Origin of the sequence: Streptomyces ferrugineus, assembly GCF_015160855.1 — a bacterium.
Lineage (GTDB): Bacteria > Actinomycetota > Actinomycetes > Streptomycetales > Streptomycetaceae > Streptomyces > Streptomyces ferrugineus.
The window spans coordinates 9,389,723-9,505,065 of sequence record NZ_CP063373.1; the positions used below are offsets into that span (position 1 = coordinate 9,389,723).

At 70.4% G+C, this 115,343-nt stretch carries 100 protein-coding genes, 3 rRNA genes and 1 pseudogene (1 of these 104 cut by a window edge); 40 read left to right on the forward strand and 64 right to left on the reverse strand.

Translation table 11 applies throughout. The annotated features are described in order from the left end of the window. Positions 1–66 precede the first annotated feature (66 nt). Positions 67–531, reverse strand: a complete 465-nt coding sequence (locus IM697_RS41725; RefSeq protein ID WP_194042328.1) for a peptidoglycan-binding domain-containing protein — start codon at positions 529–531, stop codon at positions 67–69. 280 nt (positions 532–811) lie between these two features. On the opposite strand from IM697_RS41725, the gene IM697_RS41730 reads away from it, so the two are divergent. The 3 genes from IM697_RS41730 to IM697_RS41740 are packed head-to-tail and all read left to right on the forward strand — an operon-like array spanning position 812 to position 3,286. Further along, positions 812–1,597, forward strand: coding sequence for a peptidoglycan-binding protein (locus IM697_RS41730; RefSeq protein WP_194042330.1), 786 nt, complete (start codon positions 812–814; stop codon positions 1,595–1,597). After that, positions 1,594–2,454, forward strand: a complete 861-nt coding sequence (locus tag IM697_RS41735; protein ID WP_194042332.1) for a helix-turn-helix domain-containing protein — start codon at positions 1,594–1,596, stop codon at positions 2,452–2,454. The genes IM697_RS41730 and IM697_RS41735 overlap by 4 nt, the downstream gene beginning before the upstream one ends. 37 nt (positions 2,455–2,491) lie before the next feature. Further along, on the forward strand, positions 2,492–3,286 hold the full coding sequence (locus tag IM697_RS41740; protein ID WP_194042334.1) for a DUF4253 domain-containing protein: 795 nt from the start codon (positions 2,492–2,494) through the stop codon (positions 3,284–3,286). Positions 3,287–3,366: 80 nt separating this feature from the next. Here IM697_RS41740 and IM697_RS41745 read toward each other — a convergent pair whose 3' ends face one another. Next, positions 3,367–4,575 (reverse strand): aminotransferase-like domain-containing protein, encoded by a 1,209-nt coding sequence (locus IM697_RS41745; RefSeq protein ID WP_194042336.1) that lies wholly within the window; start codon positions 4,573–4,575, stop codon positions 3,367–3,369. A 327-nt stretch (positions 4,576–4,902) separates the two neighbouring features. On the opposite strand from IM697_RS41745, the gene IM697_RS41750 reads away from it, so the two are divergent. Then, positions 4,903–5,163, forward strand: coding sequence for a hypothetical protein (locus tag IM697_RS41750; protein WP_194042338.1), 261 nt, complete (start codon positions 4,903–4,905; stop codon positions 5,161–5,163). A gap of 27 nt (positions 5,164–5,190) precedes the next feature. Here the strand turns inward: IM697_RS41750 and hemB are convergent, their stop codons facing one another. Then, entirely contained in the window at positions 5,191–6,186 is a 996-nt protein-coding gene (gene hemB / locus IM697_RS41755) for a porphobilinogen synthase (protein WP_194042341.1), read from the reverse strand. Between the two features lie 161 nt (positions 6,187–6,347). Between hemB and IM697_RS45635 the strand changes: the two genes are divergently transcribed. Next, positions 6,348–7,736 carry an FAD-binding oxidoreductase gene (locus IM697_RS45635; protein ID WP_265582693.1) on the forward strand — a complete coding sequence of 463 codons (1,389 nt, stop codon included), beginning with the start codon at positions 6,348–6,350 and terminating at the stop codon, positions 7,734–7,736. 60 nt (positions 7,737–7,796) lie between these two features. Here IM697_RS45635 and IM697_RS41765 read toward each other — a convergent pair whose 3' ends face one another. From IM697_RS41765 to IM697_RS41785, 5 genes are all read right to left on the reverse strand, one after another. Beyond that, positions 7,797–9,503, reverse strand: coding sequence for a bifunctional uroporphyrinogen-III C-methyltransferase/uroporphyrinogen-III synthase (locus IM697_RS41765; RefSeq protein WP_194042343.1), 1,707 nt, complete (start codon positions 9,501–9,503; stop codon positions 7,797–7,799). After that, on the reverse strand, positions 9,500–10,459 hold the full coding sequence (gene hemC, locus IM697_RS41770) for a hydroxymethylbilane synthase (protein ID WP_194042345.1): 960 nt from the start codon (positions 10,457–10,459) through the stop codon (positions 9,500–9,502). Before hemC ends, IM697_RS41765 begins: the two co-directional genes overlap by 4 nt. Next, positions 10,456–12,177, reverse strand: coding sequence for a glutamyl-tRNA reductase (locus tag IM697_RS41775; RefSeq protein ID WP_194042371.1), 1,722 nt, complete (start codon positions 12,175–12,177; stop codon positions 10,456–10,458). The genes hemC and IM697_RS41775 overlap by 4 nt, the downstream gene beginning before the upstream one ends. Beyond that, a complete protein-coding gene (locus tag IM697_RS41780) occupies positions 12,174–12,941 on the reverse strand; it encodes a redox-sensing transcriptional repressor Rex (protein ID WP_194042373.1) in 768 nt (255 codons plus the stop codon). Before IM697_RS41780 ends, IM697_RS41775 begins: the two co-directional genes overlap by 4 nt. 284 nt (positions 12,942–13,225) lie before the next feature. After that, complete coding sequence (locus IM697_RS41785) at positions 13,226–13,513, reverse strand: glutaredoxin family protein (protein ID WP_194042375.1); 288 nt, start codon at positions 13,511–13,513, stop codon at positions 13,226–13,228. A gap of 131 nt (positions 13,514–13,644) precedes the next feature. Between IM697_RS41785 and IM697_RS41790 the strand changes: the two genes are divergently transcribed. The 3 genes from IM697_RS41790 (at position 13,645) to IM697_RS41800 (ending at position 17,186) form a co-directional block, all read left to right on the forward strand. Beyond that, on the forward strand, positions 13,645–14,565 hold the full coding sequence (locus tag IM697_RS41790) for an HAD family hydrolase (RefSeq protein WP_194042377.1): 921 nt from the start codon (positions 13,645–13,647) through the stop codon (positions 14,563–14,565). Positions 14,566–14,913: 348 nt separating this feature from the next. After that, positions 14,914–15,687, forward strand: coding sequence for an ECF subfamily RNA polymerase sigma factor, BldN family (locus IM697_RS41795; protein ID WP_194042379.1), 774 nt, complete (start codon positions 14,914–14,916; stop codon positions 15,685–15,687). Positions 15,688–15,938: 251 nt separating this feature from the next. Then, the gene (locus IM697_RS41800; protein ID WP_194042381.1) at positions 15,939–17,186 is read left to right on the forward strand and encodes a DUF5667 domain-containing protein; all 1,248 of its coding nucleotides are present in this window, start codon (positions 15,939–15,941) and stop codon (positions 17,184–17,186) included. A gap of 100 nt (positions 17,187–17,286) precedes the next feature. Here IM697_RS41800 and IM697_RS41805 read toward each other — a convergent pair whose 3' ends face one another. From IM697_RS41805 to IM697_RS41860, 12 genes are all read right to left on the reverse strand, one after another. Then, entirely contained in the window at positions 17,287–18,339 is a 1,053-nt protein-coding gene (locus IM697_RS41805; protein WP_194042383.1) for a lysophospholipid acyltransferase family protein, read from the reverse strand. A 14-nt stretch (positions 18,340–18,353) separates the two neighbouring features. Continuing rightward, positions 18,354–19,415, reverse strand: coding sequence for an NAD-dependent epimerase/dehydratase family protein (locus IM697_RS41810; RefSeq protein ID WP_194042385.1), 1,062 nt, complete (start codon positions 19,413–19,415; stop codon positions 18,354–18,356). Between the two features lie 203 nt (positions 19,416–19,618). Further along, positions 19,619–19,717, reverse strand: a complete 99-nt coding sequence (locus IM697_RS41815) for a 30S ribosomal protein bS22 (protein WP_003948845.1) — start codon at positions 19,715–19,717, stop codon at positions 19,619–19,621. Between the two features lie 157 nt (positions 19,718–19,874). After that, a complete protein-coding gene (locus IM697_RS41820; RefSeq protein WP_004984898.1) occupies positions 19,875–20,087 on the reverse strand; it encodes a helix-turn-helix domain-containing protein in 213 nt (70 codons plus the stop codon). A gap of 130 nt (positions 20,088–20,217) precedes the next feature. Continuing rightward, positions 20,218–21,033, reverse strand: coding sequence for a phosphatase (locus IM697_RS41825; RefSeq protein ID WP_194042387.1), 816 nt, complete (start codon positions 21,031–21,033; stop codon positions 20,218–20,220). A 517-nt stretch (positions 21,034–21,550) separates the two neighbouring features. Further along, positions 21,551–22,723, reverse strand: a complete 1,173-nt coding sequence (locus IM697_RS41830; protein WP_194042389.1) for an acetoin utilization protein AcuC — start codon at positions 22,721–22,723, stop codon at positions 21,551–21,553. Continuing rightward, entirely contained in the window at positions 22,674–23,891 is a 1,218-nt protein-coding gene (locus IM697_RS41835; RefSeq protein ID WP_194042391.1) for an MFS transporter, read from the reverse strand. The genes IM697_RS41830 and IM697_RS41835 overlap by 50 nt, the downstream gene beginning before the upstream one ends. A 66-nt stretch (positions 23,892–23,957) precedes the next feature. Beyond that, entirely contained in the window at positions 23,958–24,713 is a 756-nt protein-coding gene (locus IM697_RS41840) for a VC0807 family protein (RefSeq protein WP_228044381.1), read from the reverse strand. A 92-nt stretch (positions 24,714–24,805) separates the two neighbouring features. Beyond that, on the reverse strand, positions 24,806–25,450 hold the full coding sequence (locus tag IM697_RS41845; protein ID WP_194042395.1) for an HAD family hydrolase: 645 nt from the start codon (positions 25,448–25,450) through the stop codon (positions 24,806–24,808). A gap of 60 nt (positions 25,451–25,510) precedes the next feature. After that, positions 25,511–25,627 (reverse strand): 5S ribosomal RNA (gene rrf / locus IM697_RS41850). A gap of 72 nt (positions 25,628–25,699) precedes the next feature. Further along, a 23S ribosomal RNA gene (locus IM697_RS41855) occupies positions 25,700–28,820 on the reverse strand. Between the two features lie 300 nt (positions 28,821–29,120). After that, positions 29,121–30,647: ribosomal RNA gene (locus tag IM697_RS41860) — 16S ribosomal RNA — on the reverse strand. Together the 16S, 23S and 5S rRNA genes form the textbook arrangement of a ribosomal RNA operon. 738 nt (positions 30,648–31,385) lie before the next feature. On the opposite strand from IM697_RS41860, the gene trpS reads away from it, so the two are divergent. Beyond that, the gene (trpS, locus tag IM697_RS41865) at positions 31,386–32,432 is read left to right on the forward strand and encodes a tryptophan--tRNA ligase (protein ID WP_194042397.1); all 1,047 of its coding nucleotides are present in this window, start codon (positions 31,386–31,388) and stop codon (positions 32,430–32,432) included. Between the two features lie 58 nt (positions 32,433–32,490). On the opposite strand, the gene proC is transcribed toward trpS, so the two are convergent. From proC to IM697_RS41900, 7 genes are all read right to left on the reverse strand, one after another. Next, positions 32,491–33,306: a pyrroline-5-carboxylate reductase gene (gene proC / locus IM697_RS41870; protein WP_194042399.1), complete on the reverse strand. Its 816-nt coding sequence runs from the start codon at positions 33,304–33,306 to the stop codon at positions 32,491–32,493. A 118-nt stretch (positions 33,307–33,424) separates the two neighbouring features. Further along, complete coding sequence (locus tag IM697_RS41875; protein WP_194042401.1) at positions 33,425–34,216, reverse strand: ABC transporter permease; 792 nt, start codon at positions 34,214–34,216, stop codon at positions 33,425–33,427. Continuing rightward, complete coding sequence (locus IM697_RS41880) at positions 34,213–35,013, reverse strand: ABC transporter ATP-binding protein (protein WP_194042403.1); 801 nt, start codon at positions 35,011–35,013, stop codon at positions 34,213–34,215. Before IM697_RS41880 ends, IM697_RS41875 begins: the two co-directional genes overlap by 4 nt. A 254-nt stretch (positions 35,014–35,267) precedes the next feature. Further along, entirely contained in the window at positions 35,268–36,038 is a 771-nt protein-coding gene (locus IM697_RS41885) for a class I SAM-dependent methyltransferase (protein ID WP_194042405.1), read from the reverse strand. 71 nt (positions 36,039–36,109) lie between these two features. After that, on the reverse strand, positions 36,110–36,613 hold the full coding sequence (locus IM697_RS41890; RefSeq protein WP_194042407.1) for an EamA/RhaT family transporter: 504 nt from the start codon (positions 36,611–36,613) through the stop codon (positions 36,110–36,112). A 91-nt stretch (positions 36,614–36,704) separates the two neighbouring features. Further along, on the reverse strand, positions 36,705–37,049 hold the full coding sequence (locus IM697_RS41895) for an SH3 domain-containing protein (protein ID WP_194042409.1): 345 nt from the start codon (positions 37,047–37,049) through the stop codon (positions 36,705–36,707). A gap of 19 nt (positions 37,050–37,068) precedes the next feature. Further along, positions 37,069–37,395, reverse strand: coding sequence for an SH3 domain-containing protein (locus IM697_RS41900; protein ID WP_194042411.1), 327 nt, complete (start codon positions 37,393–37,395; stop codon positions 37,069–37,071). Positions 37,396–37,576: 181 nt separating this feature from the next. On the opposite strand from IM697_RS41900, the gene IM697_RS41905 reads away from it, so the two are divergent. Then, entirely contained in the window at positions 37,577–39,682 is a 2,106-nt protein-coding gene (locus IM697_RS41905) for a serine/threonine-protein kinase (RefSeq protein ID WP_194042413.1), read from the forward strand. Between the two features lie 18 nt (positions 39,683–39,700). Here the strand turns inward: IM697_RS41905 and ilvD are convergent, their stop codons facing one another. From ilvD to IM697_RS41925, 4 genes are all read right to left on the reverse strand, one after another. Further along, positions 39,701–41,554: a dihydroxy-acid dehydratase gene (gene ilvD, locus IM697_RS41910; RefSeq protein ID WP_194042415.1), complete on the reverse strand. Its 1,854-nt coding sequence runs from the start codon at positions 41,552–41,554 to the stop codon at positions 39,701–39,703. A gap of 147 nt (positions 41,555–41,701) precedes the next feature. Continuing rightward, entirely contained in the window at positions 41,702–42,310 is a 609-nt protein-coding gene (locus IM697_RS41915; RefSeq protein WP_194042417.1) for a TetR/AcrR family transcriptional regulator, read from the reverse strand. Further along, entirely contained in the window at positions 42,307–43,131 is an 825-nt protein-coding gene (locus tag IM697_RS41920; protein ID WP_194042419.1) for a sugar phosphate isomerase/epimerase family protein, read from the reverse strand. Before IM697_RS41920 ends, IM697_RS41915 begins: the two co-directional genes overlap by 4 nt. A gap of 230 nt (positions 43,132–43,361) precedes the next feature. Continuing rightward, a complete protein-coding gene (locus IM697_RS41925) occupies positions 43,362–44,294 on the reverse strand; it encodes a Ppx/GppA family phosphatase (RefSeq protein WP_194042421.1) in 933 nt (310 codons plus the stop codon). 74 nt (positions 44,295–44,368) lie between these two features. On the opposite strand from IM697_RS41925, the gene IM697_RS41930 reads away from it, so the two are divergent. Further along, a complete protein-coding gene (locus IM697_RS41930; protein WP_194042430.1) occupies positions 44,369–45,229 on the forward strand; it encodes a DUF3109 family protein in 861 nt (286 codons plus the stop codon). A gap of 421 nt (positions 45,230–45,650) precedes the next feature. Here the strand turns inward: IM697_RS41930 and IM697_RS41935 are convergent, their stop codons facing one another. Next, the gene (locus IM697_RS41935; protein WP_194042432.1) at positions 45,651–47,414 is read right to left on the reverse strand and encodes a BACON domain-containing protein; all 1,764 of its coding nucleotides are present in this window, start codon (positions 47,412–47,414) and stop codon (positions 45,651–45,653) included. A 161-nt stretch (positions 47,415–47,575) separates the two neighbouring features. Between IM697_RS41935 and radA the strand changes: the two genes are divergently transcribed. Together radA and disA are read left to right on the forward strand one after the other, a co-directional pair. After that, on the forward strand, positions 47,576–48,973 hold the full coding sequence (radA, locus tag IM697_RS41940) for a DNA repair protein RadA (protein ID WP_194042434.1): 1,398 nt from the start codon (positions 47,576–47,578) through the stop codon (positions 48,971–48,973). A 93-nt stretch (positions 48,974–49,066) separates the two neighbouring features. Then, complete coding sequence (gene disA, locus IM697_RS41945; protein ID WP_194042436.1) at positions 49,067–50,191, forward strand: DNA integrity scanning diadenylate cyclase DisA; 1,125 nt, start codon at positions 49,067–49,069, stop codon at positions 50,189–50,191. 60 nt (positions 50,192–50,251) lie between these two features. Here disA and IM697_RS41950 read toward each other — a convergent pair whose 3' ends face one another. Continuing rightward, complete coding sequence (locus IM697_RS41950; protein ID WP_194042438.1) at positions 50,252–51,064, reverse strand: hypothetical protein; 813 nt, start codon at positions 51,062–51,064, stop codon at positions 50,252–50,254. 273 nt (positions 51,065–51,337) lie between these two features. Beyond that, a pseudogene (locus IM697_RS45290) lies at positions 51,338–51,938 on the reverse strand (response regulator). A 502-nt stretch (positions 51,939–52,440) separates the two neighbouring features. Here IM697_RS45290 and IM697_RS41960 point away from each other — a divergent pair. The 5 genes from IM697_RS41960 to cseC all read left to right on the forward strand — a co-directional run bounded on the left by IM697_RS41960 (position 52,441) and on the right by cseC (position 57,223). Continuing rightward, positions 52,441–53,379, forward strand: a complete 939-nt coding sequence (locus IM697_RS41960) for an HhH-GPD family protein (protein ID WP_194042440.1) — start codon at positions 52,441–52,443, stop codon at positions 53,377–53,379. A 321-nt stretch (positions 53,380–53,700) separates the two neighbouring features. Beyond that, entirely contained in the window at positions 53,701–54,240 is a 540-nt protein-coding gene (locus IM697_RS41965) for a SigE family RNA polymerase sigma factor (protein ID WP_003999062.1), read from the forward strand. Continuing rightward, on the forward strand, positions 54,228–55,016 hold the full coding sequence (locus IM697_RS41970) for a hypothetical protein (RefSeq protein ID WP_407699585.1): 789 nt from the start codon (positions 54,228–54,230) through the stop codon (positions 55,014–55,016). Before IM697_RS41965 ends, IM697_RS41970 begins: the two co-directional genes overlap by 13 nt. Positions 55,017–55,064: 48 nt before the next feature. After that, positions 55,065–55,769: a two-component system response regulator CseB gene (cseB, locus tag IM697_RS41975; RefSeq protein ID WP_194042448.1), complete on the forward strand. Its 705-nt coding sequence runs from the start codon at positions 55,065–55,067 to the stop codon at positions 55,767–55,769. Beyond that, positions 55,658–57,223: a two-component system sensor histidine kinase CseC gene (gene cseC, locus IM697_RS41980; RefSeq protein WP_407699669.1), complete on the forward strand. Its 1,566-nt coding sequence runs from the start codon at positions 55,658–55,660 to the stop codon at positions 57,221–57,223. Before cseB ends, cseC begins: the two co-directional genes overlap by 112 nt. 18 nt (positions 57,224–57,241) lie before the next feature. On the opposite strand, the gene IM697_RS41985 is transcribed toward cseC, so the two are convergent. The 3 genes from IM697_RS41985 to IM697_RS41995 form a co-directional block, all read right to left on the reverse strand. Next, a complete protein-coding gene (locus tag IM697_RS41985; protein WP_194042452.1) occupies positions 57,242–57,676 on the reverse strand; it encodes a VOC family protein in 435 nt (144 codons plus the stop codon). Positions 57,677–57,735: 59 nt separating this feature from the next. Then, positions 57,736–58,173 carry a helix-turn-helix transcriptional regulator gene (locus IM697_RS41990; protein WP_194050107.1) on the reverse strand — a complete coding sequence of 146 codons (438 nt, stop codon included), beginning with the start codon at positions 58,171–58,173 and terminating at the stop codon, positions 57,736–57,738. Positions 58,174–58,269: 96 nt separating this feature from the next. Further along, positions 58,270–59,868, reverse strand: a complete 1,599-nt coding sequence (locus tag IM697_RS41995) for an MDR family MFS transporter (protein ID WP_194042454.1) — start codon at positions 59,866–59,868, stop codon at positions 58,270–58,272. 116 nt (positions 59,869–59,984) lie between these two features. Between IM697_RS41995 and IM697_RS42000 the strand changes: the two genes are divergently transcribed. Next, positions 59,985–60,584 (forward strand): TetR/AcrR family transcriptional regulator, encoded by a 600-nt coding sequence (locus tag IM697_RS42000; RefSeq protein ID WP_194042456.1) that lies wholly within the window; start codon positions 59,985–59,987, stop codon positions 60,582–60,584. A 1-nt stretch (position 60,585) separates the two neighbouring features. Here the strand turns inward: IM697_RS42000 and IM697_RS42005 are convergent, their stop codons facing one another. Continuing rightward, positions 60,586–61,203, reverse strand: a complete 618-nt coding sequence (locus IM697_RS42005) for a M23 family metallopeptidase (protein ID WP_194042459.1) — start codon at positions 61,201–61,203, stop codon at positions 60,586–60,588. A gap of 375 nt (positions 61,204–61,578) precedes the next feature. Here IM697_RS42005 and IM697_RS42010 point away from each other — a divergent pair, with 375 nt between their 5' ends. The 4 genes from IM697_RS42010 (at position 61,579) to IM697_RS42025 (ending at position 69,208) form a co-directional block, all read left to right on the forward strand. Further along, a complete protein-coding gene (locus IM697_RS42010; protein WP_228044382.1) occupies positions 61,579–64,674 on the forward strand; it encodes an NACHT domain-containing protein in 3,096 nt (1,031 codons plus the stop codon). A gap of 135 nt (positions 64,675–64,809) precedes the next feature. Further along, positions 64,810–65,448, forward strand: a complete 639-nt coding sequence (locus IM697_RS42015) for an HAD family acid phosphatase (protein WP_194042461.1) — start codon at positions 64,810–64,812, stop codon at positions 65,446–65,448. 86 nt (positions 65,449–65,534) lie between these two features. Beyond that, on the forward strand, positions 65,535–65,885 hold the full coding sequence (locus tag IM697_RS42020; protein ID WP_194042463.1) for a trypco2 family protein: 351 nt from the start codon (positions 65,535–65,537) through the stop codon (positions 65,883–65,885). Continuing rightward, on the forward strand, positions 65,885–69,208 hold the full coding sequence (locus tag IM697_RS42025) for a serine protease (RefSeq protein ID WP_228045147.1): 3,324 nt from the start codon (positions 65,885–65,887) through the stop codon (positions 69,206–69,208). The genes IM697_RS42020 and IM697_RS42025 overlap by 1 nt, the downstream gene beginning before the upstream one ends. Before the next feature lie 85 nt (positions 69,209–69,293). Here IM697_RS42025 and IM697_RS42030 read toward each other — a convergent pair whose 3' ends face one another. Next, positions 69,294–71,822, reverse strand: a complete 2,529-nt coding sequence (locus tag IM697_RS42030; protein WP_194042467.1) for an ATP-dependent Clp protease ATP-binding subunit — start codon at positions 71,820–71,822, stop codon at positions 69,294–69,296. 432 nt (positions 71,823–72,254) lie between these two features. On the opposite strand from IM697_RS42030, the gene IM697_RS42035 reads away from it, so the two are divergent. Further along, positions 72,255–72,989, forward strand: coding sequence for an SCO3374 family protein (locus tag IM697_RS42035; protein WP_194042469.1), 735 nt, complete (start codon positions 72,255–72,257; stop codon positions 72,987–72,989). Positions 72,990–73,022: 33 nt separating this feature from the next. On the opposite strand, the gene IM697_RS42040 is transcribed toward IM697_RS42035, so the two are convergent. From IM697_RS42040 to IM697_RS42085, 10 genes are all read right to left on the reverse strand, one after another. Then, positions 73,023–73,358: a histone-like nucleoid-structuring protein Lsr2 gene (locus IM697_RS42040; protein WP_194042471.1), complete on the reverse strand. Its 336-nt coding sequence runs from the start codon at positions 73,356–73,358 to the stop codon at positions 73,023–73,025. A 255-nt stretch (positions 73,359–73,613) separates the two neighbouring features. Then, positions 73,614–74,177, reverse strand: a complete 564-nt coding sequence (locus IM697_RS42045; RefSeq protein WP_194042473.1) for an amino-acid N-acetyltransferase — start codon at positions 74,175–74,177, stop codon at positions 73,614–73,616. A 9-nt stretch (positions 74,178–74,186) separates the two neighbouring features. Further along, positions 74,187–74,735, reverse strand: a complete 549-nt coding sequence (locus IM697_RS42050; RefSeq protein ID WP_265582760.1) for a BlaI/MecI/CopY family transcriptional regulator — start codon at positions 74,733–74,735, stop codon at positions 74,187–74,189. Positions 74,736–74,890: 155 nt separating this feature from the next. After that, complete coding sequence (locus IM697_RS42055; protein ID WP_194042478.1) at positions 74,891–75,070, reverse strand: hypothetical protein; 180 nt, start codon at positions 75,068–75,070, stop codon at positions 74,891–74,893. A gap of 98 nt (positions 75,071–75,168) precedes the next feature. Further along, positions 75,169–75,792, reverse strand: coding sequence for a hypothetical protein (locus IM697_RS42060; RefSeq protein WP_228044384.1), 624 nt, complete (start codon positions 75,790–75,792; stop codon positions 75,169–75,171). Positions 75,793–76,230: 438 nt separating this feature from the next. After that, positions 76,231–77,028: a type III pantothenate kinase gene (locus tag IM697_RS42065; RefSeq protein WP_194042480.1), complete on the reverse strand. Its 798-nt coding sequence runs from the start codon at positions 77,026–77,028 to the stop codon at positions 76,231–76,233. Between the two features lie 8 nt (positions 77,029–77,036). Beyond that, positions 77,037–78,008, reverse strand: coding sequence for a carboxylating nicotinate-nucleotide diphosphorylase (gene nadC / locus IM697_RS42070; RefSeq protein WP_194050109.1), 972 nt, complete (start codon positions 78,006–78,008; stop codon positions 77,037–77,039). Positions 78,009–78,013: 5 nt separating this feature from the next. Next, positions 78,014–79,723 (reverse strand): L-aspartate oxidase, encoded by a 1,710-nt coding sequence (locus IM697_RS42075; RefSeq protein ID WP_194042482.1) that lies wholly within the window; start codon positions 79,721–79,723, stop codon positions 78,014–78,016. Then, on the reverse strand, positions 79,720–80,712 hold the full coding sequence (gene panC / locus IM697_RS42080; RefSeq protein WP_194042484.1) for a pantoate--beta-alanine ligase: 993 nt from the start codon (positions 80,710–80,712) through the stop codon (positions 79,720–79,722). Before panC ends, IM697_RS42075 begins: the two co-directional genes overlap by 4 nt. Then, on the reverse strand, positions 80,709–81,638 hold the full coding sequence (locus IM697_RS42085) for a Rossmann-like and DUF2520 domain-containing protein (protein ID WP_194042490.1): 930 nt from the start codon (positions 81,636–81,638) through the stop codon (positions 80,709–80,711). Before IM697_RS42085 ends, panC begins: the two co-directional genes overlap by 4 nt. A gap of 183 nt (positions 81,639–81,821) precedes the next feature. Here IM697_RS42085 and IM697_RS42090 point away from each other — a divergent pair, with 183 nt between their 5' ends. Continuing rightward, on the forward strand, positions 81,822–83,018 hold the full coding sequence (locus IM697_RS42090) for a threonine aldolase family protein (protein ID WP_194042492.1): 1,197 nt from the start codon (positions 81,822–81,824) through the stop codon (positions 83,016–83,018). Here IM697_RS42090 and IM697_RS42095 read toward each other — a convergent pair. Continuing rightward, a complete protein-coding gene (locus IM697_RS42095) occupies positions 83,008–83,223 on the reverse strand; it encodes a hypothetical protein (RefSeq protein WP_194042495.1) in 216 nt (71 codons plus the stop codon). The two genes, IM697_RS42090 and IM697_RS42095, sit on opposite strands and share 11 nt — an antisense overlap. A gap of 167 nt (positions 83,224–83,390) precedes the next feature. On the opposite strand from IM697_RS42095, the gene IM697_RS42100 reads away from it, so the two are divergent. Then, on the forward strand, positions 83,391–84,497 hold the full coding sequence (locus IM697_RS42100; protein ID WP_194042496.1) for a DUF5937 family protein: 1,107 nt from the start codon (positions 83,391–83,393) through the stop codon (positions 84,495–84,497). A gap of 74 nt (positions 84,498–84,571) precedes the next feature. Here the strand turns inward: IM697_RS42100 and IM697_RS42105 are convergent, their stop codons facing one another. The 3 genes from IM697_RS42105 to IM697_RS42115 form a co-directional block, all read right to left on the reverse strand. After that, positions 84,572–85,204 (reverse strand): AAA family ATPase, encoded by a 633-nt coding sequence (locus tag IM697_RS42105; protein WP_194042498.1) that lies wholly within the window; start codon positions 85,202–85,204, stop codon positions 84,572–84,574. A 49-nt stretch (positions 85,205–85,253) separates the two neighbouring features. Continuing rightward, complete coding sequence (locus IM697_RS42110) at positions 85,254–85,925, reverse strand: response regulator transcription factor (protein WP_194042500.1); 672 nt, start codon at positions 85,923–85,925, stop codon at positions 85,254–85,256. A gap of 74 nt (positions 85,926–85,999) precedes the next feature. Next, entirely contained in the window at positions 86,000–87,214 is a 1,215-nt protein-coding gene (locus tag IM697_RS42115) for a sensor histidine kinase (RefSeq protein WP_194042502.1), read from the reverse strand. Between the two features lie 118 nt (positions 87,215–87,332). Between IM697_RS42115 and IM697_RS42120 the strand changes: the two genes are divergently transcribed. Continuing rightward, positions 87,333–88,325, forward strand: a complete 993-nt coding sequence (locus IM697_RS42120; protein WP_194042504.1) for an SAM-dependent methyltransferase — start codon at positions 87,333–87,335, stop codon at positions 88,323–88,325. Between the two features lie 14 nt (positions 88,326–88,339). Here IM697_RS42120 and IM697_RS42125 read toward each other — a convergent pair whose 3' ends face one another. Then, positions 88,340–89,491, reverse strand: a complete 1,152-nt coding sequence (locus tag IM697_RS42125) for an NADH-quinone oxidoreductase subunit D (RefSeq protein ID WP_194042505.1) — start codon at positions 89,489–89,491, stop codon at positions 88,340–88,342. 31 nt (positions 89,492–89,522) lie between these two features. Here IM697_RS42125 and IM697_RS42130 point away from each other — a divergent pair, with 31 nt between their 5' ends. Together IM697_RS42130 and IM697_RS42135 are read left to right on the forward strand one after the other, a co-directional pair. Then, complete coding sequence (locus tag IM697_RS42130; RefSeq protein WP_194042516.1) at positions 89,523–90,041, forward strand: PH domain-containing protein; 519 nt, start codon at positions 89,523–89,525, stop codon at positions 90,039–90,041. Further along, entirely contained in the window at positions 90,038–91,372 is a 1,335-nt protein-coding gene (locus IM697_RS42135) for a PH domain-containing protein (protein ID WP_194042525.1), read from the forward strand. Before IM697_RS42130 ends, IM697_RS42135 begins: the two co-directional genes overlap by 4 nt. A 922-nt stretch (positions 91,373–92,294) precedes the next feature. On the opposite strand, the gene IM697_RS42140 is transcribed toward IM697_RS42135, so the two are convergent. Both IM697_RS42140 and IM697_RS42145 read right to left on the reverse strand, forming a co-directional pair. Continuing rightward, positions 92,295–93,692, reverse strand: a complete 1,398-nt coding sequence (locus tag IM697_RS42140) for an ICP22 family protein (RefSeq protein WP_194050110.1) — start codon at positions 93,690–93,692, stop codon at positions 92,295–92,297. A gap of 190 nt (positions 93,693–93,882) precedes the next feature. Then, complete coding sequence (locus IM697_RS42145; protein ID WP_194042528.1) at positions 93,883–95,019, reverse strand: alpha/beta hydrolase; 1,137 nt, start codon at positions 95,017–95,019, stop codon at positions 93,883–93,885. Between the two features lie 259 nt (positions 95,020–95,278). Here IM697_RS42145 and IM697_RS42150 point away from each other — a divergent pair, with 259 nt between their 5' ends. The 6 genes from IM697_RS42150 (at position 95,279) to IM697_RS42175 (ending at position 100,454) form a co-directional block, all read left to right on the forward strand. Beyond that, on the forward strand, positions 95,279–97,111 hold the full coding sequence (locus IM697_RS42150) for a phosphatidylglycerol lysyltransferase domain-containing protein (RefSeq protein WP_194042530.1): 1,833 nt from the start codon (positions 95,279–95,281) through the stop codon (positions 97,109–97,111). A 131-nt stretch (positions 97,112–97,242) separates the two neighbouring features. Then, entirely contained in the window at positions 97,243–98,157 is a 915-nt protein-coding gene (folP, locus tag IM697_RS42155; protein WP_194042532.1) for a dihydropteroate synthase, read from the forward strand. Next, positions 98,154–98,657: a nuclear transport factor 2 family protein gene (locus IM697_RS42160; protein ID WP_194042534.1), complete on the forward strand. Its 504-nt coding sequence runs from the start codon at positions 98,154–98,156 to the stop codon at positions 98,655–98,657. Before folP ends, IM697_RS42160 begins: the two co-directional genes overlap by 4 nt. 283 nt (positions 98,658–98,940) lie before the next feature. Beyond that, positions 98,941–99,300: a dihydroneopterin aldolase gene (gene folB, locus IM697_RS42165; protein ID WP_194042536.1), complete on the forward strand. Its 360-nt coding sequence runs from the start codon at positions 98,941–98,943 to the stop codon at positions 99,298–99,300. Beyond that, positions 99,297–99,908, forward strand: coding sequence for a 2-amino-4-hydroxy-6-hydroxymethyldihydropteridine diphosphokinase (gene folK / locus IM697_RS42170; protein WP_194042538.1), 612 nt, complete (start codon positions 99,297–99,299; stop codon positions 99,906–99,908). Before folB ends, folK begins: the two co-directional genes overlap by 4 nt. Positions 99,909–99,965: 57 nt before the next feature. Further along, positions 99,966–100,454: a DUF3180 domain-containing protein gene (locus IM697_RS42175; RefSeq protein ID WP_194042540.1), complete on the forward strand. Its 489-nt coding sequence runs from the start codon at positions 99,966–99,968 to the stop codon at positions 100,452–100,454. Between the two features lie 24 nt (positions 100,455–100,478). Here IM697_RS42175 and folE read toward each other — a convergent pair whose 3' ends face one another. The 6 genes from folE to dacB all read right to left on the reverse strand — a co-directional run bounded on the left by folE (position 100,479) and on the right by dacB (position 108,296). Further along, positions 100,479–101,084: a GTP cyclohydrolase I FolE gene (gene folE / locus IM697_RS42180; protein ID WP_194042542.1), complete on the reverse strand. Its 606-nt coding sequence runs from the start codon at positions 101,082–101,084 to the stop codon at positions 100,479–100,481. 148 nt (positions 101,085–101,232) lie between these two features. After that, positions 101,233–103,272 (reverse strand): ATP-dependent zinc metalloprotease FtsH, encoded by a 2,040-nt coding sequence (ftsH, locus tag IM697_RS42185; RefSeq protein ID WP_194042544.1) that lies wholly within the window; start codon positions 103,270–103,272, stop codon positions 101,233–101,235. A 185-nt stretch (positions 103,273–103,457) separates the two neighbouring features. Beyond that, positions 103,458–104,018 (reverse strand): hypoxanthine phosphoribosyltransferase, encoded by a 561-nt coding sequence (gene hpt, locus IM697_RS42190; RefSeq protein ID WP_194050111.1) that lies wholly within the window; start codon positions 104,016–104,018, stop codon positions 103,458–103,460. Positions 104,019–104,090: 72 nt separating this feature from the next. Further along, positions 104,091–105,206 (reverse strand): tRNA lysidine(34) synthetase TilS, encoded by a 1,116-nt coding sequence (tilS, locus tag IM697_RS42195; RefSeq protein WP_194042554.1) that lies wholly within the window; start codon positions 105,204–105,206, stop codon positions 104,091–104,093. Positions 105,207–105,417: 211 nt separating this feature from the next. Further along, positions 105,418–106,542 carry a zinc-dependent metalloprotease gene (locus tag IM697_RS42200; protein WP_194042556.1) on the reverse strand — a complete coding sequence of 375 codons (1,125 nt, stop codon included), beginning with the start codon at positions 106,540–106,542 and terminating at the stop codon, positions 105,418–105,420. Between the two features lie 89 nt (positions 106,543–106,631). Further along, on the reverse strand, positions 106,632–108,296 hold the full coding sequence (dacB, locus tag IM697_RS42205; protein WP_228044385.1) for a D-alanyl-D-alanine carboxypeptidase/D-alanyl-D-alanine endopeptidase: 1,665 nt from the start codon (positions 108,294–108,296) through the stop codon (positions 106,632–106,634). Between the two features lie 79 nt (positions 108,297–108,375). Here dacB and IM697_RS42210 point away from each other — a divergent pair, with 79 nt between their 5' ends. Together IM697_RS42210 and IM697_RS42215 are read left to right on the forward strand one after the other, a co-directional pair. Then, complete coding sequence (locus tag IM697_RS42210) at positions 108,376–108,867, forward strand: inorganic diphosphatase (protein WP_031487466.1); 492 nt, start codon at positions 108,376–108,378, stop codon at positions 108,865–108,867. 126 nt (positions 108,868–108,993) lie between these two features. After that, entirely contained in the window at positions 108,994–110,625 is a 1,632-nt protein-coding gene (locus tag IM697_RS42215) for a threonine/serine exporter family protein (protein ID WP_194042558.1), read from the forward strand. Positions 110,626–110,659: 34 nt separating this feature from the next. On the opposite strand, the gene IM697_RS42220 is transcribed toward IM697_RS42215, so the two are convergent. Then, positions 110,660–111,541 carry a DedA family protein gene (locus tag IM697_RS42220; protein ID WP_194042559.1) on the reverse strand — a complete coding sequence of 294 codons (882 nt, stop codon included), beginning with the start codon at positions 111,539–111,541 and terminating at the stop codon, positions 110,660–110,662. A gap of 137 nt (positions 111,542–111,678) precedes the next feature. On the opposite strand from IM697_RS42220, the gene IM697_RS42225 reads away from it, so the two are divergent. Beyond that, positions 111,679–112,044, forward strand: coding sequence for a YbjQ family protein (locus tag IM697_RS42225; protein WP_194042561.1), 366 nt, complete (start codon positions 111,679–111,681; stop codon positions 112,042–112,044). A gap of 28 nt (positions 112,045–112,072) precedes the next feature. Here the strand turns inward: IM697_RS42225 and IM697_RS42230 are convergent, their stop codons facing one another. Next, positions 112,073–112,834, reverse strand: coding sequence for a MerR family transcriptional regulator (locus IM697_RS42230; protein WP_194042563.1), 762 nt, complete (start codon positions 112,832–112,834; stop codon positions 112,073–112,075). A gap of 126 nt (positions 112,835–112,960) precedes the next feature. On the opposite strand from IM697_RS42230, the gene IM697_RS42235 reads away from it, so the two are divergent. Together IM697_RS42235 and gad are read left to right on the forward strand one after the other, a co-directional pair. Then, entirely contained in the window at positions 112,961–114,244 is a 1,284-nt protein-coding gene (locus tag IM697_RS42235; protein ID WP_194042565.1) for an ion channel protein, read from the forward strand. 30 nt (positions 114,245–114,274) lie between these two features. Beyond that, positions 114,275–115,343: the 5' portion of a glutamate decarboxylase gene (gene gad / locus IM697_RS42240; protein WP_194042567.1), read on the forward strand. Its footprint extends 338 nt past the window's final position; 1,069 of the gene's 1,407 nt are visible here — the first part of the coding sequence; it begins with the start codon at positions 114,275–114,277; the stop codon falls past the right edge of the window.

Below are 115,343 nucleotides of genomic sequence, written 5' to 3' on the forward strand. Positions count from 1 at the left end.
GGCCGCGGCCCGTCCTCTCCCCCGAGGGAGGACGGGCCGCGGTGTGTGCGCGATCGTCAGATCGGCTCAGCAGCCGGTGGCGTTGAACTTCGAGAACGCGGACCTGGTCTCCGGTCCGGCGATCCCGTCCACGTCGAGGTGGTAGCCGAAGATGTCGCCGAAGAGGTTCAGGTAGCGCTGCAGCGCCCTGATCGTGTTGGGCCCGACGACTCCGTCGACGGTGCCGGCGTTGTGTCCCCTTGCATTGAGGAAACGCTGCGCCGCCTTCCAGCTGTTGGTGCCCAGCTGGCCGTCGATCGTGCCGGGGCTGTAACCCCGGTCGCGCAGCCAGCACTGCCAGTTCTTGGCCCGCTGGGTGCTCAGGCCGAGGTTGTTCACGGCGAGGACGGAGACGTCCTGGGCGCTCACCGCGGGCTTGGCGGCGGGCTGGGACGCCGCGAAGCCGGTGCCCGCGGCCGCCACCGTTCCGGCGGCGAGCCCGATGACGGCGGTGAGGCTGACGACGGTCCTCGTCAACGCGTTCGAACGCATTCTTCCCCCTTGGGGTCGTGGGACGGCACTCGACGTGCCGCCGGCTGACGAATCGAGAGTGCGCGGCGGGTGGCGCGGCTTGCCACAGTTGCCGCAGAAGTGACGTCATCGCGGGATGTCCCGGCCTCTGACCTGCATGGACACCGCCCGTCGGGACGTCACGGCGAGACGTCCGGGATGGGCGTTGGCTGATTCCTTACCGGTGCGGGAACCTGATTCCGGTGTGGGCCGTGGATGCTGATGCAGAATGCGACAGGGCACGAACCCGCATGGGGGGAACATGTCGCGTTGGGCAGCGCTGCCCGCGGAACTGGATCCGCGCGTACGGCAACTGGTCGTGCGCCTGCGCCGGCTGAAGGACCACAGCGGTCTGAGCCTGCGGCAGTTGGCGGCGCGGACCGGATACAGCCAGAAGTCGTGGGAACGGTATCTGGGCGGCAGATCCCTGCCCGCCCGGGAGGCCGTCGAGGCGCTGGCCCGGGTGGCGGGCGAGGATCCGACGCGCCTGCTGGCGCTGCACGAGGTCGCCGAGGAGGCGTGGGGGAACAGCCGCGCCGACGCGGAGGCGCCGACAGGGCCGGAGATCCTCGCCACCGACTCCGCCGAGGCCATCGGGACGCGTTCGCCCGGCCGTTCGCTGCGCATCGCGCTCGTGGCGGGAGCGGTCGCGCTGGTGCTGGCGGTCTCCACGGCCGTCCTCCTCGTCGTACGACTGGGCGGCGAGGCGGAGGAGCGGCCCACGACGTCCCGCCCCGCTGCCGCCGCGTCGGCAACCGCCCCGGCCGCGGGGGCGACACCCACGTACACCTGCCGCATCGAGCGGATCGACGGCCGCTGGTACGCGGGCCTCAGCCACACCCGGGACGCCATCGTGGCGTACGGCCACGCGGGGCCGATGGTGGCCGAGGCGCAGTGCCTGCTGCGCCGGGCGGGCATCTCGCCGGGCACCGTCGACGGGATCTTCGGCCCGAAGACGGAACGCGCGGTCAAGCAGGCGCAGCGGCGGGCGGAGCTGGTCGTGGACGGCATCATCGGGCCGCACACCTGGAAGGTGTTACGGCGATGACGACGACGCCGTCCCCGGAGCGGGCCCGGCTGGCCGCCTCGTTACGGGAGTTGAAGGGGCGGACCGGTCTGAGTCTGGCCGGGCTCGCGGCGAAGACCGCGTTCAGCAAGTCGTCCTGGGACCGCTACCTCAACGGCAGGACGCTCCCGCCGCGCGAGGCGGTGCAGGAACTGTGCCGGCTCGCCGGGGAGCGGGAGGGGCGCTGTCTGGCCCTGTGGGAGATCGCGGAGTCGGAGGGGAGCGGGCGGGCGACGGCGCAGGAGGCGCGCGGTCCCACGTCGCCCTCTCCTCCCGACGAGGCGACGCCCGGCGGGAGCGCCGACGACGACGGCGCCATGCACCGCAGGGCGACGGTCGTGGCGGTGCTCGCGTCGGTGTGCGCCGTGGCGGTCGGGGGCATCGCCGCGGTGGTCCTCCTGCTGCCGAACCGGGGCGGCGAACCGCGCGCTTCGCTGTCGCCGCCCCCGGCCGTGACCGGGCCGCGCTGCCAGGGTGAGGTGTGCGAGGGCAAGAGCGCCATGCGGATGCGGTGCGCGGGCGGGCCGGAGACCCTCGGCCAGCACCGGACCGCCTCCGGCGCCTGGCTGGAACTGCGTTACAGCCGGGAGTGCGGGACGAGTTGGGCCCGGATGTGGGCGACGCGCATCGGCGACCGGCTCGACATGACGGCGTCCGGTGGCGAGGGCGGCGACGCCGGTGCCGATCGGGTGCGCAGCGCGGAGGTCGAGAACGGCATCGACGCGGCCAACTACGTCTACACCTCCATGACCGTGGCCCGCCCCGGAGCCGTCGTCCGGGCCTGCTTCCACCCGGCCGCGGGCGGCGAGGAGTGTTTCGACAGGCGTGTGACGAGGTGAGGGCGCGTTGTCAGTGGCTGCCCCTACAGTCACCGGCATGGCGACACTTCCGAACCCCCTGCCGAGGCTCGCTTCCCTCGGTCTGCCCCTTCCGCTCGGAGGCCTGGTCCAGGCCACGGTCGACGGGCCGTGGCACGAGCCGCTGCTGTGGCTGGCGGACGACCGGGCGGATCCCGGCGACTGGGCCGCGCTCGGGCGGACGGCACCGGCCGTGGGCCTGCTTCCGATCGTGCTCGACGTCGGCGCCGGCCATGACGGCCCGGAGCTGTGGGCGTTGATGCCCGGCGAGATGTCGTACCCCGGGGATCACGACGCCGAGGAGGTGCTGGAGGAGTTCTGGGACGAGTGCGCGGACGACGACGCGCACTGGCCGGGCCTGGCCGCCACCGAGACCCCCGAGAACGCCGAGGGCGCCGACTCCGCCCCGGACCCGGAATCCGTCGCCTCCGACATCGTGGACGCCCTCCTCGACGGCGGCGGCCCCCTCAAGGACCCGCGTCTCGCCCTGGTCCCGGCCCGCCGCAGCGCCGACATCCCCACGGCGATCGGCTGGACGGGCCCGGCGAACCACGAGAGCGACACCGGCCGGCTGTCCGCGGTGCTCCGCTCCTGGGAGGACCGCTTCGGCATACGGGTCGTGGCGCTCGGCTTCGACACCCTGCTGGTGTCGGTCGCCGCCCCGCCCACCACCCTGGCCGAGGCGGAGGCCCTGGCCGCCGAGCACCTGGCGTTCTGCCCGGACAACATCTGGCAGAGCAGCGACACCACGCTCCGCGCCTACGCCGAGAACCGGCTCCTCAACCAGCCGGCCTGGCACTTCTGGTGGGACTGACGGCACACCCTCGCGCTCGACGACGGTCCCGTGCCAGTCGACGACCTCGAAGCCGGGCCGCTCGTGCGGCCCTCGGAGACTCAGCCCCGCAACCCCTCCCCCAGCCTCCGCAGCCCCTCCCCGATCTCCTGCGGCGACTGCGTCACGAAGCAGAGCCGCAGCGTCGCCCGGTCCGGCTCGCCCGCGTAGAAGGGCGCTCCGGGCACGTAGGCGACATCGTGCCGCACCACCTCGGGCAGCAGCTCCGTCGTGTCGTACGACCGCGGAAGCCGGGCCCACAGGAACATGCCGCCCTCGGGCCGGTTCCAGGTCGACCCCTCCGGCAGCGCCGTCGCCAGCCCCGCCAGCATGGCGTCACGGCGCTCGCGGTAGACGTCCCTGACCCGGGCCACATGGGTGTCGAGGGTGCCGAGACAGCGGGCGGCGGCGAGCTGGTTGAGGGTCGGGGTGTGCAGGTCGGCCGCCTGCTTGGCGACGGCGCAGGCCCGCCGCAGCGCGGCCGGGGCGCGCAGCCAGCCCAGCCGCAGGCCGGGAGCCATCACCTTGGAGAAGGAGCCGAGCAGCGCCGTACGGTCCTCGGCGCCGGGGCACGCGGCGATCCAGGGCACGCGCTCCCCCTCGTAGCGCAGTTCGCCGTACGGATCGTCCTCGACGATCCACACCCCGCACCGTGCGGCGGCCTCGGCGACGGCCGCCCTGCGCTCGGCGGGCAGGGTCCGGCCGGTCGGGTTCTGGAAGGTGGGCACGGTGTAGAAGAGCTTCGGCCGCTCCCGCACCACCAGTTCCTCCAGCGCCCGCGGATCCACCCCGTCCGCATCGCCCGGCACGGCCACGATCCGGGCTCCCGCGAGGCCGAAGGCCTGAAGTGCCGCCAGATAGCAGGGGTCTTCGACGAGGACGGTGTCCCCGGGTTCCAGCAGCGCGGTGGCCAGCAGGGACAGCCCCTGCTGGGAGCCGGTGGTGACGAGGAGGTCGTCGGCGTCGGTCCCGAGCCCTCGCGCCGACATGCGGGCGGCGAGCCCGGTACGCAGACTCGGCTCGCCCTCCGTCGTGGAGTACTGCAGGGCCGACGCCGGGGTCTCGGCGAGCACGTCCCGGAAGGCGGCGGCGATGGCGTCCCGGTCGAACAGCTCGGGCGCCGGCAGCCCGCCCGCGAAGTTGATCACCTCGGGCCGGGCGGTGACGGCGAGGATGTCCCGCACGGGCGAACCACCGACAGCCCCGGTCCGCGCCGCCAGCGACGGCACGGCGGCTGGGGCGGGTCTGGGCGCGGGCTCGATGACGGTCATGACGCGGCTCCTTGGGCTACGGCGACGGGCGGGACGGCTCTTGCCGGGCAGCCTAGAGAACTAAATGTCGCCTACAAGCAGATTTCCGCGATCCGGACCGCGCACCCCGCGCTCCGCCCCGCACACCGCCCCACACCCGCGCCCGCCACGCCGCACCCGAGTCTCCCGGCGTCCCACTCCACCCCACCGGGACATACCATCCGCGCAGGTCAGAGACGGTCCCACCGCACGAGCGTCCCGAATTCCCGGCCGAAGGTGGCAACCGGGAGGGATGATCACGCAGGCTGGGGTCCGACCCCAACCCCCACCCAAGGAGAGGGCCACCCCATGTCCGCGTCCGCGCCCGTGTCCGCATCCCCGGCCCGTCGCCCCCGCGCCCGGCTGCTCGCCGCCACGCTGGTGACGATCGCCGCGCTCACGCTCACCGCGTGCGAGGACGGCCACGGCCTGCGCGACGAGGGCCCGTCGACCCCGACCAGCCCGACCCCGACCAGCCCGACCCCGACCAGCCCGACCCCGACCAGCCCGACCCCGACCAGCCCGACCGCGACGACGCCCGGGACGCCGTCACCGTCGGACACCCCGTGACGACGCCCTCCACCGGGCCGCCCCTCGCTACCGGCCCAGCCGCTGCGCGACCTCCGTCGCCCAGTAGGTGAGGATGTTGCGCGCACCGGCCCGCTTGATGCCGGTCAGCGTCTCGAGGATCGCCCGGTCCCGGTCGATCCAGCCCTTCTCGGCGGCGGCCTCGACCATCGAGTACTCACCGGAGATCTGATAGGCGGCGACCGGCACGTCCACGGCGTCCGCGACCCGCGCCAGGATGTCGAGGTAGGGCCCGGCGGGCTTGACCATCACCATGTCGGCGCCCTCTTCGAGGTCGAGGGCCAGCTCCCGCATCGACTCCCGCGCATTGGCGGGGTCCTGCTGATACGTCTTCCGATCGCCCTTCAGCGACGAGGCGACGGCCTCCCGGAAGGGCCCGTAGAAGGCGGAGGCGTACTTGGCGGTGTAGGCGAGGATCGCGACGTCCTCCCGCCCGATCTGGTCGAGCGCATCGCGAACGACGCCGATCTGCCCGTCCATCATCCCGCTGGGCCCCACGACATGGGCCCCCGCGTCGGCCTGCACCTGCGCCATCTCGGCGTACCGCTCGAGGGTGGCGTCGTTGTCGACCCGCCCGTCGGCGTCGAGCACCCCACAGTGCCCGTGATCGACGGTCTCGTCGAGGCACAGGTCGGACATGACGAGCAGTTCGTCCCCCACCTCGGCCCGCACGTCCCGGATGGCGACCTGCAGAATCCCGTCCGGATCGGTACCGGGCGTCCCGAGGGCGTCCTTCTTCGCCTCCTCCGGCACCCCGAACAGCATGATCCCGGAGACACCGGCCGCCACCGCCTCCGCCGCGGCCTTCTTCAGGCTGTCCCGGGTGTGCTGCACGACCCCCGGCATGGCGGCGATCGGCACCGGCTCGCTGACTCCCTCGCGCACGAAGGCCGGGAGGATGAGGTCGGCGGGGTGCAGCCGGGTCTCGGCGACCATGCGCCGCATGACGGGGCTGGTCCGCAGACGCCGCGGCCGAGTACCGGGGAAGGATCCGTACGTCGTCATGCCACCTACGCTACGCCCGCCCCGGCGACGCCTTTGCCGACGGCAAGTCGGAACGCGGGCCCGGAATCCGGCGGCCCGGCATGCGGTGAGGACACGCCCGGCCCATCCTGAAAGAAGGCCCGGGAACCTCTGGACCCCTCCGTACGCACACCACGGAGGCGATGATGACCACCGCCCACCACAACACCCCCTTCCTCTTCGCCCTTTCGGACATCCACGGCCCGGTCCTGCGCCCCGGCGACGACGGTTACGCCGACGAGGTCATTGGCTTCAACCTGGCCGCACTGCACACGCCGGACGTGGTCGTGGGCGCGACGGGCGCCGACGACGTCGTGGCGGCCCTGCGCTGGGCGACGGCCACCGGCACGCCGGTCGCGGTCCAGGCGACGGGCCACGGCGCGAACTTCCCGATCGACCACGGCCTGCTGATCAGCACGGCCCGCATGACCGACGTACGGATCGACCCGGCGCAGCGCCTCGCCACCATCGCGGCCGGCGCGAAGTGGCGGCATGTCCTGGACGCGGCCGCACTCCACGGCCTGGCCGCGCTCGCCGGGACGTCCACGGACGCGGGCGCGGTCGGCTACACGCTGGGCGGCGGGCTCCCCGTGCTGGGCAGGGCCTACGGCTACGCGGCCGACATGGTCCGCTCCTTCCAGGTCGCCACGCCCGACGGCACGCTGCGCGAGTGCGACGCCGACCACGAGCCGGAGCTGTTCTGGGCGCTGCGCGGCGGCAAGGGCAACGTCGGCGTCGTCACCTCCATGACGTGCGAACTGCTCCCCCTGCCCACGATCCTGGGCGGCGGGGTCTACTGCCCCGGCGAGCACGCCGAGACCGTGCTGCGCACGTGGGCCGACTGGACACGGACGGTCCCGGACGAGATGTGCAGCGCCTTCACCCTCCTACGGCTGCCACCCATCCCGGAGATCCCCGAACCCCTGCGCGGCGGCTTCTGGGCCCGCGTCGCCATCGCCTGGCCAGGAGACCCCGCCGAGGGAGAGCGCCTCCTCGCCCCTGTCCGCGAGGCGGCACCGGTGGCGGTCGACACGGTCGAGGAGATGCCGTACGCGGCCCTGGACCGCATCCACATGGAGCCACAGGACCCGTTGCCGGCCCGCGAGGCGTGCGCCCTGCTGCGCGACCTGACCCCCGACGCCATCCGCACCTTCCTGGCCGAGGCGGGCCCCGAGGTGCCCGACCACCCTCTCCTCATGGTGGAGATCCGCCACATGGGAGGCGCCCTGTCCCGCCCCGCCCGCCAGGACGACGCGATCTGCGCCCGGGACGCGGACTACATCCTGGAAACGGTGGGCGTTCTGGCCGCCCCACCAGCGGCCCAGGCGATCGAACAGGCCACGGCATCCCTGTACACCGCGATGTCCCCCTACGGCACGGGCCACACGATGGTCAACCTGCACGGCACCCCGGGCGACGACACCGACCGAGCCCGACCCTGGACCCCGGAGGTCTACCACCGCCTGCGCCAGGACAAGTCAACCTACGACCCGGCAAACCTGCTCCGCTTCGGCCACACGGTGTCCCCGTAGAAACACCCCGTCCGGCGTGCGGGTCTGGGGACACGCAGCCCCCAGACCCCCGACAACGACCTACGTGGTGGACCGCCGCCGCCGAGCCCCCGGCCGACGCTCACTCGGCCGAGTAACCGCGTCCCCGGCCTCCAGCGCGGCGGCCCTCCGCCGCATCCCGAAGTCGGCCAACGCCTCGGCCAACTTGTGCACCGACGGCTCCGGAGCCATCACATCCACCCGGAGCCCGTGCTCCTCGGCAGTCTTCGCGGTGGCGGGCCCGATACACGCGATCACCGTCACGTTGTGCGGCTTCCCGGCGATCCCCACCAGATTCCGCACGGTCGACGACGACGTGAAGAGAACGGCATCGAAGCCACCCCCCTTGATCGCCTCCCGAGTCTCCGCCGGCGGCGGCGAGGCCCGCACGGTCCGATACGCCGTGACGTCGTCGACCTCCCAGCCGAGCTCGATCAGCCCGGCGACCAGCGTCTCCGTGGCGATGTCGGCCCGAGGCAGGAACACCCGGTCGATCGGATCAAAGACCGGATCGTACGGCGGCCAGTCCTCCAGCAGCCCCGCGGCCGACTGCTCCCCACTCGGCACGAGATCCGGCTTCACACCGAAGGCGATCAGCGCCTTGGCCGTCTGCTCCCCCACCGCCGCGACCTTGATCCCGGCGAACGCCCGGGCATCGAGCCCGTACTCCTCGAACTTCTCCCGCACGGCCTTGACCGCGTTCACCGAGGTGAAGGCGATCCACTCGTACCGCCCGGTCACCAGCCCCTTGACCGCCCGCTCCATCTGCTGGGGCGTCCGCGGCGGCTCGACGGCGATCGTCGGCACCTCGTGCGGCACGGCCCCGTACGACCGCAACTGGTCGGAGAGAGACGCCGCCTGCTCCTTCGTCCGCGGCACCAGCACCCGCCACCCGAAGAGCGGCTTGGACTCGAACCACGACAGCTGATCACGCTGAGCAGTGGCGGAACGCTCACCGACCACGGCTATCACCGGTCGCCCGCCCTCGGGCGACGGCAGCACCTTGGCCTGCTTCAGCGTCTGCGCGATGGTCCCGAGCGTCGCGCTCCAGGTCCGCTGACGCGTGGTCGTACCGGCGACGGTGACCGTCAACGGCGTATCGGGCTTGCGCCCCGCCGACACCAGCTCACCGGCGGCCGCACCCACGGCGTCGAGCGTCGTCGAGACGACGACGGTCCCGTCGGACGCGCCCACCTCGGTCCAGCACCGGTCCGAGGCCGTCCGCGCGTCCACGAATCGCACGTCCGTGCCCTGCGCGTCCCGCAGCGGCACCCCGGCATACGCGGGCACGCCCACGGCCGCCGCCACGCCCGGCACGACCTCGAACGGCACGCCCGCCGCGGCGCACGCCAGCATCTCCTCGGTGGCGTACGCGTCGAGCCCGGGATCCCCGGACACCGCACGCACGACCCGCCTGCCGCTGCGCGCGGCCTCCATGACAAGATGTGCGGCATCCCGCACCGCGGGTGACCCAGCGGTTGTCGACGCGCCGTCAACAACCGCTAGTTGAGGCGTGCCTGTGCCCGGCGCGGCGTCCCCATCGGGACCCGTGTCCGTGTGCACTTCGGCGACACCGGTTCTGGTGTGCTTGCGTACCACGTCGAGCACTTCGTGCTCGGCGACGAGTACATCGGCGTTCGCCAGCGCCTCGACGGCACGCAGAGTCAGCAGCCCCGGATCCCCGGGTCCGGCACCGAGGAAGGTGACGTGCCCGTGTTCAAGGCCGGCGGGAAGGGTGGTGGGGCTCAATGTGCTCGCTCCCCCATCAGACCGGCCGCGCCCTGGGCAAGCATCTCGGTGGCGAGTTCGCGACCGAGCGCCAGCGCTTGGTCGTGCGTCTCGGGCACGGGACCGGTGGTGGACAGCTGCACCATGCGCGAGCCGTCGGTCGTACCGACGACGCCGCGCAGGCGCATTTCCTTGACAATCTGCCCGTCGGCCAACAGGTCGGCCAGCGCGCCCACAGGGGCGGAGCAGCCGGCCTCCAGGGCGGCGAGCAGTGATCGCTCGGCGGTCACGGCGACCCGCGTGAACGGGTCGTCGAGCTCGCCGAGCGCGGCGATCAGGTCCGCGTTGTCCGCGGTGCACTCGATCGCCAGGGCCCCCTGGCCGGGGGCGGGCAAAACAGTGTCGACCGACAGGAAGTCGGTCACTTCATCGATACGGCCGATGCGCTGCAACCCAGCCGCAGCGAGCACCACCGCATCCAGCTCACCATCGCGCACGAACCGGATCCGCGTATCCACGTTCCCGCGAATCGCAACCGTCTCGATATCCAGCCCATGGCTGCGCGCGTACGCGTTCAGCTGCGCCATCCGGCGCGGCGAGCCCGTACCGATGCGCGCCCCGCGCGGCAGGTCGGTGAACTTCAGGGCGTCCCGGGCGACGATCACGTCGCGCGGGTCCTCACGCACCGGAACGGCCGCCAGGGCCAGCTCCTCGGGCTGCGCGGTCGGCAGGTCCTTCAGCGAGTGCACCGCGAAGTCGACCTCGCCCCTGAGCAGCGCGTCGCGCAGGGCGGTGACGAACACGCCGGTGCCGCCGATCTGGGCGAGGGCCTCGCGCGAGACATCGCCGTACGTGGTGATCTCGACGAGTTCGACGGGCCGTCCGGTCACCCGGCGCACGGCGTCGGCGACCTGCCCGGACTGGGCCATGGCGAGCTTGCTGCGCCTGGTGCCGAGGCGTAGTGGCTGCTGAGTCATCGTGGGCCTCGGTTCTTCTCGGTGCTGTCCTCGGCGCGGGAGACGGAGGCCACCGTCTCCTGGTCGAGGTCGAACAGGGTCCGCAGGGCATCCGCGTACCCCGCGCCGCCGGGTTCGGACGCGAGCTGCTTGACCCGCACGGTCGGCGCGTGCAGCAGCTTGTCGACCACGCGGCGCACGGTCTGGGTGATCTCGCTGCGGTGCTTGTCGTCGAGGCCCGGCAGCCGGCCCTCCAGGCGGGCGATCTCGCTCGCCACGACATCGGCGGCCATCGTGCGCAGCGCGACGACGGTGGGCGTGATGTGCGCGGCCCGCAGCGCCGCCCCGAAGGCCGCGACCTCGTCGGAGACGATACGGCGGACCTGGTCGACGTCGGCCGCCATCGGAGCGTCGGCGGAGGCCTCGGCCAGCGACTCGATGTCGACCAGCCGCACCCCGGCCAGCCGGTGCACGGCGGCGTCGATGTCGCGGGGCATGGCGAGGTCGAGGAGCGACAGGGCCGGCGCGGGGCGGGGCACCTCGGCGACCGGCTCGGGCCTGCGGCGCTCGGGGATGCGGCCGACGGTGGCCACGGTCGCGGCGAGCGCGGTGATCAGCTCGGCGTCCGCCTCGGGGCTGCGCCGGCCGGCCTCGCGCCGGTCGACGGCACTGCCCGCCGCCCACGCCGCGTGCTGCTCCAGCGTGGCCGCGTCCATCCCGGCGACGGCGGCCTCGCCCAGCACAGAGAAACCTCCCTGCACGGCGGTGAGGTCCAGCGGACAGTTCTCGTCGGTGCCGACGCTGGTGGGCGGCAGCGGGGTCTGCCGTACGTCGGCGGGCGCCTTGTCGGCCGTACGACCGTCGCCGGCGGCCGCCTCGAAGGCGACCGGCTGACCGGTACGGCCCTCCACCGCGGCGGCGACCTCCTCGGCCGTGAGGACGAGACCGGTCGCACCGGTGCAGGAGACGGCGACGTCGGCACGTGTCAGCTCGACCGGCACCGACTCCATCGGTACCGCGCGGGCCAGCACGTCCGTGCCGTCGGTCTCGGTGAGGATCTGGGCGAGGCGCTCGGCCCGGTCATGGGTGCGGTTGGCGATGACCACCTCGGCGACCCCGGCGCGCGCCAGCGTGGCCGCGGCCAGCGAGGACATCGAGCCGGCGCCGATGACCAGGGCCTTCTTGCCCCGGGCCCACGTCGTGACGTCCGCTCCCTCGGCGAGCTGCTCCAGGCCGAAGGTGACCAGGGACTGTCCGGCGCGGTCGATGCCGGTCTCGGAGTGGGCGCGCTTGCCGACGCGCAGGGCCTGCTGGAACAGGTCGTTCAGCAGCCGCCCGGCGCTGTGCAGCTCCTGCGCCTTGGCGAGGGAGTCCTTGATCTGCCCGAGGATCTGGCCCTCGCCGACGACCATGGAGTCGAGCCCGCAGGCCACCGAGAACAGGTGGTGGACGGCCCGGTCCTCGTAGTGCACGTAGAGGTACGGCGTGAGCTCGTCGAGCCCCACCCCGCTGTGCTGGGCGAGCAGCGTGGACAGCTCGGCGACACCGGCGTGGAACTTGTCCACGTCGGCGTACAGCTCGATGCGGTTGCAGGTGGCCAGCACGGCGGCCTCGGTGGCCGGCTCGGCGGCGACCGTGTCCTGCCCCAGCTTGATCTGGGCGTCCGCGCTCAGCGCCGCGCGCTCCAGGACGCTGACCGGGGCGCTGCGGTGGCTCAGCCCCACGACGAGGAGACTCATGCCGGCATCACGGCGGGTACGTCCCCGTCGGGCCCCTGGTCGGCGGATGCGTCGGACTCACGGGTGACGGCGGCCGGTCCGGTGCCGTCGGGGTGGGCCTCCTCGCCGGCCTTGCGCTGCTCGTGGAAGGCGAGGATCTGCAGCTCGATGGAGAGGTCGACCTTGCGCACGTCGACGCCGTCCGGGACGGACAGCACGGTCGGCGCGAAGTTCAGGATGGAGGTGACCCCGGCGGCCACGAGCCGGTCGCAGACCTGCTGGGCGGCGCCGGCGGGGGTGGCGATGACGCCGATGGACACGCCGTTGTCCTCGATGATCTTTTCCAGGTCATCGGTGTGCTGGACGGGAATGCCGGCGACGGGCTTGCCCGCCATGGCCGGATCCGCGTCGATCAGCGCGGCCACCCGGAATCCACGGGAGGCGAACCCGCCGTAGTTGGCGAGGGCGGCGCCGAGGTTACCGATACCGACGATCACAACCGGCCAGTCCTGGGTCAGGCCGAGTTCGCGGGAGATCTGGTAGACGAGATACTCGACGTCGTAGCCGACGCCCCTGGTCCCGTACGACCCGAGGTACGAGAAGTCCTTGCGCAGCTTCGCGGAGTTGACCCCCGCCGCGGCCGCGAGCTCCTCGGAGGAGACCGTGGGTACCGAGCGCTCCGACAGCGCCGTCAGGGCTCGGAGGTACAGCGGAAGCCGGGCGACGGTGGCCTCGGGAATCCCTCGGCTGCGGGTCGCCGGTCGGTGAGTTCGGCCAGTTGCCACGGTGCTCCTGCGGGTAGAGCGGGGCTGTAGGCGGTCACACGTCCCTACATGACCGCCCCGTCGAAAGCAGGCTATGTCTTTGTGAACGCGTGCACAAAGATGGTGTCCGATTTGCCCGCCCAACGTGACCGGGCTCACGCACGCCCGGCGCACTGGTATGGAACCGGCGCATACGCACCACCGTTCCTCAACTCCTGGGGGCAAAACCGCACACTCTCCTCAACGATCCTCGCCCCCCAGACCAAGTCGCCGTCGATCCTAAGCCGTTTCCTGAGCACTTTGGACTACCCGGTCAGTGCTTTGCGGAGGCGATCCTCGTTCACGCGCCAGAAGGTGTGCTGGGCGCCGTCGACGAGGACGACGGGGATCTGCTCCCAGTACTGGTCGTGGAGTTGGGGGTCCTGGTTGATGTCCTTCACCTCCCATGGCACCCCCAGTTCGGCGCACACCCGCTCGACCACGATCTGTGCGTCATCACACAGATGACAGTCCGGTTTGCCGATGAGGGTGACGAGCCGGTCCTGGGGGGACTTGGCTGCGGCGCGACGAAAGAGGGGGCTCATGTCAGCCATTCTCGCGCGCCGGCGCCACGCGGGGCGGCCGCCGACCGACCACGCTCTTTAACTGCCCGGTCGCGGAGAGTTCACAACCTTCAAACCTCTCGACTCCGGTAGCACCGAACAAACTGGCTATGCTCACGGTCATGGCCGCTCTTGGATGGCTCACTCCCCGTAGGCGCTCCGCCACGGCGCGGAGCGTGTTGGCTGGCGAGGCCTCGGCGGAGGCAGCGCGCAAGTCGTCGCAGGAGGCGACGGAGGTCTCTCAGGCCGAGCCGGAGTTCCCGGTGCTCGGCGACGAGCGGGCCGCCGCCTTCTTCGACCTCGACAACACCGTGATGCAAGGTGCCGCCCTCTTCCACTTCGGTCGGGGCCTGTACAAGCGGAAGTTCTTCGAGACGCGCGACCTCGCGAAGTTCGCCTGGCAGCAGGCGTGGTTCCGGCTGGCGGGGGTCGAGGACCCGGAGCACATGCAGGACGCGCGCGACTCCGCGCTGTCGATCGTCAAGGGCCACCGGGTCGCCGAGCTGATGTCGATCGGCGAGGAGATCTACGACGAGTACATGGCCGAGCGGATCTGGCCGGGAACCCGGGCGCTGGCGCAGGCGCATCTGGACGCGGGGCAGCGGGTGTGGCTGGTGACGGCCGCGCCGGTGGAGATCGCCCAGGTGATCGCGCGCCGCCTCGGCCTCACCGGCGCCCTGGGCACGGTGGCGGAGTCGGTGGACGGCGTCTACACGGGCAAGCTGGTCGGCGAGCCACTGCACGGCCCGGCGAAGGCGGAGGCGGTGCGCGCCCTGGCCGCGGCGGAGGAGCTGGACCTGACCCGCTGCGCCGCCTACAGCGACTCGCACAACGACATCCCGATGCTCTCCCTGGTCGGCCACCCCTACGCCATCAACCCCGACAGCAAGCTGCGCAAGCACGCCCGCCGACTGGACTGGCGCCTGCGTGACTATCGCACCGGCCGCAAGGCGGCGAAGGTCGGCATTCCGGCGGCCGCGGGCGTGGGCGCGGTGGCCGGGGGCACGGCCGCGGCGATCGCGCTGCACCGGCGCCGGCGGTAGTTCGGTTCGTTTCGACGCCTGCCGCCCGGCACGCCCGGGCGGACAGGCCAATCCGCATGCCCTACCCGCACAAAGCCCTGTTCAGTCCCCTTGGCTGCACACGGCCACAACACGCCCTGGAGTCAGCCGGAACGCGGGCGAAATCGATCAACAAGTGGTCACTCTGCGGCACTTGATATGGCGTCAATCGGTTACAGAAGAGACGCAATCGATGATTTGAGCAACTGGGCGTAGCAGTGCCTGCACGAAGCGTTATTCTCCTCAGACGCAAACCGGTACCTCTCCGTCGCTACGACGGGTGAACGGTTCCGCACTGCACGTGATGGAAGCTCTGCCTCTGGGAGTCCCGTGTACCCACACGTCGGGGTTGACGCCTCGGGCCTGGCTACGCTGCGCGCAACGGTCCAAGACCTGTTGCGCGGCTTCGTCCCCACCGCGTACGCCGTCCCCGCCCTCGCCGTAACCACCGCGCCCGTAGGCCCGTGCTACGCGCTCGCCGACAGCAGCGCCACCGTCAGCAGACGGGGACGCTCCGCCGGTGCGGCGACCGCTCGGCGGCCGGCCGCGGACAGCGACAGCGCTCGGATGATGGATCTCGTCGAACGTGCCCAGGCCGGCGAGGCCGATGCCTTCGGGCGGCTCTACGACCAGTACAGCGACACCGTCTATCGGTACATCTACTACCGGGTGGGGGGTAAGGCCACCGCCGAGGACCTCACGAGCGAGACCTTTCTGCGGGCCCTGCGCCGTATCGGCACCTTCACCTGGCAGGGGCGGGACTTCGGGGCGTGGCTGGTCACCATCGCCCGCAATCTCGTCGCCGACCACTTCAAGTCCAGCCGCTTCCGGCTGGAGGTGACCACCGGCGAGATGCTCGACGCCAACGAGGTCGAGCGCTCCCCGGAGGACTCCGTCCTGGAGTCCCTCTCCAACGCAGCCCTCCTCGATGCCGTACGGCGGCTCAACCCGCAGCAGCAGGAGTGCGTGACCCTCCGTTTCCTCCAGGGCCTCTCCGTCGCCGAGACCGCCCGCGTCATGGGCAAGAACGAGGGCGCCATCAAGACCCTCCAGTACCGGGCCGTGCGCACCCTCGCGCGGCTCCTCCCGGACGACGCGCGCTGAGCGCGTCACAGGCCCCGATCCGGCACTCTCCGCAACCTCCAACTCACCTTCGGTGAAAGTCTGTTGACATCGCGGTCCGTTCATCCTCCGTCCGTAACCCAAGTGCCGCGCCGCTCGTTGTGCGGGATGCAGGCTCCCTGTGGTCACTCCCTGACCGACTTCGGTCACTCGATCGTGTGCATGTGGTCAGGGCGTGCAACCCTCAGGACCCCCTGGGGAGTCGACCGTCATCACGAGAGGAGGTGCCGCCAGTGATCGCGAACGTATCGGCACACCGGCGGGCGAACGCCTTCGCCCAGGCCCTGGACGAGTTGACCGACCGGGGCTCGGCGGCCGAGCAGGCCGAGCAGCCCGATGGATCGGCACCGGCATCGGCTGCTGCGGAACAGACCGAGCGAGGGCGCCTGTTGGCCCTCACCGAGAGTCTCGACGAGTTGCCCAAGCCCGAGCTCGACCCCGAGGTCAAGGTGGTCCAGCGGGCCCAGCTCGTGGCCGCGATGGAGGCCATGCTGCAGGAGGGCACCGCCGGCGGCGAGGCGGGTCCCGCGCTGCCCGAGCAGCGTTCGGATCGGGCACGAGGGGCTCACCGGGCGTCCCCCCTGGGAAAGTTGCGGCCCCGCTCACGGCTGGCCAAGGGGCTCACCGCGGGCGGGCTCAGCGTCGGTGTCGCCGCCGGCGCCTTCGGCGGAGTCTCCGCCGCGAGTTCCGACGCGCTGCCCGGCGACTCCCTCTACGGCCTCAAGCGCGGCATCGAGGACTTCAAGCTCAACATCCTGGCCGACGGCGACAGCGAGCGCGGGCGCACCTATCTCGACCACGCCTCCACACGGCTGAACGAGGCCCGGCGGCTGATGGAGCGCGGCCGGGGCGGACATCTCGACCACGAGTCCATGGCGGAGATCCGCCGCGCCCTGTCCGGCATGCGGCACGACGCCTCCGAGGGGCACCGCCTGCTGCGCGAGGCCTACGAGCGCGACCCTGACTCCCTGGGCCCCATCCAGGCCCTGTCCGCCTTCTCCCGCTCGCACCGCCCCGCATGGGGCAACCTCCGCGAGCGGCTTCCCCTCCAGCTCGGGGACGTCAGTAACGACGTGTCGTCGGTGTTCGACGCCATAGACGAAGAGGTCGCCCCGCTGCAGTCCCTGCTGCCGAAGCAGCCACCCGAGTCCGGCGACGGCAAACGCCACGGCGGCTCCGGCTCGGACTCCACCGGCACGTCCGGCTCCGACCGGTCGGCCCACCCCAGCGCCGGCGACAGCGGCTCCTCCGACGGCAACCGGTCCAGCCGCCCGAGCAACTCGGCCGAGAGCTCGGGCAGCGAGAGCGACGGCCTGCTCGGCGGAAACACCGGCGGCCTCCTCGACCCACCGAAGGACACCGGCAGCTCGGGTTCCTCCTCATCCACCCCATCCCCGACCACCGAGCCCGCCGTAACCCTCCCACCCCTGCTCCCGGGCCTGCTGCCCGGCCTGGGCATCGAGGGCGAGGACGCGAACTAGCCAGTCGCGGCTACGACGATGGGGCGCCCCTCTCGCAAGGGGGCGCCCCATCGTCGTACAAACGTTTCTCCACTCAGAAGAAACCCGAGAAGAAACCCGATCAGAAGAAAACCGACCGCCGTTGCACCAGCAACTTGTACAACGTGTGCTGGATCTGCTCCCTGACCTGGTCCGTCAGGTTGAACATCAGCATCGGGTCCTCGGCGGCCTCCGGCGGATAGCCGTCCGTGGGGATCGGCTCGCCGAACTGGATCGTCCACTTGGTGGGGAGGGGGACCGCGCCGAGCGGGCCGAGCCACGGGAAGGTCGGGGTCAGCGGGAAGTACGGGAAACCCAGGACACGGGCCAGGGTCTTGGCGTTGCCGATCATCGGGTAGATCTCCTCCGCGCCGACGATCGAGCACGGAATGATCGGCGTGCCCTTGCGCAGGGCCGTGGAGACGAAGCCGCCGCGGCCGAAGCGCTGAAGCTTGTAGCGCTCGCTGAAGGGCTTGCCGATGCCCTTGAAGCCCTCCGGCATCACCCCGACCAACTCGCCCTGCCCAAGGAGGCGCTCGGCGTCCTCGGCGCAGGCCAGGGTGTGGCCCAGCTTGCGGGCGAGCTCGTTGACCACCGGCAGCACGAAGACCAGGTCGGCGGCGAGGAGGCGCAGATGCCGGCCCGCCGGGTGGTGGTCGTGCACGGCGACCTGCATCATCAGGCCGTCCAGCGGCAGCGTGCCCGAGTGGTTGGCGACGATCAGCGCACCGCCCTCGGAGGGGATGTTCTCCACGCCCTTCACCTCGACCCGGAAGTACTTCTCGTACACCGGGCGCAGCAGGGACATCAGAACCTGGTCGGTGAGCTCCTCGTCGTACCCGAAGTCGTCGACGTCGTAGTCCCCGGTCAGGCGGCGGCGCAGGAAGGCCAGGCCGCTCGCGATGCGCCGCTCCAGGCCGCCGTCGTCCTGGGGCTGCTGGGGCGGCTGTTCCTCACGTGTCACAGGAACATCATCCTGCGCGAATGACCGTCCGGGGAGAGGCTGGACCTCGCGTACCAGCGCGGATTCACCGCTCTTGCGCCGGCTCCCCGCGCTCCGCCGCCGCGGCGGCCGCTGCGCGGCGCCCCCGCGGGAACGGTCGTCGTCGAACGGAATGACCTTGGCGTCCGCCATCGTTGATGCGCTCCTCAGTTGGCGCTCTGCGTCGGGGGGTGGCCGCCGCCCAGCACGGGCAGCGCGGCGATCCGGTCGACGGCCCCCGCGAGGACCTCCGGCGGCAGCAGACCCGGACCGTGGCTGCGGGCGAACTCCGCGAAGGTCTCCGCCGTCGTGAACTTCGGCTTGAATCCGAGCGTCTCTCGCATCTGGTCCGTCGCCACGACTCGCCCGTGCGTGAGCAGCCTGATCTGCTCCGGCGAGAAGTCCGACATACCCAGCGTACGCACCAGGGAGCCGGCCCAGGTCACCGCGGGCAGCAGCAGCGGTACGGTGGGTCGGCCCAGCCGCCGGGAGCACTGCGAGAGCAGCAGGACGCCGTCGCCGGCGATGTTGAAGGTGCCGCTGTTGAGCGTGCCCCGCTCCGGCTCGTGCGAGCCGATGCGCAGCACCTCGATCACGTCGTCCTCGTGCACGAACTGCAGCCGCGGGTCGTACCCGAAGACGGTCGGCAGCACGGGCAGCGAGAAGTACGAGGCGAGGGGGGTGTCGGCACTCGGCCCGAGGATGTTGGCGAACCGCAGCACGCACACGGCGACGTCCGGCCGCCGCCGGGCGAACCCGCGCACATACCCCTCGACCTCCACCGTGTCCTTGGCGAAGCCGCCGCTGGGCAGGGACTTGGGCGGGGTGGTCTCGGTGAAGACGGCCGGATCGCGAGGCGCGGAACCGTAGACATTCGTACTGGACTTCACCACGAGCCGCTTGACGGTGGGCGACTTCTGACACGCGCCCAGCAGCTGCATGGTCCCGATGACGTTGGTCTCCTTGACCATGGTCCGGCTGCCGCTGCCCAGCGCGGTTCCGGTCACGTCCATGTGTACGACGGTGTCGGCGCCGCTCTCGGCCAGTACCCGCGCGATGGTGGGCTGCCGGATGTCGGCCTGGATGAAGTCGGCACCGCCCAGATGGTGCTCGGGCGGGACCGCGTCCACGGCGAGCACCCGGTCCACCTGTGGGTCACGCTGGATCCGTCGTACGAAACGGCCGCCCAGTTGACGGGCCACTCCGGTCACGAGCACGACCTTGCCCAAGATCAGCGCCTTCCTTCCAGCACTCGTACCCCAGCCGAGTTCCCCGTTGCGGCCAACTTAGCGGGTTGACGTTGCGCTGTGATGACCACCCAATGCATGAAGTGACGAGAATTCCCCCTCGCGCACTCCGACCGATACGCGTGTGGCCCCCCACCGGCTGTGGTGGGGGGCCACACTCACGCTGCTTTCGCGGCGTCGCTCGCTTACTTCTTGTTGCGACGCTGAACGCGCGTGCGCTTGAGCAGCTTGCGGTGCTTCTTCTTGGCCATCCGCTTGCGCCGCTTCTTGATAACAGAGCCCACGACTACCCTCGCTCACTTCTCATCACTCGGTGTTTGGGCGCCATGGGCCCACACGACCTACGAGGGGCTAGCCTACCCGCCCGAGCGCTGAGGTCGTAATCGAGGGGACGAGGGTGAATCCTGAACAGCCCTGTGGATCCCCCCTCGCCCGTCGTTGTCAGGCGGTTTCCACCCCCACGTAGCTCTCGCGGAGATATTCGTGAACCGCTTGCTCGGGGACGCGGAAGGACCGCCCCACCCGGATCGCGGGCAGATGACCGCTGTGCACCAGCCGGTACACGGTCATCTTCGACACTCGCATCACCGAGGCGACTTCCGCCACGGTAAGGAACTGAACCTCGTTCAGAGGCCTCTCGCCAGCTGCAGCCATGACACACCTGAACCTTCCGCACTCGACGGCCACCGGCTTCCCCTTCCGGTGACTCTTCGTCGCTGCGTGCTCACTCCCCAATGTAGGGGCCTGTGGTGCGAGTGGGGAAGAGGTGCACCCATCGGCAGTCCTACTGGGACAGACACGCTCGATTGAGTACGTAGCGGGTAAGCGGCAGGTAGTAATCAGACCGCACAGCGTCATCAAGTGGAACGGCGACGGACACGGACCCCTCGGCCTGCCCCACAAAGAGCGCGGGGTCATTCGTATCGGCCGGACCAATGGCCTCAAACCCCAGCTGACCTGCCCCGCAGACCCAGCCGTGATCCCCGATCACCAGCTCGGGCAACGGGCCCCCGACCTCCGCCGCGGCCGCCAGCGCGGTACGAACCGGGAGGGGTGAGTGGGAGTGTGCGCCGGTCTCACGCCCGGTGCTCGGAGCGCCGGCTTCCCGCACCAACGCGACTCCTCGTACGTAGTCAAGGTTGTACGTGCGTAGGCCGAACCGGGTCGTTATGTCGACACAGCGACCATGCGCAGGGGCGAGAACGGCACATCCCGCCGCCGACAACGCGTCCGCCAGGGCGGCGTAGAAGGCGAGCAGTCGATGAGGGTGTCCGGTGCCGATCAGGACCGGGGCCCTGCGCTGGGCGACTGCCGCGAGACGATCCGCGAAGGCATCCAGAGCGGTCAGAGTCAGGTCAGGATCGATCACATCGTGACCGGAAACATGCTGCGGATCGGCCGAAACCCCACACTTCTCCGCCATCAACGCAATAAGTTCGGGCAGCTCCCACACCCCTTCAGGATCCAGCCCGAGCAGCACCCGCGGATCGCGAGCAGCGAACAACCGATAACTCCGCAGACTCCGCTCCCGAGAGGTCCCCACGGCCCCGGCCAGCCGCGCGGCAAGAAGATGGGCACGCAGCCCTCCGACACTCAACACGCCAGCGATGCTGACGGAAGGAGCGCATACGCGAGACGGGAACCGGAAAACACCGCACGGTTGGCCTAACGGGGCGGAGGCCTGCTCGGCGGGTGCGGGCCGCGGGCTTGTCGGAGGTCTACTCGGCGGGTGCGGCGTCGCGGGCTTGTCGGAGGCCTGCTCGGCGCGTGCGGCATCGCAGCCTTGTCGGAAGCCTGCTCGGCGCGTGCGGCGTCGCAGCCATGACGGAAGCCTGCTCGGCGCGTGCGGCATCGCAGCCATGACGGAGTCGGAGGGGGTGCAGGGACCGCAGCCCTGCCACGGCCTGGCCGGCCGGGCCGGAACCCCAGCCCTATGCCCCACCCATCCCGTCCGCCCGGCGGGCCCCGCCTGACCAACCCGGGGGTCCAGGGGGCGGAGCCCCCTGGCGGGGTCGAAGGGGCGGAGCCCCTGGGGATGGGAATGGGTAAGGGCGGCGGGGGCGAAACCCTAGGCGCTCAGCCACCACACCCCAGCTCACCCCCAGAGCCAACCTCCCCTACGCCAACAACCCCCGCAGCGGAAACACCGCCCGCCGAGCCGCCAGCACCGCCTGATCCAGCCGATCCCCGGGGTCGTACCCCGACTCCCAGTCCGCCCAGACCACCGGCCACCGCCCATCAGTCATCCGCGCCGGCGCCAACTGCCGCGTCCGCGCGAAAACCTCCTGCCGCCAGCCCTCCGGAATCACCGCCTCCGGCTCGACCGGCCGCCCCGCCGCAATACCCACCAGATGCGTCCACGACCGCGGCACCACCTCCACCACGGCATAACCGCCGCCCCCCAGCGCAACCCACTTCCCGTCGGCGTACTCGTGCGCCAGGTCATGGCACGCCACCTGCACCGCCCGCTGCGCGTCCAGCGACACCGCCAGGTGCGCCAACGGATCCTCGAAGTGCGTGTCGGCCCCGTGCTGCGTCACCAACACCTGCGGCCGAAAGTCCGCGATCAGCTCCGGCACCACGGCATGGAACGCCCGCACCCACCCGGCATCCCCGGTCCCCGCAGGCAGCGCCACGTTCACCGCCGACCCCTCGGCACTCGCCGCACCGGTCTCCTCCGGCCACCCGGTCTGCGGAAACAGGGTCCGAGGATGCTCGTGCAGCGAGATCGTCAGCACCCTCGGGTCCTCCCAGAACGCCGCCTGGACCCCGTCCCCGTGATGCACGTCCACATCGATGTACGCCACCCGCTCGGCCCCCAGCTCCAACAGCCGGGCGATGGCGAGCGAGGCGTCGTTGTAGATGCAGAAGCCCGAGGCACCACCCGGCATCGCATGGTGCAGCCCACCCGCGAAGTTCACCGCATGCGACGCCTCCCCGCGCCACACGGCCTCCGCGGCCCCGACCGACTGCCCGGCGATCAACGCCGACACGTCGTGCATCCCGGCGAACGCGGGATCATCCATGGTCCCGAGCCCATACGACTGGTCCGCGGCCCCCGGCTCGGCCGAAGCCGCCTTCACCGCATCGATGTAGTCGTCCCGGTGCACGAGCCGCAGCGTCGACTCCCCGGCCGGCTTGGCCGCGACGACCTCCACGTCCCGATCGAGCCCGAAGGCATCGACGAGCTTCCTGGTCAGGGCTAGCCGGACCGGATCCATCGGATGCTCCGGCCCGAAGTCATAGCCCGTTACTGCCTCGTCCCACATCAGCTGTGCGCGGCCGCTCATGCCCGTCACCGTATCGGTCCGGTTGAGCCGCGAACGAACGGGCGTACCCAAGCGTCACCAGCACCAACACCATCGGCACCAGCATGGCCCCGCGATAGCTCCACGCATCGCCCAGCGCCCCCACCAACGGCGAACCGATCAAGAACCCCACATAGTTGAAGACATTGAGTCGCGCCACGGCCGTGTCCGAAGCCCCCGGGAACAACCGCCCGGCCGCCGCGAAGGTCTGCGGCACCAGCACGCACAACCCCACCCCGACCAATGTGAACCCGGCCATCCCGACCCAGGCCCCGGGCGCCGCCGCCACCACCGCGAACCCAGCCGCCGCCACCAGCGCCCCGCCCCGCACCACCACGACGGCGCCGAACCGCCGCACCCCGAAGTCCCCGATGGCCCGCCCCAGCAGCGTGGTCACCATGTAGACGTTGTACGGCACGGTGGCCATCTGCTCGGAGCTCCCCAGCACGTCCTGCAGATACTTCGCACTCCAGTTGGAGACGGTCGAGTCCCCGATGTACGCGAAGGTCATCACCAGACACAGCGGCAACAGCCACTTGAAGACGACGGGCCCACTCTCCCCCGACCCCTCCGCCACCTTCTCGCGCCCGACATCCCCGTCGACGTACCACCGGCTCCCCACCAGCGCGGCCGGCAACAACACCACCACGACCGGCAGATACGACACGACCAGCGCCAGCTCCCAGTGCGCCCCCACCCACGCCAACGAGGCCCCCACGATCCCGCCCAGGCTGTACGCGGCATGAAAACTGAGCATGATGCTGCGCCCGTACGACCGCTGCAGGCTCACCCCGAGCATGTTCATCGAGGCGTCCAACGCCCCCACGGCCAGCCCGAAGGCGGCCAGCGCCACGCCCAGCTCGACCATCCGCTCCCCCGCCCCGACCCCGAGCAGCGCCAGGAGCACGACGGGCTGGGACCAGCGCAACACCCGGCTCGGCGCTATCCGCTTCACCAGCCGCTCGGTCATGACGCTGCCGACACCGGCGAGAACCGGCACGGCGGCGAGGAAGGCCGGCAGCAGCGCATCGGAAACGCCGTACCGGTCCTGGATGGCCGGAATCCGGGTCACCAGCAGGGCAAACGCAACACCCTGAGCAAGGAAGCTCAACGCCAACGAGGCCCTGCCGCGCCGCAGCACATCAGTCATGGCGGCGAGCGTAAGGCCCCGGCGTACTGGTGGGTAGATCCAGCCAAAGATGAATTTTCTTCAGTTTCACTTGGCGGGAGCGAGGTCGGCGGAAGCAAGGCCGTCCTGGAAGGACTCGGCCCTCTCCCCCTCGGCCTCCGACTTCGCCTCCGCGACAACCATCGCGGCCATCGGACCGGCCCCCAGCGCCCCGCTGACCAGGAAGCCCACCCCCATGGCGACCACCATGATCACATTGCCGACCCACACCATGGTGTCCACCGGCAGCGTGTACGCCCCCACGACCCGCACCACGCACTCGGTGAGCAGGACGACACCCCACACCAGCGAGAACATCCGCTCGGCCCGCCGAAACCGCGCCGAACCACCCTGAAGCCGCGCCCACGCGGCCTCCCGCCTCGCGTCCCCCTTCACCACCCACGGCTTCATACCAGCGGTCATCATCGGCTTGCCGAGCCCGACGGAGACCAGAATCCCGATCGCGATCGTGCTGCTGATCGCGCTGTCCTTGGCGATCACCAGTCGCGGGTCCCCGGCCACGAAGCTCAGCAACAACGACACCACGTTCACAACGAGGATGAGAGCAGCCATCCCATTGACCTCGCGCGCCTTCACCACACCCCACCCCGTCCGCACGGCCGGCACGACGCTGCTCAGGGCGAGCGCCATCAGGGTGCTCATCCCGAAGCCGTTCTTGAGGAGGTAGTACGCCCCGATGGGCACCGCGACATCGATGACCAACGGCGCAAAGTTACGCAACTTACTCCGCTTACTCCGCCGACTGGTCGTATCCCCCGTGGTGTTCCCCGTGTTCGTCGTCATGCACCCAGCTTCGCGGCCGACGCGGGACCGCCGGTAGAAACGATCGTCCGGCCCTCACCATGACAAATGTCAGCGCCGCACGCTCCCTCACGTCACGCGAGCAGATCCGCCAACTCACCCATGTCGGAGAAGAGTTGAGACGCCCCGGCAAGCCGCTCGGCAGGCGTCATGGCGGTGAACCCATACACATCCATCCCGGCCGCAACAGCCGCCCGCACCCCCAGCGGACTGTCCTCGACGACAACACACCGCTCCGGCACGACCCCCATCCGCCGCGCGGCATACAGAAACAGATCCGGCGCGGGCTTCCCTCGCCCCACATCCTGCGAACTGAAGATCCGCGAATCGTCGAACCACCTGTCCAGCCCCGTCGCCCGATGCCCCACCCGAATCCGCTCATGGCTCCCGGACGAGGCCACGCAGTACGGCACCCCGTCCGCGGCCAGCGTCTCGAGCACGTCCCCAGCGCCGGCCACGGCTTTCAACTCCCGCTCGAACGCGGCGAACACACGCGCATGGAAGACATCGTCAAAGTCCTCGGGAAGCCGCCGCCCCGTCCGCTCCAGCACCAGGTCGTGAACCCGATGCATCGCCGAGCCCATGTAGTCCCGAAGGGAGTCCTCGTACGACGTCGGGTGCCCCAGCTCGGTGAGGCACGCGGCGAGATGCCGATTGGAAATGGGCTCGCTGTCGACAAGCACACCGTCATTGTCGAAGATGACCAGGTCATAGCGCATGCACTCGAGCATAAACGCGAAAAGGCCCACGCCATACGGCGTGGGCCTTTCCTAAAACTTGTTCGGCGGCGTCCTACTCTCCCACAGGGTCCCCCCTGCAGTACCATCGGCGCTGTAAGGCTTAGCTTCCGGGTTCGGAATGTAACCGGGCGTTTCCCTCACGCTATAACCACCGAAACACTATGAAACTGTCGACCGGACGATGACACGGTCGTTGTCTCAGAACCAACACAGTGGACGCGAGCCTCTATGGACAAGCCCTCGGCCTATTAGTACCGGTCACCTCCACACCTCACGGTGCTTCCAGATCCGGCCTATCAACCCAGTCGTCTACTGGGAGCCTTACCCTCTTATAGAGGTGGGAGTCCTCATCTCGAAGCAGGCTTCCCGCTTAGATGCTTTCAGCGGTTATCCCTCCCGAACGTAGCCAACCAGCCATGCCCTTGGCAGAACAACTGGCACACCAGAGGTTCGTCCGTCCCGGTCCTCTCGTACTAGGGACAGCCCTTCTCAAGACTCCTACGCGCACAGCGGATAGGGACCGAACTGTCTCACGACGTTCTAAACCCAGCTCGCGTACCGCTTTAATGGGCGAACAGCCCAACCCTTGGGACCGACTCCAGCCCCAGGATGCGACGAGCCGACATCGAGGTGCCAAACCATCCCGTCGATATGGACTCTTGGGGAAGATCAGCCTGTTATCCCCGGGGTACCTTTTATCCGTTGAGCGACGGCGCTTCCACAAGCCACCGCCGGATCACTAGTCCCGACTTTCGTCCCTGCTCGACCCGTCGGTCTCACAGTCAAGCTCCCTTGTGCACTTACACTCAACACCTGATTGCCAACCAGGCTGAGGGAACCTTTGGGCGCCTCCGTTACCCTTTAGGAGGCAACCGCCCCAGTTAAACTACCCATCAGACACTGTCCCTGATCCGGATCACGGACCCAGGTTAGACATCCAGCACGACCAGACTGGTATTTCAACGACGACTCCACACGAACTGGCGTCCGCATTTCAAAGTCTCCCAGCTATCCTACACAAGCCGAACCGAACACCAATATCAAACTGTAGTAAAGGTCCCGGGGTCTTTCCGTCCTGCTGCGCGAAACGAGCATCTTTACTCGTAGTGCAATTTCACCGGGCCTATGGTTGAGACAGTCGAGAAGTCGTTACGCCATTCGTGCAGGTCGGAACTTACCCGACAAGGAATTTCGCTACCTTAGGATGGTTATAGTTACCACCGCCGTTTACTGGCGCTTAAGTTCTCAGCTTCGCCTGGACGAATCCAAGCTAACCGGTCCCCTTAACGTTCCAGCACCGGGCAGGCGTCAGTCCGTATACATCGCCTTACGGCTTCGCACGGACCTGTGTTTTTAGTAAACAGTCGCTTCTCGCTGGTCTCTGCGGCCACCCCCAGCTCACACTGCAAGAGTGATCACCAGGCGTGGCCCCCCTTCTCCCGAAGTTACGGGGGCATTTTGCCGAGTTCCTTAACCATAGTTCACCCGAACGCCTCGGTATTCTCTACCTGACCACCTGAGTCGGTTTAGGGTACGGGCCGCCATGAAACTCGCTAGAGGCTTTTCTCGACAGCATAGGATCATCCACTTCACCACAATCGGCTCGGCATCAGGTCTCAGACTTAATGGCGTGCGGATTTACCTGCACACCGTCCTACACCCTTACCCCGGGACAACCACCGCCCGGGATGGACTACCTTCCTGCGTCACCCCATCACTCACCTACTACCAGCTCGGGTCACCGGCTCCACCACTCCGGCCTCGTCCGAAGACTCAGCCGGCGGCTTCACGGGCTTAGCATCACTGGATTCGATGTTTGACGCTTCACAGCGGGTACCGGAATATCAACCGGTTATCCATCGACTACGCCTGTCGGCCTCGCCTTAGGTCCCGACTTACCCTGGGCAGATCAGCTTGACCCAGGAACCCTTAGTCAATCGGCGCACACGTTTCTCACGTGTGAATCGCTACTCATGCCTGCATTCTCACTCGTCAACCGTCCACAACTCGCTTACGCGGCTGCTTCACCCGGCAGACGACGCTCCCCTACCCATCAACACGGACGTTGGTCCTCATGTGTCAATGACACGACTTCGGCGGTACGCTTGAGCCCCGCTACATTGTCGGCGCGGAATCACTTGACCAGTGAGCTATTACGCACTCTTTCAAGGGTGGCTGCTTCTAAGCCAACCTCCTGGTTGTCTCTGCGACTCCACATCCTTTCCCACTTAGCGTACGCTTAGGGGCCTTAGTCGATGCTCTGGGCTGTTTCCCTCTCGACCATGGAGCTTATCCCCCACAGTCTCACTGCCGCGCTCTCACTTACCGGCATTCGGAGTTTGGCTAAGGTCAGTAACCCGGTAGGGCCCATCGCCTATCCAGTGCTCTACCTCCGGCAAGAAACACACGACGCTGCACCTAAATGCATTTCGGGGAGAACCAGCTATCACGGAGTTTGATTGGCCTTTCACCCCTAACCACAGGTCATCCCCCAGGTTTTCAACCCTGGTGGGTTCGGTCCTCCACGAAGTCTTACCTCCGCTTCAACCTGCCCATGGCTAGATCACTCCGCTTCGGGTCTTGAGCGCGCTACTGAAACGCCCTGTTCGGACTCGCTTTCGCTACGGCTTCCCCACACGGGTTAACCTCGCAACACACCGCAAACTCGCAGGCTCATTCTTCAAAAGGCACGCAGTCACGAGAATGTGCAAGCACATTCCGACGCTCCCACGGCTTGTAGGCACACGGTTTCAGGTACTATTTCACTCCCCTCCCGGGGTACTTTTCACCATTCCCTCACGGTACTATCCGCTATCGGTCACCAGGGAATATTTAGGCTTAGCGGGTGGTCCCGCCAGATTCACACGGGATTTCTCGGGCCCCGTGTTACTTGGGTGTCTCTCAAACGAGCCGCTGACGTTTCGGCTACGGGGGTCTTACCCTCTACGCCGGACCTTTCGCATGTCCTTCGCCTACATCAACGGTTTCTGACTCGCCCTACGGCCGGCAGACCGTAGAAGAGAGATCCCACAACCCCCACGACGCAACCCCTGCCGGGTCTCACACGTCGTAGGTTTGGCCTCATCCAGTTTCGCTCGCCACTACTCCCGGAATCACGGTTGTTTTCTCTTCCTGCGGGTACTGAGATGTTTCACTTCCCCGCGTTCCCTCCACACTGCCTATGAGTTCAGCAGCGGGTGACAGCCCATGACGACTGCCGGGTTTCCCCATTCGGACACCCCCGGATCAAAGCCTGGTTGACGACTCCCCGGGGCCTATCGCGGCCTCCCACGTCCTTCATCGGTTCCTGGTGCCAAGGCATCCACCGTGCGCCCTTAAAAACTTGGCCACAGATGCTCGCGTCCACTGTGCAGTTCTCAAACAACAACCAGTACGCCGTCACACACCACCACGTGGTGCTGCACCGGCGCCAGCAACCGAGGAAACCTCGTTCCCTCAGACACCCAACAGCGTGCCCGACACCCTCGCCTCTCCATCTCGCGTTCCACGCCGAAGCAGTACTAGCGACCAGAGCAGGTCAAGTGTGCCGAGTAGTCAACGTTCCACCCATGAGCTGACCACCGCAGGACATTCGCCTGCGTAGTGGCTCTGGACCACCAAGCAAGCTTGGCGGCCAGGTGCTCCTTAGAAAGGAGGTGATCCAGCCGCACCTTCCGGTACGGCTACCTTGTTACGACTTCGTCCCAATCGCCAGTCCCACCTTCGACAGCTCCCTCCCACGAGGGGTTGGGCCACCGGCTTCGGGTGTTACCGACTTTCGTGACGTGACGGGCGGTGTGTACAAGGCCCGGGAACGTATTCACCGCAGCAATGCTGATCTGCGATTACTAGCGACTCCGACTTCATGGGGTCGAGTTGCAGACCCCAATCCGAACTGAGACCGGCTTTTTGAGATTCGCTCCACCTCGCGGTATCGCAGCTCATTGTACCGGCCATTGTAGCACGTGTGCAGCCCAAGACATAAGGGGCATGATGACTTGACGTCGTCCCCACCTTCCTCCGAGTTGACCCCGGCGGTCTCCCGTGAGTCCCCAGCACCACAAGGGCCTGCTGGCAACACGGGACAAGGGTTGCGCTCGTTGCGGGACTTAACCCAACATCTCACGACACGAGCTGACGACAGCCATGCACCACCTGTACACCGACCACAAGGGGGCGACCGTCTCCGGCCGTTTCCGGTGTATGTCAAGCCTTGGTAAGGTTCTTCGCGTTGCGTCGAATTAAGCCACATGCTCCGCCGCTTGTGCGGGCCCCCGTCAATTCCTTTGAGTTTTAGCCTTGCGGCCGTACTCCCCAGGCGGGGCACTTAATGCGTTAGCTGCGGCACGGACAACGTGGAATGTTGCCCACACCTAGTGCCCACCGTTTACGGCGTGGACTACCAGGGTATCTAATCCTGTTCGCTCCCCACGCTTTCGCTCCTCAGCGTCAGTATCGGCCCAGAGATCCGCCTTCGCCACCGGTGTTCCTCCTGATATCTGCGCATTTCACCGCTACACCAGGAATTCCGATCTCCCCTACCGAACTCTAGCCTGCCCGTATCGACTGCAGACCCGGGGTTAAGCCCCGGGCTTTCACAACCGACGCGACAAGCCGCCTACGAGCTCTTTACGCCCAATAATTCCGGACAACGCTTGCGCCCTACGTATTACCGCGGCTGCTGGCACGTAGTTAGCCGGCGCTTCTTCTGCAGGTACCGTCACTTGCGCTTCTTCCCTGCTGAAAGAGGTTTACAACCCGAAGGCCGTCATCCCTCACGCGGCGTCGCTGCATCAGGCTTTCGCCCATTGTGCAATATTCCCCACTGCTGCCTCCCGTAGGAGTCTGGGCCGTGTCTCAGTCCCAGTGTGGCCGGTCGCCCTCTCAGGCCGGCTACCCGTCGTCGCCTTGGTGAGCCGTTACCTCACCAACAAGCTGATAGGCCGCGGGCTCATCCTGCACCGCCGGAGCTTTACAGCCCCCACCATGCGATGGAGGCTCATATCCGGTATTAGACCCCGTTTCCAGGGCTTGTCCCAGAGTGCAGGGCAGATTGCCCACGTGTTACTCACCCGTTCGCCACTAATCCCCGGCCGAAACCGGTTCATCGTTCGACTTGCATGTGTTAAGCACGCCGCCAGCGTTCGTCCTGAGCCAGGATCAAACTCTCCGTGAATGCTTTTCACGGGAGCGGAACAGCCGGAGGAATGATCCGGCCGTTCACAGCGTCCTCGCTGTGTGTTTCAAAGGAACCTCGCCACCGGGAACAATCCCGGCGTCGGGGTATCAACATATCTGGCGTTGACTTTTGGCACGCTGTTGAGTTCTCAAGGAACGGACGCTTCCTTTGTACTCACCCTCTCGGGCTTTCCTCCGGGCTTCCCTTCGGTCTTGCGTTTCCGACTCTATCAGATCCTTTCGGGCCTGATTCCCAGTCAGCGGGAGTTGCCTTCGCGGCTGTTGGGCCGTTCCGACGAGTGAGACTTTAGCGGATTCCTCGCTCCCGAGCTAATCGGGGGCTGCGCTCTGTCGAACGCGGATTCCTCATTCCGCAATTACGCATGCCAATGACACGACGACAGAAAGATCGACTGCCGTCGAATAGTGGTTGGTACTTGCGGAGTGGCTGTCCGGGGACCGACCGAGGTCGGCGCTCACGTCGGACAACTCGGAGAACAGTACGGATCGGGCGGGGGCGTGTCAACTTCACCCCGTGTGGCACCCCGGGGGCGTAGTCTGGGACGCATGACGACGCGTACGTGCACCCAGCTGTGGTGGGCCGCCTGACGGCGGCCGCAGTCACGTATGCACTCAACGGCCGCCGCCTCGGCGGCCGTTCTCGTATCTCCCTCCAGAGCTCCAGAGGGTCGGCCGGCCGGGGACGGCGGTCTCGACCAGGAGATGGAGAGAAGAGATGGCGCGAGTCTTCAGTGGGGTCAAGCCGACCGGGCATCTGACGCTGGGGAACTACCTGGGGGCCATGCGGCGGTGGGCTGTCGTCGATCAGCATGAGGCCGACGCGCTGTTCTGCATCGTCGATCTGCATGCGCTGACCGTGGACCACGATCCGGCGCGGGTGCGCAGGCTCAGTCGGCAGGCGGCGACGTTGTTGCTGGCGTCGGGGCTGGATCCGGAGCTGTGCACCGTCTTCGTACAGAGTCATGTGGATGAGCACGCGCGGCTTTCGTATGTGCTGGAGTGCGTGGCCACGGACGGCGAGATGCGGCGGATGATCCAGTACAAGGAGAAGGCCGCGCGGGAACGGGGGCGTGGCGGGAGTGTGCGGCTGTCGCTGCTGACGTATCCCGTGCTGATGGCGGCGGACATCCTGGCGTACGGGACCGATGAGGTGCCGGTCGGGGACGACCAGACGCAGCATGTGGAGCTGGCGCGGGATCTCGCGGTGCGGTTCAACCAGCGGTACGGGCATACGTTCGTGGTGCCTCGGGCCACTTCTCCGCAGGTCGCGGCTCGGGTCATGAATCTGCAGGATCCGGCCTCGAAGATGGGCAAGAGCGATGACTCCGGGCCGGGGATCGTCTATCTGCTCGATGAGCCGGACGTGGTGCGCAAGAAGGTGATGCGGGCGGTGACCGACAGCGGGCGGGAGGTCGTGTACGACCGGGCCGCGCAGCCGGGGGTGGCGAATCTGCTGGAGATCCTCGCTGCCTGTACGGGTGGGAACCCATCGGAGCTGAGCGGTGTATATGAGTCGTACGGCGCTTTGAAGTCAGCCACCGCGGAGGCCGTGGTCCAGGTCCTCAGGCCCGTACAGGAGAGGCACAGGGAGCTGTGCGCGGATCCTGGCTATGTGGAGGGGGTGCTGCGGGATGGTGCGGAGCGGGCTCGGGCGATGGCGCGGCCGACCGTGGATGCCGCTTATCGGGCGATCGGGTTGCTTCCGGCGGCGGCCAGTGCGGGTGCCGCCGCTGCGGCTGCGGATATCGGGGTGACTGTCTAGGGGTGTGCTTGGGCCACCCCTGGGCTGGGCCACCCTTGGGCTCGGGTGGCCCTGGGCGTCACTTGTTGTTGCTGCCGGAGGCCAGTTCGCGGCTGCGGTCGCGGGCTGCTTCGAGGGCGGCGATGAGGGCGGCTCGTACGCCGTGGTTCTCGAGTTCGCGGATGGCGTTGATGGTGGTGCCGGCGGGGGACGTCACGTTCTCGCGGAGCTTGACGGGGTGTTCCCCGCTGTCGCGGAGCATCGTCGCGGCGCCGATCGCGGACTGGACGATCAGGTCGTGTGCCTTGTCGCGGGGCAGGCCGAGCAGGATGCCGGCGTCGGTCATGGCTTCGACCAGGTAGAAGAAGTACGCCGGGCCGGAGCCGGAGAGGGCGGTGCAGGCGTCCTGCTGGGCCTCGGGGACGCGGAGCGTCTTGCCGACGGAGCCGAAGATCTCCTCGGCGTGGGCGAGGTCGGCCTCGGTGGCGTGGGTGCCGGCGGAGATGACGGACATGGCCTCGTCGACGAGTGCGGGGGTGTTCGTCATGACGCGGACCACGGGGGTGCCGGCGGCGAGTCGGTCCTCGAAGAAGGAGGTGGGGATGCCGGCGGCTCCGCTGATGACCAGGCGGTCGGCGGGGACGTGTGGGGCGAGTTCGTCGAGGAGGGTGCCCATGTCCTGCGGCTTGACCGTGAGGATCAGGGTGTCGGCCGTCTTGGCGGCCTCCGCGTTGGTGACCGGGGTGACTCCGTAGCGGGTGCGGAGTTCTTCGGCTCGTTCGGCGCGGCGGGCCGTCACCAGGAGGTCGGCCGGGGCCCAGCCGCCGCGGATCATTCCGCTGAGCAGGGCTTCGCCGATCTTGCCGGTGCCGAGGACTGCGACTTTCTGGGTCATGGCTGGGGTGCCCTCCGGGGGTTGCGTCGTCCGGGTTCATCCTCCCACCGAGGGCTCCTTGGGAGGGGGCGTGTCCGGTGGGCGGACGTGGGCCCGGCCGCCCGGGGTCGTGCGGCGGTCATGTCGTCCTGCGTCGCAGGGTCGCCGCGCCGAGGCCCAGGACCAGCAGGGCGCAACCCGCCACGATCAGGGCGTCGCGGACGAAGTTGGCGGTCATGTCGGTGTGCTTGAGGACCTCGTTCATGCCGTCGACCGCGTAGGACATGGGGAGGACGTTGGAGATGGCCTCGAGAGCGGGGTGCATGTTGTCGCGGGGAGTGAACAGGCCGCAGAGGAGGAGCTGGGGGAAGATCACGGCCGGCATGAACTGGACGGCCTGGAATTCCGAGGCCGCGAAGGCCGAGACGAAGAGACCGAGCGCGGTGCCGAGCAGTGCGTCGAGCAGGGCCACGAGCAGGAGCAGCCAGGGGCTGCCGGTGACGTCCAGGCCGAGGAACCAGAGGGCGAGTCCGGTCGCCAGGGCGGACTGGATGATCGCGAGGGTGCCGAAGGCGAGGGCGTATCCGGCGATCAGGTCGCCCTTGCCGAGGGGCATGGCGAGGAGGCGTTCGAGGGTGCCGGAGGTGCGTTCGCGCAGGGTGGCGATGGAGGTGACCAGGAACATCGTGATCAGCGGGAAGATCCCGAGGAGGGAGGCGCCGATGTTGTCGAAGGTGCGCGGGCTGCCGTCGAAGACGTAGCGCAGCAGGAACAGCATCACGCAGGGGACGAGGAGCATCAGCGCGATGGTGCGCGGGTCGTGGCGGAGCTGGCGCAGGACCCGGGCGGCGGTGGCGGCCGTGCGGGCGGGGCTCAGGGCGCCGGTGGGGGCGGGGCGGAGCGTGGTGGTCGGGCTCGTCGTCGTGGTCATCGCGTGGTCTCCTTCGCGTGGGCGGCCGCTACCGCCTCGTCGACCAGGTGCAGGAAGGCCGCCTCGACCGTCTCGGACCGGGTACGGGTGCGCAGGGCGTCCGGGGTGTCGTCGGCGAGGATCTGGCCCTCGCGCATGAGGAGGAGGCGATGGCAGCGCTCGGCCTCGTCCATGACGTGGGAGGAGATGAGGAGGGTGGCGCCGCGGGAGGCGGCGATGTCGTGGAAGAGGTTCCACAGGTCGCGGCGCAGGACCGGGTCCAGGCCGACCGTGGGTTCGTCGAGGACGAGGAGTTCGGGGGTGCCGAGAAGGGCGACGGCGAGGGAGACGCGGCTGCGCTGGCCGCTGGAGAGGTTGCCGGCCAGGGCGTCGGCGTGGCTGGTGAGGTCGACGTCGGCGATGGCGCGGGTGACGTTCTCGTGGCGCCGGTCGGCGGCCGCGTGGCCGGGGTCGAGGATCGCGGCGAAGTAGGCGAGGTTCTGGCGGATCGTCAGGTCGTCGTAGACGGAGGGAGCTTGGGTGACGTAGCCGATGCGGGTGCGCAGGGTGGGGTGGCCGGCGGGGCGGCCGAGGACGTCGAGGGTGCCGGTGACCTTGGCCTGGGTGCCGACGATCGCCCGCATGAGGGTGGTCTTGCCGCAGCCGGAGGGGCCGAGCAGGCCGGTGATCTGGCCGCGCGGGACGGTGAAGTCGAGGTCGCGGAGTACTTGGCGGGGGCCGCGTACGACGTTCAGGGCCTCGGCTCGGATGGCGGGCGCGTCGGGAGGGTCCGAGTGGGCGGGCGAGTAATTCATCATGCGATGAATAATCCTCCGGAGGGGCCGTGGCGTCAAGCGCCGGGGCGGGCTGGGGGCGGGTGTGTGCGGGTTGGGTGTGCGGCTTGGGTCCGCGGGTCGGGTGTGCGCTGGTTCGGGCGGGCCGGGTACCCCGGGGGGCTGGGGCCGGCTACCCGTAGGGAAGGGGAGGTGGCTCCGGCCGGCGAGCGGCGTGCCGGGCGTGAAAGCGCCCACCCTCACCGGATCGGGGTGGAAGGCGGGCGTGGGGTGGGCAGTCAGGAGGTGGTGGCTACGAGGAGTTCCACGTCGTAGGTCTCTTCGATGATTCCGTCCGGGAAGGCCTCGAGGAGGAGCTGCTTCTCCTCGGTGAGGAAGGCGGTGCTCGCCTCCGTGCCGTGGACCAGGAAGATCGAGTGGCTGCCGATGTTGGCCAGGTGTGTGTCCACGGGGACCCGGCGGCTCCAGCGGACCTTGCGGTGGGTGAAGTCGAGGTCGCCGGTGGGGTCGGCGAGGGCGGCTCGGACTCCGCTGCCGTTCTGGTCGACGGTGGGGTGGTGGCCGAAGCGGCGTTCGATGCGGTGCGCCTGCTCGGCGTGCCAGGGGATGTCGAGCGGAGTGGTGTTCCACCACAGCGCCAGTGCGCCGCCGGGGCGCAGTACGCGGAGGGCCTCCGGTGCCGAGCGGGTGGGGTCGGTCCAGTGCCAGGCCTGGGCGTAGGTGAGGAAGTCGGCGGAGGCGGTGGCCAGGGGGAGGGCGTTGCCGTTGCCGCGGACGATCGGTATGTCGGGGTGGGCGCTGCGGAACTGGGCCGCCATGCCCTCGCCGGGCTCCACGGCCAGTACCTCGGCACCGCGCAGCTGAAGGAGGGCGGTGGCGATGCCGGTGCCCGCGCCGACGTCGACGACGCGGGCGCCGGTGAGGGGGTGGTCGGCGAGTTCCTCGATCGTGTCGAAGAGGGCCGGTGGGTAGGAGGGGCGGTTCGCGGCGTACTGGGCCGCGGCGGCGTTGAAGGAGGTGGCGCGGTCGGAGCGGGAAGGGGCGGTCATACGGCCATGGTGGCGCTGGTTGGTGTGAGGGGCACCCAGTTTGCGCGGCCGTGGGGTCGGTGAAGCGGGGCCTATGTGCGGCGACGCTTCTTCGCCGGGTTGCCGGTGCGGCGGGTCGTACGGTTCTCGTGCTGTTTGCGGGCCGTCTCGTATTCCTCGCGGTGGAGTTTCTCGCCGGGGGCCTCGATGAGGGAGCGGAAGAAGTAGGCGAGGAGCGAGCCGACGAAGCCGATGGTCAGCAGGCCGCGGAGGGAGGCCTGGCGGTGGGGGTCGGGGCGCTTGGTGAAGCCGTCCCAGGTGTGGCGGAAGGCGAGCGCGCTGCAGATCGCGAACATCACGACGACCAGGACGGTGACGAAGCCGCCGATGGCGGCGATCTGGATGCCCTCGTAGGCGAAGCGCAGGACCAGGCAGGAGGCGACCGCGGTGGCGAGGGAGCCGACGGCGACGGCGATGCGACGGGCGGTGTAGCCGTGGTCGTGGTCGACCCAGGTGGTGCCGAAGAAGCGCAGGGGCTCGGGGCGGGGGCCCGAGGAGCCCGCGGGGGTGGCCGGGGTGCCGTTCTTCTCGCTCACGCGTCGATTATGGCTCCGACGTGGCCGCGAGTTCTCCGCGGGTTCCGGCGGACCCGGGCCGGCCGGTGTGGCGAACCCGGGTCAGGCGGTATCAGGCGCAGCGCGGACGGACGTAGCCGTCGCTGCCGGTGTTCACATAGGCGTCCGAGATGTACTCGCCACTGTCGATGTTGTCCCAGATGTTCGACCTGCCATACGGACCCGTCTCGGTCGTGCCCGGCGTCTGGCAGTAGATCTGGACCTTGGCCCCGACGGGCAGGACACGGACGATGGGGTAGTTGGTGCCGGGGCCCCGGCGGACGTTGACGCTGTAGCCGGGAGCGACGTCGTAGTAGCGAAGCGCGGCCGCGTCCGCGGTGGCTGACGTGCCCATCACCATGAGGACGGCTCCTGCGGCGCCCGCGAGCAAGGTGGATCTGCGGCTTCGGGATGTCATGCGTTCTCCAGCGGTCCGGTCACGAGGAGCAGCGGGGGCGGATGTAGCCGTCGCTGCCTGTCTTCACGTACGCGTCCGAGACGTACTCGCCACTGGCGATGTTGTCCCAGATGTTCGACCTGCCGTACGGGCCTGTCACCCACGTGCCGGGCGTCTGGCAATAGATCGCGACCCGGGAGCCCTCGGGCAGGACACGGACGATGGGGTAGCTGGTGCCGGGGCCGCTACGGACGTTGAGGCGAACGCCCGGTGCGATCGGGTAGTACGGCACGGACGCGGTCGCAGCCGCCGTCGTGACGGCCTCTTCTTCGCCGCCGCCCACCATTTCGGCACGGTCAACTGACATGCAAGCCCTCCCCCGTTGAGCCCCACGATCATCATGGGCTCCATTGATTCCGGTGAAACACGCCATGAAACAGACATGCTCAACTCGAACGCGGAGACTAGCAGGCCGCCTCTGTCTCGTACGAGTAATCGACTAGGCTCCGTGCGTCGCGCGCGCGGACGAACAGCACGGGGGTGGTCCCATGGCGCCACAGCAGAACGCCGGAGCGGGCGCGGAAGCGGAACTTCCCGAGTACGCCGGTCACTACCGTCTTCAGTCGCGCCTAGGCTCCGGCGGCATGGGCGTCGTCCATCTGGCCCGGAGCACCTCGGGAATGCAGCTCGCGGTCAAGGTCGTGCATGCCGAGTTCGCCAGGGATCCCGAGTTCAGGGGGCGGTTCCGGCAGGAGGTCGGGGCGGCGCGCCGGGTCAGCGGGGCGTTCACCGCGCCCGTCGTGGATGCCGATCCGGAGGCCGAACGGCCCTGGATGGCCACGCTGTTCATACCGGGGCCGACGCTCTCCGACCATGTGAAGCGGAACGGGCCGATGGATCCGGCGCAGCTGCGGCGGCTGATGGCCGGGCTGGCGGAAGCGCTGCGGGACATACACCGGGTCGGCGTCGTGCACCGGGACCTCAAGCCGAGCAATGTGCTGCTGGCCGACGACGGGCCGAAGGTCATCGACTTCGGCATCTCTCGGCCAAAGGACAGCGAACTGCATACCGAGACCGGGAAGTTGATCGGTACGCCGCCGTTCATGGCGCCCGAGCAGTTCCGGCGGCCGCGGGAGGTCGGACCGGCCGCGGACGTCTTCGCGCTCGGGTCGGTGATGGTGCACGCGGCTACCGGACGAGGGCCCTTCGACTCCGACAGCCCGTACGTCGTCGCCTACCAAGTCGTCCACGACGAGCCTGACTTGACGGACGTACCGGCGAACCTCGCTCCGCTGGTCCAGCGGTGTCTGGCCAAGGATCCCGAGGACCGTCCCACGCCGGACGAGCTGATGAGGGAGCTGCGGTCGGTCGCGGCCTCGTATGACACGCAGGCGTTCATACCGGCGCAGCGCACGAGGGATGCGCCAAAGCCGGAGCAGAGTCCCTCGGAGCCACGGCCGACGCCGGTCAGAAGACGCCTTCTCAAGCGGGCAGCCCTGGTGACCGTGGCGCTGGTCCTTCTCGTTGCCGGCGGTGTCGCCGTTGTGCGGCTGTCGAGCGACGGCAGCGCGACGCATCCGAAGAGGAAGGACGGAGCGCCCTCCGCGTCGGCCGGGTTCACGCCATGGGCCGTCAAGCCGACAGACGAGGGGAACGCCTTGCCCCGGTGTTCGTACGGGACACGGCGGCTGCTGTGCACACAGCCGGGACTGGTGACCGCGCTCGATCCGGCAGACGGCAGCGTGCTGTGGCGGCATGCCCTTGCCAAGGGCGACTCCCCTGGCCGACCGCCGACTCTCTCGGGCGGACTGGCGCATGTGCTGACGCACGCGGGCAGGCGTCTGGAAGCGCTCGACCCCTCGTCGGGTGAAGCACGGTGGAAGCTGGACGTCTCCGCCTACCGAGGGTTCAGGTACGCCGGCGGCAAGCTGCTGCTGATGGGTGCGGACGGCAGGGTGACCGGCGTCGACAGCGCGTCGGGCGAGAGGAAGTGGGTTCGGCGGATTCCCGGCATGGGCGAGGGGTACGTCGTCTCGTTCCCCGGGAACCCGTGGGTGTTCGTGGCGAGTACGTCCGCCGACGGGGCCCGTACGCGCGTCACGGCGGTCGATCCGAACGCTGGGGATGTGCGCTGGAGCGCGCACCTCGACGGCGCTGTGACACCCGTCGGCGCCACCGACGGCGATGTGTTCTTCCTTTCGGGTGGCGGCGACTACGGCGAGGCGAAGGCCGTGGTCCGCTACACCCCGAGGTCCGGGGCCACGCGGCGCGTGGCCTTGCCCGTGCCGGTCGTTCAGGCGCAGGCCGGCGTGTACGGAGGTGTGGTCCATCTCCTCGGGGCCGGCGGATCCCTGGTGGCGGTCGACACACGCGCGGGCAAGCGGCTGTGGTCTCTGGAGACAACCGTGAGCCAGGGTTCCGCACCGGTTTCCGATGGCCGGCGCGTGTACCTCACTGCCGCCGATGGGCGGCTGCTCGCCGTCGACGCCGCCAAGGGCGAGTTCGTCGGGCAGACGCCACCACGGCTCAGCGCCAATGCCGCGGAGGCCACGACGGCGGTGCCCGCACCCGGAGTGGGCGACGGCCGTGTCTATGCCACCGCCCCCGACGGCACCGTCTTCGCCGTCGACGCCCGCGACCCGTCGGCCTGGTGATCCAGCCGTCGCCGGGCGTCAGCCCAGCTTCGTCACGTCCCGCACCGCGCCCTTGTCCGCGCTGGTCGCCATCGCCGCGTAGGCCCGCAGTGCCGCCGTCACCTTGCGGTCGCGGTTCTTCGGGGCGTACGCCCCGTTCAACGCCTGCTCACGGCGCGCGAGTTCCGTCTCGTCGACGAGCAACTCGATCGAGCGGTTCGGGATGTCGATGCGGATCCGGTCGCCGTCCTCGACCAGGGCGATCGTGCCGCCGGACGCGGCCTCCGGGGAGGCGTGGCCGATGGACAGGCCCGAGGTGCCGCCGGAGAAGCGGCCGTCGGTGATCAGGGCGCAGGTCTTGCCGAGGCCGCGGCCCTTGAGGAAGGACGTCGGGTAGAGCATCTCCTGCATGCCGGGGCCGCCCTTGGGGCCCTCGTAGCGGATGACGACGACGTCGCCGTCGGTCACCTGCTTGTTGAGGATCTTCTCGACGGCCTCTTCCTGGGACTCGCAGACGACCGCCGGGCCCTCGAAGGTCCAGATGGACTCGTCCACGCCCGCCGTCTTCACCACGCAGCCGTCGACGGCCAGGTTGCCCTTGAGGACCGCGAGGCCGCCGTCCTTGGAGTAGGCGTGCTCGACGCTGCGGATGCAGCCGCCCTCGGCGTCCTCGTCGAGGGCCTCCCAGCGCTCGGACTGCGAGAAGGCCTCCGCCGACCGGACGCAGCCGGGGGCCGCGTGCCACAGTTCGACGGCCGCCGCCGAGGGCGAGCCGCCGCGCACGTCCCAGGTCTTCAGCCAGTCCGACAGGGAGGGGCTGTGGACGGCGTGCACGTCCTCGTTGAGCAGTCCGGCGCGGTGCAGTTCGCCGAGCAGGGCCGGGATGCCGCCGGCGCGGTGCACGTCCTCCATGTAGTACGTGCGGTCCTTGGCGACGTTGGGCGCGACCTTCGCCAGGCAGGGGACGCGGCGGCTGACGGCGTCGATCTGCTCCAGGCCGAACGGGATCTCCGCCTCCTGGGCGGCCGCCAGCAGGTGCAGGATCGTGTTGGTCGAGCCGCCCATGGCGATGTCGAGGGCCATGGCGTTCTCGAACGCCGCGAAGGTGGCGACGGAGCGCGGCAGGACCGTGTCGTCGTCCTGCTCGTAGTAGCGGCGCGTGATGTCCATGACCGTGCGCGCGGCGTCGACGTAGAGCTGTTTGCGGGCCGTGTGGGTGGCCAGCACCGAGCCGTTGCCGGGCAGGGACAGACCGATGGCCTCGGTCAGGCAGTTCATCGAGTTGGCGGTGAACATGCCGGAACAGGAGCCGCAGGTCGGACAGGCGTTCTCCTCGATACGGAGGATGTCCTCGTCCGAGATCTTGTCGTTCACGGCGTCGGAGATCGCGTCGACCAGGTCGAGGGTGCGGACCGTGCCGTCGACCAGCGTGGCCCGGCCGGACTCCATGGGGCCGCCGGAGACGAAGACCGTCGGGATGTTCAGGCGCAGGGCCGCGTTCAGCATCCCCGGGGTGATCTTGTCGCAGTTGGAGATGCAGATCAGGGCGTCGGCGCAGTGGGCCTCGACCATGTACTCCACGCTGTCCGCGATGAGGTCGCGGGAGGGGAGCGAGTACAGCATGCCGCCGTGGCCCATCGCGATGCCGTCGTCCACCGCGATCGTGTTGAACTCGCGCGGGATGCCGCCGGCCTCCGTGATCGCCTCGCTGACGATCCGGCCGACGGGCTGGAGGTGGGTGTGGCCGGGCACGAACTCGGTGAAGGAGTTCGCCACCGCGATGATCGGCTTCCGGCCGATGTCCGCACCGGGTACACCGGAGGCGCGCATAAGGGCGCGGGCGCCCGCCATGTTGCGGCCGTGGGTGACTGTGCGGGACCTCAGCTCGGGCATCGTCGCTCGCTCCTTCAAGGACTGCTGGGACTGCAGAGACTGCGATCAGAGACTTCTGACTGCTACTGAGCGTACGCCGGTCATCCAGAGGGCGGGACGAGGTGTCCGGAATGCGGGACGAATGTCTCGCGGACGGGTAGGCGCATGTCACCGCCCGGTGAGATGCCCCTGCACGACGGGCGCCACGCGCGTGATGATCTGCTCGACGTCCGCCGAGGCGATCGGCTCGATCTTGATGACGTAGCGCATCATCGCGACGCCCACGAGCTGGGCGGCGGCCAGTTCGGCGCGCAGCTCGGCGTCCGGGGCGTCGAGCTCGCCGGCGATGCGGCGCATGAGCTGGGCGGTGATCAGCCGCCGGAACACGGAGGCGGCGGCCTCGTTGTTGACCGCCGACCGGACGATCGCGAGCAGCGGCTTGCGGGTCACGGGGTTCTCCCAGAGCCCGAAGATGACGCGGGTCATGCGCTCGCCGACGTTGTCGAGAGGCCCTTCCAGGACCGCGTCCCGCACCTTCAGGGCGGGCGCGAAGGCGACCTCCACGGCCGCCTCGAAGACCTGCTCCTTGGTGCCGAAGTAGTGGTGCACGAGGGCCGAGTCCACGCCGGCCGACTTGGCGATGCCGCGCACGGACGTCTTGTCGTAGCCGCGCTCGGAGAACTCCTCGCGGGCGGCGTCGAGGATGCGGTCGCGGGTGCCGGCGGATTCCGTACGCGGGGGGCGGCCCCGGCGCCGGCCGGCGGAAGTGTCGGTCACGGCCGGGGCACCTTGACCGCCGAGGCCAGATGGAGCCGCGTGAAGGCGAGCGCCTCGGCGAGGTCGGCCTCGCGTTCGACGCTGGACATCGCGCGGCGGGTGTTGACCTCGATGACGACATGCCCGTCGAAGCCGCTCAGGGCGAGCCGCTCCAGCACCTCGGCGCAGGGCTGGGTGCCGCGGCCGGGGACGAGGTGCTCGTCCTTGGCCGACCCCCTGCCGTCCGCGAGGTGGACGTGCCCCAGCCGGTCCCCCATGCGGTCGATCATGTGCAGCGCATCGGTGCGGGCGGTCGCCGCATGGCTGAGATCGATCGTGAAGTGCCGGTAGTCGTCCTTCGTCACGTCCCAGTCGGGGGCGTAGGCGAGCATCTCGCGGTCGCGGTAGCGCCAGGGGTACATGTTCTCGACGGCGAACCGCACATCCGTCTCGTTCGCCATCCGCCAGATGCCGGCGACGAAGTCCCGGGCGTACTGGCGCTGCCAGCGGAACGGCGGGTGCACCACGACCGTGGAGGCCCCCAGCTTCTCGGCGGCGGCCTGGGCGCGCTGGAGCTTGGTCCACGGGTCCGTCGACCAGACGCGCTGCGTGATCAGCAGACAGGGGGCGTGGATGGCGAGGATCGGGATGCGGTGGTAGTCGCTCAGCCGCCGCAGTGCCTCCATGTCCTGGCTGACCGGGTCGGTCCACACCATGACCTCGACACCGTCGTACCCGAGGCGCGCGGCGATCTCGAAGGCCGTCGCCGTCGACTCCGGATAGACGGAGGCCGTCGACAGGGCGACCTTCGCATCCGGGATGCGCACCACTGGTTCTGCCACGAGGGACAGGGTACGGGGCGGTAGGGAGGGCGGGGGAACCGATGCCGGTACGGCGGCCGGGAGCGCTCGGTATCGGCCAGGTGTGCGAGCTGGGCGGATGCCGGGTGGGGCGGGTGCGGGCGTGTGGTGGGGTTCACGTGGGTGCGGGGCCGGAACCGCCGCGGGTCCGCTGCGCTGAGCCGCGGGACCGTGTGTCGCCGGCGTGTGGGCCCGACCGCCGGAGGCAACCGTCACTCCACCGTCAGCTGGTCCAGCTTCCGCAGGATCACGCCCTCCCGCAGGGCCCACGGACACACCTCCAGCGTCTCCACGCCGAACAGGTCCATCGCCCCCTCGGCCACGAGCGCCCCGGCCAGCAGCTGTCCCGCGCGCCCCTCCGAGACCCCGGGCAGTTCCGCACGCTGCGCCGCGGTCATGCCGGCCAGCCGCGGGACCCAGGCCTCCAGGGACTCCCGCTTGAGCTCGCGCTGGGTGTACAGGCCCTCCGCCGAGCGTGCCGCGCCGGCGATCCGGGCGAGCTGCTTGAACGTCTTCGACGTGGCCACGACGTGATCAGGCGTCCCGCGCCGGCTGAATTCGCCGACCGTGCGCGCGATCTGCGCCCGGACGTGCCGCCGTAGCGCCCTGACGTCCTCGGGCTCCGGCGGGTCCCCCGGCAGCCACCCGGCCGTGAGCCGTCCCGCGCCCAGCGGCAGCGACACCGCGGCGTCCGGCTCCTCGTCGATGCCGTACGCGATCTCCAGGGACCCGCCCCCGATGTCCAGCACCAGCAGCTTCCCGGCCGACCATCCGAACCACCGCCGGGCCGCCAGGAAGGTCAGCCGCGCCTCGTCCTCGCCGGTGAGTACCTGCAGCTCGACGCCGGTCTCGCCCTTCACCCGGGCCAGCACGTCATCGGCGTTGCTCGCCTCGCGCACCGCGGATGTCGCGAACGGCAGCACTTCCTCGACGCCCTTGTCCTCGGCGGCCTGCAACGCCTCCAGGACGACGCCTATCAGCCGGTCGACGCCCTCGGGACCGATGGCCCCGCTGTCGTCGAGAAGTTGGGCGAGGCGCAGTTCCGCCTTGTGCGAGTGCGCGGGCAGCGGGCGCGCGCCAGGGTGTGCATCCACCACCAGCAGATGCACCGTGTTGGATCCCACGTCCAGGACACCGAGTCTCATGTACGGAACGCTACTGCCACCTGGGCGCTCCTCCGTCCTCGAAGTCGCAGGTACGGACGCCGTACCCTGGTCCCGTGCCAAAGACGAAAAAGGCGAAGAACGACAAGGCGGCCAAATCCGGCAAGGGTTCTTCGCAGGCAAAGGCAGCCATGAAGTCGAAGAGGTCCAAGAAGGGCTCCATGGAACCGGACGAGAAGGGACTCGACTTCGCCCGCGCATGGGTGGAGTTCCCTGATCCGGCGGACGACGAGCAGGTCTTCCGCTGCGATCTGACATGGCTGACCTCCCGCTGGAACTGCATCTTCGGCAGCGGCTGCCAGGGCATCCAGGCGGGCCGCGCGGACGACGGCTGCTGCACGCTGGGCGCCCACTTCTCCGATGAGGACGACGAGAAACGCGTCGCCGAACATGTGGCGAGACTCACGCCGGAGATCTGGCAGCACCACGCCGAGGGCATGGAGCACGGCTGGATCTCGGAGGACGAGGACGGCGACCGCCAGACCCGCCCCTTCCAGGGCTCCTGCATCTTCCAGAACCGCCCCGGCTTCCCGGGCGGCGCGGGCTGCTCGCTGCACATCCTCGCCCTGAAGGAGGGCCGCGAGCCGCTGGAGACCAAGCCGGACGTCTGCTGGCAGCTTCCGGTCCGGCGGACGTACGACTGGATCGACCGGCCCGACGACACCCGGGTGCTCCAGGTGTCGATCGGCGAGTACGACCGCCGCGGCTGGGGCCCGGGCGGCCACGACCTGCACTGGTGGTGCACCTCGGCGACCTCGGCGCACGGCGCGGGCGACCCGGTGTACGTGTCCTACCGGGCGGAGCTGACCGAACTGATGGGCAAGGCGGGCTACGACCGACTGGTCGAGCTGTGCGAGGAGCGCCTGGCGTCCCAGCTGCCCCTGCTGGCACCGCATCCGGCGGATCCCGGCGACTGATCGGCGCCGGGGAGACGGGGTGCGTTCCTGGTCGCGTTCCCGCGCCCGCCGCGGAGCGGCCATGGGCCGGTGCGGGAGCGGGAGATGGGCGGTGCGGGAGCGGCCGCGGGCTGATGCGGAAGCGGCAGGTGGACGGCGCGGGAGCGGCCACGGGCCGGTGCGGAAGCGGCAGGTGGACGGCACGGCAGCGACCACGGGCCGGTGCGGAAGCGGCAGGTGGACGGCACGGGAGCAGCCACGGGACGCCGCAGGAGCCGCCGGCCGACGCGGGAGCTGCCATTGGCCGCCGCAGGAGCAGCCACGGGCCGGTGCGGGAGCCGCTGATAGACGGCACGGCAGCAGCCACGGGCCGGTGCGGCGGCGGGAGTGTGTGCCGGGCGGCTTGGGGATGTGCTCTTTCCTTCCTCGGCACCGCTCAGCCCTACGACCCCGACGTGCTCGGTTCTCCGCTTCCGCTGGGCGGTGGTGTCGAGCTCGTCGGGTCGGACGGGCCGGACGACGACGGTTCCGGTGACGTGGGTGGTGGATCGGTGGCCGGTGGGTCGCTCGGCGTGGGCTCGCTGGGGGTGGGGTCGGACGGTGTCGGATCGGACGGGGTGGGGTCGGGTCCGGAGGACGAGGGCGGTGGGTCGGCGGGGGTACCGGGGGCCGTCGGCCCGGTGGGGCGGGGGGCCGGAGCGGAGGGGCTCGGGGCGGTGCCGTAGCCCTCGATGGAGACGACGGCGCCGGCCGGTGAGATCGCCACGCGCGCACTCCAGCGCCCGGACGGCTCGCGCAGCTGATCGACGTACACCTTGATCGTCAACGACTCGCCGGGCGCCAGCGTTCCCGACGACCGGCTCAGATAGAGCCAGTGCGCCCCGGTGCTCGCCGACCAGCGCACCGGCGTGCGTCCCGTCGCCGTGAGGGTGACGAAGGTGGTGTCGCCGCTGTTGTCGGCCGAGACGTCGAGCTGCCCGGTGCCTGCCCCCTGCGCGCCGCCGACGCTGACGACCTCCACGAGGACGTCGTCCGTCCCGTGCTCCCCGCTGAAGTGGCCGCCGGGCCGAGTGCTGGCGTTGCCCGCGTTCTCGTAGCCGCTGCCGGCGGCGTCGCCGTCGAGGGCGCCGGGGCCGTGCGCCTCGCTCGCGGTGGCCGTGCCGCCGTCGACGCCGTCGGCGGTCGGGCTGGACCGGTAGGCGGCCCACAGGGCGAGGACCGGGGCGGCGACGACGGTGGCGACGACGGTCGTCGTGACGGCACGCGCGCGCAGCCGGTCCCTGCGGGCGGCACGGTCCTTCGGGTCCATCGGAAAGCCACGCCGGTCGAAGCGCGGCACGGCGGCGCCACGCGCGCGTGGCTGGTGCGCGAGGGCCATGTGCAGGGCCGCGCGGGGAGCCTGAAGGATGGGCAGTTCGGCGGGGGTGACGGCCGCGCCTGGCCACCGGCCGGGGATCGCGCGCTCGGCAGTGCGGCGGCAGCGCGGGCAGTCGTCGACGTGTCGGACCAGCTCGCGGCGCAGGGCCGTGCCGAGCACGACCTGGTTGTCGCCGGTCAGACGGGCGACGCTCGGACAGGCGCCGGTCTCGACGACGGCGAGGGCCGCGCGGGTGCGCTCGACCTCGCAGGCGGCCGAGGCCAGCAGTTCGCGGGCGGTGGCCAGGTCCAGGCCGAGGACGGCGGCGACCTCGTTCGCGGCGAGGTGGTGGCGTACGGCGAGTTCGAGGGCCTCGCGCTGCTCCGGGGTGGTGCCGGCGGCCTCCGGCCAGGCGAGCAGGGCGAGTTCGCGGCGCCGCTGCTCCTGGACGTCGTCGGCTTCCGCCCCGGCGGCCCGCTCCCCCGTCGGCCGCTGCGCGCCGGACCGTGCCGCATGGCTGCCCTGACGTTTCTGCTTGGCCTCGGCCAGCTTGCGCAGACACGCCCAGCGGGCCAGCGCGTACAGCCAGGGTCGGCGGTCCGCGGCGGCCTCCGGGACGCGCTGTCCGCGCCGCTCGGCGAGGGCGAGGACGTCGCCGAGGGCGGCGGTCGCGGCGTCGTGGTCGCACAGGACGGACAGGCAGTAGGTGAACAACCCGTCCAGATAAGGCTCGTAGCGCGCGGGCGGCCGCTGCGCCAACGTACGCGCCGCCGCCCGATCACGCGCCTCCCGGTGCGCCCGATGCGCGCCGACGGTGCGGGTCGAGGTCTCCGGAGTGCTGCTCGTCATTGGTGGACCGTAGGCGGCCCGGACCGGCGCCTTCTGCCTGCTTGAGCAGTTTTAATCCATACGGGTGAAACGATCCCTCAATGGGGGACAGGAACGCGGGATTCCGTGGCTTGTCCATGACGAGCCCGGGGTTGTCAGTGGCCTCGGCTACGGTTCCTCACATGGCTGCCCGTACGAAGACCACGAAGGACCGCCCGTCCTACCGCTGCACCGAGTGCGGCTGGCAGACGGCCAAGTGGCTCGGCCGTTGCCCCGAGTGCCAGGCGTGGGGGACGGTCGAGGAGTACGGCGCGCCCGCGGTCCGTACGACCGCGCCGGGTCGGGTGACGAACTCCGCGCTGCCCATCGGGCAGGTCGACGGGCGGCAGGCGACCGCGCGGTCCACCGGGGTCGCCGAGCTGGACCGGGTGCTCGGCGGCGGCCTGGTGCCCGGCGCCGTGGTGCTCCTCGCGGGCGAGCCCGGCGTCGGCAAGTCCACGCTGCTGCTGGACGTGGCCGCCAAGTCGGCGAGCGACGAGCACCGCACGCTCTATGTCACCGGCGAGGAGTCGGCGAGCCAGGTGCGGCTGCGCGCCGACCGCATCGGTGCCCTCGACGACCATCTGTATCTCGCCGCCGAGACCGATCTGGCCGCCGTGCTGGGCCACTTGGACGCGGTGAAGCCCTCGCTGCTCATCCTCGACTCCGTGCAGACCGTGGCCTCCCCGGAGATCGACGGCGCGCCCGGCGGCATGGCCCAGGTCCGCGAGGTGGCCGGCGCGCTGATCCGCGTCTCCAAGGAGCGCGGGATGTCCACACTGCTCGTGGGGCACGTCACAAAGGACGGCGCCATCGCCGGACCCCGCCTCCTGGAGCACCTCGTGGACGTGGTGCTCCACTTCGAGGGCGACCGGCACGCGCGCCTGCGCCTGGTGCGCGGAGTCAAGAACCGCTACGGAGCGACGGACGAGGTCGGCTGCTTCGAACTGCACGACGAGGGCATCACGGGCCTCGCCGACCCAAGCGGACTTTTCCTGACCCGTCGTGACGAACCGGTCCCCGGCACCTGCCTGACGGTCACCCTGGAGGGCCGTCGCCCCCTCGTCGCCGAGGTCCAGGCACTCACCGTCGACTCGCAGATCCCCTCCCCCCGCCGTACGACGTCCGGTCTGGAGACCTCCCGGGTCTCGATGATGCTGGCCGTCCTGGAGCAGCGCGGCCGGATCAGCGCGCTCGGCAAGCGGGACATCTACTCCGCGACGGTCGGCGGGGTGAAGCTGTCGGAGCCCGCGGCCGATCTCGCCGTCGCCCTCGCACTGGCCTCCGCCGCGAGTGACACACCTCTCCCCAAGAACCTCGTCGCGATCGGCGAGGTCGGCCTCGCGGGCGAGGTCAGACGGGTCACGGGCGTGCAGCGCAGGCTGGCCGAAGCGCACCGGCTGGGCTTCACGCACGCCCTCGTCCCGGGCGACCCGGGCAAGATCCCTCCCGGCATGAAGGTGCTGGAAGTGGCCGACATAGGGGACGCGCTCCGGGTCCTTCCGCGCTCGCGTCGGCGAGAGGCCCCACGGGACGAGTAGGACCGCCGGTAGACTTTGCCCTGGTCTCGCCCGTCCGTACGAACCGAATGTGCGAAACGGGAGCGCCCCAGAACCTGCGACCGGAGGAGTGCAGTGGCAGCCAACGACCGGGCAGCAGCTCCCGGAAAGTCCGGTGGGAGCTCCGGTGCCGATGGCCTGATGCGCGCCTCACTGAGCGCCGTGGCACCCGGCACGGCCTTGCGCGACGGCCTGGAGCGGATCCTCCGCGGCAACACCGGAGGACTGATCGTGCTCGGCTCCGACAAGACCGTCGAGGCGATGTGCACGGGCGGTTTTGTCCTGGATGTCGAGTTCACGGCGACACGGCTGCGCGAGTTGTGCAAGCTCGACGGCGGCATCGTGCTGTCGTCCGACATGTCGAAGATCCTGCGCGCGGGCGTCCAGCTGGTCCCGGACCCGACGATCCCCACCGAGGAGACCGGCACCCGGCACCGTACGGCGGACCGGGTCAGCAAGCAGGTCGGCTTCCCGGTGGTCTCGGTCTCCCAGTCGATGCGGCTCATCGCCCTGTACGTGGACGGGCACCGCCGCGTCCTGGAGGACTCGGCGGCGATCCTCTCCCGCGCCAACCAGGCCCTGGCCACCCTGGAGCGCTACAAGCTCCGCCTGGACGAGGTCGCGGGAACGTTGTCAGCGCTGGAGATCGAGGACCTGGTGACGGTCCGCGACGTCTCGGCGGTGGCGCAGCGCCTGGAGATGGTCCGGCGCATCGCGACCGAGATCGCCGAGTACGTGGTGGAGCTGGGCACCGACGGCCGCCTTCTCGCCCTCCAGCTGGACGAGTTGATCGCGGGCGTGGAGCCGGAGCGCGAGCTGGTGGTGCGCGACTACGTCCCCGAGCCGACGGCCAAGCGCTCCCGCACGGTCGACGAGGCCTTGTACGAGCTGGACGCCCTCACCCACGCCGAGCTGCTCGAACTGCCCACGGTGGCCAGGGCGCTGGGCTACACCGGCTCCCCGGAGGCGCTGGACTCGGCGGTGTCCCCGCGCGGCTTCCGGCTGCTGGCGAAGGTCCCGCGGCTGCCCGGCGCGATCATCGACCGCCTGGTGGAGCACTTCGGCGGCCTGCAGAAGCTGCTGGCCGCCAGCGTGGACGACCTGCAGACGGTGGACGGGGTCGGCGAGGCCCGGGCGCGCAGCGTGCGCGAGGGGCTGTCGCGGCTGGCGGAGAGCTCGATCCTGGAGCGGTACGTCTAGGGGGTGTTGCGCCCCGGGCCGTACGCCGGCGCGCACGGCGCCGGCGCTACCAACAGCCGGTCAGTCGTTCTCCAGCACGAACGACGTCTGCGCCGTCCCGAACCCGGGCGTCTTCGCCTCCACCAGATACGTCCCCGCCCCGGCCGCCCCGGCGGCGGGCGTCGCGCACTGCGGGGCGCTCGCCCTGCGGTCCCACTTCACGGTGTAGGTGATGCTCGAACCGGCGGGCACCCGGAACCGCAGACTGCCGGAGACCTCCGGGCAGTCGGCGGAGGACCACAGATCGTCCTCGGAGCCCGCCTGGGTGATCGTCACCACGGCGTTCTTCGGGCCGAGATCGACCTTGCAGTCGTAGGTGGAGGTGTTCGTCGCCGTCAGCAGCAGAGCGGGCGTCTCGCCGGGCCCGTACGCGTTGTTGCGGCTGCTCACCGTCAACTTCATCTGACCCGAGACGCAGTCGGGTAGCTGGGAGTCCGAACCGACCGTGTCGTCCACGCCGACGCCGCTGCCCGAGCCGCCGCCCGCGGACCCGCCGGAGCCCCCGGAGGTCGTACCGTCCCCGGACCCGCCGCCGTCACCGGAGCCGTCACCGGAACCCGAACCGCCCGAGTCCCCGCCGGCCGTCGACTCGTCCCGCCCGCCCGGCGCTTGGCTGATCGCCGGCCCGGAGCCCGAGGGGCCCGGTGTGATCGTGGAGGGTGCGGGATTCTTGCCGTCGGATCCGCCCGCGTTGTTCTTGCCGCCTCCGCCGCCCGAGGTGAGCACCCAGGCGAGCAGCAACGCCAACAGGGCGACCACAGACAGCAGTACGGCCCTCCGTCGCCAGTAGATGGAGGAGGGAAGCGGCCCGACCGGATTGCGCAGAGATCCCACGGCGCAAACTGTACGAGAGATCCGCGCGTCAACCTGCGCCACCCGCCGCTCAGGACGACAACTTTTCCGGATCATCATCCCGGCAGGCGCCCGTCGTCCGCCGCGCGCCCCCTGCCTTCCGTCAGGGGTGACACCTGTCGATCGCGGGGTGTGACGGTTTCGGCGACCTGCCTACGGTCCGTGGCGGCACGCCCCGGGCGTTCGCGATAGCGGTCCTTGCACCTCTGGCCACGGCTGTGGCGTATGTCTGCGGTGAGGGGCTCAAGTCCGGCGTCACGGAGGAACGTCCGTGCCGGGCGGTGCGGTGCGGCTCGGACCCGTCCGGCGGTCCGGGTGGCGGAGGCGCTGCGGGCCTCGTCGGCACCGGCCGTGCGGTGGTTCACGGGGCCGGGTCCGCAGCGCCTCCGCCAGCCCCGCCTCGTACGCGACGATCGCCGCCTGTACGCGGTTGCGCGCGCCCAGCCGGTCGAGCGCCGCGCTCACATACGCCTTTACCGTGCCCTCGACGAGGTGCAGCCGGGCGGCGATCGCCGGGTTGGACAGGCCCGCGTGCGGCGGCCTCGCGGCCGAGTCGCCCGTCGCTGCCGCCCAGGCCGTCGATGACGTACCGAGCCACCTTCGGCGACAGGAAGGCCGCGCCGCCCGCCATCGCCCTTACACCCGCGATGAGTTCGTACGGGTCCCCCGCCTTCAACAGGAAGCCGGTGGCGCCATCGCCGAGCGCGCGGGCCACGTAAGCCTGTTCGGAGAAGGTGGTGAGCATCGCGACGGCCGTACCGGGGGCGGTCCGTACGCTCTCCTCAGCGGCGGCGAGCCCGTCCACGCTGGGCATACGGATGTCCAGCAGGACGGCACGCACGCCGGCCCGCACCATCGCCTCGTCGTCGGCCAGCAGTACACGGACCGGGCTGCCGGACTCGGCGGCGCGAGCGACGAGTTGCCCGACCCCCTCGCCCGCCGGGGCCAGGTAGGCGACAGCGGTGCGGTCATGGTCGGGGAGGCCGGGCCCGCTCCTCGGCGATGCCCGCTCCCCCTCCAGGCGTGCGGCGAGCCGGCGGCTCCGGCGCCAGTACCGGCCGCCGAGCCACGGGAGGACACAGCAGAACAGCAGCGCGAAACGCCGAGCGCCGAGCCGGCCAACTGCCGCCACCCGGCTCGTTCACGCCGAGGCCGTCGGCCGTGAGCGCGGGCGACACGAGACCGGCCCAGAGCAGACAGGCCCGCCATATGCGAGGACGTTCCATCCGGGCAGGGGCCGCAGGCCCCAGGGACGGCAGGCCCCAGGGACGGCAGCCGACCACCATCCGCAGCCACAAACGCACCGGCACCGCCGCCTACCCACCCCGCCGCCCTCAGCATGGCAGGATCGGAGAGCCATGACTGCGCCAACAAAGCCCTCACCCAACGGCCCCACCGACGCCCTCCCCGGCTCCACCCTCGGAGAGAACCCGCTGCACAGACCTGTCATCGACTGGTTCGACGACAACGCCCGCGATCTGCCCTGGCGGCGCCCCGAGGCCGGCCCCTGGGGAGTGATGGTCAGTGAGTTCATGCTTCAGCAGACGCCGGTGAACCGCGTGCTGCCGGTCTACGAGCAGTGGCTGTCGCGCTGGCCCCGCCCCGCCGACCTCGCGAAGGAGGCCCCCGGCGAGGCCGTCCGCGCCTGGGGCCGGCTCGGCTATCCGCGCCGTGCGCTGCGGCTGCACGGCGCCGCCGTCGCCATAGCGGAACGGCACGGCGGTGACGTGCCGACCGACCACGCCCAGCTCCTCGCGCTGCCCGGCATCGGCGAGTACACGGCGGCCGCCGTGGCGTCGTTCGCCTACGGCCAGCGGCACGCTGTCCTGGACACCAACGTCCGCCGTGTCTTCGCCCGCGCCGTCACCGGCGTGCAGTACCCGCCGAACGCCACCACCGCCGCCGAACGCAAGCTCGCCCGCGCGCTGCTCCCGGAGGACGAGCGCACCGCCGCCCGCTGGGCCGCGGCCTCGATGGAGCTCGGCGCGCTGGTGTGCACCGCGAAGAACGAGTCCTGCCACCGCTGCCCGATCGCGGCGCAGTGCGCCTGGCGGCTCGCGGGCAAGCCGGAGCACGACGGCCCGCCGCGCCGCGGCCAGACCTACGCCGGGACCGACCGTCAGGTGCGCGGCAAGCTGCTCGCCGTACTGCGCGACGCGCATGCGCCCGTCCCGCAGGCGGTGCTGGACCGGGTGTGGCACGAGCCGGTGCAGCGCGCCCGCGCCCTGGACGGTCTCGTGTCGGACGGGCTGGTGGAGCCGCTGCCGGGCGGGATGTACCGGCTGCCGCTGAGCTGAGGCACACCGTTGATCTGACACATGGCCGGATCACAGGCACAGGCCCCCTGCAACACAGACTTCACAGCCGCCACACCGTCAATACCCGGACATATCACCCCATAGCCGCCTCAACTCCCCAGTCGTTTTGTCCTTTTCCTGATTCCGTTACACAACCGACGGACAGCCGAGCGCTAGCCGCAGGCTGCTTCGGACAGCGCCGTGACAACGCCTCCGTAGCTTCATTTCCGTACCCGACAGGCGGGGACGACTACGAAGCACAGGCAATGAATCCGACGGCGAACCGGCCGGTCGGGCACGGGGAATCTGGAGGCGGTCAACATGGCGCAGGGAGAGGTGCTCGAGTTCGAGGAGTACGTCCGCACCCGGCAGGACGCGCTGCTGCGCAGCGCCCGCCGGCTGGTCCCGGACCCGGTCGACGCCCAGGACCTGCTGCAGACCGCGCTGGTGCGGACGTACCACCGCTGGGACGGCATAGCGGACAAGCGGCTCGCGGACGCCTACCTGCGCCGCGTCATGATCAACACGCGGACCGAGTGGTGGCGGGCGCGCAAGCTGGAGGAAGTGCCCACCGAGCAGCTCCCGGACGCCTCGGTCGACGACTCCACCGAGCAGCACGCGGACCGCGCCCTGCTGATGGACATCATGAAGGTGCTGGCTCCCAAGCAGCGCAGCGTCGTGGTGCTGCGACACTGGGAGCAGATGTCCACGGAGGAGACGGCCGCGGCCCTCGGCATGTCGGCCGGAACGGTCAAGAGCACGCTGCACCGGGCGCTCGCCCGGCTCCGCGAGGAGCTGGAGAGCCGCGATCTGGACGCACGCGCGCTGGAGCGTGAGGAGCGGGAGCGTTGCGCGGCCTAGGCACGACAACGGGCGGCACCGGGCACACGGACACGGGTGACAGGGGCACGAACAGAGGTCCCGGGGACACGGGCGGCGGCAACCGGGCCACGGACGGGGGCGCCGAGGACCTCGGCTCCGCCCATCCCAGCCCCGGATCCGACCGGGGGACCTTTCAGGCGACGTTCACGGCGGTGGTCGTGGTCGTCGCCCTCGCCCTTTTCGCCTCCGCCTGCGCGACCGGTGGCACCGGCACCCGCGACGAGGGGCCGGCCCGCGCCGACCTGGCGGGCGGCTCGGCCGTCTCGCCGTCGGCCACGCCCACCTCCTCGCCCTCGCCGTCCGCGGTCCCGGACCGCAAGGAGGCCGCCCGGCTGGTCAAGGCGGACCCGTCGGTCTCGACGCAGGTCAAGCGCGAGCTGACGCCGTGTGTGTCCGACGACTACCCCATCGACGTGTCGTACGGCGACCTGACCGGCGCGCCCGTCGACGACATCGTGGTCAACGTGCTGTCCTGCGGCGACGGGGTCGGCGTGGCCTCGTACGTCTACCGCGAGAAGGACGGCTCGTACCGCAATGTGTTCCGGTCCGAGGAGCCCCCGGTCTACGCCGAGATCGATCGCGGCTACCTTGTGGTGACCAAGCAGGTGTACGCCCAGGACGACGCGCTGTCGAACCCGTCCAGCGAGGACGTGATCTCGTACCAGTGGGTCTCCGACCGCTTCGTCCAGAAGGACGACGTCCGCACCGAGTACGGCGACCTCGGCGACGACGCGACGGCGCCGCCCGACAGCTGAGCAGTATCCGACGCACCCCAGCAGAACACGAGGACTGAGAGCACCGGGATGGCAGACCAGACCCACGTCCTGTTCGTCGAGGACGACGACGTCATCCGCGAGGCCACCCAGCTCGCCCTGGAGCGGGACGGCTTCGCGGTCACCGCCATGCCCGACGGGCTGTCGGGCCTGGAGGCGTTCCGGGCGAACCGTCCCGACATCGCGCTGCTGGACGTCATGGTCCCGGGGCTTGACGGGGTCAGTCTGTGCCGCCGTATCCGCGACGAGTCGACCGTGCCGGTGATCATGCTGTCGGCGCGCGCCGACTCGATCGACGTGGTGCTGGGCCTGGAGGCGGGCGCGGACGACTACGTGACCAAGCCGTTCGACGGTGCCGTGCTGGTCGCGCGGATCCGGGCAGTGCTGCGCCGCTTCGGGCACGCGGGCCGCGCCGACCGGGCGGAGGAGGCCGGCGACAGCGCCGCCGGGAGTCTGCTGACCTTCGGCGACCTGGAGGTCGACACCGAGGGCATGGAGGTGCGCCGAGGCGGTCAGCCCGTCGCGCTCACGCCCACCGAGATGCGGCTGCTGCTGGAGTTCTCGTCCGCGCCGGGCACGGTGCTGTCGCGGGACAAGCTGCTGGAGCGGGTGTGGGACTACGGCTGGGGCGGGGACACCCGCGTCGTCGACGTCCATGTGCAGCGGCTGCGGCAGAAGATCGGCCAGGACCGGATCGAGACGGTCCGCGGCTTCGGCTACAAGCTGAAGGCCTGAGCGGGGCCGGCATGCGGGGGATGTTCAGACGTCCGGCTCCGTCCGGTGCGGGGCGAGTCGGTCTCACGGAACCGGCGGAGATCGCGGGGCAGGGGGCGGGTGTCCAGATGGGTTCGCTCGTCGGTGGCCGTACGCGCCCGCGCCTGGGCGGCCGGATCGCCATCCGCACGGGGCTGCGCTGGAAGCTGAGCGCGGCGATCGCGCTGGTCGGCGCCCTCGTGGCGATCGTGCTGAGCCTGGTGGTGCACAACCAGGCCCGGGTCTCGATGCTGGACAGCGCGCGCGACCTCGCCGACGAGCGCATCCAGATCGCCCAGCGCAGCTATGAGCAGTCCAAGCGGCTGAACTTCCCCAACCTCGCGATCGACGACCCGGAGCTGCCGGCGGCGCTGCGGACGAAGGTCGAGGAGGGCCGGCGGGCGACCTATGTCACCGACTCGCCGAGCGGCGCGCCCGACATCTGGGCGGCCGTGCCGCTGAACGACGGGCATGTGCTGTCGCTGCGCACCGGCTGGACCGACCGCAGTGAGCACATCCTCAACCGGCTCGACCAGGCCATGGTCATCGGGTCCATCGCGGTGGTGCTGGGCGGCAGCGCGCTCGGTGTGCTCATCGGCGGACAGCTCTCGCGCCGACTGCGCAAGGCGGCGGCCGCGGCGAACCAGGTCGCCGGCGGGGAGCGGGACGTGCGGGTGCGGGACGCGATCGGGGGTGTCGTACGGGACGAGACCGACGACCTCGCCAGCGCGGTGGACGCGATGGCGGACGCGCTCCAGCAGCGGCTGGAGGCGGAGCGCCGGGTGACGGCGGACATCGCGCACGAACTGCGCACGCCGGTGACGGGCCTGCTGACGGCGGCCGAGCTGCTGCCCCCCGGCCGGCCCACCGAACTGGTCCTGGACCGGGCGAAGGCCATGCGCACGCTCGTCGAGGACGTCCTGGAGGTGGCGCGGCTGGACGGCGCCTCGGAGCGGGCCGAGTTGCAGGACATCGTGCTGGGCGAGTTCGTCGGCCGACGGGTCGCGGCGAAGGATCCCGGCATCGAGGTGCGGGTCGTCCATGAGTCGGAGGTCACCACCGACCCGCGGCGCCTGGAGCGGGTGCTGTTCAATCTGCTGGCCAACGCGGCTCGGCACGGCAGGCCGCCGATCCAGGTCACGGTCGAGGGCCGGGTCATCCGGGTCCGCGACCACGGCCCCGGGTTCCCGGAGGAACTGCTCGCCGACGGGCCCAGCCGCTTCCGCACGGGCAGCAGCGACCGCGCGGGCCACGGACACGGCCTCGGCCTGACGATCGCGGCGGGCCAGGCCCGGGTGCTCGGCGCCCGCCTGACCTTCCGCAACGTCCGTCCGGCGGGGGCCCCGGACCATGTGCCGTCGGAGGGCGCGGTGGCCGTCCTGTGGCTCCCGGAGCACGCGCCGACGAGCACGGGGAGCTACCCGATGCTGCCGTAGCGTCGGGCAGCGCACGGCTCACTCGAACGGCTTGTCGAAGTCGAGTTCCGCGCTGCGCTCGGTCAGCGAGTACCAGTTGCCGTTGTCGTCGCGGAAGATCGCCTCGATGCCGTACGGCCGCTCCTGGGGCTCCTGGATGAACTCCACCCCGCGCCCCTTGAAGGTCTCGTAGTCGCCCCGGCAGTCGTCGGTGTGGAACGCCCCGGCCCCGATGACCCCCTTCGCGACCAGCTTCTTCAACGCCTCGGAGGACTCGGGGTCCAGACCCGGCCCGTCCAGGCTCATCAGCGCGAGCTCGACGTCCGGCTGTCCCTTGGCCCCTACGGTGACCCACCTCATGTCGCCCATGGACAGGTCGTTGCGCACCTCGAAGCCGATCTTCTCGGTGAAGAACGACTTGGTACGCGCCTGGTCGAACGTCCAGACGGTGGTGATGCCCAGCCCTTTGATCATGACCCTGCTCTCCCTGCTCTGCCTCGCGGTTCCTTCCGTCACGTTAGGCAGGGGCACCGTCAGCGCGCTTCTTCAGAGTTGCTCTCCGGTGCCCGCGGCTCCTCCCGCCGCCGGAAGCCCCCGGTCCAGAGCATCGCGTAGCACCCCGGTATCAGCGCGGCCCCGCGCCCGACGTGCTTCTCCCGGTACTCGCTCGGCGACAGACCGGTGCGCGCCTTGAACTTCGCCGAGAACGTGCCGAGGCTGCTGAACCCGACGAGATGGCATATCTCGGTGACGGTCAGATTGGCCGCCCGCAGATACTCCTCGGCCCGCTCGATCCGCCGGTGCGTCAGATACTGCCCGGGCGTCTCGCCGTACACCGCCTTGAAGGCCCGCACGAAGTGATACCGCGAGTACCCGGCGTGTGCGGCGACGGCATCCAGGTCCAGGCCCGGATCGGCCCACTCCCGATCCATGGCGTCCTTGGCCAGCCGCAGCTGCCGCACCTTGTCCATGAAGCCGATGGTGGCACGGCGCACTGACAACGCCCCTGAACAGGGAAGAGACCCCCGGTCACCCGAGGGCCTCTCCCCGCGTCGCAGGTCGCGGTCTCAGACGGCCTCCGCCATCGCCGCCGCCTTCGGCCCCGAGTCCGCCCCGTCCTCGGTGGCCTCCTCCTTCGGCCCCGAGCCCTTGAGCGGCACCTCCTTGACGAACAGCGCCGCCGCCAGCGACAGCACGGCGATCACCGCACCGAGCAGGAACGCCGAGTGCGTGCCGGCCGACACCGCGTGCTGGTAGGCCTCCCGCGCCGCGTCCGGCAGCTTCGCCAGGCTCGCCGCGTCCAGCTGCGCCGACTGCTCGGTCACCCTGGAGCCCAGCGCCCCGGCCCGCTCGGCCATGACGTCCTGGACCCGGTTGTTGAACAGGGCGCCCATGATCGCGACGCCGAAGGAGGAGCCGAGGGTACGGAAGAGGGTGGTGGACGAGGACGCCACGCCCATGTCCTTCATCTCGACGCTGTTCTGCGCGACCAGCATGGTGATCTGCATCAGACAGCCCATGCCGAGGCCGACCACGGCCATGAAGACCCCGGAGGTGAAGCGGCTCGTGCCGGTGTCCATCGTCGACAGCAGGTACAGCCCGACGGCCATCAGCACGCTGCCGAGGACGGGGAAGGCCTTGTAGCGCCCGGTGTTCGTGGTCACCCGCCCGGCGACCATCGAGGTGACCAGCATCGCGCCGAGCATCGGCAGCAGCAGGAGTCCGGAGTTGGTGGCGGAGGCGCCCTGCACCGACTGCTGGTACAGCGGCAGGAACAGCGTCGCGCCGAACATCACGAACCCGGTGATGAAGCCGATCACGGACATCAGGGTGAAGTTGCGGCTGCGGAAGATGTGCAGCGGCACCACCGGCTCCGCGGCCCTGGTCTGCCAGAACACGAACCCGACGAGCGCGGCGACCCCGATGCCGATGAGCTCCATGATGCGCGCGGAGGTCCAGGCGTACTCCGTGCCGCCCCAGGTGGTCACCAGCACGATCGCGGTGATGCCGACGGTCAGCAGCGCCGCGCCCAGGTAGTCGATGCGCGCCTGCGCCCGCTTCTTCGGCAGATGGAGCACGGCACTGATCGCGGCGAGCGCGACGACGCCAAGCGGCAGATTGATGTAGAACGCCCAGCGCCAGCCCCAGTGGTCGGTGATGGTGCCGCCCACCAGCGGTCCGCCGATCATCGCCAGCGCCATCACGCCGGCCATCATGCCCTGGTACTTGCCCCGCTCCCGGGGCGGGATCAGATCGCCGATGATCGCCATGACGCCGACCATCAGACCGCTGGCGCCGAGGCCCTGCACCGCCCGGAACGCGATGAGCTGGCCCATGTCCTGGGCCATGCCGCTGAGCGCGGAGCCGATCAGGAACAGCACGATCGACGACATGAAGACGCCCTTGCGGCCGTACATGTCGCCGAGCTTGCCCCACAGCGGAGTGGAGGCCGCGGTGGCCAGCGTGTACGCCGTCACCACCCACGACAGATGTTCCAGCCCGCCGAGTTCGCCCACGATCGTCGGCATCGCTGTGCCGATGATCATGTTGTCGAGCATCGCGAGCATCATCGTGATCATCAGCGCGAGCAGCACGACGCGGACGCTCTTGGGCTGCTTCCCGGGGTGCTCACCCGCCCCCGTGTCGACTGCTTCGGTGTCCGCCATGGTCCCCACTCCCCGGCTACTTACTTGCCGCCCGGCTAGTTGTCTACACTCGGGAAGGTAGAGGCGTAACTAGCCGGGCGTCAAGTAAGTTTGTTGGAAGGCCGAAGAGTACGAGGATGGGCGGCACCATGGACGGCACCAAGCAGCGGCGCCGCGGGGACACCCGCCAGCGCATCCAGGACGTGGCCCTCGAACTCTTCGCCGAGCAGGGGTACGAGAAGACGTCCCTGCGGGAGATCGCCGAGCGCCTCGAGGTCACGAAGGCGGCGCTGTACTACCACTTCAAGACCAAGGAAGAGATCATCGTCAGCCTCTTCGAGGATCTGACGAAGCCGATCGAGGACCTGATCGAGTGGGGCAAGGGGCAGCCGCACTCACTCGACACCAAGCAGGAGATCGTCCGCCGCTACAGCCAGGCCCTGACCGACGCGGCCCCCCTGTTCCGCTTCATGCAGGAGAACCAGGCCACGGTCCGCGAGCTGAGCATCGGCGAGATGTTCAAGAACCGCATGCTCGGCATGCGCGACATCATCATCGACCCGGACGCCGACATGGTCGACCAGGTGCGCTGCATCAGCGCCCTGTTCACGATGCACGCCGGGATGTTCGTGCTGAAGGACCTCGAAGGCGACCCCGAGGAGAAGCGCAGGGCTGTCCTCGAGGTCGCCACGGACCTGGTCACCCAGGCGCACAAGGGCGCCCGGACGGACCGGTGACTCAGATCGTCAGACCCATGCCCCGCAGGAAGGCCACGGGGTCGATCGCGGTGCCGTAGTTGGCGCTCTTGCGGATCTCGAAGTGCAGGTGCGGGCCGCTGGAGTTACCGGTGTTGCCGGACTTGGCTATGTTCTGGCCGGTCTTGACGACCTGGCCGACCTTCACATCGATGCGCGAGAGGTGGGCGTACTGGGAGTAGGTCCCGTTGCCGTGCTTGATGACGATGGCGTTGCCGTACGCGGGACCGTCACCGGCGCCGTTGCCGCCGGCCTTGACGACGGTGCCGCCGTGCGCGGCCACCACCTGGGTGCCGCTCGGGACGGCGAAGTCCTGACCGCTGTGGGTGGACTGCCACATGCCGCCGGCCTGCGCGAAGCTGGCGGACTTCGTGTACTTCTTCACCGGCTTCACCCAGGAGACGGCCTTCTTGGCAGGCGCCTTCTTGGCGGCGGCCTGGGCCTTCACGGCGGTGGGGACACCGGTGGCGGAGGTCATCTCGGCAGCGACCGCGCCTCCGGCGCCCAGTACGACCGAGGCCCCCAGGCCGGCGGCCAGCACAGCGGCACGGGTGCGGAACGCGGACGTACGGGGCGAACGGAGAGAAAAGCGCGGGGACATTCGAAACCTCACGGGGACGACGGCAGAGAAAACCACCCGGCACACAGGCGCCGCCGGATGGCCATCCCTTGGTAACCCCCGCCTCCTCGAACCCCAAAACCCCCTATCTACGACAGCGGCTAGTACTCTCCCGCAAAATTCCCCGCATCTTGACAGAGCACCCAATCCGGACGAACCAGCATCGACGCCGAAACGGACCACCGGTTTACGGATAGAAAGTCCGTTTTGCTCCGGACCCTTGTTTCCACTATTCCCCCTAGTAACGGACAAATCGCCTGTGCGGCATGTCACCGCCGAGCGCAATCAAAGGACCCCGGAATGTGACGGGCGCTACCCTGCTGCTTCCACCGACATAGGGGCTCAGGGGGAGGCCGCGTGGACCCGACGGTCATCGGAACCAGGCTCGCGTCCGGCTTGGTCGGTCCGCTGGTGAAACGGCTGTTCGTCCACGAGGGCCCGGGAGCCGGGCTGGTCGACAAGCCCGTACGGCTGTCGGCCCTGGTGTCGTTCCGCGGCGAGAAGCGGACGCTCGGCGTCAAGGAGTTACGCAAGCTCGTCCGTGAGCTGGTGGAACGCGCGGCACGCGAGACGCGTGAGGCACCGCTGGACGAGGGGGAGCTGGAGGCGGTCGCGGACGCCCTGCAGCGCACGCTGCACGCGCTCGGCGACCTGGACCTGGACGACCTGGAGGCCGTACGGCTCGGCTATGAGGCGCTGGCCGACCGGCTGTACCGGCAGGCGGGCGGCGACCGGCTGCTGCGGGACCTCAGCTACGACTCGACGTTCCTGTACTTCCATCTCCTCAACAGCTCCTGCCTGCACATCCTGCACTTCTTCACCCAGCGGTCGACCTTTGTGGCCCGCACCCTCGTCGAACAGAGCCGGCAGCTGGACCAGCTGATCCGGCTCACCGACCTCCTCGTCGAGCGCCTGACCTCGCGCACCGCGCAGGACGCGGCCTTCGAGCAGCAGTACGCGCGCTACCTCGCGGCCCGGCACAGCCGCCTGACCATCTACGGCATCGATCTGAACGAGTGCCGTGACTGGCCGCTCGACACGGCCTATCTGAGCCTGGAGGCGACGCGGGACAGCGAGCTCCGCGCGCTGCCGGACGACCAGACGGGACTCGTGCAGCCGCCGCCCGCGCCCCGCCCCGTCGAGCAGGCCCTGGCCGGGCACGAGCGGGTGCTGCTGCGCGGCGTCGCCGGCTCCGGCAAGACCACGCTCGTCCAGTGGCTCGCCGTCACCACCGCCCGCCAGGAGGAGCTGACCGGGCAGCTCGCCCATCTGATGGGCCGGGTGCCCTTCGTCCTGCCGCTGCGCACCCTCACCCGGGGTGGCGCCCTGCTGCCGGTCCCCGGCCACTTCCTGAGCGCGGTGAGCTGCCCGCTCGCCGGCTCCCAGCCATCCGGCTGGGCGGACCGGGTGCTCGCCGCCGGACGCGGCGTACTCCTGATCGACGGCGTCGACGAGGTCCCGGAGGACGAGCGGGCCCGCACCCGGCGCTGGCTCGCCGACCTCCTCGCCGCGTTCCCCGGGAACCTGTGGCTGGTGACCTCGCGCCCGTCCGCCGTACGGGACGAATGGCTCGGCGGCGAGGGCTTCACCGAGCTCACGCTCTCCCCCATGAGCCGCGACAACATCGCCGTGTTCGTCCGCCGCTGGCACGAGGCGGCGGGCGCCGGCCCCGCGCTGGGCGAGGCGCTGCTGTCCTCCGTCCGCACCAAGCAGGACCTGGGCCGTCTCGCGACCAACCCCTTGATGTGCGCCCTGATCTGCGCCCTGCACCGCGAACGGCGGGGCTTCCTGCCGCGCGGCCGCAAGGCGCTGTACGACGCCGCCCTGTCCATGCTGCTGGAGCGCCGGGACCGCGAACGCGATCTGACCGTGGAGCTGGACGAGGAGTCCCAGGTCGAGCTGTTGCAGCGGCTCGCGTACTGGCTGATCCGCAACGGGCGGGCGGAGATGGACCGCGCGGACGCGGTGCACCAGCTGGAGCGGCTGCTGCCCTCGATGCCGTACGTCGCCGCGCAGGGCTCGGCCGAGGAGATCCTGCGGCATCTGCTGGTCCGCAGCGGCCTGCTGCGCGAACCGGCCGCCGACGCCGTGGACTTCGTCCACCGCACCTTCCAGGACTACCTGGGGGCCCGGGCGGCCGTCGAGGAGCGGGACTTCGACGTCCTGGTCGCGCACGCCCATCTGGACCAGTGGGAGGACGTGATCCGGATGGCGGTCGCCCATGCCCGGGCCGATGAGCGGGGGCGGTTGCTGACGAGGCTGGTGGAACGGGGCGATCGGGAGCCGGGGCATCGGGGGCGGCTCCATCTGCTGGCCATGGCGTGTCTGGAGCATGCGGCGAAGCTGGATCCGGGGGTGCGGGGGGAAGTGGAGCGGCGGGCGGGGGAGCTGATACCGCCGCGCAGCCAGGCCGAGGCGCGCAGCCTGGCCGAACTCGGGCCCATGGTGCTGGAGTTGCTGCCGGGACCGGAGGATGTGCATGAGGAGGAGGCCGCGGCCGCCGTCGTCCAGTGCGTGTGTCTGATCGGCGGGGACGCGGCGCTGCCGTGTCTGGTGCGGTACCGAGACCACGAGAGCCGGATGGTCCGCTATCAGCTCGGCTCCCACTGGGACCGGTTCGACACCGAGACGTACGCGGACGAGGTCCTCCGCCACGTCCTGGACGGGCCGGAAACGGACGTCGTCGTCCGCACCCAGACGGAGCTCCGGACGCTGAAGCGGCTGGGAGGTGCCAACCGGGTCGAACTGTGTGGCGACTTCACTCAGGCCCAGATCCTCGACGCGCTCGACGCGGAGAAGCTGACGAGGCTGGAGTTGATCCACAGCCCGGTCACCGACCTGGGTTTCCTCAGGAGGTTTCGGCAGCTGCGCACCATCCATCTCCAGGACTGTCCCGGTATGTCGTCCCTGGCTTCGCTGGCCGGGACACCCGTGCGCATCCTGATCCTGAACGACGTCCCCGGGCTTGCGGACATGAGCACGCTGCGCGAACTCGGCGGGATGCCGTTGGAGTGCCTCTTCCTGCCTCCGAACGTACGTGATCTCTCCGTGCTGGCCGAGTTCCCGTCGCTGAACGAACTCCGGCTGATGCTCGACCGCCCTCTCACCCCTGAGGAGTGGCACACGGTCATGGCTCTGCCCGAGCTGACCATCCTGTTCCTCAACACCGCCGAGCTGACCCAGCTCGACACCGGCGGCAGCCGGATGGCCGCGATCCGGGCCGTCAGCCTGCTCGGCAAGCGGGGATCACCCACGCACCTGGGTCCGGCGGTCACGGCGTTCCCCGAGATGACCACCCTGAACGTGCACTTCACCGACGAGCTCGACCTCGCCCCGCTCGCGGCCCACCCCCGTCTGCGCCACGTGAACACACCGGGCGTGAACCGTCTCCTCAACGCCGACCGGCTGCCCGCCCACATCGAGCTCAACGGGGCATCCACCGCGGCGTCCTGAAACCGCACGCCATCATGTGACGCACGCCTCTGGCGACTTACCGCCCAGTAACCTTATCTTTCCCCTCACGCCATCCCCACCCACGAACATGCACGCGACAACAACAGAGCGCACGTGACGTGAGAGGACCCCCACATGACGCTTCGCCGCCCCTGGGCGCACCGCATAGCCGTGACCGGCGTCTCCGCGGCCGCGCTAGTGGCCCTCGCGGTCCCCGCCGAAGCCGCGACGACGGCCACCGCGACGAGCACCACCACCGCCGCCACCGCCGCGGCCGAGGACGTCGACTACGACACCTGGCAGCGGGACTGCCAAGCGGTGATGGACCAGGCGCTGCCCTATCTGAAGCAGCGCATCGCGCGGACCGAGCCGGGCGAGAAGCAGGCGATCGTCCTCGACATCGACAACACCACCCTGGAGACGGACTTCGGCTTCAGCTACCCGCAGCCGGCCAACGAGCCGGTCCTGGAGGTCGCCCAGTACGCCCAGGACCACGGCGTCGCGCTGTTCTTCGTCACCGCCCGCCCCGGCATCATCCACTCGGTGACCGACTACAACCTCAAGCACGTCGGCTACCAGGTCTCGGGGCTGTACGCGCGCAGCTTCCTCGACCTGTTCAAGGACGTCGCCGAGTACAAGACGGCCCAGCGCGTCGACATCGAGAACAAGGGCTACACGATCATCGCGAACATCGGCAACAGCGCCACCGACCTCTCCGGCGGCCACGCCGAGAAGACGTACAAACTCCCCGACTACGACGGGCAGTTGTCCTGATCCACCCGGCGCAAGGTCACGGGGCCGGTACCTTTCGGGTACCGGCCCCGTGGCGCGTCGCGGAGCCCGACGGCTGGGGAGGCCCCATGAGCGCTGCCGACGAGTCGCGCATCGAACTCGCGGACGCCGTGCAGACCATCCGCGACGAACTGCTGACCGCGGCCCGGCGGTCGACGGGGCAGGACATCGTCTTCGAACTCGGCGACATCCAGATGGAGTTCACCGTCGAGATACGCAAGGAGATCAAGGCCGGCGCGAAGGTGAGAGCCTGGGTCGTCGACGCCGGCGCGGACAGCGCGCGAACCGACAGCCGTACCCACAAGGTCTCCTTCACGTTGCGCGCCCAGGACGCCCGCACCGGTGCTCCCCTGAAGATCCGCAACGACACGGAGGGAAGCGTCGGCGCGTTCGGCCGCGGCACCCCCTCGCCACGGTGATGCTGCGCTCGGCCGTCGAGCGGTCCGTGGTGGTGCTGGCCGGATCGCAGGGCAGTGGGGTCATGCTGTCGCCCCGGCTGGTGCTGACCAGCGCCCACGTGCTGAGGAACAGGGAATGGATCCGCACGGTCCATCCGGAGAGCGAGCAGCCCCTTCCCAGCCGGGCGGTCTGGCAGGACGAGGAGAGCGACGTGGCTCTCCTGCTCACCGGCGAGGAACTGGTGGATCCGGAGCAGTGGGCGCTCGCCAGGCTGCGGTGGGGAGTCATCGGCTCCCCCGATCCGCTGCCCGGCTGCCAGGTCGTCGGGTTTCCCGCCGTGCAACGCTTCGGTCCGGCCGACCAGTTGGAGTACGACCAGCTCACCGGCACCGTCCTGCCGATGGCGGGGCGGATCAGATCCATGCTGGTGTGCGAGTTCGACCGGGCTCCGGTCACCGCTCCCAAGCCGGGCGAGTCCCCGTTCGCGGGACTGTCCGGTGCCCCGGTGTTCGCCGGCTCGGTACTGATCGGCGTGGTGACCCAGGTGCCGGAGGGGCGGGACCACCGGCGGGTCGAAGCGGTCCCCGTCCAGCGCATTCTTCGGGCGCCGGGATTCCCGCACCATGTGATGGGCGCCGAGCCGGGCCATATGCCCCCGGTGCTGGAGACCGTCGTACCCGGCCACCACCTCGAGGACGAACGGTTCGAGCAGCATTACGCGCGCGCCCTGAAGTCCCGGTACCGCAAGATCGAGATATTCGGGATCGACGAACTGGGCACCACCGAGACCAACTGGGACCTCGACACCGCGTATCTGAGCCTGGAGGCCCTGTCGGTCTCGGCGGGGCGGGAGAACGACCCGGTGTCCAGGGCCGTCTCCGCGCCGCGCCGGATCAACGACCTGCTGGCCGACCGGCCCCGGGTCGTGCTGCGCGGCGAGGCCGGCGCGGGCAAGACCACGCTGGTGTGGTGGCTCGCCTCACACGCCGCCTGCGGCGCCCTCGATCACGAACTCGCCGAGCTGAACGACCTGGTGCCCTTCGTCATCCCCATGCGCAGCCTGCTGGCCCGTGCCATGTCCTTCCCCAGGCCGCAGGAACTGGCCACCGTCGCCGAGCTCCAGATCGACGAGGCACCGGAGGGCTGGGCCCGCCGCGTCCTGGAGGCCGGCCGGGCGCTGCTGCTCGTCGACGGCATGGACGAGGTGCCGCCCGCGGACCGGGAGGAGGCCCGGCGCCGCCTCGCCGATCTGCTGGCGATGTATCCGCACAACCGCTGCCTGGTCACGGTACGGCCGCTGGCCGTGGCCGCCGACTGGCTCGGCTCGGAGAACTTCGAGGAACTGCGGCTGCTGCCCATGCGGGACGAGGACATCCTGGCCTTCTCCAAGGCCTGGCACGCCGCCGCCCGCCTGGAGTGCGCGGGCTTCCGCGACCCCCACCGGGCCGCCGCCGAGGACACCAGCCTGCGTGCGCTGGAGGAGTCCCTGGAACAGGAACTCGGGCGCAATCCCACCCTGCTCAACCTGTCCCGCACCCCGCTGCTGGCCGCGGTGGTCTGCGCGCTGCACCGCCGCCGGAGGGGCTTTCTGCCGGAGACCCGCTGGTCGCTGTACAACGCGGCGCTCACCATGCTGCTGGGCAGCCGGGACACCCTGCGCCGGGTCGGGGCGCCGGAGGGCATCACCCTCGGGGTCGAGGAGCACCAGCAGCTCCTCCAGCGGATCGCGGCCTGGCTGGCCCGCGGCGGGTACGCCGAGTTCAACCACAAGCAGGCGCGGCGTCAGATCGACCTCGCCATGCGGGGCATGCCCCAGGTGCGGCAGCAGGGTTCCGCCGAGGCCGTACTGACCCATCTACTCAACCGCAGCGGTCTGCTCCAGGAACGCAACGAGACGGCCATCCAGTTCATCCACCGCACCTTCCAGGACTACCTGGCGGCGAAGGAGCTCCAGGAGAGCGACGGCCTGGGCGAGCTGCTGAGCCATGCGGCCGACGAGGAGTGGCAGGACATCGTCCTGCTCGCCGTGGGCCACTGCCACCGCGGTGAGGTCCGCCGTCTCGTCGAGGGGCTGATCAAGAAGGGCGACGAGACGGAGGATCCCCGTACCCGCGGCGACATCCACCTCCTGGCCGCCCGCTGCGCGCTCAGCGCCGTGGTGCTGAACGAGGAGGTGCGGGAGCAGATCGCCGACCGCATCCGCGTGCTGATCCCGCCCCGCGACGCCACCAGTACGGCCAAGCTGACGTCTCTCGGCCCCTATGTGCTGCCGCTGGTGCCCGAAGCCGGGGGTCTGAGCGCCGAAGAGGCCCAGTCGGTCGTGCACATGATCCGCGACATCGGCGGTCCGGCGTCCCTGCCCCTGCTGCGCCGGTTCGCCACGCACCCTTCGCACGAGGTCCGCAGAGTGCTGACCGCGACCTGGCCGCGCTATCCGGCGGACGACTACGCCCGCGAGGTCCTCGCCCACATGCCGCTGGAGGACGACGAGGTCGTCGTCATCAACGCCGCGATGGCCTCCGCGCTGCGGTACTGCGGCCCCATCGGGCGCGTCTTCGTCAACATGCCGATCACCGGGGCGGACCTGGCGAAGGCCCTGCCGGAGCACGGCATCCGCAGGCTCGACATACGCGAGAACCCGCTGCTGAACGATCTGTCGTTCGTCCGCAGGCTGTCCGGTCTGACGTCCTTGTCGCTCAGCGGGTGTCCGCGGGTGCGCACGCTGTCCGCGCTGGAAGGGCTGCCGCTCGGCTCGCTGCGTCTGGAGCTCTACGAGATGCAGAAGTCGGACCTGGCTCCCGTGCGGCGGCTCGCACAGCTCACCGGTCTGTCGCTGGTGGGGACGCTGCTCGACAGCGAGATCCCGCTGCCCGCGGGGCACCCGACGGTCGAGAGTCTCCAGGTGACCAGTCAGACCACCATGATGATCAACGATCTGTCGCAGTGGCCCGCGCTCCGGAGCCTGATCGTGCGCGGTGACTGCCACGCGTACGCCCTGCTCCTGGCGGCTTCGCGGGCCCCCGCGCTCACCAGCCTCGACTTCTCCATCAGCTCGCTGAGACTGCCGCGCCAGGTGGTGCCCCCGCCCCTGAACAAGGAGGAGGAGCGGTTGCCGCGCAGACCCCGCGAGCTCGAACCGCTGCCGGCCATACGCAGACTGACGGTCAGGGGGGTGAATCACGGTGGGTCCGCCAGGGATCTGGCGCGGGTGTTCCCGTCCCTCAGCCGGCTCACCATCGAGTGCGACGAGGACGCTCCCCTGGACCTGTCCCCGCTGCGCGGTCACACCGGGCTGGTGATCCAGGTCAACGGGCGGGTGATGCCCCCGGTCGGCCAGGCCTGACACGGGGGCTGTCCTCACCCGGGCATGCGAAAGGGACCGGCGCTGGAGCACCGGTCCCTTTCGGTCGGCCTGACGGCCGTGAGGCTTACGCCTCCTTGCTCAGGTTCGGCCCGCCCGAGGGACCGGCCGCCTGCTCGATCGGCGGGACGTCCGGCAGGGCCGACTTCTCCTCGCCGCGGAAGGTGAAGGTCTTGGTCTCGCCCTCGCCCTCGGTGTCCACGACCACGATGTGGCCGGGCCGCAGCTCGCCGAAGAGGATCTTCTCCGACAGCGAGTCCTCGATCTCGCGCTGGATCGTGCGGCGCAGCGGCCGCGCGCCCATGACCGGGTCGTAGCCCTTCTTCGCGAGCAGTTCCTTGGCGGACTGGGCGAGCTCGATGCCCATGTCCCGGTCCTTCAGGCGCTCGTCCACCTTGCTGATCATCAGGTCGACGATCCGCAGGATGTCGTTCTGCGTGAGCTGCGGGAAGACCACCACGTCGTCGACGCGGTTGAGGAACTCGGGCCGGAAGTGCTGCTTGAGCTCGTCCGAGACCTTGTTCTTCATGCGCTCGTAGTTGGACTTCGTGTCACCCGAGGCCGCGAAGCCCAGGTTGAAGCCCTTGGAGATGTCCCGGGTGCCGAGGTTGGTCGTCATGATGATGACCGTGTTCTTGAAGTCCACGACCCGGCCCTGGGAGTCGGTCAGCCGACCGTCCTCCAGGATCTGCAGCAGGCTGTTGAAGATGTCCGGGTGGGCCTTCTCGACCTCGTCGAACAGGACCACCGAGAACGGCTTGCGGCGGACCTTCTCGGTCAGCTGGCCGCCCTCTTCGTAGCCCACGTAGCCGGGGGGCGAACCGAACAGACGCGACACCGTGTGCTTCTCGCTGAACTCCGACATGTCGAGGGAGATCAGCGCGTCCTCGTCACCGAAGAGGAACTCGGCGAGCGCCTTGGACAGCTCGGTCTTACCGACACCGGACGGGCCGGCGAAGATGAACGAGCCACCCGGACGCTTCGGGTCCTTCAGACCGGCACGCGTACGGCGGATCGCCTTCGACAGCGCCTTGACGGCGTCGTCCTGGCCGATGACCCGCTTGTGGAGCTCGTCCTCCATGCGCAGCAGTCGGGACGACTCCTCCTCGGTGAGCTTGAAGACCGGGATGCCCGTGGCCGTGGCCAGCACCTCGGCGATCAGCTCGCCGTCGACCTCGGCGACGACGTCCATGTCGCCGGCCTTCCACTCCTTCTCCCGCTTGGCCTTGGCGGCCAGGAGCTGCTTCTCCTTGTCGCGGAGGGAGGCGGCCTTCTCGAAGTCCTGCGAGTCGATCGCGGACTCCTTGTCACGGCGGACGCCGGCGATCTTCTCGTCGAACTCGCGCAGGTCCGGCGGCGCGGTCATCCGGCGGATGCGCATCCGGGAACCGGCCTCGTCGATCAGGTCGATCGCCTTGTCCGGCAGGAAGCGGTCCGAGATGTACCGGTCGGCCAGGGTGGCGGCCTGGACCAGCGCCTCGTCGGTGATGGAGACCCGGTGGTGGGCCTCGTACCGGTCACGCAGACCCTTGAGGATCTCGATCGTGTGCGGCAGGGACGGCTCGGCGACCTGGATGGGCTGGAAGCGGCGCTCCAAGGCCGCGTCCTTCTCCAGGTGCTTGCGGTACTCGTCCAGCGTGGTCGCACCGATGGTCTGCAGCTCACCACGGGCCAGCATCGGCTTCAGGATGGAGGCCGCGTCGATGGCGCCCTCGGCGGCACCCGCACCGACCAGCGTGTGCAGCTCGTCGATGAACAGGATGATGTCGCCGCGGGTGCGGATCTCCTTGAGCACCTTCTTCAGGCGCTCCTCGAAGTCACCGCGGTAGCGGGAGCCGGCGACCAGCGCGCCGAGGTCGAGCGTGTAGAGGTGCTTGTCCTTCAGCGTCTCGGGCACCTCGCCCTTGACGATCGCCTGAGCCAGTCCCTCGACGACCGCCGTCTTGCCGACGCCGGGCTCACCGATCAGGACCGGGTTGTTCTTGGTACGGCGGGACAGCACCTGCATGACCCGCTCGATCTCCTTCTCGCGCCCGATGACCGGGTCGAGCTTGGACTCACGAGCGGCCTGGGTGAGGTTCCGGCCGAACTGGTCGAGGACCAGGGACGTCGAGGGGGTGCCCTCGGCAGGCCCGCCGGCGGTGGCGGTCTCCTTGCCCTGGTAGCCGGAGAGCAGCTGGATGACCTGCTGCCGCACCCGGTTGAGATCTGCGCCCAGCTTGACCAGGACCTGGGCGGCGACGCCCTCGCCCTCACGGATCAGGCCGAGCAGGATGTGCTCCGTGCCGATGTAGTTGTGGCCCAGCTGAAGGGCCTCGCGGAGCGACAGCTCCAGGACCTTCTTGGCACGGGGGGTGAAGGGGATGTGCCCGGACGGGGCCTGCTGCCCCTGCCCGATGATCTCCTCCACCTGCTGGCGGACCGCCTCGAGCGAAATCCCGAGGCTCTCAAGGGCCTTGGCGGCGACACCCTCACCCTCGTGGATCAGGCCCAGGAGGATGTGCTCGGTGCCGATGTAGTTGTGGTTGAGCATCCGGGCTTCTTCCTGAGCCAGGACGACAACCCGCCGCGCGCGGTCGGTGAACCTCTCGAACATCGTTAATCGCTCCTCAGAGCGGTCAGGCAGTGGGGGGAACTTCCCCTCCCTGTCCTTCCGCAGCTTAGTCCCGCAAGCGGGGACCGCTCATTCCAACTGCCGACACCGTCGATGGCCTCCTGACCCCGCTAACGCCGACATCTGCTCCAACCCGATGGTGCGAGACGATGTTCCCGCAGGCCAGGTGGTTACCCTCACCATCAGTACGCCGATGGCGAACGTGAGACCCACTGTCCTGCGTGTCGCCCCCTCCCACTAGGGATGTCTTACCCGCTGGGACTGACACTCCATGCCGCGCCCCCCGGTTCCCTCCGCTACGGGCGAACAACCTTGCGCCACCCCACACCCCCGCGCGCCCCCTCGTTCGACACTCTGCGCATCTGTCAGCACACCCAGCGTAACCCGCACGTCCATTCGGCGGTTGCACTTGGCATGGTCGGCACCCGCTCCACGGTCACCACCCACCTCTCTGCGGACCTCGCCGCGATCCCTCTCCCCCGTCGGCCGCTCGATCCGAGCGATCAGATCCGCCGTTGGTACGAGAACGAACTGGGCTGGCCGGTGGTGCCCGCGCCCCCCGGATCCGCGCTGAGCCTGCTCCTGGGCCGGCGCTTCGACGTCCTGGACGTCCCGGCCGAGGCCGGCCGCGCGGCGCTGCGCCGTCTGACCCCGCACTCCCCGGTGGCCGTCCGGGGCGACCGGATGCGACTGCTCGTCGCGGCGGGCGCCGCGGACGAGGTGCCGGGGGTGCTGCGCTGGCTGGAGTGGGGGGATCTGCCCCTGGATCTGAGGACGCTCGGTGCGGGCGACCTCATGGAGGCGCCGGTGCCTCCGGGACACGGGCCGCTGGAGGCTGTGGGGGCGCCGGTGGTCGTACGGCGCCCCGTCGATCCGGCTGCCTGGGGGGCCGTACGGCGTTCCGAGCCGGTGGGGCTCGGTGTCGTACGGCCTCTCACCCTGGGCCGCTGTGCTGCCGTGCAGGGGGCCGCCGTGTGGCTGCGGCCCCCCGAGCCTGGGGGCGAGGTCGAGGCCTCGCTGCCGACCTTGTCGGCCCTCGGGGGCGGTGGGGGCGCCCCCGATCTCGTGCGGGTCCTGGACACGGTGGCAACGCAGTGCCACCGCCTGCGGCTGCGGCGCGCGTGCGCCCGGCCGCCGGCCTGTCCATAACGCAGGCCGTGCCCTTTGATCAGGCGTTGGCGATCAGGCGTTGGCCTTCTCGTAAGCCTCGCGAATGGACGCCGGAACGCGGCCGCGGTCGTTGACCTCGTAGCCGTTCTCCTTGGCCCAAGCGCGGATCTGCGCGGTGTCCTGGCTGCCACCGGAAGCGGCGCGAGCCTTTCCGCGCCCACCCGAAGCGCGACCTCCGGTACGACGACCGCCCTTCACGTAAGGCTCGAGAAGGCCACGGAGCTTGTCCGCATTGGAAGTCGTGAGATCGATCTCGTACGTCTTGCCGTCCAGCGCGAACGTCACGGTCTCGTCCGCCTCGCCGCCGTCGAGGTCGTCGACAAGAAGGACCTGAACCTTCTGTGCCACCGGATTTCCTTTCATCGATAACTTGAGGGCCTGGGGTCTGCGGCGTCCGCCGTTTCGCCGCCCCCTGTTATATGCAGTACTGCAGTACGTCGGAAAGCAAACCGCTTTTGCTGGAAAAACACAAACCCCCGGGAGAGACCCACTGGCCACTCCCGTCCGGAAACATGCGCGTTTCGGACATAGGGCACCTGGGCATGGCCTGTCGGGCGGAATACGGCTTCCGGAAGCTTGAGCAACCTTGAGGATCGTCGGCGATCACAGATGCAGAAGCATCCGGCTGTTGCCCAAGGTGTTCGGTTTCACTCGTTCGAGACCGAGGAACTCAGCCACGCCCTCGTCATAGGAACGCAGCAGCTCCGCGTAGACATCGGTGTCGACCGGTGTCTCGCCGATCTCGACGAAGCCGTGCTTGCCGAAGAAGTCCACTTCGAAGGTCAGACAGAAAACTCGTCGAACGCCGAGCCAGCGTGCGGTGTGCAGCAACTTCTCCAGCAACTGGTGTCCGACGCCGGCGCCCTTCAGGCCGGGCTTCACCGCGAGAGTGCGCACTTCCGCGAGGTCTTCCCACATCACGTGCAGGGCGCCGCAGCCGACGACCTCGCCGTTGTCGTCCCGTTCCGCGACCCAGAACTCCTGGATGTCCTCGTAAAGCGTCACCGTGGCTTTGTCGAGCAGGATGCGACGGCGGACGTACTCGTCAAGGAGACGACGCACCGCCGCGACATCGCTGGTACGGGCCCGTCGGACGGTGATGGCTTTTGCGGTGACTTCTGGGCTCTCCACCGAGGGGGTCTCGGCGGAGTGGCTCTCTGCTGACATGAGCGGACGCTATCGCCCGTCGGGGTCCTGTGCGGAGCCGGGGTTCTCGAGGGGGGTATCCGGGGTTTGGGGGCGCCGAGTTTGGCTGCGACGGGTTTGGGTGCCTCGGGTTTGACGGCCTTGGGTTTGGGGGGCGGCCTCGGTATCCGTACCGCTGGTATCGGCGCCGTTGTCGCTATCGGTGCTGGTATCGCTGCTGCGGGTATCGGGGCGTTCCGCGGCTGCGGGGGTTTCCGGACCCTGGACGATGCGTACGGCGTCCCGCAGCGCCCGGCGCTGTTCCTCGCTCATCATGCCGAAGAAGGCGACCAGCGCGGCGGCGGGGTTGTCGCTCTGCGACCAGGCGTCGTTCATCAGGGCGGCGGCGTAGGCGGCCCGTGTGGAGACCGCCTCATATCGATAGGCCCGGCCTTCCGCTTCGCGGCGCACCCAGCCCTTCTGGTGGAGATTGTCCAGAACGGTCATCACCGTGGTGTACGCGATGGACCGTTCCTGCTGGAGATCTTCCAGGACTTCTCGAACGGTCACCGGGCGGTTCCACTTCCACACCCGCGTCATGACCGCGTCTTCGAGTTCTCCCAAGGGGCGAGGCACAACTCAGCACAATAGTGGGAGTTCTGGGTGTTGGCGTGCCGAACAGGCGCTTTCATCGGCAAACGGGAACGAAAAGGGCGCGCAACTCGGAAAGTGCCGGGCTCCGGGTCGGCTGCGGCTCAGGCGTCCGGGTTCGCGGAGGCCTGGCGGGTGCTCTCCGCGCGCGCGAGGGCGGCGTCCACGACCGCGTCCTCCTTGGCCTTGTTGGCTCCGCCCTGGGTCTTCACGATCACCCTGATCACACCGATGAAGAAGACGGCCATGACGGCCGGGGGGAGGAGTGCGGAGACGTAGTCCATGCCTCCAGGGTAGCCAGGGGGCGGGTGCGGGCGGAGTGGGGGTTGCCCGGCCGGTGAGGGCCGGGCGGGGCTGCGAGGGGGTGGTTCGGGCGCTCGGGTCAGCCTGCGGCGAGCTGTTGGGGTGGGTTCGGGGGTGGTGGTGGCGTGGGCTTGCGGCGGGGGAAGACCTCGCCGGGAGTGGGGATGGGGCGCGTCGGCTTGGGGGCGGGGGTGCGTTCCGGGCCCGGGGCCGGTTTCGGGGCGGCCGGTTTCTCGGCGGGCTTCTTGCGGGGTTGCTTGGACGGCTCCTGGGCGGTGGAGGCCTGGGCGGGGAGGCCTCCGGGGAGGGCCTGGAGGTGGGTGCGGGAGGCGGGGATGGGCGGTCGGCAGCGGCGCAGGAGGGTGGCCGCGCTGGGGTTGCCGCGCAGGGTCTGGAGGGCCGTGAGGTCGTCGGGGGTCGGCGTGTAGCCGGCGCCGAGGGCCTCTTCGAGGAGGGTGAGGTAGCCGGCTGCGGTGCCGGGGAGGGCGGCGCGGTAGCGGGCGAGGTCGGCCATCAGGAAGGCACGCATCCGGGCGCCCTCGCGCATTGCCTCGTCGAGCGATTCGGCGAGGCGGAGACAGTCCTGGACGTCCTCGGCCGAGGCGGGGCTGGGGTTCAGGGCAAGAGCGAGGGCGCGGCGGAGCACACGCAGCTCCTCCACGCCGAACGCCATGCCGCCGCGGGATCCGTATGGCGTGGGCATGCGTCGACGATACGTGCTAATCAGACAAAAGCGGCATATGGGGGCGGGTGTGGCGCGGGGTGACACTCGGGTGGTGGGGATGCCTGCGGCGCCGCTGCGGGGTGTGTGGGGGTGCGCGTAGCGCCTGTGGTCGGTGGGTGGGTCGGGGCCGTGGCGGGGGTGTCCGTCCTCGGACCGGCGGCTGGAGTCGGGCAGGGTGCTGAGCGTTTCTTGACGCCGGCCACTGCGGGCGGACACCCCCCGCCACGTCCCCTTCCCGCCGTGCGCGACTGCGGGTCCGCTCCGCCCCAGCTGCGGGCAGTCGTGCCGCTGGGGCGGCACGGGTGGGCGCAGGCGGCACCCCGCTAGCGCCGGGCCGCGCGACCCACCCCCGCCCAGCCCCACGCCGGGCAAGCCGCGAGCGGCCGGCGCCGAAGGAACGCCGCCCGGCCGACGGAGTCACATGCGGGAGACGTTGCGTTCGTAGACCAGGCGCAGGCCGATCAGGGTCAGCCATGGTTCGTGTTCGTCGATCACCGAGGACTCGCCGAGGACCATGGGCGCCAGCCCGCCCGTCGCGATGACCGTGACGTCGTCGGGGTCGTCCGCCAGTTCGCGGGCCATGCGGTTGACCACGCCGTCGACCTGGCCCGCGAAGCCGTAGATGATGCCGGACTGCATGGCCTCGACCGTGTTCTTGCCGATCACGCTGCGCGGGCGGGCCACCTCGATCTTGCGGAGTTGGGCGCCGCGGACGCCCAGGGCCTCGACCGAGATCTCGATGCCGGGGGCGATGACGCCGCCGATGTACTCGCCGCGCGCGCTCACCGCGTCGAACGTCGTCGCCGTACCGAAGTCGACCACGATCGCCGGGCCGCCGTAGAGGTCGACCGCCGCCACCGCGTTGATGATGCGGTCGGCGCCGACCTCCTTGGGGTTGTCGGTCAGGATCGGTACGCCCGTCTTGACGCCGGGCTCCACCAGTACCGCGGGGACGTCGCCGTAGTAGCGGCGGGTCACCTCGCGCAGTTCGTGGAGGACCGAGGGGACCGTCGCGCAGATGGCGATTCCGTCGATGCCGTCGCCCAGCTCGTCGCCCAGGAGCGGGTGCATGCCCATCAGGCCCTGGAGGAGGACCGCCAGTTCGTCGGCCGTGCGGCGGGCGTCCGTGGAGATGCGCCAGTGCTCGACGATGTCCTCGCCGTCGAAGAGGCCGAGGACGGTGTGCGTGTTGCCTACGTCGATTGTGAGGAGCATGCCCGTTCCTACTCCGCCGCTCGCAGGTCGAGGCCGATGTCCAGGATCGGCGAGGAGTGGGTGAGCGCCCCGACGGCCAGGTAGTCGACGCCCGTGTCGGCGTACGCCTTGGCGTTGTCGAGAGTCAGGCGGCCCGAGGCCTCCAGCGCCGCCCGGCCGGCCACGATCGCCACCGCCTCCGCGCACTCGCCCGGCGTGAAGTTGTCCAGCAGGATCAGGTCGGCCCCCGCGTCGACCACCTCGCGGAGCTGGTGGAGGGTGTCCACCTCGACCTCGACGGGGACGTCCGGGAAGGTCTCGCGGACCGCCTTGAATGCCTGGGACACCCCGCCCGCGGCCACCACGTGGTTGTCCTTCACCAGGGCCGCGTCGGACAGCGACATGCGGTGGTTCACTCCGCCTCCGCAGCGCACCGCGTACTTCTCCAGCGCGCGCAGGCCCGGCGTCGTCTTGCGGGTGTCGCGGACCCTCGCCCTGGTGCCGTCCAGTACGTCCGCCCACGCGCGCGTGGCCGTCGCGATGCCCGACAGGCGGCAGAGGATGTTCAGTGCGCTGCGTTCGGCCGTCAGGAGGTCCCGGGTGCGGGTGGTGACGGAGAGGAGCTTCTCGCCCTCCGACACGCGCTCGCCGTCCTCCACGTGGCGTTCCACCTCGAACTCGTCCTCGCAGACGATCGAGACCACCGCCTCGGCGATTCTGAGGCCCGCCACGACGCCCGCCTCGCGTGCCACGAAGTCGGCGGTCGCGGTCGCCTCCTCGGGGATCGTCGCGACCGTCGTCACGTCCACGCCGTGGGCGAGGTCTTCCTGGATGGCCACGTTGGCGATGTCCTCGACCTCGACCGGGTCGAGGCCCGCGTCGGCCAGGAGCTGGGCGAGTGCGGGGTCGAGGCCGCACTCCAGGTACTCCTCGTCGGCACCGCAGGCGCAGTCGTCGCCGCAGCCGCCGTTCGAGGCGAGGGGAAGGTCGGGGGTGGTCACTGCTGTCACTGCTCCTGGGGCCGGGTCGGGGGGAAGTCTGCGGTGTCGGTGGTGTGCACGGCCAGTGTGCGGTCCGGGTTCAGGCGTACGACGATGTGGCGGCGCCATGTCGTGTCGTCGCGGTCGGGCTCGTCCTCGCGCCAGTGGCAGCCGCGCGTCTCCTCGCGCAGATGCGCGGCGGCGACCAGGACGCGGGCCACGCACAGGAGGTTGGTGGCCTCCCAGGTGTCCACTCCGGGTTCGGCGGTCTTGCCGTTCTCGGCGAGGGCGTCGCGGGCCTCGGTGTGCAGTTGCTGGAGCTGGTCGGCGGCCTTGGCGAGGGAGTTCGCGGAGCGCAGGACGCCGGCGCCGTCGGTCATGATCCGCTGGATCGCGAAACGGGCCTCGGGGGCGAGCAGGGGGTGCTCGGGGGTCTCGGGGTACGGCACCGGGTGCGGCACGCGCGCGTGCAGGCCGTCGGCCGCGCGGGACTCGGCGATGTCCGCGACGATGCGCTCGGCGTAGACCAGGCCCTCCAGGAGGGAGTTGGAGGCCAGGCGGTTGGCGCCGTGCACGCCCGTGCAGGCGACCTCGCCGCACGCGTACAGGCCGGGGACGGTCGTACGGCCGTGGGAGTCGGTGCGCACGCCGCCGGAGGCGTAGTGGGCGGCGGGCGCTATCGGGATGGGGTCGTGCACCGGGTCGATGCCGTGGGCGCGGCAGGCGGCCAGGATCGTCGGAAAGCGGTGCTCCCACATGTCGGCGCCGAAGTGGCGGGCGTCGAGGAACATGTGCTCGGCGTCCTGCTCCTGCATGCGCCGCATGATGCCCTTGGCGACGATGTCCCGGGGGGCGAGTTCGGCCAGTTCGTGCCGGCCCAGCATGAAGCGCACGCCGTCGGCGTCGACCAGGTGCGCGCCCTCGCCGCGTACGGCCTCGGAGACCAGGGGCTGCTGGCCCTCCGCCTCCGGGCCGAGGAACAGCACGGTCGGGTGGAACTGGACGAACTCCAGATCGCTCACCTCGGCGCCCGCGCGCAGGGCGAGGGCCACGCCGTCGCCCGTCGAGACGGACGGGTTCGTCGTCGCCGAGAAGACCTGGCCCATGCCGCCGGTCGCGAGCACCACCGCGGGTGCGTGGACCGCCCCTACGCCGTCGTGCTGGCCCTCGCCCATGACGTGCAGGGTGACACCGGCCGTGCGGCCGTCGGCGTCCGTGAGGAGGTCGAGGACGAGCGCGTTCTCGACCGTGCGCAGGCCACGCGCGCGTACCGCCTCCACGAGGGCGCGGGAGATCTCCGCGCCGGTCGCGTCGCCGCCGGCGTGGGCGATGCGGCGGCGGTGGTGGCCGCCCTCGCGGGTGAGCGCCAGTCCGCCTTCGGAGGACTCGTCGAAGTGGGCGCCGGTCTCGATCAGCCGGCGCACGGCGTCGGGGCCCTCGGTGACGAGGATGCGGACCGCTCCCTCGTCGCACAGGCCCGCGCCCGCGACCAGGGTGTCGTCCAGGTGCTGCTCGGGGGTGTCGCCCTCGCCGAGGGCCGCGGCGATGCCGCCCTGGGCCCAGCGGGTGGAGCCGTCGTCGAGGCGGGCCTTGGTGACGACGACCGTCCTGAGGCCGGCGGCCTCGCAGCGCAGGGCCGCGGTGAGGCCGGCGACGCCGGAGCCGACGACCACGACGTCCGCGTCGATGGACCACCCGGGCGCGGGGGCGTGCAGTCGTATGCCTGTGCTGGTCACGAGGCGGCTCCGAAGGTGAGGGTGACGTTGTCGATCAGCCGGGTCGTCCCGACCCGGGCCGCGACGGCGAGGACGGCCTCGCCTGTGAAGTCGTCGTCGATCTCGGTGAAGTCCGAGGGGTCGACGAGGGCGAGGTAGTCCAGTTCGAGCGGCGGGTCGAGGCGGGCGGCCTCGTCCAGGACCAGGCGGGCGGCGGCGCGCACGGCCGCCGCGGCGCCGGGGACGGCCTTGGCGACGGCGTGTGCGTCGGCCGCCGCGCGGGACTCCCCTATGGCGCTGAGCGCCTCGGCACGCGCGCGCGTGGCGGGTACTTCGCGGGCCCGCGCGCGCAGCGCCTCCTGCGCCGCGTGCCGGTCGCGGCCGGCGAACAGGGCCTGGGAGAGCGCGAGCGCGGTGTGCCGTTCCTTGGGCGAGAGGTAGCGGTTGCGGCTGGAGAGCGCGAGGCCGTCCTCCTCGCGCACGGTGGGGACGCCGACGATCTCCATGCCGAAGTTCAGGTCGCGCACCATGCGGCGGATCAGCGCGAGCTGCTGGGCGTCCTTCTGGCCGTACAGGGCCACGTCGGGACGGGTGAGGTGGAGCAGCTTGGCGACGACGGTGAGCATGCCGTCGAAGTGGCCGGGGCGGGAGGAGCCCTCCAGGCGCTCGCCCATCGGGCCGGCGCTGATGCGGACCTGGGGTTCGCCGCCCGGGTAGACCTCGTCGACGGCGGGGGCGAACACGGCGTCCGCACCGGCCTGTTCGGCGATCTTGAGGTCGGCCTCCAGAGTGCGCGGATAGCGGTCGAGGTCCTCTCCCTGGCCGAACTGCAGGGGGTTCACGAAGACGGTGACGACGACCTCGCCGTCCGGTCCGGCGATCCCGCGCGCGGTGCGGATCAGGGTGGCGTGGCCCTCGTGCAGGGCGCCCATGGTCATCACGACGGCGCGGCGGCCGGCACGCGTGCGTGCGTGCAGTTCGTCGGCGGTGCGCAGCAGGGTGGTGGTCATCGGGCGTCTCCCTCGGCGCCGTTGGTCCCGCCCGCGAGTACGCCGAGGAGGTCCTCGGCGAGCTCCGGCTTCAGCAACCCGTGCGCGAGCGCGCGGTCGGCGGTAGCGCGGGCCATCGCGAGATAGCCGGCGACGGTCTGCGGGGCGTGCCGGCGCAGCTCGCTGACGTGCGCGGCGACGGTTCCGGCGTCCCCGCGCGCGACGGGGCCGGTCAGGGCGGCGTCGCCGGAGCGCAGGGCGTTGTCGAGGGCGGCGCCGAGCAGCGGGCCGAGCATCCGGTCGGGGGCGGCGACGCCCGCCTCGCGCAGCAGCTCCATGGACTGGGCGACGAGCGTGACCAGGTGGTTGGCGCCCAGGGCGAGCGCCGCGTGGTACAGCGGGCGCCTCTCCTCGGCGATCCACTCCGGCTCCCCGCCCATCTCGATGACGAGGGCCTCGGCGGCCAGCCGCAGCTCGTCGGGGGCGGTGACGCCGAAGGAGCAGCCGGCGAGGCGCTGGACGTCCACGGGGGTGCCGGTGAACGTCATCGCCGGGTGCAGGGCCAGCGGCAGCGCGCCCGCGCGCAGGGCGGGGTCCAGGACGTTCACGCCGTACCGCCCGGAGGTGTGCGCCAGCAGCTGGCCGGGGCGTACGGCGCCGGTCTCGGCGAGGCCCTCGACCAGGCCGGGCAGCGCGTCGTCCGGGACGGTGAGCAGGACCAGCTCGGCGCGCGCGAGGACTTCGGCGGGCGGCACCAGCGGCACGTCGGGGAGCATCCGCTGGGCTCGTCGCCGGGAGGCGTCGGAGACCCCGGACACGGCCACCGGGCGGTGCCCGGCGAGCTGGAGGGACGCGGCGAGCGCGGGGCCCACACGGCCGGCGCCGACGACACCGACGGTGAGCCGCGCGGGGCGGTCCTTGGGATCTGGCTGTTGGCTTGTACTCACGCGACGGCGGCCTTCCCGTTCCAGTCCGCTCGGGGTACCGGACGATTTCTCGTCATGTTAACGCGATTGGTTCGAGAGGCGTTCGGTTGTCCACAGGCTGTGGGTTATCGCACGCCGCGCACCCGTGGACCACCGCACGGAAAGCGGGTGCCCGGGCGATCCGGCGCGAGGCATGATCCGGTGATGAGCGATGCGACTCGGAAGAGCGGACACCCGCTGGTCCGGATATCCGACCAGGAACGGCGCAAGCGGCTACGCGAGCGGCGCATCGCCGCCCAGCGGAGCGCGCGGCGCGTGTTCGCGCGCCACGGTTTCCAGAAGACCCTCCAGGAGCGCCTGGGTCTGTTGGACGCGGCGAAGGACGTGTACGACCTGGACGAACCGTCGGACATCTACGGCGACGGCGTCGTCGAGGCGGTGGAGGAGAAGGTCGCCGCGCTGCTCGGCCTGGAGGCCGCCGCGTTCTTCCCGACCGGCACGATGGCCCAGCAGGTGGCCCTGCGCTGCTGGGCGGGCCGTACCGGGAACCCGACTGTCGCCCTGCATGCGCTGGCCCACCCCGAGGTGCACGAAAAGAATGCGTTCAGCCAGGTCAGCGGCCTGCGTCCGGTCCGTCTGACGAGCGAGGCGCGACTGCCGACCGCCGCCGAGGTACGCGACTTCGACGAGCCCTTCGGGGCGCTGATGCTCGAACTGCCCCTCAGGGACGCCGGTTTCGTGCTGCCCACCTGGGAGGAGCTCACCGACATCGTGGAGGCGGCGCGGGAGCGCGACGCGGTGGTGCACTTCGACGGCGCGCGCCTGTGGGAGTCCACCGTCCATTTCGATCGACCGCTGGCGGAGATCGCGGGCCTCGCGGACAGCGTGTACGTGTCGTTCTACAAGTCGCTCGACGGGTTCGGGGGCGCGGCGCTGGCCGGCCCGAAGACCCTGGTCGAGGAGGCGGAGGTCTGGCGGCACAGGTACGGGGGCCAGGTGTTCCAGCAGTTCCCCACGGCGCTGTCGGCCCTGGTCGGCCTGGAGAGGGAGCTGCCCCGGCTGCCGGAGTACGTGGCCCACGCGCGCGTGGTGGCCGCCGCGCTGCGCGAGGGCTTCGCGACGGCCGGGCTGCCGTGGGCGCGCGTGTACCCCGACGTGCCGCACACCCACGACTTCCAGGTCTGGTTGCCGTACGACGCCGAGGTGGTCATGGAGGCGTCGGTGCGGACAGCCGAGCAGACGAGGACCATGCTCTTCGCCCACCCATGGGACCAGAAGGGCCCGGGCCTGTCCTGCACCGAGATCCATGTACGGGCACCCGGCCTGGAGTGGACGGCGCACGACGTGAGGACGGCGGTCGCGGAGTTCGTGGCCCGGCTGCCCCGGGAGGTCACCAGGTAGAGCGCGGCCGCGCATGCAGCAAGCGGCGCAGGGCCTGCCGTATCCGCCCGTGGGCCGGGCGCCCGGCGACGACGGCCCGGAACCGGCGGTGGTCGCGCCACTCGCGCACGACCTGCCAGTCGTGGGTGCCGGGCAGTGGAGGGGCGACCTCGCCAAGCCGGCCGGCGCGGTAGGTGTCGAGGAGGTGCTGTTGCGTGATGCTCATGGCCGATGGCCTCTCGGGACGTAGGAGAGACGACGTAGTTGGTGATCGGGCTCCGCGGCTGCCCCGGTGACCCCAGGTTCACCTCCCCGCGGCCGCCGCGTCGCGTCGATTGACGGCCGCCGTCAATCGACGGCCGCCTTGTCAGTGGTGGCGTGCACCATGGGGACATGAGCGTGACGATCGACATCGCGGGGCTGCGGCCGGAGAGGCTCGCCGTCGTGCCCTCGCCCCTGGCCGAGCTCGGCATGGCGCTGCACGCGCTGTCGGAGCCGGGGCACCACCCGGGCCTCCAGGGCTGGGTGACAGGTGTGACGGCCCGGCTGGACTCGCACCTGGCCGACCGGATGTGCGAGGCCGACTTCCTGTGGCGGTCGACGTTCTCGGATCTGTTCCTTCCCTTCGCCGGCGTCCCGGGCCGCTCCACCCTCCCGGGGGCCACGCTGGCGGAGGAGCTGGACCAGCTCGACAAGCTGACGGACGAGCAGTTCGTGGACGCCGCCCTGGAGTTCACCTGCGCGCTGCCGTACAGCACCTCCGGTCCCGACGCGCTCTCCGACGCCGAGGTGCGGCACCGGGCGCTGGATCTCGCCGCCGCGCGCGGGCCGCAGCAGCTCCGGTTCAGCGAGCGGCTGCTGGCGGATCCGCCGCGGATCCGGGCCTGGCTGCGGCAGTTCCTCCAGGACTGCGACGAGGCGTTCTTCGCGGAGACCTGGTCCCGGCTGCGCCACCAGCTCGCCGCGGACGCCCGTCACAAGACGGACCTCCTGCGGCACAGGGGCCTCGCGGAGGCGCTGGCCGCGGTGTCCCCGGCGGTGACCCTCGACGAGGCGGCCGCGCGGATCACGGTCGACAAGCTGGGCGAGGGCCACACGGCCGTGGGGGACGGCCGGCTCCTCCTCGTCCCGACCAGCCTGGGCTGGCCGCACCTGATGGTCCTGCACCGCCACGACTGGCAGCCGGTGCTGCACTACCCGGTCGGCTCCCCCGAGCCGACCGCCCCGCCCACGGTCGAGCAGCTGGCGCTGCGGATGACCGCGCTCTCCCACCCGGTGCGGATGCGTATCTGCCGCAACATCGCCCGCAGCGCCTACACCACGGGCGAGCTGGCGCAGGTGCACGGCATGACGGCGCCGGAGATATCCCGGCACCTGGGCGTCCTGAAGAAGGCCGGCCTGATCACCACACGCCGCCGCGGACGGTACGTCCAGCACCAGCTCGACGTGACGATGGTGGCCCGGCTGGGCAGCGACTTCCTGGAGGGGATCCTCAGATAGCGCCCGCGCGGGCCGTGCGTCACGCGGGGGCCGTACGTCATGCGGGGGCCGTACGTCACGCGCGGGGCCGTACGTCAGTCGAACCGGATGTGCCGGATCCCGACCCCCGCCTGCCGCAGCCGGGTCCGCAGCGCGCTCTCGTTGTTGGGCCGCAGCCGCAGACCGGCCAGGACGGCGATGCGGTCCGCGGTCTTCGGCACGGTCGAGTGGTCCGTCCACAGATGCTCGGCGAACTCCGGCTCGCGCAGCCGCTCCAGACAGTGGTCGAGCTGCTGCACGGCCCAACTCTCGCGGCGCAGCCCGGCGTTCTTCCCGGCGACGTACCGAAGGAGGTGCCCGAAGCCGCGCTCCCGCAGCCGCCGCAGGACGGTCTCGCGCTCGGCGAGGAGCGTGAAGTGCCGTACGTCATGGCCGAGTTCGCCCAGCCGCCCGACCGTCTCGGCGAAGTAGTCGAGGTCGGTGACCGTCATGGGGGCGATCACCACTCCGTCGTGCTTGGTGAGGGCGAGGTCGAGGACCTCGACGACGCCCTGCCGCCAGGAGGTCAGGTCCTGGAAGTCCCCTCGCAGTTCGGGCGGGAGCATGCGCCGCAGCCCGAAGCCGGGGTGCTCGGGGTCGCAGATGACGCTGCCGGGCAGACGGCGCTGTATCTCGTGTGCGGTCTGTGTCTTGCCGCCCCCGAAGGGGCCGTTGATCCACAGGAGCATGCGCAGACCCTAATGGGCACCGCTCACGCGAGCACCACGCGGGCATGCGTCAGCCGTGCCCGCCGGCCCGCACCAGCCCCGTCTCGTAGGCCAGGACGACCACCTGCACCCGGTCGCGCAGCCCCAGCTTGGTCAGGATGCGGCCGACATGGGTCTTCACGGTCGCCTCGGACAGCACCAGCCGGGCGGCGATCTCGCCGTTGGACAGGCCCTGGGCGACCAGCACCATGACCTCGCGCTCGCGGTCGGTCAGCCGCTCCAGCTCCTTGTGCTGGGGCTCCTTGCCGCTGGACGGCAGCATGGGCGCGAACCGGTCCAGCAGGCGCCGGGTCGTCGACGGGGCGACCACGGCGTCGCCGCTGTGCACCGCGCGGATGGCGCCGAGGAGCTCGCCGGGCGGCACGTCCTTGAGCATGAAGCCGGAGGCGCCCGCCTTGAGCCCCGAGAAGGCGTACTCGTCGAGGTCGAAGGTGGTCAGGATCAGCACCTTGGGCGCGTCGGGCTCCGAGCAGATGCGGCGGGTGGTCTCCACGCCGTCCAGCTTCGGCATGCGCACGTCCATCAGCACGACGTCGACGGGGGTCGAGCGCAGCACCTGGAGGGCCTCGACGCCGTCGCCCGCCTCCGCGACGACCTCCATGTCCGGCTGGGCGGCAAGCACCATCCGGAACCCGGTGCGCAGCAGCACCTGGTCGTCGACGAGCATCACGCGGATCGTCATCGGGGTCCTCTTCCGTGTCTTCCGTATCCGTCTACAGGGCCGTTACAGGTGTCAACAAGGGACATGGTCGATCGTCAGTGTGCTGGTTTGAGCGGCAGCAGCGCACTGATGCGGAATCCTCCGCCCGGGCGCGGTCCCGCGTCCAGGGTGCCGCCGACCATGCCCACCCGCTCGCGCATGCCGATCAGCCCGTGCCCCCGGCCGTCGGCGCCGCCGTCCTCGTACAGCTCGTGCGGGGCGCCCTTGCCGTCGTCCTCGACGAGCAGGCCGAGCCCGTCGTCGAAGTAGACCAGGCGCACGCTGGCGCCCGCGTTCGGACCGCCGTGCTTGCGCGTGTTCGTCAGCGCCTCCTGCACGATGCGGTACGCCGTCAGCTCGACGCCGCTGGGCAGCGGACGCGGGGTGCCCTCGACCTTGAAGTCGACCGGCAGACCGGAGCTGCGGCACTGCTGGATGAGGTCGTCGATCTGCTCGACGTCGGGCTGCGGGACGTACTCGCCGCTCTCCTGGTGCTCGCCGGTGCGCAGCACGCCCAGCAGGCGGCGCATTTCGGCGAGGGCCTGCCGGCCGGTGGAGGAGATGGTCTCCAGGGCCTTCTTGGCCTGGTCGGGGGCGGCGTCGAGGACGTAGGCCGCGCCGTCGGCCTGCACCACCATCACGGAGACGTTGTGGGCGACGACGTCGTGCAGCTCGCGCGCGATCCGGGCGCGTTCGGCGGCGACCGCGACCTTGGCCTGCGCCTCGCGCTCCTTTTCGAGCCGGGTCGCGCGCTCCTCGAGCTGCTCGTAGTAGGCGCGGCGGGTGCGGATCGAGTCGCCCAGCACCCAGGCGAGCACGAACGGCACGGTCAGGAAGATGATCAGGACGACGTTGCTCAGGACGGTGGCGTCCTGCTCCGGCCAGCGCAACTGGGACAGCGGCGACGCGCACAGGCCCACGCCGAGCGCGAGCCGGGAGGCCCAGCGGGCGCCGGTCGCGGCGACGGTGTAGACGATCACCAGGAAGGCGAAGTTGGCCGGCGTCGTCGCCACGTTCAGCACCAACTGGGCCAGACCCACGCCGATGGCGAGCACCAGCATCTTCTCCGGCATGCGCCGGCGCAGCGCGACCACCAGGCCCAGCAGCAGGACCACCGTGACGATGGCCGCCTCGGAGTCCGTGCCCGGAGAGTTCTGCCCGCCTTCGTCGCGGACGGCCACGGTGACCACAGAGATCCCGAACAGGAAGACGGCCCAGAAGCTGTCGACCCACGTCGGGTGCCTGCGGATGAAGTCATAGAGGCGCTGCACGTAACCCAGCGTAGGGAAGCGAGATGCGTGCAGGGGTCAACCGGAGGGCCGATCCGCACCCCGCGCGCGTACTCCCCAAGGTGGAGGCTGCGTTCCTCTGCGCGCTTAGCCTGGGCCGGTGACAGCAGAGGCGGCGGGCGAGTGGCAGGGGTGGCGCACGGCGGCGGAGGCGGCGCTCTACGGACCGGGTGGCTTCTACCGACGCCCCGAGGGACCGGCCGGCCACTTCCGTACGTCCGTCCACGCCTCGCCGCTCTTCGCCCGCGCCGTGGCCCGGCTGCTGTGCCGGGTCGACGAGTCGCTGGCCCACCCCGACCCGCTCGACTTCGTGGACATGGCGGCGGGCCGCGGCGAGCTGGCCACCGGCGTCCTGGCCGCCCTGCCCGCCGAGGTGGCGGCACGCACGCGTGCGTACGCCGTCGAGATCGCCGGCCGCCCCGAGGACCTGGATCACCGGATCGAGTGGTTGTCCGCCCCACCGCCCCGGGTCACGGGCCTGCTGTTCGCCAACGAGTGGCTGGACAACGTCCCCGTCGAGATCGCGGAGGTGGACTGCGCGGGCGTACCGCGCCGGGTCCTCGTCCGCCCGGACGGCACCGAGCGCCTCGGGGAACCGGTCGCCGGGGTGGAGGCTCGGTGGCTGCGGCGGTGGTGGCCGTTGGGGGACACCGAGGGAGCGCGGGCCGAGATCGGCCTGCCCCGGGACGAGGCCTGGGCCGCCGCGGTCGCGACGCTGGAGCGGGGCCTCGCGGTCGCCGTGGACTACGCGCACACGGCGGCGACCCGGCCGCCCTTCGGCACCCTCACCGGCTTCCGCGAGGGCCGCGAGACTGCGCCCGTGCCGGACGGTTCGTGCGACATCACGGCACACGTGGCGCTGGACGCCTGCGCGCTGCCCGGCGCCCGCCTGCTGTCCCAACGCGACGCCTTGCACACCCTGGACATCACCGCCGCACGCCCCCCGCTCGAGCTGGCCTCCACCCGCCCGGCGGAGTACGTACGAGCCCTGGCGACCGCGGGCGAGGCCGCCGAGCTGACGGCGACGGGCGGCCTGGGGGACTTCGGCTGGCTCATGCAGCCGGTAGGAATTCCAAACCCACTGCCGGACTGAGCACGCTCGCAGGGTTACTTGTCGATGTCGCCGACCACGAAGAACATCGACCCCAGGATCGCCACCATGTCCGCGACCAGCGTCCCCGGCAGCAGCTCGACCAGCGCCTGGATGTTGTTGTACGAGGCGGAGCGCAGCTTCAGCCGGTACGGGGTCTTCTCGCCCTTGCTGACGAGGTAGTAGCCGTTGATGCCGAGCGGATTCTCGGTCCACGCGTACGTGTGCCCCTCGGGCGCCTTCAGCACCTTGGGAAGCCGCTGGTTGACCGGCCCGGGCGGCAGCTCGGCGAGCCGGTCGAGGCAGGCGTCGGCGAGGTCGAGGGAGTTGTGGGCCTGGGCCAGCAGACACTCGAAGCGGGCGAGGCAGTCGCCCTCCTCCCGCGTCACGACCTTCAGGACGTCCCCCAGCTCGCCGTAAGCGAGATAGGGCTCGTCGCGCCGCAGATCGAAGTCCACGCCCGAGCCGCGCGCGATCGGCCCGCTCACGCCGTACGCGTGCACGGCCTCCGGCGTGAGGACGCCCACGCCCCGCGTGCGCCCCCGGAAGATCTCGTTGCCGAGCACCAGGTCGTCGAAGCGGTCCATGCGCGAGCGCACGTCGGCGACGACGGCACGCGCGCGCGTGGTCCACCCGGCCGGCAGGTCCTCCTTCAGCCCGCCCACCCGGTTGAACATGTAGTGCATACGCCCGCCGGAGACCTCCTCCATCACATGCTGGAGCTCCTCGCGCTCCGTGAAGGCGTAGAAGATCGGCGTGATCCCGCCCAGCTCCAGCGGGTACGACCCCAGGAACATCAGGTGATTGAGCACGCGGTTGAGCTCCGCGAGCAACGTCCGGGTCCACACGGCCCGCGCGGGCACCTCCATGCCGAGCATGCGCTCGACAGCGAGGACGACGCCCAGCTCGTTGGAGAAGGCCGACAGCCAGTCGTGGCGGTTGGCGAGCATGATGATCTGCCGGTAGTCCCGCGCCTCGAAGAGCTTCTCCGCCCCGCGGTGCATATAGCCGATCACGGGCTCGGCGCGCACGATGCGCTCGCCGTCCAGCACGAGCCGCAGCCGCAGCACGCCGTGCGTGGACGGGTGCTGGGGCCCGATGTTGAGCACCATGTCGGTGCTCTCCGCGGCGCCGCCGATGCCGACCGTGGTCTCCGTCGTAGGAGTCATGGACACAGTCTGTCCTACGTACGCTGGCCTCATGGAAACGGGGAGCCCGGAGAACACGGGAACGGCGGAACAGGAGCGGGCGGCGGCCGATCCGGAGTGGACCGGGCTGCCACCGGGTGTGCTGCGCATGCGCCGCCTGTTGCTGGTGGTGTGGCTGGGCCTGCTGACGATCGGCCTGGCGGTCCTGCTCGGCCTGCTCGCGGGACCGGCCTGGGCGGCCTTCGCACTGCTGCCCCTGGCGCTGATGGCGTGGGGCTGGGTGATGCTCGGCCGCAACTGGCGTTCGTGGCGCTACGCCGAGCGCGCGGACGACCTGCTGATCAGCCGGGGCGTGCTGTGGCGCCAGGAGACGGTGGTGCCGTACGGCCGTATGCAGCTCGTCGAGGTCACGTCGGGCCCGGTCGAACGCCACTTCGGCCTGGCCAGCGTGCAACTGCACACGGCGGCGGCGGCGACCGACGCGACCATCCCCGGCCTCGACCCGGCGGAGGCGGAACGCCTGCGCGACCGGCTCACCGAGCTGGGCGAGGCCCGATCGGCGGGGCTGTGACGACACCGGGCGTCGACGACGCCGTACGCGAGCGGCGCCCCGTGACCGAACACCGCCTGCACCCGATCACGCCCCTCAGGCGCGCGTGGGCACCGGTGGCCGTCCTGATCGGCTGGGCGGTGCACGATCCCGACCAGGCACAGCGACAGCTGACCAGACTGACGACGACCACCCTCCTGCTGGCACTCGCCGTACTGCTGCCGGCAGCCGCCCTCTACGGCTTCCTCACCTGGTGGTTCACCCACTTCGCGGTGACCGACACCGAGCTGCGCATCCGTACCGGGCTGGTGTTCCGGCGCACCGCGCACATCCGGCTGGAACGCATCCAGGCGATCGACGTCACCCAGCCGCTGCTCGCGCGCGTGGCGGGTGTGGCGAAGCTGAAGCTGGACGTCATAGGCACCGACAAGAAGGACGAACTCGCCTTCCTGGGCGCGGAGCAGGCGCGCACGCTGCGCGCGGAACTCCTGGCCCGCGCGGCGGGCTTCGCCCCCGAGACGGCACACGAGATAGGCGAGGCCCCCTCCCAGCAGCTCCTCCAGGTCCCCCCACGGGTCCTGGCCGTATCCCTCCTCCTCACCGGCGCGACCTGGGGATCGCTGGCGGCCGCGGTGGTCGTGCCGACGATCCTCTGGCTGACCACGGAGAGCGCGTGGACGGTCCTGGCCACCGCGATTCCCCTGTTCGGCGCGGCGGGGGCGAGCAGCGTGGGTCGTTTCGTCACCGAGTACGAGTGGACGGTGGGCGAGTCCCAGGACGGGCTCCGCATCGACCACGGCCTCCTCGACCGCGCCCACGAGACGGTGCCGCCGGGCCGCGTCCAGACGGTACGGATCGTCGAGCCGCTGCTGTGGCGGCGGCGCGGCTGGGTACGCGTGGAGCTGGACGTGGCGGGCTCCTCCAACTCCCTCCTGCTCCCCGTGGCCCCACGCGAGGTAGCGGAATCGGTCATCGCACGCGTCCTCCCCGGAGTGACGGTCCCACCGCCCGCGGCCCTCTCCCGCCCCCCGCACCGAGCGGCATGGTGCGTGCCCGTGTGGTGGCGCGGCTACGCCCTGACGATCACCGACGCGGTCTTCGCCGCCCGAACGGGCCTCTTCCGCCGAAGCCTCGCCCTCGTCCCGCACGCCAAGGTCCAAAGCGTCCGCCTGACCCAAGGCCCCTGGGAGCGCCGCTGGGGCGTCGCCGACGTCCACGTGGACACCGGGGCCAACAAGACGGTGACGGCCCGCCTGAGGCCCACCGAGGAGGCGTCGAGGCTCCTGCACGGCCAGGCGGAGCGATCCCGAACGGGCCGCCGGGATGCCCGCCCGGACCGCTGGATGGCGTGAACCACCACGGGGCCCCTCCAGCGTTCCTCGCCCCCGCCGCCCCTACCCGTCCCATCCCCGGTGGCTGCCGCCCCCAGCCCCCCGCTCCGGCCCTGAAGGGGCCTCGTCCTCAAACGCCGGACGGGCTGACTGCCGCGGGCCAACCCCGAAAGGCTGCGCCCCCAGGGGGTGGGTGGGGGTTCGGGATGACCAGGACTTGTCCCCAAACACCGGTCGAGCCTGTGCTGCGGGCCGTTGGTGAAATGTGAGGGCCCTGCGGGTGGGCGGGGGTTCAGGATGGCTAGGACTCGTTCCCAAACACCGGTCGAGCCCGTGGTGCGGGCCGTTGGTGAAATGTGAGGGCCCTGCGGGTGGGCGGGGGTTCAGGATGGCCAAGACTCGTTCCCAAACACCGGTCGAGCCTGTGCTGCGGGCCAGCGATGAAAGGTGGGCCCCTGCGGGTGGGTGAGGGTTCGGGCGCCGGTCGAGCCTGTGCTGCGGGCCAGCGATGAAAGGTGGGCCCCTGCGGGTGGGTGAGGGTTCGGGCGCCGGTCGAGCTTGTGCTGCGGGCCGTCGGTGCCATGTGGTGGGCGGGGGTTCGGGACGATCAGAACTCGGCCTCGAACCTCGTACGTACGGACCAGCACCACGAAGAGGCGGCTGACAGTGCGTGTGGCCCTCAGCGGAGGACCGGCGTCGAGGAGGTCGGGCGCACCCCCAAGCACCCGCGGTCGCGTACGGCCGGAAGGGGACGTGGCGGGGGGTGTCCGCCCGCAGTGGCCGGCGTCAAGAAACGCTCAGCACCCTGCCCGACGCCAGCCGCCGGTCCGAGGACGGACACCCCCGCCACGGCCCCGACCCACAAAACACCCGCAGGCGCTACGCGCACCCCCACCGAACCCGCACAGGCGCCGCAGGCATCAACGCGAACCCCCACCCACCGTCAGGAAACCGCGCTCCGCAGCCCCTGCACATCAATCTGCTCCGTCTCGTCATGAGCCGTCAGATCGATGACCTGCCCAACGCCCCGCGACTCCTCGTCCGCCGGCTTGAACTCCGCCTCGGACTCGGCCTTGTGCAGCGCGAGGGCCTCCTGCCCGACCACATCGGCGAGGTCCTCGTTCTGGACGGACTGCAACGCGGAGTGCGCCGCCCCCTTCTTCGTACCGAAGAAGTCGAAACCGCCCTCCACCGCCGGCCGCCGCACGGGCGTAGCCGGCGCAACGGCCACCGCGGTCGGCGCGATGAAGTGCCCCGACGGCTGCTGAGCCGCAGGCAGAGCGGACCGGGCCGGGGTGACGGCGGCCGCGTGCTCATGCCCGTCGACCGCCCCGGACTTCCCCTGCGGGTCGTCCTCCAGCGCGGGCTCCGTCTCCGACCCGCCGGCCCCCTCCGCCTCGACGCCCTCCGAACCGTCCTCCACAGGCTCACCGTCGGAAGGACCATCGCCCTTCGGGGGCCCGTCGTTCGGAGGTTCGTCCTTCGGGGAACCGTCCTTCGCAGACTCGCTCTTCAGGGACACGTCCCTCGCGGACTCACCCACCCCCGGCTCACCCTCAGCCGACTCGTCCTCAGCCGAAACCGGCTCGTCCCCCGCCGAAACCGGCTCGTCCCCCGCCGACGTCCCGTCCTCATCGAACCGCGCCAACGCCGCCTTGGCCCGCAGAAACAGCCGAGACCCCTCCGGCGAGAACACCCCCGACGCCGAAGCCCCCTCAGCCACGTCATCAGCCTCTGCCGCTACCTCTACCTCCACCTCGCCCGAAGCAGAGGCAGCCACAGCCCCGGCCTCGACCTCGACCCCGGCCTCGGCAGTGGTCTCGGCCCCGGCAGCCCCCTCACCCGCACCATCAACCGGCCCCGCCGGCAACGCCTTCGCCGGAGCGGCCGCCTCTATCTCCAGAACCCGGCGCTCCTCCAGCACACTCGCCCGCTCGGTCTCCGAAGTGGCATACCGCCGCAACAGCGCCGCATGCTCATTACGCAGCCCGGCAAGCTCCGCCCGCTTCCCCCGCAGCCGCTGCTCCAGCTTCACCCGAAGCTCGCGCGACTCCTCGAGGTCGGTCTCCAACTCGGCGACCCGCTCCTCATGCCGCCACTCATCGCTCGCACGCGCGCGCGTAAGGTCGGCGACCTGCTTGCCCGCCTGCGTGTCCCAGCGGCGCATGACGACCGCACCGACGACCGCCGTCGCCGCGGCGGCCCCGGCAAGGCCGCGCAGCACCATGGCCTCGGTGAACACCCAGGGGGCGAGCGCACAGACAACGGACACGCCTGCGATCGCCGACGGGGGCAGCAGCCTGTGCAAGGGCGGGGAATGGCGATGACGTCCACGTGGCATGGCCAGAAACTTACCGCGCGTAGGCGAATCTTGGTGCCCCGCCCCGTAAAAACACAGCCATCCTGAGTCGTTCACACGGCATCGGCAATCAGAACAGCCACCGAATTGCCCAAGAACCAAGATCACAAGACCCTGAAGACCACGTCAGCCCCCACCCATCCCCGGCTCAAACCCCCACCCAACCCCCGGCTCAAGCCGCCACCCGCCCCCCGCTCAACCGCCCACTCATCCACTCCAATGTCCCCGGAATCTCCCGCCGCCAGGTGTTGAAGTTGTGCCCCCCGCTTTCGAGGATGATCGACGAGATCCGGGTCACCCCGTTCGCCTTCACCCGCTCAATGAACTTCAACGTGTCCTTGTAGTTGGATTCTCCAACTTTGCTGCTGCTGACAAGCAGTGAAGTGTCCGGCGCCGGCATGTGCTTGAGGTACCACCACAGGTTCGCGCGATTGCGCAGTTCCGCGTCGCCCTGGAACAGATCCCCCGTCGTGGCGTCGATCGGCGCCTTGTAATACGCGGAGAGCCCGGCCCCCGCGCCGTACACCCGCGGGTGGTGCATGGCGAGCTTCAACGCGCAGTAGCCACCGGTGGAGTCCCCGATGATCCCCCAGCCCCCGGGCCCGTGCCCCACCCGGTAGTGACCGCTCACGGCATCCGGCAGATCCTTCGCGAAGAACGTCTCGGTCTGCGGCCCGCCGGGAATGTCCACGCACTCGGTGTCCCGCGGCGGCGCCACCGTCGGCCGCATCATGACCAGCACCATCGGCCGCATACGGCCGTCCGCGACCAGCCTCCCGGCCGTGCGCGGATAGTCCAGCTTGTCCACCAGCGCCCGGGCCGTCCCCGGATACCCGGTCAGCACGACGGCCGCCGGGAACGTACGCGTGCGATATCGCGGCTGAAAGTATTCGGGCGGCAGATAGACGAACGCGGGCGTCGCGATGTGCGACGTACGGCCCACGACACGGATCTTCTGGATCTGCCCGCCCACCTCCGGCCGCGCGCTCACCGCCCCCGGCACCCGACCCGTGTCGACGACTTCCAACGGCCCGGGCCCCCGCCCCGGCGTGTGGTCCACGACGACCCCCTGCCCGTCCTCCTGCCCGAAGAGGTCGGCCCAACTGGCGTAGAACCCGAAGGTCTGGTTGGTGACAAGACCCACCGCCGCGAAGATCGCCAACTGGGTGGCCAGCAGCAGCCCGACCCGCCCGGCGACCGCCCGTAGCCCTCCCCTCGCCAACCGCGGCCACAGCCATACCGTGCCGACGAACAGCCCTATGGCGGCCGCGACCACCAACGCCAGCACCTTGTCGCTCGTGAGACCCATGCCTGATTCCCTGCCTGCGCTTTCCCCCGGGCGGCGCCGGCCGCGTCGACACGCCGACCACGCCGCCTCCCCTGCTCCTTCGCAAGGGCTTGCCCCGGACTTTCCTTGGCCTTTGAAACGGTTTTGGGGAGCCGAGTGAACCTCTCCCCTCGAGACACCGTCCTAGAGGGCGCAATGTCGCCGGATGCCCGAATCGGCACCGGATCCAAGGTCTCTCGCAGAACTACGGGATGCGATGTCTGTCAGGACAGATGTGGAAATGTCGGGCAAGGTTCCTCAACGATCGGGCCAGGTGGGCCGTCTGTCGAGCCGTGTACGGCACGTGCTGCGCGGCCCGCGCCCCGAGGCCGTCCCCGTCCTCCTCGGCAGGGCCTGCACCCTGGTCGGCCTGCTGGACGTCGCCGCGGGCGTCTTCCCGCGCTTCCGGCACAGCCGTATGCACGCCATCGCCGAAGTACTGCCGGGCTCGACGGGCCCGTTCGCGGCCGCGCTCTCGCTGAGCGCCGGCGTGCTGTTGCTGCTGCTCGCGCACGGCCTCAAGCGCGGCAAACGGCGGGCCTGGCGCGCGGCCGTCGTACTGCTGCCGGCCGGAGCGGTGGCGCAGTTCACATACCGCCACTCCCTCATCGGCGTCCTCATCTCCCTGGCCCTGCTCGCACCCCTGCTGCGTCACCGCGACCAGTTCGCCGCGCTGCCCGACCCGCGCAGCAGGTGGCGCGCGCTGGCCAACTTCGTCCTCATGGGCGCCGGTTCGCTCGCCCTCGGCCTGGTCATCGTCAACGCCCACCCCGAGACCCTGGTGGGCGACCCGAGCCTGGCCGACCGCATCACCCACGTCCTGTACGGCCTGTTCGGCTTCGAGGGCCCGGTCGACTACCAGGGCAACACCTCCTGGACGGTCGCCTTCTCCCTCGGTGCCCTCGGTCTGCTCACCGCCGTCACCACCATCTATCTGGCCCTCCGCCCCGAGCACCCGGCCGCGCACCTGACCGAGGACGACGAGGACCGGCTGCGCGCCCTGCTGGCCAAGCACGGCGGCCGCGACTCCCTCGGCCACTTCGCGCTGCGCCGCGACAAGGCCGTGGTCTTCTCCCCCAGCGGCAAGGCCGCGGTGACGTACCGCGTCGTCTCCGGCGTGATGCTCGCCAGCGGCGACCCCATCGGCGACGTCGAGGCCTGGCCCGGCGCCATCGAGCGCTTCATGGACGAGGCCAGGGCCCACTCCTGGACCCCCGCCGTCATGGGCTGCTCCGAGACCGGCGCCGAGGTGTGGACCCGCGAGACCGGGCTCGACGCCCTCGAACTGGGCGACGAGGCGGTGGTGGACGTACCGGATTTCTCGCTCACCGGCCGCGCGATGCGCAACGTGCGCCAGATGGTCAAGCGCATCGAGCGCGCCGGTTACGAGACCCGGGTTCGACGTGTCCGTGACCTCGGCGAGACCGAGCTGGAGCGCATCCGCCAGGCCGCCGACGACTGGCGCGGCACCGACACCGAGCGCGGCTTCTCCATGGCGCTGGGCCGCGTCGGCGACCCGTCCGACGGCGACTGCCTCATCGCCACCGCCCACAAGGCCGATGACGAGCCGGGCCCGTACGGCGACCTCAAGGCGATCCTGCACTTCGTGCCGTGGGGCACGGACGGCGTCTCGCTGGACCTGATGCGCCGCGACCGTTCGGCCGACCCCGGCATGAACGAGCTGCTGATCGTCGCCGCCCTCCAGGCCGCCCCGAAGTTCGGCATCGCGCGCGTGTCCCTCAACTTCGCCATGTTCCGCTCGGCGCTGGCACGCGGCGAGAAGATCGGCGCGGGCCCGGTGCTGCGCGCCTGGCGAGGCCTCCTCGTCTTCCTGTCCCGGTGGTTCCAGATCGAGTCCCTGTACAAGTTCAACGCCAAGTTCCGGCCCCGCTGGGAGCCCCGCTTCGTGGTCTACCGCGCCTCGGCCGACCTGCCCCGCCTCGGCTTCGCCGCCATGCAGGCCGAGGGCTTCGTGAACCTGGCCCTGCCGCTGCCGCGCTTCCTGCGCCGCCGCAAGGCAGCGCCCCGCCCGTGCCCGCACCGGGTGGCGGAGCGGGACGTCCAGGCGGCGTAATCGCGGCGCCCCGTACCCGGCCCGGTCCAACCGCGGCCATCCCCGCCCCGGCCCGAGCGGCAGCCCCACCCCCCAAGGCTCCCGCTCGGGCCGCGGCACGTCGCGGTCCTTGCTGGGCCTACGCTGAACATATGAGCAAGCAGAGCGGACGCGGGCGTGTCGCGGGCCTTCCGGCGTGGGACCGCTGCGCGGTCATGGGGGTGGTCAACGTGACCCCCGACTCCTTCTCCGACGGCGGCCGCTGGTTCGACACCACATCCGCCGTCAAGCACGGCCTCGCCCTGGTCGAGGAGGGCGCCGACCTGGTCGACGTCGGCGGCGAGTCCACCCGCCCCGGCGCCACCCGGGTCGACGAGGACGAGGAGCTGCGCCGCGTCGTCCCCGTCGTCCGCGGCCTCGCCGCCGAGGGCGTCACGGTCTCCGTGGACACCATGCGCGCCTCCGTCGCCGAGCAGGCCCTCGCCGCCGGCGCCGCCCTCGTCAACGACGTCAGCGGTGGCCTCGCCGACCCCGCGATGATCCCGGTCGTCGCCGACACCGACGCCCCCTTCGTCGTCATGCACTGGCGCGGCTTCCTGGAGGGCGGGAACGTCAAGGGCGTCTACGACGACGTCGTCGCCGAGGTCGTCGAGGAGCTGCACGCGCGCGTGGAGGCCGTCCTGGCCGGCGGCATCGCCCCCGACCGCATCGTCGTCGACCCCGGCCTCGGCTTCTCCAAGGACGCCGAGCACGACCTCGTCCTCCTCGCCCACCTCGACCGCCTGCTCGCCCTCGGCCACCCCCTCCTCGTCGCCGCCTCCCGCAAGCGGTTCCTCGGCCGGGTCCTCGCCGGACCGGAGGGCGCGCCGCCGCCCGCCCGGGAGCGCGACGCCGCCACGGCCGCCGTCTCGGCTCTCGCGGCGCACGCCGGCGCGTGGGCGGTGCGTGTACACGAGGTGCGCGCCACGGCGGACGCGGTGCGCGTCGCACGCGCCATCGAGGAGGCGCGCGAGGCGCGTGACGCCGGGAACGCGCCCGGAGCGGACGCCGCCGAAGGAGCCCGGTGAGCGCCCCCCACACCGATGTCGAACAAGTGGAAGCCGCCAACACCGCCTTCTACGAGGCGATGGAGCGCGGCGACTTCGAAGCGCTGTCCGCGCTCTGGCTCACCCCGTCCGACCTCGGTGTCGACGAGACCTACCACGACCCGGCCGACGCCGGCGTGATCTCCTGTGTGCACCCCGGCTGGCCGGTGCTCACCGGACGCGGGGAGGTCCTCAGGTCGTACGCCCTGATCATGGCGAACACCGACTACATCCAGTTCTTCCTCACCGACGTGCATGTCTCCGTCACCGGCGACACCGCCCTGGTGACCTGCACCGAGAACATCCTCAGCGGCGGCCCCGCGCCCGACGCCGGGGAGGAGCTCGGTCCGCTCGTGGGCCAGCTCGTGGTCGCCACGAACGTGTTCCGGCGCACGCCCGACGGCTGGAAGATGTGGTCGCACCACGCCTCGCCCGTGCTCGCCGAAAACGACGAGGAAGAAGGCGACGAGACCCCCTCCTGAGTGGGTAGGCGACGTATCAAGGGCCGCCGCAGGAATCACCACGGGCGCCCCGACGGGACCAAGAAGTGGTTGGAATCACGCGTGTGCGGGTAGGGGCGGCTACCAACCCGTGAGCCGCCGGGTTCCCCAGGGGAAACACACGATGAATCCTGCCGGCCCCGGACCGGGCCCACGCCCCGTGGCCCGGTTCTGTCAGTGCCCGCAGGTAGATTCGTTCGAGGCCGGTGTGCCGCCCGCACACGGCATCGACCGGCCGTCACCGACGATTGCAGGAGTGATTCGCGTGGATCGTGTCGCGCTGCGCGGCCTGAAGGCCCGCGGGTACCACGGTGTGTTCCCGGAGGAACGCAGGGAGGGCCAGACCTTCGTCGTGGACCTCGTCCTGGGCCTGGACACCCGGCCTGCCGCCGCCGACGACGACCTGGCGAAGACCGTGCACTACGGCATCGTGGCGGAGGAGGTCGTGGCCGTCGTCGAGGGCGAGCCGGTCAACCTCATCGAGACGCTCGCCGCACGCGTCGCCCAGGCCTGTCTGAAGCACGAGGGGGTCCAGGAGGTCGAGGTCACCGTCCACAAGCCGGACGCGCCGATCACGGTCCCCTTCGACGACGTGACCGTCACCATCACCCGGAGCCGAGTATGACTGCACCCTTCCTCAAGGGCCCCAGCGACCCGACCGTACAGCCGGTACCCGCCTCCGTCGTCGAGAAGGTCGACGCCGCCGACACCACCCTGCACAACCCCAAACGGGCCGTGCTCTCCCTCGGCTCCAACCTGGGCAACCGCCTGGAGACCCTCCAGGGCGCCATCGACGCGCTGGAGGACACCCCCGGCGTACGCATCAAGGGTGTCTCCCCCGTCTACGAGACCGAGCCCTGGGGCGTCGAGCCCGGCAGCCAGCCCACCTACTTCAACGCGATCGTGGTCCTCAAGACCACACTCCCCCCGTCCTCCCTCCTGGAGCGGGCGCACGCGGTCGAGGAGGCCTTCCACCGGGTCCGCGACGAGCGCTGGGGCGCACGCACCCTCGACGTCGACATCGTCGCCTACGCCGAACTCGTCTCCGACGACCCGCACCTCACCCTGCCCCACCCGCGCGCCCACGAACGGGCCTTCGTCCTCGCTCCCTGGCACGACCTGGAGCCCGAGGCCCAGCTGCCGGGCCGCGGCGCGGTCGCCGATCTGCTCGGCACCGTCCCCCAGGACGGCGTCGCGCCGCGCGAGGATCTGGAACTCCGGCTGCCCGAGTAGTCGTTAAGGTCAAGACGACCACAATCCGCGGGCACCCGGGGGAGCTGAAGGAACACCGTGAGAGAGCTGCGCATCAGGACGCTGGTCGGCGTGTTCATCGTCGCCGGTGTCCTGTCCTGGGCGGGCGCCCGCCTCTGGAACGCCGTGGGGACCCTGCCCAGCGTCCCCCTGGCCGCCCCCATCGTCCTGGCGATCATCGCCGTGATCCTGCTGTCCACGGCGCTGTCGATCCGCGCCCGCCTCAAGGCCCAGCGCGAACGCCGCCCCGAGGCCAAGGGCGTCGATCCCCTGATGGCGGCCCGCGCGGTCGTCTTCGGCCAGGCCAGCGCCCTGGTGGCCGCCCTCGTCGCCGGCATGTACGGAGGCACCGGCGTCTTCCTCCTGGAATCCCTCGACGTCCCCGCCCGCCGCGACCAGGCCATCTACGCCGGCTTCTCGGTCCTGGCCGGCATCGGCGTCATAGTGGCGGCGATCTTCCTGGAACGAGTGTGCAAACTCCCGGAGGACGACGAACACAACGGCACGGGGGCGGCGCCGACGGTGTAGCGCGGGGTCGGTGCGGACTGGTCGTCAGCGGGCCATGATGAGGCTCATCGCCTCGTTGCGCGTCGCCGCGTCCCTCAGCTGACCACGCACCGCCGACGTTATGGTCTTGGCGCCCGGCTTGCGGATGCCGCGCATCGACATGCACATGTGCTCGCACTCCACGACTACGATGACGCCGCGGGGCTCCAGGATCTCCATCAGGGAGTCCGCGATCTGGGTAGTGAGACGTTCCTGCACCTGCGGCCGACGGGCATAGACATCCACCAACCGGGCCAGCTTGGACAGCCCGGTGATCTTGCCGGACGTGGCCGGGATGTATCCGACGTGAGCGACGCCCCGGAACGGCACCAGATGATGCTCACAGGTCGAGTACACCTCGATGTCCTTCACGAGCACCATCTCGTCGTGCCCGATGTCGAACGTCGTCGTCAGCACGTCCTCGGGCTTCTGCCACAGCCCTCCGAAGATCTCCTTGTACGCCCGTGCCACCCGCGCCGGAGTCTCCCGAAGCCCCTCCCGATCAGGATCCTCCCCGACCGCGATCAGCAGCTCACGTACGGCGTTCTCGGCGCGCTTCTCGTCGAACTCGCCGATGAAGCCCTCGCCATCCAGCGTCACGGGGTCGGTCATGTGGTGCCTCGTTCCTCTGCGGGTCGCGCGCGTGTGGGCCACGTGCGCGTCTGAACTGCGGGCATACGGAAAATGCCGCGCCCCCCAGGCTAGAACCAGGGGGGCGCGGCATCCATTCCGGGCCAGGTGAGGACACCTGGCCCGGGCGTCAGCTCTCGGGACGCTCCTCAGGAGCCGGCTCGGTCGCCGGGGCGGGCTCCGTCACCGTCGACTTGGCGGTGCTGATCGCCGGGGTCGCACCGTTGGCGCCGTTCGTCAGTGCGAGCTCCTTGGGGGAGAGCACCGGCGGACGGGTGGACGGCGTACGGCGGGAGGAACCGGTCCAGGCGGGCCGCGGCGGGCGCTTGACGATCGGGGCGAAGATCTCGGCGATCTCCTCCTTGCCGAGCGTCTCCTTCTCCAGCAGCGCGAGCACCAGGTTGTCGAGGACGTCGCGGTTCTCGACCAGGATCTCCCAGGCCTCGTTGTGCGCGTTCTCGATGAGCTTCTTGACTTCCTCGTCCACCAGTGCGGCGACCTCTTCCGAGTAGTCGCGCTGGTGAGCCATCTCACGTCCGAGGAAGGGCTCGGTGTTGTCGCCGCCGAACTTGATGGCGCCCAGACGCTCGGTCATGCCGTACTGCGTGACCATCGCGCGGGCCGTGGCCGTGGCCTTCTCGATGTCGTTGGCCGCGCCCGTGGTCGGGTCGTGGAAGACGAGTTCCTCGGCCGCGCGGCCGCCCAGCATGTAGGCCAGCTGGTCCAGCATCTCGTTGCGCGTGGTCGAGTACTTGTCCTCGTCCGGCAGGACCATCGTGTAGCCGAGGGCGCGGCCTCTGGACAGGATCGTGATCTTGTGGACCGGGTCGGAGTTGGGGGAGGCCGCCGCGACCAGGGCGTGTCCGCCCTCGTGGTACGCGGTGATCTTCTTTTCCTTGTCCGACATGATCCGGGTCCGCTTCTGCGGGCCCGCCACGACGCGGTCGATGGCCTCGTCCAGCATCTGGTTGTCGACCAGCTTCTTGTCCGAGCGGGCCGTGAGCAGCGCGGCCTCGTTGAGGACGTTGCTCAGGTCCGCGCCGGTGAAGCCCGGGGTGCGGCGGGCGACCGCCGACAGGTCGACGTCCGGTGCGACCGGCTTGCCCTTCTGGTGGACCTTGAGGATCTCCAGACGGCCCTGCATGTCCGGGCGGTCGACCGCGATCTGGCGGTCGAAGCGGCCGGGGCGCAGGAGGGCCGGGTCGAGGATGTCGGGCCGGTTCGTCGCGGCGATGAGGATCACGCCGCCCTTGACGTCGAAGCCGTCCATCTCGACGAGCAGCTGGTTCAGGGTCTGCTCGCGCTCGTCGTGACCGCCGCCGAGGCCGGCGCCGCGGTGGCGGCCGACCGCGTCGATCTCGTCGACGAAGACGATCGCCGGGGCGTTCGCCTTGGCCTGCTCGAACAGGTCACGGACTCGGGAGGCACCGACGCCGACGAACATCTCGACGAAGTCGGAACCGGAGATCGAGTAGAAGGGGACGCCCGCCTCGCCGGCGACGGCGCGCGCGAGGAGCGTCTTGCCGGTGCCGGGAGGCCCGTAGAGCAGGACGCCCTTGGGGATCTTGGCACCCACGGCCTGGAACTTCGCCGGTTCCTGGAGGAACTCCTTGATCTCCTGGAGCTCTTCCACGGCCTCGTCCGAGCCGGCGACGTCCGAGAACGTCGTCTTCGGGGTGTCCTTGGTGATGAGTTTCGCCTTGGACTTGCCGAAGTTCATGACTCGGGAGCCGCCGCCCTGCATCTGATTCATCAGGAACAGGAACACGACGACGATGAGGACGAAGGGAAGCAGGGAGAGCAGGATGCCGACGAACGGGTTCTGCTTGGACGGCGAGACCGTGTAGCCGTCCGGGATCTGCTTCTGCTCGTACTTGTTCTGCAGTGTGTTGGCGATGGCCACACCCTGGTCGCCGATGTAGCTCGCCTGGATCTTGGAGCTGCCCTCGACCTTCTGGCCGTCCTTGAGCTGGGCCTTGACGGTCTGCTCGTCGCCGGTGGTCAGCTTGACCGACTCGACCTTGTTCTCGTTGATCGCCTGGACGACCTGGCCGGTGTCCACCGTCTTGTAGCCCTCGGACGAGCCGACGACCTGCATCAACACGACCACGGCAAGGACGGCCAGCACGATCCACATGACCGGCCCACGGAAGTATCGCTTCACGTCCATCCATACGGAGCGGTGCCGCCCCGTCCCTCCTGCCATAGTGAGTTTGATAAGACAGTTCTTCTGACGGTACCCCAGCTTTGTCGCCCGCAGCCGCACGGGACGGCTGGCAAGCCCGTCTGCATGCTCCAACGGCGCGAGGCCCGCCGGGGTTCCCGATCTTCGTACGGTGCTTGGGCCCTTCGGGCTCAGCCGCCGTAGACGTGGGGCGCGAGCGTACCGACGAACGGGAGGTTGCGGTACTTCTCGGCGTAGTCGAGGCCGTAGCCGACGACGAACTCGTTGGGGATGTCGAAGCCGACCCACTCGACGTCGATGGCGACCTTCGCGGCGTCCGGCTTGCGCAGCAGGGTGCAGATCTTCAGGGACTCGGGCTCGCGGGAGCCGAGGTTGTTGATCAGCCAGGACAGGGTCAGTCCGGAGTCGATGATGTCCTCGACGATCAGGACGTGCCGGCCCTTGATGTCGGTGTCGAGGTCCTTGAGGATCCGCACGACACCGGAGGACTGGGTGCCGGCGCCGTACGACGACACGGCCATCCAGTCCATGGTGACGGGGGTGGACAGCGCCCTTGCGAGGTCGGCCATCACCATCACCGCGCCCTTGAGGACGCCGACGATCAGCACGTCCTTGCCCTCGTACTCCGCGTCGATCTTCGCTGCCAGCTCGGCCAGCTTGGCGTCGATCTCTTCCTTGGTGATGAGCACCTGCTGGAGGTCGGCACCCATGTCTTTCGCGTCCACCCGCATCACTTTCGGTCGGTCGTCCCGCATTCCTGGCCGGCCTGGCCCCTCCACGACATGCCTCGGAGGGGTCGGGAATCAGCCTTGCCGAATCACCAGTCTGCCACCCTGCCGCTGGGCGACGACTTTGCCGGGGAGGTTGATGGCTCCCTGGCCGCGCCAGCCGGTGATCAGACGGTCGACTTCCTCGATGTGCCGGGCGAACAGGGAACCGGCGGGCGCCCCGGCCTCGATGGCGGCGCGGCGCAGGATCCGGCGGCGTACGGCGGGCGGCAGCGCGTACAGCTTGGCGCACTCCAGCAGTCCGGTCGCATCGCGTACGGCGGCCTCGGCCTGGCTGGCCCAGGCGTCGAGGGCGTCGGCGTCGTCGCGGGAGAGCTGGGCGGTGCGGGCGAGGGCCTCGACGACGCCCTTGCCGAGCGCCTTCTCCAGGGCGGGCAGCCCTTCCTGGCGCAGGCGCGAACGCGTGTACGCGGGGTCGGAGTTGTGGGGGTCGTCCCAGACCGGCAGGGACTGGACCATGCAGGCCTTGCGGGCGGTCTGCCGGTCGAGCCCGAGGAAGGGGCGCCGGTAGCGGCCGCCGGCCCCGGAGACCGCGGCCATTCCGGACAGGGAGCGGATGCCGGAGCCGCGGGCGAGGCCGAGCAGCACGGTCTCGGCCTGGTCGTCGCGGGTGTGGCCGAGCAGGACGGCAACGGCGCCGTGGCGGACGGCGGCGGCGTCGAGGGCGGCGTAGCGGGCGTCGCGGGCGGCGGCCTCGGGTCCGCCGGTGCGGCCGACGGTCACGGCGATGGACTCGGCCGGGTCGAGGCCGAGTTCGCGCAGGCGCTGGACGACTTCGTCGGCGCGCAGGTCGGAGCCGGGCTGCAGTCCGTGGTCGACGGTGATGCCGCCGGCGCGGATGCCGAGTTTGGGGGCTTCGAACGCGAGGGCGGAGGCGAGGGCCATGGAGTCGGCGCCGCCGGAGCACGCCACGAGCACGAGCGGGGAGGGGGGCCGCTCGTGCGGGGCAGCGTGCAGGGGCTCCCGGGGGGGCGGTCCGGGGAGCGCGTACGACGTTTCGAGCGCCGTGTCGTGGGCGGCGCGGGGGGCGCCGGTCGGTACGGCGGTGGTGCGGTTGTGTTCGGTGAGGATGTCGTGGAGGACGCGGCGGACCGCCAGGCGTATCGCCGCGACCGCAGGATGGGGACCCATGTCCGGTTCCCTTCATGAAGTTGTCGGGGGGTGAGTCCGAGTTCGGTCACTCAGAGTGTGTAGATGGTGACAGAACCGGGCCGTTCCCCGAGCATCGCACGCCTACCCATGGCTCACGGTCCCTCGGACGGGTGATTGGAGGGGCGTTCGCCTGCCGTCGGCCGGATTCGGTTCACGACCTTCGTATGAGATTCACAACGCGGCGCGCGATTCACGACTCCGTCTTGCGGTGCACCCGCGCGATCCAGTCCGCGGGTTTGGCGATCTCCGCCTTGGTGGGGAGGGTGTTCGGGGACGTCCACACGCGGTTGAAGCCGTCCATGCCGACCTGTTCCACGACGGACCGCACGAAGCGTTCGCCGTCGCGGTACTGCCGGAGTTTGGCGTCCAGGCCGAGCAGTTTGCGCAGGGCCATGTCCAGTCGGGAGGCGCCCTTGGCGCGGCGCTGCTGGAACTTCTCGCGGATCTCGGCGACGGACGGCACCACGGCCGGGCCGACGCCGTCCATGACGAAGTCGGCGTGGCCTTCCAGGAGGGACATCACGGCGGTGAGGCGGCCGAGGATCTCCCGCTGGGCCGGGGTCTGCACCAGTTCCACGAAGGAGCGCCCGCCGTCGTCCTCCTCGGCCTCGGGCCGGCCGCCCGAGAGGGACTGTGCGGCTTCGCGGATGCGTTCGAGGACGGTCATGGGGTCGACGTCGGTCTCCCCCAGGAATGACTGGATTTCGCCCTCCAGGTGGTCCCGCAGCCAGGGGACGGCGCTGAACTGCGTGCGGTGGGTCTCCTCGTGCAGGCACACCCACAGGCGGAAGTCGTGGGGCTGGACGTCGAGTTCGCGCTCGACGTGCACGATGTTCGGGGCGACGAGGAGGAGGCGGCCGCCGCCGTTCTCGCCCGCGGGGAGTTCGCGGGTGGCGGGGGCGAAGGTCTCGTACTGACCGAGGACGCGGGAGGCGAGGAAGGACAGCAGCATTCCGAGTTCGACGCCGGTGACCTTGCCGCCGACCGCGCCGAGGACCGCGCCGCCGGGGCTGCTGGTGCGGCGTTCCTGCATCTTGTCGAGGAGGGGCTTGAGGATCTCGCGGAAGCCGGCGACGTTCGCCCGGACCCAGCCGGGGCGGTCGACGACGAGGACGGGGGTGTCGTGGATGTCGTCCGTGCCCATCCGGGTGAAGCCCCGGACGTGTTCCTCCGAGGACTTGGCGTGTCGGCGCAGCTCGGCGACGACGGCCCGGGCCTCGTCGCGGCTCACCTCGGGGCCCGGCCGTACGAGCCGGGTCGCGGTCGCCACCGCGAGATTCCAGTCGACCATCTCGGCACCACCGATGCTCGTCATGTGTCAACCGTACGTGAGCGCTCCCTCTTGGGGCAGGCCGTGGCGGTCGGCTGGAGCAGGGGTGCGGTGCGAGGGCTTTCAGAACACCCCTAGCCGCAACCGCACGACGCCAGTGCCGTCGCCGTCCTGTCCAGCGCCGACTGTGCCGCGTCCCGGTTCGTCGTGCCCGTCGCCAGGAAGGCGAAGGCGAAGAGGTGGCCGTCCTGGTCGACGGCGGTGCCGGCCAGGGCGTTGACGCCGGTGAGGGTGCCGGTCTTGGCCCGGACGATGCCGGCCGCGCCGTCCGTGTAGCGGGTGGTGAGGGTGCCGGTGAAGCCGGCGACGGGGAGGCCGGTCAGGATCGGGCGGAGTTGTGGGTGGGCCGGGTCGGCCGCCTTGGCCAGGAGGGCCGTGAGGAGGTCGGCGGTGAGCCGGTCGGCGCGGTTGAGGCCGCTGCCGTCCTTGAAGTCGGAGCCGGCCACCGGGAGGCCGAGCTTCTCGAGCCGGTCGCCGATCGCCTTGCCGGCGCCGTCGAAGTCGGCGCGTGCGCCGCTGGCCACGGCGGTCTGGCGGGCCAGGGCCTCGGCGATGTCGTTGTCGCTGTTGGTGAGCATGCGCTCGACCAGGGCGGACAGCGGCGGTGAGGAGACCTCGGCGAGCGGCTCGGCGCGGTTCGTCGCCTTGGACGGGCCGGGTGCGGTGGTCTTGATGCCGCGGTCGGCGAGGAGGTCGGCGAACTTGGCCGCCGCGTCCTTCGCCGGGTCCGGGACCCGGGCCGCCGTGCCGCTGGTGGAGTCGTCCGTGCGGCCCTCGTCGACCATCAGGGCGCTGACCGGGGCCAGATTGGGGTTCTTGCCGATCGGGTGCCGCTCGGGTCCGGCGTAGAGCGTCTTGTCGTACGAGAGGGTGACCTGGCGTACGTCCCGCTTCTTCAGCGCCTCGGCCGTCCGGTCGGCCAGGTCGCGCAGGCTCGCCCAGCCGTCGGCCTCCTTGCGGGCGGTGAGGGTGGGGTCGCCGCCGCCGACCAGGACCAGTTCCTTCGTGTCGGGTTCCAGGGCGGCGCGGGTGGTGAGGCGGTGGTCGGGGCCGAGCGCGGCGAGGGCGGCCGCGGCGGTGGCGATCTTCGTCGTGGAGGCGGGGGTGAGGGCCTCGGCGCCGCCCTCGCCGTACAGGCGTTTGCCGCTGGCCACGTCCACGACCGCCGCCGACAGCTGGCTGCCCAGCTCCGGGGCGTCCAGGAGCGGGCCCATGAGGTCGGCCAGGGCCTTGCCGTTCGGGGCCGACTTCACGGTGCTGGTGCCGCCGCCCAGGCCGGTCAGGACGGAGGCGGCGCTGGGGGCGGGGCGGGGCCCCTCGGCCGTCGTACCGGAGGAATCGGAGGAATCAGAGGAGCCAGAGGAATCGGATGTATCGGTATTACGCCCGTGATCTGCGCCACCCGTGCGCTCCTGGGCGACCGCCCGGTCCCGCTCGGCCGTACGCTGACCGGTGGAGTCCCAGGGGCCGGCGGCGGTCACCACTCCGGCGGCCAGCGCCAGTCCGGCGGTGGCGGCGCCCGCGGTGTACTGCCAGGTCTTCGGCCTCGCGATGCGTGCGGCCTGCGGGGAGACGGCTCGCGCGAGCCGTACGACCCGCGGTTTCGCGGCCGTCGCGGCGCGGGCGAGACGTGGGCGTACGGCCTGTGCGGCCCGTGCCAGACGCGGTCGAACGGCGCCCGCGGCCCGCGTCACATGCGGTCTCGCGGCCCGCCACGGCCTCAGCTCCGGCACGACCACCAGCCCCTTTCGCGATCACACACCTGCGTGAGGGACACTTAACCACCAGAACTATGTGTTGATCATGGAGGAGCCACCGGTGGAGTTCGACGTCACGATCGAGATCCCGAAGGGTTCGCGGAACAAGTACGAGGTGGACCACGAGACCGGTCGGATCCGCCTGGACCGTCGCCTCTTCACCTCGACCGCCTACCCGACCGACTACGGCTTCGTCGAGAACACCCTCGGCGAGGACGGCGACCCGCTGGACGCGCTGGTCATCCTGGACGAGCCGACCTTCCCGGGCTGCCTCATCAAGTGCCGTGCGATCGGCATGTTCCGGATGACGGACGAGGCCGGCGGAGACGACAAGCTGCTGTGCGTGCCGGCGACGGACCCGCGCGTGGAGCACCTGCGTGACATCCACCACGTGTCGGAGTTCGACCGCCTGGAGATCCAGCACTTCTTCGAGGTCTACAAGGACCTGGAGCCCGGCAAGTCGGTCGAGGGCGCCGACTGGGTGGGCCGCACCGAGGCCGAGGCCGAGATCGAGCGGTCGTACAAGCGCTTCAAGGACCAGGGCGGCCACTGAGCCACCGGCGGCTTCCGGCCGCTTCCCGCCATGTGAACGGGCTGTACGCGTGGGCGTGCAGTCCGTTCGTGCGTCTGTGCGCATACTGAGGGCTGCAGGAGGTGTCGTACGAGGAGCGCTACGCAGGTGACGGACTGGGAGGACCGCAAGCCGCAGTCGGACGAGGCGAGGATGGCCTTCACTCCGCCCGCGGGAATCGAGGTGGGGGACAGCGAGTCGGAGACCACCTCCGAGTTCGCCCTCCCTCAGGGGCTGGACGTACCGCAGCAGCCGGTGCAGGAACCCGAGGGGTCGGCGTTCAGCACGCCGAGCGGCTACAGCGTCGAGGACGCCCCGCCCGCGTTCACTCCCGCCACCGGCATCCCGCGGATAAGCCTGACCAAGGACCTGCCCTGGCAGGACCGGATGCGCACGATGCTGCGCATGCCGGTGGCCGAGCGGCCCGCCCCGGAGCCGATGCCGAAGGCGGAGGAGGAGGGCCCGGCCGTTCCGCGCGTGCTGGACCTGACGCTGCGTATCGGCGAGCTGCTGCTGGCGGGCGGTGAGGGCGCCGAGGACGTGGAGGCGGCGATGTTCGCGGTCTGCCGGTCCTACGGCCTGGACCGGTGCGAGCCGAACGTCACCTTCACGCTGCTGTCGGTCTCGTATCAGCCGTCACTGGTGGACGATCCGGTGTCGGCATCGCGCACGGTACGGCGGCGCGGCACCGACTACACGCGTCTGGCGGCCGTGTACCGGCTCGTGGACGACCTCAGCGACCCGGAGACCCATATCTCCCTGGAGGAGGCCTACGGGCGGCTGGCGGAGATCCGCCGCAACCGGCACCCGTACCCGACCTGGGTGCTGACCGCGGCGAGCGGGCTGCTCGCGGGCGCGGCCTCCGTACTGGTCGGCGGTGGGGTGCTGGTGTTCTTCGCCGCCGCGATCGGCGCGATGCTCGGCGACCGGCTGGCGTGGCTGTGCGCGGGGCGCGGGCTGCCGGAGTTCTACCAGTTCACGGTGGCCGCGATGCCCCCCGCGGCGATAGGGATCGCGCTGACGCTGACGCACGCCGATGTGAGAGCGTCGGCGGTCATCACCGGTGGGCTGTTCGCGCTGCTGCCCGGGCGGGCGCTGGTGGCGGGCGTGCAGGACGGGCTGACCGGCTACTACATCACCGCGTCCGCGCGGCTGCTGGAGGTGCTGTACTTCTTCGTCGGCATCGTCGTCGGGGTGCTGGTGGTCCTGTACTTCGGGGTCAATCTCGGTGCCGAGCTGGACCCCGACGCGGCGCTGCACGTCTCCAACCGGCCGTACTGGCAGATCGCCGCGTCGATGCTGCTGGCGCTGACCTTCGCCGTGCTGCTCCAGCAGGAACGATCCACCGTGCTCGCCGTGACCCTCAACGGGGGCGTCGCCTGGGTGGTGTACGGCGCCATGCACTACGCCGGCGAGCTGTCGCCGGTCGCTTCCACGGCCGTCGCCGCGGGCGTGGTGGGGTTGTTCGGACAGTTGATGGCGCGGTACCAGTTCGCGTCGGCGCTGCCCTACACCACCGCCGCGATCGGGCCCCTGCTGCCGGGTTCCGCCACCTACTTCGGGCTGCTGTCGATCGCGCAGAACGACGTGGACGCGGGGCTTGTCTGGCTGGCCACGGCGGCGTCCCTGGCCATGGCCATCGCCATCGGGGTGAACCTCGGCTCCGAGATCTCGCGGTTGTTCCTGCGGATCGGGTCGCCGGAGAAGCGGCGAGCCGCCAAGCGGACTCGAGGATTCTGAGTGCCTGGCGGCTCGGTCACCTGCTCGGGGCGGTTCAGTAGCCCTGGTTCGGCGGGTACTGCTGGTTCTGGTGGTTCTGTTGGCCGTAACCCTGCGGGTACTGCTGGGCGTACGGCTGCTGCTGGGGCTGCCGGCCGTAGTACTGCTGGTCGTAGCCGTACTGCTGGCTCCCCTGGTTGCCGTACGGCGGCTGCTGGGGCTGGTCGTCGGACGGGATCCGGCGCAGCTGGGTCGTCGCGTCGTCCATCTGCGGATGCTGCTGGTGCTGTACGGCGACGGGAGCCTCGGCGGCGGCGCGCTTCTTCTTGGCGCGCTCCCGCAGGAACTCGATGATGATCGGGACCACCGAGACGAAGACGATGAGGACGAGGATCGCCTCGACGTTGGTCTTGATGAACTCGATCTGGCCGAGCCAGTAGCCCGCGAGGGTGACGCCGGAGCCCCAGGCGATGCCGCCGATGACGTTGTACGTGAAGAACGTGGCGTACTTCATACGGCCGGCGCCCGCCACGATGGGGGCGAAGGTGCGCACGATCGGGACGAAGCGGGCGAGGACGATCGCCTTGGGGCCGTACTTCTCCATGAACTCGTGGGCCTTCTCCAGGTTCTCCTGTTTGAAGAGCTTGGAGTTGGGGCGGTTGAAGAGCCTCGGGCCGAAGAACTTGCCGATCATGTAGCCGACCTGGTCGCCGATGACGGCGGCCAGGACGATGAGCGTGCAGACCAGCCACAGGGGCTGGGTGATGTAGTTCCCCTCGGCCACGAACAGGCCCGCCGTGAACAGCAGGGAGTCCCCGGGCAGGAACGCGAAGAGGCCGGACTCGGCGAAGACGATCAGCAGGATGCCGGGGAGGCTGAAGGTCTCGATCAGATAGTCCGGGCTGAGCCACTCGGGGCCGAGCGCAAGCGTGGTCACGGGATTGTGGCTCCTGCGGGGAAGGGGCGGGCGGGCTGTGACTGGCGGGTCAAAAATATCAACGCCGTACCGGTCGCCCAGGTTCCATGGACCCGTTCAGGATGCACTGTGCGCCCGCCGGGACAAAGCTGTGAGGCATGGGCATCGAAGATTACGGCGGCGGGCAGGGACCCCAGCCGGACGTTCTGGTAGTGACCACGAATGACGTCCCCGGATACCGGGTCACACAGGTCATCGGCGAGGTCTTCGGACTGACCGTGCGCTCCCGGCACGTCGGCAGTCAGATCGGCGCCGGTCTGAAGTCGCTGGTGGGCGGTGAGCTCAAGGGGCTCACCAAGACGCTGGTGGAGACCCGGAACCAGGCCATGGAGCGGCTCGTCGAGCAGGCACGCGCGCGTGGCGCGAACGCGGTGCTGATGTTCCGGTTCGACGTGACCGAGGCGGCCGACGTGGGCACCGAGGTGTGCGCCTACGGGACCGCGGTGGTCCTGACCCGGGAGTGACCCGTACGGCCCCTCCCGGGCCAGGGCGTCACGAGGTGTGGCGGGCGGCGTTGGCGAGGATCGCGTCCTTCATGTAGACGGCGAGCCCCGGCTTGGCCTTGTCGATGTTGTGCGTGAACCGCTCGTCGGCGACGTACATCTCACCGAGGCACGCGTGCATCTCGTGCCCGCAGTCGTAGTGGTTGCGGGAGATCCCCTGGCGGTGCTCCTCGGCGGCGTCCATGGCGGCCTCGGAGTCCGCCGGCTCGCCGGCCTCCATGAGCGCGACGAAACGCCGCGTGAGTTCGTCGGCCTCGCGCTGGATCCGCTGCCAGTCCTCCTTGGTGTAGGAGGCCGCGCGCTGCTGTGACTGCCGGTAGGCGTCGGTGTCGCCCCAGCGCTCCCGCACCTCCTCCTCGTACTGGTCCGGGTCGAAGTCCCCGAACACCTCGAACTTCTCCTCCGGCGTCAGATTGATCCCCATCTTGCGTGCCTCCATGGCGTGTTCCACGGCCTCCGCCATCTTCTGCAGCTTCTCGATCCGGGCGGTCAGCAGCTCGTGCTGCCGGCGCAGGTGAGTGCGCGGGTCCGCGTCCGGGTCGTCGAGCAGGGCGGCGACCTCCTCGAGCGGGAAGCCGAGCTCGCGGTAGAACAGGATCTGCTGCAGCCGGTCGAGGTCGGCGTCGTTGTAGCGCCGGTGGCCCGCGTGGCTGCGCTCGCCGGGTACGAGCAGGCCGATGTCGTCGTAGTGGTGCAGGGTGCGCACCGTCACACCGGCGAATCCGGCGACCTGTCCCACGGAGTAGCTCACTTCCGCTCCCTTCTCGGTACGCGCTCCACGGTGGCTCCTCACGCGACGTGAGGTGCAAGCCCGTTGTCGCGCCTGTGTCACCCGGCCCGAAATGAAGCGTCCGTTATGCCCGCTTATGGTGAGCTGGTGGCCCAGGAAACCCCGGGGCAGGCGCCCCCCGCTCCGGCGACCCCGGCGCGCATGCTGCTGCCGTCGATCCTGCCCGCCCTGGCCGTGGGCGTGATGGCGAGCCTGCTGCTCCTGGGGGTGAGCGAGGCGGCCGAGGCGCTCCAGGACGTGCTGTGGGGCGATCTGCCGGACGCCCTGGGCGTGGGCCGCTACTCGGTGCTGTGGATGCTGGTGATGCTCACCGCCACCGGGATCGCGGTGGGCCTGGTGGTGTGGAAGGCGCCGGGGCACGCCGGGCCCGATCCCGCCACCATCGGCCTGGACGCGCCCGTGCTGCCGCTCTCGGTGCTGCCCGGGCTGGCGCTGGCGACGGCGCTGATGCTGGCGGGCGGGCCGAGCCTGGGCCCGGAGAACCCGATCATCGCGGTGAACGTGGGCCTGGCCTACTGGCTGGGCCACCGCCTCGTGCCCCGGGCCCCTGGCCGGCTGTGGCCGATGCTGGCGGAGGCGGCGACGATCGGCGCGCTGTTCGGGACGCCGGTAGCGGCGGCACTGCTGCTGTCGGAGGCGCTGGCGACGCGTGAGACGCGGGGCGCGCTGTGGGACAACGTGTTCGCACCGCTGGTGTCGGCCGCGGCGGGGGCGATGACCGTCAACCTGGTGGCCGAGCCCAGCTTCGACCTGGATCTGCCCGCGTTCGGGCGTCCCGGCTGGGTGGACCTGCTGGCGGCGCTGGTGGTCGCCTCGGCGGCGGCGCTGCTCGGCATGGCGGCGGTCCACGCCTTCCCCCATGTGCACGCCGTCTTCCGTCGGCTGCGGCACCCGATGGTGGCGCTGCCCGTCGGCGGGGTCGTGCTGGGGCTCCTGGGGGCGCTGGGCGGCCATCTGACGCTCTTCAAGGGGCTGGACGAGGTCGGGGAGCTGGCGGCCGATCCGGACGGCTGGACGGCCGGGGAGTTCGCCACGATGACGGTCGTCAAGCTGGCCGCGCTGGTCGTCGCCGCGTCCTGCGGGTTCCGGGGCGGGCGGATCTTCCCGGCCGTCTTCGTCGGCGCCGCGCTCGGCCTCACCGCCCATGCCCTGGTGTCGGACGTGCACCCGGCGGTGGGGGTGTCCGCGGGCGTGCTGGGCGTGCTGCTGGCGATCACCCGGCAGGGCTGGGTGAGCCTGTTCACCGCCGCCGTCCTGGTCGCCTCGCCCTCGATCATCGCCCTGTTGTGCATCGCCTCGCTGCCGGCCTGGCTGCTGGTGACCGGGCGGCCCCAGATGCAGTTGCGCGCGGACGGAACTCCGGTCCGCTGACACCCGTTCAGGAATGCAGGAGGCAGGCCCATGTCGTTGCACAGAGGTCCCCGGGACCCCGACGAGCGTCACCTGTCCGTGAACCCCTTCTACGGCGAGGCGAACCCGGTCGGCGGCATGGCCGACGCCCCGCCCACGCATCGGCTGCCCGACGCGCCGCTCGCGCCGTCGACGGCCTATCAGCTGGTGCACGACGAGCTGATGCTGGACGGCAACTCCCGGCTCAACCTGGCCACCTTCGTCACCACGTGGATGGAGCCGCAGGCCGATGTGCTGATGGCGGAGTGCCGGGACAAGAACATGATCGACAAGGACGAGTACCCGCGCACCGCCGAGCTGGAGCGGCGCTGCGTGGCGATGCTCGCCGATCTGTGGCACGCGCCCGATCCGGCGGCGGCCGTGGGCTGTTCGACGACCGGCTCCAGCGAGGCGTGCATGCTCGCGGGGATGGCGCTGAAGCGCCGCTGGGCCAAGCGCAACGCCGACCGCTATCCGGGCGCGCGCCCCAACCTCGTGATGGGGATCAACGTCCAGGTCTGCTGGGACAAGTTCTGCAACTTCTGGGAGGTCGAGCCCCGCCTGGTGCCGATGGAGGGCGAGCGGTTCCATCTCGATCCGCAGGCGGCGGCCGAGCTGTGCGACGAGAACACCATCGGGGTCGTCGGGATCCTCGGCTCCACCTTCGACGGTTCCTACGAGCCGATCGCGGAGCTGTGCGCGGCCCTCGACGCCCTTCAGGGGCGCACGGGGCTCGACGTCCCGGTGCACGTCGACGGCGCGTCCGGCGCCATGGTGGCGCCCTTCCTCGACGAGGACCTGGAGTGGGACTTCCGGCTGCCGAGGGTCGCCTCGATCAACACCTCGGGGCACAAGTACGGGCTCGTCTACCCCGGGGTCGGCTGGGCGCTGTGGCGGGACGCCGAGGCGCTGCCCGAGGAGCTCGTGTTCCGCGTCAACTACCTGGGCGGCGACATGCCGACCTTCGCGCTGAACTTCTCCCGGCCGGGCGCCCAGGTCGTGGCGCAGTACTACTCGTTCCTGCGGCTGGGCCGCCAGGGCTACCGGGCGGTGCAGCAGACCGCGCGGGACGTGGCCGGCC

What these genes read in the sequence shown, in the direction of transcription:
- IM697_RS41725 (WP_194042328.1), bottom strand. Translation starts at nt 531, where the DNA reads ATGCGTTCGAACGCGTTGACGAGGACCGTCGTCAGCCTCACCGCCGTC.
- IM697_RS41730 (WP_194042330.1), top strand. Translation starts at nt 812, where the DNA reads ATGTCGCGTTGGGCAGCGCTGCCCGCGGAACTGGATCCGCGCGTACGG.
- IM697_RS41735 (WP_194042332.1), top strand. Translation starts at nt 1,594, where the DNA reads ATGACGACGACGCCGTCCCCGGAGCGGGCCCGGCTGGCCGCCTCGTTA.
- IM697_RS41740 (WP_194042334.1), top strand. Translation starts at nt 2,492, where the DNA reads ATGGCGACACTTCCGAACCCCCTGCCGAGGCTCGCTTCCCTCGGTCTG.
- IM697_RS41745 (WP_194042336.1), bottom strand. Translation starts at nt 4,575, where the DNA reads ATGACCGTCATCGAGCCCGCGCCCAGACCCGCCCCAGCCGCCGTGCCG.
- IM697_RS41750 (WP_194042338.1), top strand. Translation starts at nt 4,903, where the DNA reads ATGTCCGCGTCCGCGCCCGTGTCCGCATCCCCGGCCCGTCGCCCCCGC.
- hemB (WP_194042341.1), bottom strand. Translation starts at nt 6,186, where the DNA reads ATGACGACGTACGGATCCTTCCCCGGTACTCGGCCGCGGCGTCTGCGG.
- IM697_RS45635 (WP_265582693.1), top strand. Translation starts at nt 6,348, where the DNA reads ATGATGACCACCGCCCACCACAACACCCCCTTCCTCTTCGCCCTTTCG.
- hemC (WP_194042345.1), bottom strand. Translation starts at nt 10,459, where the DNA reads ATGACTCAGCAGCCACTACGCCTCGGCACCAGGCGCAGCAAGCTCGCC.
- IM697_RS41775 (WP_194042371.1), bottom strand. Translation starts at nt 12,177, where the DNA reads ATGAGTCTCCTCGTCGTGGGGCTGAGCCACCGCAGCGCCCCGGTCAGC.
- IM697_RS41785 (WP_194042375.1), bottom strand. Translation starts at nt 13,513, where the DNA reads ATGGCTGACATGAGCCCCCTCTTTCGTCGCGCCGCAGCCAAGTCCCCC.
- IM697_RS41790 (WP_194042377.1), top strand. Translation starts at nt 13,645, where the DNA reads ATGGCCGCTCTTGGATGGCTCACTCCCCGTAGGCGCTCCGCCACGGCG.
- IM697_RS41805 (WP_194042383.1), bottom strand. Translation starts at nt 18,339, where the DNA reads ATGGCGGACGCCAAGGTCATTCCGTTCGACGACGACCGTTCCCGCGGG.
- IM697_RS41820 (WP_004984898.1), bottom strand. Translation starts at nt 20,087, where the DNA reads ATGGCTGCAGCTGGCGAGAGGCCTCTGAACGAGGTTCAGTTCCTTACC.
- IM697_RS41830 (WP_194042389.1), bottom strand. Translation starts at nt 22,723, where the DNA reads ATGAGCGGCCGCGCACAGCTGATGTGGGACGAGGCAGTAACGGGCTAT.
- IM697_RS41835 (WP_194042391.1), bottom strand. Translation starts at nt 23,891, where the DNA reads ATGACTGATGTGCTGCGGCGCGGCAGGGCCTCGTTGGCGTTGAGCTTC.
- IM697_RS41840 (WP_228044381.1), bottom strand. Translation starts at nt 24,713, where the DNA reads ATGACGACGAACACGGGGAACACCACGGGGGATACGACCAGTCGGCGG.
- IM697_RS41845 (WP_194042395.1), bottom strand. Translation starts at nt 25,450, where the DNA reads ATGCGCTATGACCTGGTCATCTTCGACAATGACGGTGTGCTTGTCGAC.
- trpS (WP_194042397.1), top strand. Translation starts at nt 31,386, where the DNA reads ATGGCGCGAGTCTTCAGTGGGGTCAAGCCGACCGGGCATCTGACGCTG.
- proC (WP_194042399.1), bottom strand. Translation starts at nt 33,306, where the DNA reads ATGACCCAGAAAGTCGCAGTCCTCGGCACCGGCAAGATCGGCGAAGCC.
- IM697_RS41875 (WP_194042401.1), bottom strand. Translation starts at nt 34,216, where the DNA reads ATGACCACGACGACGAGCCCGACCACCACGCTCCGCCCCGCCCCCACC.
- IM697_RS41880 (WP_194042403.1), bottom strand. Translation starts at nt 35,013, where the DNA reads ATGATGAATTACTCGCCCGCCCACTCGGACCCTCCCGACGCGCCCGCC.
- IM697_RS41885 (WP_194042405.1), bottom strand. Translation starts at nt 36,038, where the DNA reads ATGACCGCCCCTTCCCGCTCCGACCGCGCCACCTCCTTCAACGCCGCC.
- IM697_RS41895 (WP_194042409.1), bottom strand. Translation starts at nt 37,049, where the DNA reads ATGACATCCCGAAGCCGCAGATCCACCTTGCTCGCGGGCGCCGCAGGA.
- IM697_RS41900 (WP_194042411.1), bottom strand. Translation starts at nt 37,395, where the DNA reads ATGTCAGTTGACCGTGCCGAAATGGTGGGCGGCGGCGAAGAAGAGGCC.
- IM697_RS41905 (WP_194042413.1), top strand. Translation starts at nt 37,577, where the DNA reads ATGGCGCCACAGCAGAACGCCGGAGCGGGCGCGGAAGCGGAACTTCCC.
- ilvD (WP_194042415.1), bottom strand. Translation starts at nt 41,554, where the DNA reads ATGCCCGAGCTGAGGTCCCGCACAGTCACCCACGGCCGCAACATGGCG.
- IM697_RS41925 (WP_194042421.1), bottom strand. Translation starts at nt 44,294, where the DNA reads ATGAGACTCGGTGTCCTGGACGTGGGATCCAACACGGTGCATCTGCTG.
- IM697_RS41935 (WP_194042432.1), bottom strand. Translation starts at nt 47,414, where the DNA reads ATGACGAGCAGCACTCCGGAGACCTCGACCCGCACCGTCGGCGCGCAT.
- radA (WP_194042434.1), top strand. Translation starts at nt 47,576, where the DNA reads ATGGCTGCCCGTACGAAGACCACGAAGGACCGCCCGTCCTACCGCTGC.
- IM697_RS41960 (WP_194042440.1), top strand. Translation starts at nt 52,441, where the DNA reads ATGACTGCGCCAACAAAGCCCTCACCCAACGGCCCCACCGACGCCCTC.
- IM697_RS41965 (WP_003999062.1), top strand. Translation starts at nt 53,701, where the DNA reads ATGGCGCAGGGAGAGGTGCTCGAGTTCGAGGAGTACGTCCGCACCCGG.
- cseB (WP_194042448.1), top strand. Translation starts at nt 55,065, where the DNA reads ATGGCAGACCAGACCCACGTCCTGTTCGTCGAGGACGACGACGTCATC.
- IM697_RS41985 (WP_194042452.1), bottom strand. Translation starts at nt 57,676, where the DNA reads ATGATCAAAGGGCTGGGCATCACCACCGTCTGGACGTTCGACCAGGCG.
- IM697_RS41990 (WP_194050107.1), bottom strand. Translation starts at nt 58,173, where the DNA reads ATGGACAAGGTGCGGCAGCTGCGGCTGGCCAAGGACGCCATGGATCGG.
- IM697_RS41995 (WP_194042454.1), bottom strand. Translation starts at nt 59,868, where the DNA reads ATGGCGGACACCGAAGCAGTCGACACGGGGGCGGGTGAGCACCCCGGG.
- IM697_RS42000 (WP_194042456.1), top strand. Translation starts at nt 59,985, where the DNA reads ATGGGCGGCACCATGGACGGCACCAAGCAGCGGCGCCGCGGGGACACC.
- IM697_RS42005 (WP_194042459.1), bottom strand. Translation starts at nt 61,203, where the DNA reads ATGTCCCCGCGCTTTTCTCTCCGTTCGCCCCGTACGTCCGCGTTCCGC.
- IM697_RS42015 (WP_194042461.1), top strand. Translation starts at nt 64,810, where the DNA reads ATGACGCTTCGCCGCCCCTGGGCGCACCGCATAGCCGTGACCGGCGTC.
- IM697_RS42020 (WP_194042463.1), top strand. Translation starts at nt 65,535, where the DNA reads ATGAGCGCTGCCGACGAGTCGCGCATCGAACTCGCGGACGCCGTGCAG.
- IM697_RS42025 (WP_228045147.1), top strand. Translation starts at nt 65,885, where the DNA reads ATGCTGCGCTCGGCCGTCGAGCGGTCCGTGGTGGTGCTGGCCGGATCG.
- IM697_RS42030 (WP_194042467.1), bottom strand. Translation starts at nt 71,822, where the DNA reads ATGTTCGAGAGGTTCACCGACCGCGCGCGGCGGGTTGTCGTCCTGGCT.
- IM697_RS42035 (WP_194042469.1), top strand. Translation starts at nt 72,255, where the DNA reads ATGGTCGGCACCCGCTCCACGGTCACCACCCACCTCTCTGCGGACCTC.
- IM697_RS42045 (WP_194042473.1), bottom strand. Translation starts at nt 74,177, where the DNA reads ATGTCAGCAGAGAGCCACTCCGCCGAGACCCCCTCGGTGGAGAGCCCA.
- IM697_RS42050 (WP_265582760.1), bottom strand. Translation starts at nt 74,735, where the DNA reads ATGACGCGGGTGTGGAAGTGGAACCGCCCGGTGACCGTTCGAGAAGTC.
- IM697_RS42055 (WP_194042478.1), bottom strand. Translation starts at nt 75,070, where the DNA reads ATGGACTACGTCTCCGCACTCCTCCCCCCGGCCGTCATGGCCGTCTTC.
- IM697_RS42060 (WP_228044384.1), bottom strand. Translation starts at nt 75,792, where the DNA reads ATGCCCACGCCATACGGATCCCGCGGCGGCATGGCGTTCGGCGTGGAG.
- IM697_RS42065 (WP_194042480.1), bottom strand. Translation starts at nt 77,028, where the DNA reads ATGCTCCTCACAATCGACGTAGGCAACACGCACACCGTCCTCGGCCTC.
- panC (WP_194042484.1), bottom strand. Translation starts at nt 80,712, where the DNA reads ATGACCACCACCCTGCTGCGCACCGCCGACGAACTGCACGCACGCACG.
- IM697_RS42090 (WP_194042492.1), top strand. Translation starts at nt 81,822, where the DNA reads ATGAGCGATGCGACTCGGAAGAGCGGACACCCGCTGGTCCGGATATCC.
- IM697_RS42095 (WP_194042495.1), bottom strand. Translation starts at nt 83,223, where the DNA reads ATGAGCATCACGCAACAGCACCTCCTCGACACCTACCGCGCCGGCCGG.
- IM697_RS42100 (WP_194042496.1), top strand. Translation starts at nt 83,391, where the DNA reads ATGAGCGTGACGATCGACATCGCGGGGCTGCGGCCGGAGAGGCTCGCC.
- IM697_RS42105 (WP_194042498.1), bottom strand. Translation starts at nt 85,204, where the DNA reads ATGCTCCTGTGGATCAACGGCCCCTTCGGGGGCGGCAAGACACAGACC.
- IM697_RS42110 (WP_194042500.1), bottom strand. Translation starts at nt 85,925, where the DNA reads ATGACGATCCGCGTGATGCTCGTCGACGACCAGGTGCTGCTGCGCACC.
- IM697_RS42125 (WP_194042505.1), bottom strand. Translation starts at nt 89,491, where the DNA reads ATGACTCCTACGACGGAGACCACGGTCGGCATCGGCGGCGCCGCGGAG.
- IM697_RS42130 (WP_194042516.1), top strand. Translation starts at nt 89,523, where the DNA reads ATGGAAACGGGGAGCCCGGAGAACACGGGAACGGCGGAACAGGAGCGG.
- IM697_RS42140 (WP_194050110.1), bottom strand. Translation starts at nt 93,692, where the DNA reads ATGCCACGTGGACGTCATCGCCATTCCCCGCCCTTGCACAGGCTGCTG.
- IM697_RS42145 (WP_194042528.1), bottom strand. Translation starts at nt 95,019, where the DNA reads ATGGGTCTCACGAGCGACAAGGTGCTGGCGTTGGTGGTCGCGGCCGCC.
- IM697_RS42150 (WP_194042530.1), top strand. Translation starts at nt 95,279, where the DNA reads ATGTCGGGCAAGGTTCCTCAACGATCGGGCCAGGTGGGCCGTCTGTCG.
- folP (WP_194042532.1), top strand. Translation starts at nt 97,243, where the DNA reads ATGAGCAAGCAGAGCGGACGCGGGCGTGTCGCGGGCCTTCCGGCGTGG.
- folK (WP_194042538.1), top strand. Translation starts at nt 99,297, where the DNA reads ATGACTGCACCCTTCCTCAAGGGCCCCAGCGACCCGACCGTACAGCCG.
- folE (WP_194042542.1), bottom strand. Translation starts at nt 101,084, where the DNA reads ATGACCGACCCCGTGACGCTGGATGGCGAGGGCTTCATCGGCGAGTTC.
- ftsH (WP_194042544.1), bottom strand. Translation starts at nt 103,272, where the DNA reads ATGGACGTGAAGCGATACTTCCGTGGGCCGGTCATGTGGATCGTGCTG.
- hpt (WP_194050111.1), bottom strand. Translation starts at nt 104,018, where the DNA reads ATGCGGGTGGACGCGAAAGACATGGGTGCCGACCTCCAGCAGGTGCTC.
- tilS (WP_194042554.1), bottom strand. Translation starts at nt 105,206, where the DNA reads ATGGGTCCCCATCCTGCGGTCGCGGCGATACGCCTGGCGGTCCGCCGC.
- IM697_RS42200 (WP_194042556.1), bottom strand. Translation starts at nt 106,542, where the DNA reads ATGACGAGCATCGGTGGTGCCGAGATGGTCGACTGGAATCTCGCGGTG.
- IM697_RS42225 (WP_194042561.1), top strand. Translation starts at nt 111,679, where the DNA reads ATGGGCATCGAAGATTACGGCGGCGGGCAGGGACCCCAGCCGGACGTT.